The 115,343-nt window shown below is 72.3% G+C and carries 96 protein-coding genes and 4 pseudogenes (2 of these 100 running past the window's edge); 52 read left to right on the forward strand and 48 right to left on the reverse strand.

Translation table 11 applies throughout. The features are described 5' to 3' along the window. The 4 genes in view from ABEB03_RS34095 to ABEB03_RS34110 are tightly spaced (at most 54 nt apart) and all read left to right on the forward strand, a layout consistent with a single transcriptional unit that may run on beyond the window. A protein-coding gene (locus tag ABEB03_RS34095) for a carbohydrate ABC transporter permease (protein ID WP_345656718.1) crosses the window boundary here: on the forward strand, positions 1–425 show its 3' end. The gene continues 481 nt to the left of window position 1, outside the view; 425 of the gene's 906 nt are visible here — the last part of the coding sequence; its start codon lies beyond the left edge, outside the window; its stop codon occupies positions 423–425. A gap of 33 nt (positions 426–458) precedes the next feature. Continuing rightward, entirely contained in the window at positions 459–1,706 is a 1,248-nt protein-coding gene (locus tag ABEB03_RS34100) for a glycoside hydrolase 5 family protein (RefSeq protein ID WP_345656719.1), read from the forward strand. Between the two features lie 54 nt (positions 1,707–1,760). Further along, positions 1,761–3,791: an endo-beta-N-acetylglucosaminidase gene (locus ABEB03_RS34105; RefSeq protein ID WP_345656720.1), complete on the forward strand. Its 2,031-nt coding sequence runs from the start codon at positions 1,761–1,763 to the stop codon at positions 3,789–3,791. 29 nt (positions 3,792–3,820) lie between these two features. Next, positions 3,821–6,838 (forward strand): alpha-mannosidase, encoded by a 3,018-nt coding sequence (locus ABEB03_RS34110; RefSeq protein WP_345656722.1) that lies wholly within the window; start codon positions 3,821–3,823, stop codon positions 6,836–6,838. A 385-nt stretch (positions 6,839–7,223) separates the two neighbouring features. Here the strand turns inward: ABEB03_RS34110 and ABEB03_RS34115 are convergent, their stop codons facing one another. Continuing rightward, positions 7,224–7,955 carry a FadR/GntR family transcriptional regulator gene (locus ABEB03_RS34115; protein ID WP_345656724.1) on the reverse strand — a complete coding sequence of 244 codons (732 nt, stop codon included), beginning with the start codon at positions 7,953–7,955 and terminating at the stop codon, positions 7,224–7,226. Between the two features lie 194 nt (positions 7,956–8,149). Between ABEB03_RS34115 and ABEB03_RS34120 the strand changes: the two genes are divergently transcribed. Genes ABEB03_RS34120 through ABEB03_RS34155 form a run of 8 tightly spaced genes read left to right on the forward strand, consistent with a single transcriptional unit; the run spans position 8,150 to position 16,042 of the window. Continuing rightward, positions 8,150–9,229, forward strand: a complete 1,080-nt coding sequence (locus ABEB03_RS34120; protein ID WP_345656725.1) for a sugar ABC transporter substrate-binding protein — start codon at positions 8,150–8,152, stop codon at positions 9,227–9,229. Beyond that, positions 9,226–10,719: a sugar ABC transporter ATP-binding protein gene (locus ABEB03_RS34125; RefSeq protein WP_345656726.1), complete on the forward strand. Its 1,494-nt coding sequence runs from the start codon at positions 9,226–9,228 to the stop codon at positions 10,717–10,719. The genes ABEB03_RS34120 and ABEB03_RS34125 overlap by 4 nt, the downstream gene beginning before the upstream one ends. Beyond that, on the forward strand, positions 10,712–11,737 hold the full coding sequence (locus ABEB03_RS34130; RefSeq protein WP_345656727.1) for an ABC transporter permease: 1,026 nt from the start codon (positions 10,712–10,714) through the stop codon (positions 11,735–11,737). Before ABEB03_RS34125 ends, ABEB03_RS34130 begins: the two co-directional genes overlap by 8 nt. Positions 11,738–11,795: 58 nt before the next feature. Continuing rightward, the gene (locus tag ABEB03_RS34135) at positions 11,796–13,151 is read left to right on the forward strand and encodes an L-fuconate dehydratase (protein WP_345656728.1); all 1,356 of its coding nucleotides are present in this window, start codon (positions 11,796–11,798) and stop codon (positions 13,149–13,151) included. Continuing rightward, a complete protein-coding gene (locus ABEB03_RS34140) occupies positions 13,148–13,912 on the forward strand; it encodes an SDR family NAD(P)-dependent oxidoreductase (RefSeq protein ID WP_345656729.1) in 765 nt (254 codons plus the stop codon). The genes ABEB03_RS34135 and ABEB03_RS34140 overlap by 4 nt, the downstream gene beginning before the upstream one ends. After that, positions 13,909–14,895, forward strand: a complete 987-nt coding sequence (locus tag ABEB03_RS34145; RefSeq protein WP_345656730.1) for an aldo/keto reductase — start codon at positions 13,909–13,911, stop codon at positions 14,893–14,895. The genes ABEB03_RS34140 and ABEB03_RS34145 overlap by 4 nt, the downstream gene beginning before the upstream one ends. Beyond that, positions 14,892–15,206 carry an L-rhamnose mutarotase gene (locus ABEB03_RS34150; RefSeq protein WP_345656731.1) on the forward strand — a complete coding sequence of 105 codons (315 nt, stop codon included), beginning with the start codon at positions 14,892–14,894 and terminating at the stop codon, positions 15,204–15,206. The genes ABEB03_RS34145 and ABEB03_RS34150 overlap by 4 nt, the downstream gene beginning before the upstream one ends. Further along, the gene (locus tag ABEB03_RS34155; protein WP_345656732.1) at positions 15,203–16,042 is read left to right on the forward strand and encodes an amidohydrolase family protein; all 840 of its coding nucleotides are present in this window, start codon (positions 15,203–15,205) and stop codon (positions 16,040–16,042) included. The genes ABEB03_RS34150 and ABEB03_RS34155 overlap by 4 nt, the downstream gene beginning before the upstream one ends. A 70-nt stretch (positions 16,043–16,112) precedes the next feature. Here ABEB03_RS34155 and ABEB03_RS34160 read toward each other — a convergent pair whose 3' ends face one another. Then, the gene (locus ABEB03_RS34160; protein ID WP_345656733.1) at positions 16,113–17,543 is read right to left on the reverse strand and encodes a lipase maturation factor family protein; all 1,431 of its coding nucleotides are present in this window, start codon (positions 17,541–17,543) and stop codon (positions 16,113–16,115) included. Between the two features lie 116 nt (positions 17,544–17,659). Here ABEB03_RS34160 and ABEB03_RS34165 point away from each other — a divergent pair, with 116 nt between their 5' ends. The 3 genes from ABEB03_RS34165 to ABEB03_RS34175 all read left to right on the forward strand — a co-directional run bounded on the left by ABEB03_RS34165 (position 17,660) and on the right by ABEB03_RS34175 (position 22,146). Continuing rightward, a complete protein-coding gene (locus ABEB03_RS34165) occupies positions 17,660–19,006 on the forward strand; it encodes a DUF6777 domain-containing protein (RefSeq protein ID WP_345656734.1) in 1,347 nt (448 codons plus the stop codon). A gap of 79 nt (positions 19,007–19,085) precedes the next feature. Next, positions 19,086–21,161, forward strand: coding sequence for a SpoIIE family protein phosphatase (locus tag ABEB03_RS34170; protein ID WP_345656735.1), 2,076 nt, complete (start codon positions 19,086–19,088; stop codon positions 21,159–21,161). Between the two features lie 124 nt (positions 21,162–21,285). After that, positions 21,286–22,146 (forward strand): Fpg/Nei family DNA glycosylase, encoded by an 861-nt coding sequence (locus ABEB03_RS34175; RefSeq protein WP_345656736.1) that lies wholly within the window; start codon positions 21,286–21,288, stop codon positions 22,144–22,146. Positions 22,147–22,198: 52 nt separating this feature from the next. Here ABEB03_RS34175 and ABEB03_RS34180 read toward each other — a convergent pair whose 3' ends face one another. The 3 genes from ABEB03_RS34180 to ABEB03_RS34190 all read right to left on the reverse strand — a co-directional run bounded on the left by ABEB03_RS34180 (position 22,199) and on the right by ABEB03_RS34190 (position 24,258). Next, positions 22,199–22,849, reverse strand: a complete 651-nt coding sequence (locus tag ABEB03_RS34180; RefSeq protein WP_345656737.1) for a zf-HC2 domain-containing protein — start codon at positions 22,847–22,849, stop codon at positions 22,199–22,201. A gap of 208 nt (positions 22,850–23,057) precedes the next feature. Then, a complete protein-coding gene (locus ABEB03_RS34185; RefSeq protein ID WP_028798764.1) occupies positions 23,058–23,573 on the reverse strand; it encodes a hypothetical protein in 516 nt (171 codons plus the stop codon). Between the two features lie 136 nt (positions 23,574–23,709). Beyond that, positions 23,710–24,258, reverse strand: coding sequence for a sigma-70 family RNA polymerase sigma factor (locus tag ABEB03_RS34190; RefSeq protein WP_345656738.1), 549 nt, complete (start codon positions 24,256–24,258; stop codon positions 23,710–23,712). Between the two features lie 490 nt (positions 24,259–24,748). On the opposite strand from ABEB03_RS34190, the gene ABEB03_RS34195 reads away from it, so the two are divergent. Next, positions 24,749–25,942, forward strand: coding sequence for a CapA family protein (locus ABEB03_RS34195; RefSeq protein ID WP_345656739.1), 1,194 nt, complete (start codon positions 24,749–24,751; stop codon positions 25,940–25,942). A 37-nt stretch (positions 25,943–25,979) separates the two neighbouring features. On the opposite strand, the gene ABEB03_RS34200 is transcribed toward ABEB03_RS34195, so the two are convergent. Further along, positions 25,980–26,459 carry a universal stress protein gene (locus tag ABEB03_RS34200; protein WP_095938018.1) on the reverse strand — a complete coding sequence of 160 codons (480 nt, stop codon included), beginning with the start codon at positions 26,457–26,459 and terminating at the stop codon, positions 25,980–25,982. Positions 26,460–26,757: 298 nt separating this feature from the next. Here ABEB03_RS34200 and lysX point away from each other — a divergent pair, with 298 nt between their 5' ends. Beyond that, on the forward strand, positions 26,758–30,036 hold the full coding sequence (gene lysX / locus ABEB03_RS34205) for a bifunctional lysylphosphatidylglycerol synthetase/lysine--tRNA ligase LysX (protein WP_345656741.1): 3,279 nt from the start codon (positions 26,758–26,760) through the stop codon (positions 30,034–30,036). An 81-nt stretch (positions 30,037–30,117) separates the two neighbouring features. Continuing rightward, positions 30,118–30,960, forward strand: coding sequence for a polysaccharide deacetylase family protein (locus tag ABEB03_RS34210; RefSeq protein ID WP_345656742.1), 843 nt, complete (start codon positions 30,118–30,120; stop codon positions 30,958–30,960). Between the two features lie 39 nt (positions 30,961–30,999). Here the strand turns inward: ABEB03_RS34210 and ABEB03_RS34215 are convergent, their stop codons facing one another. Beyond that, positions 31,000–31,662 carry a class F sortase gene (locus tag ABEB03_RS34215; RefSeq protein WP_345656848.1) on the reverse strand — a complete coding sequence of 221 codons (663 nt, stop codon included), beginning with the start codon at positions 31,660–31,662 and terminating at the stop codon, positions 31,000–31,002. A gap of 746 nt (positions 31,663–32,408) precedes the next feature. Here ABEB03_RS34215 and ABEB03_RS34220 point away from each other — a divergent pair. Next, positions 32,409–32,801, forward strand: a pseudogene (locus ABEB03_RS34220) (hypothetical protein); the annotation flags it as partial. A 176-nt stretch (positions 32,802–32,977) separates the two neighbouring features. Here the strand turns inward: ABEB03_RS34220 and ABEB03_RS34225 are convergent. The 3 genes from ABEB03_RS34225 to ABEB03_RS34235 form a co-directional block, all read right to left on the reverse strand. Further along, positions 32,978–33,511, reverse strand: coding sequence for a hypothetical protein (locus tag ABEB03_RS34225; protein WP_345656743.1), 534 nt, complete (start codon positions 33,509–33,511; stop codon positions 32,978–32,980). 225 nt (positions 33,512–33,736) lie between these two features. Continuing rightward, positions 33,737–34,498, reverse strand: a complete 762-nt coding sequence (locus tag ABEB03_RS34230) for a bestrophin-like domain (protein WP_345656744.1) — start codon at positions 34,496–34,498, stop codon at positions 33,737–33,739. Positions 34,499–34,515: 17 nt separating this feature from the next. Next, positions 34,516–34,716, reverse strand: coding sequence for a hypothetical protein (locus ABEB03_RS34235; RefSeq protein ID WP_345656745.1), 201 nt, complete (start codon positions 34,714–34,716; stop codon positions 34,516–34,518). 744 nt (positions 34,717–35,460) lie between these two features. On the opposite strand from ABEB03_RS34235, the gene ABEB03_RS34240 reads away from it, so the two are divergent. The 4 genes from ABEB03_RS34240 (at position 35,461) to ABEB03_RS34255 (ending at position 40,840) form a co-directional block, all read left to right on the forward strand. After that, positions 35,461–36,405, forward strand: a complete 945-nt coding sequence (locus ABEB03_RS34240) for an SCO0930 family lipoprotein (RefSeq protein ID WP_095938024.1) — start codon at positions 35,461–35,463, stop codon at positions 36,403–36,405. Positions 36,406–37,023: 618 nt separating this feature from the next. Then, a complete protein-coding gene (locus ABEB03_RS34245) occupies positions 37,024–37,836 on the forward strand; it encodes an SAM-dependent methyltransferase (RefSeq protein WP_345656746.1) in 813 nt (270 codons plus the stop codon). Then, on the forward strand, positions 37,833–39,968 hold the full coding sequence (locus tag ABEB03_RS34250) for a putative bifunctional diguanylate cyclase/phosphodiesterase (RefSeq protein ID WP_345656747.1): 2,136 nt from the start codon (positions 37,833–37,835) through the stop codon (positions 39,966–39,968). The genes ABEB03_RS34245 and ABEB03_RS34250 overlap by 4 nt, the downstream gene beginning before the upstream one ends. A 92-nt stretch (positions 39,969–40,060) precedes the next feature. Next, positions 40,061–40,840 (forward strand): SDR family NAD(P)-dependent oxidoreductase, encoded by a 780-nt coding sequence (locus tag ABEB03_RS34255; protein ID WP_345656749.1) that lies wholly within the window; start codon positions 40,061–40,063, stop codon positions 40,838–40,840. A gap of 55 nt (positions 40,841–40,895) precedes the next feature. Here the strand turns inward: ABEB03_RS34255 and ABEB03_RS34260 are convergent. Beyond that, a pseudogene (locus ABEB03_RS34260) lies at positions 40,896–41,000 on the reverse strand (LysR family transcriptional regulator); the annotation flags it as partial. Between the two features lie 111 nt (positions 41,001–41,111). Next, complete coding sequence (locus ABEB03_RS34265; RefSeq protein ID WP_143658545.1) at positions 41,112–41,993, reverse strand: LysR family transcriptional regulator; 882 nt, start codon at positions 41,991–41,993, stop codon at positions 41,112–41,114. Between the two features lie 119 nt (positions 41,994–42,112). Between ABEB03_RS34265 and ABEB03_RS34270 the strand changes: the two genes are divergently transcribed. The 6 genes from ABEB03_RS34270 to ABEB03_RS34295 all read left to right on the forward strand — a co-directional run bounded on the left by ABEB03_RS34270 (position 42,113) and on the right by ABEB03_RS34295 (position 48,669). Next, the gene (locus tag ABEB03_RS34270; protein ID WP_345656849.1) at positions 42,113–42,784 is read left to right on the forward strand and encodes a succinate dehydrogenase; all 672 of its coding nucleotides are present in this window, start codon (positions 42,113–42,115) and stop codon (positions 42,782–42,784) included. Between the two features lies 1 nt (position 42,785). Continuing rightward, positions 42,786–44,744 carry a fumarate reductase/succinate dehydrogenase flavoprotein subunit gene (locus tag ABEB03_RS34275; RefSeq protein ID WP_345656751.1) on the forward strand — a complete coding sequence of 653 codons (1,959 nt, stop codon included), beginning with the start codon at positions 42,786–42,788 and terminating at the stop codon, positions 44,742–44,744. After that, positions 44,741–45,490, forward strand: coding sequence for a succinate dehydrogenase/fumarate reductase iron-sulfur subunit (locus ABEB03_RS34280; RefSeq protein WP_345656752.1), 750 nt, complete (start codon positions 44,741–44,743; stop codon positions 45,488–45,490). The genes ABEB03_RS34275 and ABEB03_RS34280 overlap by 4 nt, the downstream gene beginning before the upstream one ends. 163 nt (positions 45,491–45,653) lie before the next feature. Further along, positions 45,654–46,679 carry a hypothetical protein gene (locus tag ABEB03_RS34285; RefSeq protein WP_345656753.1) on the forward strand — a complete coding sequence of 342 codons (1,026 nt, stop codon included), beginning with the start codon at positions 45,654–45,656 and terminating at the stop codon, positions 46,677–46,679. Between the two features lie 158 nt (positions 46,680–46,837). Further along, positions 46,838–47,608: a GNAT family N-acetyltransferase gene (locus ABEB03_RS34290; protein ID WP_345656754.1), complete on the forward strand. Its 771-nt coding sequence runs from the start codon at positions 46,838–46,840 to the stop codon at positions 47,606–47,608. Between the two features lie 257 nt (positions 47,609–47,865). Further along, positions 47,866–48,669, forward strand: coding sequence for a lysophospholipid acyltransferase family protein (locus ABEB03_RS34295; RefSeq protein WP_345656851.1), 804 nt, complete (start codon positions 47,866–47,868; stop codon positions 48,667–48,669). 163 nt (positions 48,670–48,832) lie between these two features. Here the strand turns inward: ABEB03_RS34295 and ABEB03_RS34300 are convergent, their stop codons facing one another. Both ABEB03_RS34300 and ABEB03_RS34305 read right to left on the reverse strand, forming a co-directional pair. Further along, a complete protein-coding gene (locus ABEB03_RS34300; RefSeq protein ID WP_345656755.1) occupies positions 48,833–51,181 on the reverse strand; it encodes an excinuclease ABC subunit UvrA in 2,349 nt (782 codons plus the stop codon). Between the two features lie 65 nt (positions 51,182–51,246). Beyond that, entirely contained in the window at positions 51,247–52,260 is a 1,014-nt protein-coding gene (locus tag ABEB03_RS34305) for an LLM class flavin-dependent oxidoreductase (RefSeq protein ID WP_345656757.1), read from the reverse strand. 334 nt (positions 52,261–52,594) lie between these two features. Between ABEB03_RS34305 and ABEB03_RS34310 the strand changes: the two genes are divergently transcribed. The 3 genes from ABEB03_RS34310 to ABEB03_RS34320 all read left to right on the forward strand — a co-directional run bounded on the left by ABEB03_RS34310 (position 52,595) and on the right by ABEB03_RS34320 (position 56,861). Continuing rightward, positions 52,595–53,368, forward strand: a complete 774-nt coding sequence (locus ABEB03_RS34310) for a nuclear transport factor 2 family protein (RefSeq protein ID WP_345656759.1) — start codon at positions 52,595–52,597, stop codon at positions 53,366–53,368. An 81-nt stretch (positions 53,369–53,449) separates the two neighbouring features. After that, positions 53,450–54,418, forward strand: a complete 969-nt coding sequence (locus ABEB03_RS34315; RefSeq protein WP_345656760.1) for an aldo/keto reductase — start codon at positions 53,450–53,452, stop codon at positions 54,416–54,418. A 553-nt stretch (positions 54,419–54,971) separates the two neighbouring features. After that, positions 54,972–56,861, forward strand: coding sequence for a ricin-type beta-trefoil lectin domain protein (locus ABEB03_RS34320; RefSeq protein WP_345656761.1), 1,890 nt, complete (start codon positions 54,972–54,974; stop codon positions 56,859–56,861). Between the two features lie 71 nt (positions 56,862–56,932). Here the strand turns inward: ABEB03_RS34320 and ABEB03_RS34325 are convergent, their stop codons facing one another. The 3 genes from ABEB03_RS34325 to ABEB03_RS34335 all read right to left on the reverse strand — a co-directional run bounded on the left by ABEB03_RS34325 (position 56,933) and on the right by ABEB03_RS34335 (position 60,658). Continuing rightward, complete coding sequence (locus tag ABEB03_RS34325) at positions 56,933–58,174, reverse strand: polysaccharide deacetylase family protein (RefSeq protein ID WP_345656762.1); 1,242 nt, start codon at positions 58,172–58,174, stop codon at positions 56,933–56,935. 208 nt (positions 58,175–58,382) lie between these two features. Then, a complete protein-coding gene (locus ABEB03_RS34330; RefSeq protein WP_345656763.1) occupies positions 58,383–59,129 on the reverse strand; it encodes a DUF4232 domain-containing protein in 747 nt (248 codons plus the stop codon). Between the two features lie 143 nt (positions 59,130–59,272). Then, positions 59,273–60,658, reverse strand: coding sequence for a serine/threonine-protein kinase (locus tag ABEB03_RS34335; protein WP_345656764.1), 1,386 nt, complete (start codon positions 60,656–60,658; stop codon positions 59,273–59,275). Positions 60,659–60,704: 46 nt separating this feature from the next. Here ABEB03_RS34335 and ABEB03_RS34340 point away from each other — a divergent pair, with 46 nt between their 5' ends. Both ABEB03_RS34340 and ABEB03_RS34345 read left to right on the forward strand, forming a co-directional pair. Continuing rightward, complete coding sequence (locus ABEB03_RS34340) at positions 60,705–61,256, forward strand: RNA polymerase sigma factor (RefSeq protein ID WP_345656765.1); 552 nt, start codon at positions 60,705–60,707, stop codon at positions 61,254–61,256. Positions 61,257–61,359: 103 nt separating this feature from the next. Beyond that, a complete protein-coding gene (locus tag ABEB03_RS34345; protein ID WP_095938045.1) occupies positions 61,360–61,851 on the forward strand; it encodes a phosphatase domain-containing protein in 492 nt (163 codons plus the stop codon). A 72-nt stretch (positions 61,852–61,923) separates the two neighbouring features. Here ABEB03_RS34345 and ABEB03_RS34350 read toward each other — a convergent pair whose 3' ends face one another. Continuing rightward, positions 61,924–62,139 (reverse strand): dodecin, encoded by a 216-nt coding sequence (locus ABEB03_RS34350; RefSeq protein ID WP_345656767.1) that lies wholly within the window; start codon positions 62,137–62,139, stop codon positions 61,924–61,926. 288 nt (positions 62,140–62,427) lie between these two features. On the opposite strand from ABEB03_RS34350, the gene ABEB03_RS34355 reads away from it, so the two are divergent. Next, on the forward strand, positions 62,428–63,690 hold the full coding sequence (locus tag ABEB03_RS34355; RefSeq protein WP_345656768.1) for an extracellular solute-binding protein: 1,263 nt from the start codon (positions 62,428–62,430) through the stop codon (positions 63,688–63,690). A gap of 139 nt (positions 63,691–63,829) precedes the next feature. Here the strand turns inward: ABEB03_RS34355 and egtD are convergent, their stop codons facing one another. The 4 genes from egtD to egtA are packed head-to-tail and all read right to left on the reverse strand — an operon-like array spanning position 63,830 to position 68,251. Continuing rightward, complete coding sequence (gene egtD, locus ABEB03_RS34360) at positions 63,830–64,801, reverse strand: L-histidine N(alpha)-methyltransferase (RefSeq protein WP_345656769.1); 972 nt, start codon at positions 64,799–64,801, stop codon at positions 63,830–63,832. Continuing rightward, the gene (gene egtC / locus ABEB03_RS34365) at positions 64,798–65,589 is read right to left on the reverse strand and encodes an ergothioneine biosynthesis protein EgtC (RefSeq protein WP_345656770.1); all 792 of its coding nucleotides are present in this window, start codon (positions 65,587–65,589) and stop codon (positions 64,798–64,800) included. The genes egtD and egtC overlap by 4 nt, the downstream gene beginning before the upstream one ends. After that, a complete protein-coding gene (gene egtB / locus ABEB03_RS34370; RefSeq protein ID WP_345656771.1) occupies positions 65,589–66,920 on the reverse strand; it encodes an ergothioneine biosynthesis protein EgtB in 1,332 nt (443 codons plus the stop codon). Before egtB ends, egtC begins: the two co-directional genes overlap by 1 nt. Continuing rightward, the gene (gene egtA / locus ABEB03_RS34375; protein ID WP_345656772.1) at positions 66,917–68,251 is read right to left on the reverse strand and encodes an ergothioneine biosynthesis glutamate--cysteine ligase EgtA; all 1,335 of its coding nucleotides are present in this window, start codon (positions 68,249–68,251) and stop codon (positions 66,917–66,919) included. The genes egtB and egtA overlap by 4 nt, the downstream gene beginning before the upstream one ends. A 257-nt stretch (positions 68,252–68,508) precedes the next feature. Between egtA and ABEB03_RS34380 the strand changes: the two genes are divergently transcribed. Continuing rightward, positions 68,509–69,339 carry a TIGR02452 family protein gene (locus ABEB03_RS34380; protein WP_345656773.1) on the forward strand — a complete coding sequence of 277 codons (831 nt, stop codon included), beginning with the start codon at positions 68,509–68,511 and terminating at the stop codon, positions 69,337–69,339. A gap of 9 nt (positions 69,340–69,348) precedes the next feature. Here the strand turns inward: ABEB03_RS34380 and ABEB03_RS34385 are convergent, their stop codons facing one another. From ABEB03_RS34385 to ABEB03_RS34400, 4 genes are all read right to left on the reverse strand, one after another. Further along, complete coding sequence (locus ABEB03_RS34385; protein ID WP_095938053.1) at positions 69,349–69,795, reverse strand: type II toxin-antitoxin system PemK/MazF family toxin; 447 nt, start codon at positions 69,793–69,795, stop codon at positions 69,349–69,351. A gap of 155 nt (positions 69,796–69,950) precedes the next feature. After that, positions 69,951–71,441 (reverse strand): SPFH domain-containing protein, encoded by a 1,491-nt coding sequence (locus ABEB03_RS34390; RefSeq protein WP_345656775.1) that lies wholly within the window; start codon positions 71,439–71,441, stop codon positions 69,951–69,953. 378 nt (positions 71,442–71,819) lie between these two features. Next, positions 71,820–72,044, reverse strand: coding sequence for a hypothetical protein (locus tag ABEB03_RS34395; RefSeq protein WP_345656776.1), 225 nt, complete (start codon positions 72,042–72,044; stop codon positions 71,820–71,822). A 20-nt stretch (positions 72,045–72,064) separates the two neighbouring features. After that, positions 72,065–73,312: an RNA-guided endonuclease InsQ/TnpB family protein gene (locus ABEB03_RS34400; RefSeq protein ID WP_345656777.1), complete on the reverse strand. Its 1,248-nt coding sequence runs from the start codon at positions 73,310–73,312 to the stop codon at positions 72,065–72,067. A 27-nt stretch (positions 73,313–73,339) separates the two neighbouring features. On the opposite strand from ABEB03_RS34400, the gene tnpA reads away from it, so the two are divergent. Then, positions 73,340–73,774: an IS200/IS605 family transposase gene (gene tnpA / locus ABEB03_RS34405; protein WP_345656778.1), complete on the forward strand. Its 435-nt coding sequence runs from the start codon at positions 73,340–73,342 to the stop codon at positions 73,772–73,774. Between the two features lie 13 nt (positions 73,775–73,787). On the opposite strand, the gene ABEB03_RS34410 is transcribed toward tnpA, so the two are convergent. Further along, on the reverse strand, positions 73,788–75,221 hold the full coding sequence (locus ABEB03_RS34410) for an amidase (RefSeq protein WP_345656779.1): 1,434 nt from the start codon (positions 75,219–75,221) through the stop codon (positions 73,788–73,790). A 159-nt stretch (positions 75,222–75,380) separates the two neighbouring features. Here ABEB03_RS34410 and ABEB03_RS34415 point away from each other — a divergent pair, with 159 nt between their 5' ends. The 3 genes from ABEB03_RS34415 (at position 75,381) to ABEB03_RS34425 (ending at position 79,155) form a co-directional block, all read left to right on the forward strand. After that, on the forward strand, positions 75,381–76,415 hold the full coding sequence (locus ABEB03_RS34415; RefSeq protein WP_345656780.1) for a LacI family DNA-binding transcriptional regulator: 1,035 nt from the start codon (positions 75,381–75,383) through the stop codon (positions 76,413–76,415). Positions 76,416–76,492: 77 nt separating this feature from the next. Beyond that, positions 76,493–77,671 carry a 4-hydroxybenzoate 3-monooxygenase gene (locus tag ABEB03_RS34420; protein WP_345656781.1) on the forward strand — a complete coding sequence of 393 codons (1,179 nt, stop codon included), beginning with the start codon at positions 76,493–76,495 and terminating at the stop codon, positions 77,669–77,671. 47 nt (positions 77,672–77,718) lie between these two features. After that, entirely contained in the window at positions 77,719–79,155 is a 1,437-nt protein-coding gene (locus ABEB03_RS34425) for an aldehyde dehydrogenase family protein (RefSeq protein WP_345656782.1), read from the forward strand. A gap of 54 nt (positions 79,156–79,209) precedes the next feature. Here ABEB03_RS34425 and trxA read toward each other — a convergent pair whose 3' ends face one another. After that, entirely contained in the window at positions 79,210–79,731 is a 522-nt protein-coding gene (gene trxA, locus ABEB03_RS34430) for a thioredoxin (RefSeq protein WP_345656783.1), read from the reverse strand. Between trxA and ABEB03_RS34435 the strand changes: the two genes are divergently transcribed. Beyond that, positions 79,712–81,139 (forward strand): dihydrolipoyl dehydrogenase family protein, encoded by a 1,428-nt coding sequence (locus ABEB03_RS34435; protein WP_345656784.1) that lies wholly within the window; start codon positions 79,712–79,714, stop codon positions 81,137–81,139. The two genes, trxA and ABEB03_RS34435, sit on opposite strands and share 20 nt — an antisense overlap. Positions 81,140–81,143: 4 nt before the next feature. Here ABEB03_RS34435 and ABEB03_RS34440 read toward each other — a convergent pair whose 3' ends face one another. Beyond that, the gene (locus tag ABEB03_RS34440; RefSeq protein WP_345656785.1) at positions 81,144–82,730 is read right to left on the reverse strand and encodes an ABC-F family ATP-binding cassette domain-containing protein; all 1,587 of its coding nucleotides are present in this window, start codon (positions 82,728–82,730) and stop codon (positions 81,144–81,146) included. A gap of 729 nt (positions 82,731–83,459) precedes the next feature. Continuing rightward, positions 83,460–84,116 (reverse strand): peptide deformylase, encoded by a 657-nt coding sequence (locus tag ABEB03_RS34445; RefSeq protein ID WP_345656786.1) that lies wholly within the window; start codon positions 84,114–84,116, stop codon positions 83,460–83,462. Positions 84,117–84,383: 267 nt separating this feature from the next. On the opposite strand from ABEB03_RS34445, the gene ABEB03_RS34450 reads away from it, so the two are divergent. Then, the gene (locus ABEB03_RS34450) at positions 84,384–85,769 is read left to right on the forward strand and encodes a PepSY-associated TM helix domain-containing protein (protein WP_345656789.1); all 1,386 of its coding nucleotides are present in this window, start codon (positions 84,384–84,386) and stop codon (positions 85,767–85,769) included. Positions 85,770–85,932: 163 nt separating this feature from the next. On the opposite strand, the gene ABEB03_RS34455 is transcribed toward ABEB03_RS34450, so the two are convergent. The 3 genes and pseudogenes from ABEB03_RS34455 to ABEB03_RS34465 all read right to left on the reverse strand — a co-directional run. Continuing rightward, positions 85,933–86,280 carry a tetratricopeptide repeat protein gene (locus ABEB03_RS34455; RefSeq protein WP_345656790.1) on the reverse strand — a complete coding sequence of 116 codons (348 nt, stop codon included), beginning with the start codon at positions 86,278–86,280 and terminating at the stop codon, positions 85,933–85,935. Positions 86,281–86,354: 74 nt separating this feature from the next. Beyond that, entirely contained in the window at positions 86,355–86,825 is a 471-nt protein-coding gene (locus tag ABEB03_RS34460; protein ID WP_345656791.1) for a MarR family winged helix-turn-helix transcriptional regulator, read from the reverse strand. Between the two features lie 188 nt (positions 86,826–87,013). Then, a pseudogene (locus ABEB03_RS34465) lies at positions 87,014–87,475 on the reverse strand (MarR family winged helix-turn-helix transcriptional regulator); the annotation flags it as partial. Positions 87,476–87,651: 176 nt separating this feature from the next. Here ABEB03_RS34465 and ABEB03_RS34470 point away from each other — a divergent pair. Continuing rightward, on the forward strand, positions 87,652–88,617 hold the full coding sequence (locus ABEB03_RS34470; protein ID WP_345656793.1) for a pirin family protein: 966 nt from the start codon (positions 87,652–87,654) through the stop codon (positions 88,615–88,617). A 194-nt stretch (positions 88,618–88,811) separates the two neighbouring features. Here ABEB03_RS34470 and ABEB03_RS34475 read toward each other — a convergent pair whose 3' ends face one another. The 3 genes from ABEB03_RS34475 to ABEB03_RS34485 form a co-directional block, all read right to left on the reverse strand. Further along, a complete protein-coding gene (locus ABEB03_RS34475; RefSeq protein ID WP_345656795.1) occupies positions 88,812–90,182 on the reverse strand; it encodes a VWA domain-containing protein in 1,371 nt (456 codons plus the stop codon). Then, positions 90,179–91,039 (reverse strand): AAA family ATPase, encoded by an 861-nt coding sequence (locus tag ABEB03_RS34480; RefSeq protein ID WP_345656796.1) that lies wholly within the window; start codon positions 91,037–91,039, stop codon positions 90,179–90,181. The genes ABEB03_RS34475 and ABEB03_RS34480 overlap by 4 nt, the downstream gene beginning before the upstream one ends. 225 nt (positions 91,040–91,264) lie before the next feature. Continuing rightward, on the reverse strand, positions 91,265–92,620 hold the full coding sequence (locus ABEB03_RS34485) for a hypothetical protein (protein ID WP_345656797.1): 1,356 nt from the start codon (positions 92,618–92,620) through the stop codon (positions 91,265–91,267). A gap of 113 nt (positions 92,621–92,733) precedes the next feature. On the opposite strand from ABEB03_RS34485, the gene ABEB03_RS34490 reads away from it, so the two are divergent. After that, positions 92,734–93,960, forward strand: coding sequence for a molybdopterin-dependent oxidoreductase (locus ABEB03_RS34490; protein WP_345656798.1), 1,227 nt, complete (start codon positions 92,734–92,736; stop codon positions 93,958–93,960). A 496-nt stretch (positions 93,961–94,456) separates the two neighbouring features. Here ABEB03_RS34490 and ABEB03_RS34495 read toward each other — a convergent pair whose 3' ends face one another. Genes ABEB03_RS34495 through ABEB03_RS34505 form a run of 3 tightly spaced genes read right to left on the reverse strand, consistent with a single transcriptional unit; the run spans position 94,457 to position 96,656 of the window. Continuing rightward, on the reverse strand, positions 94,457–95,308 hold the full coding sequence (locus ABEB03_RS34495; RefSeq protein ID WP_345656799.1) for a class I SAM-dependent methyltransferase: 852 nt from the start codon (positions 95,306–95,308) through the stop codon (positions 94,457–94,459). Beyond that, a complete protein-coding gene (locus ABEB03_RS34500) occupies positions 95,305–95,925 on the reverse strand; it encodes a TIGR04282 family arsenosugar biosynthesis glycosyltransferase (RefSeq protein WP_345656801.1) in 621 nt (206 codons plus the stop codon). The genes ABEB03_RS34495 and ABEB03_RS34500 overlap by 4 nt, the downstream gene beginning before the upstream one ends. After that, positions 95,922–96,656 carry a glycosyltransferase family 2 protein gene (locus tag ABEB03_RS34505; protein WP_345656802.1) on the reverse strand — a complete coding sequence of 245 codons (735 nt, stop codon included), beginning with the start codon at positions 96,654–96,656 and terminating at the stop codon, positions 95,922–95,924. Before ABEB03_RS34505 ends, ABEB03_RS34500 begins: the two co-directional genes overlap by 4 nt. A 481-nt stretch (positions 96,657–97,137) precedes the next feature. On the opposite strand from ABEB03_RS34505, the gene ABEB03_RS34510 reads away from it, so the two are divergent. Together ABEB03_RS34510 and ABEB03_RS34515 are read left to right on the forward strand one after the other, a co-directional pair. Then, positions 97,138–97,872, forward strand: a complete 735-nt coding sequence (locus ABEB03_RS34510; protein WP_345656803.1) for a response regulator transcription factor — start codon at positions 97,138–97,140, stop codon at positions 97,870–97,872. A 34-nt stretch (positions 97,873–97,906) separates the two neighbouring features. Beyond that, a complete protein-coding gene (locus ABEB03_RS34515) occupies positions 97,907–99,019 on the forward strand; it encodes a sensor histidine kinase (protein WP_345656804.1) in 1,113 nt (370 codons plus the stop codon). A gap of 129 nt (positions 99,020–99,148) precedes the next feature. On the opposite strand, the gene ABEB03_RS34520 is transcribed toward ABEB03_RS34515, so the two are convergent. Beyond that, the gene (locus ABEB03_RS34520) at positions 99,149–100,144 is read right to left on the reverse strand and encodes an NAD-dependent epimerase/dehydratase family protein (RefSeq protein ID WP_345656806.1); all 996 of its coding nucleotides are present in this window, start codon (positions 100,142–100,144) and stop codon (positions 99,149–99,151) included. A gap of 58 nt (positions 100,145–100,202) precedes the next feature. Between ABEB03_RS34520 and ABEB03_RS34525 the strand changes: the two are divergent. Then, a pseudogene (locus tag ABEB03_RS34525) lies at positions 100,203–100,325 on the forward strand (flavodoxin family protein); the annotation flags it as partial. Between the two features lie 257 nt (positions 100,326–100,582). Then, positions 100,583–101,377 carry an RNA polymerase sigma factor SigF gene (locus ABEB03_RS34530; RefSeq protein ID WP_345656808.1) on the forward strand — a complete coding sequence of 265 codons (795 nt, stop codon included), beginning with the start codon at positions 100,583–100,585 and terminating at the stop codon, positions 101,375–101,377. A 173-nt stretch (positions 101,378–101,550) separates the two neighbouring features. Here the strand turns inward: ABEB03_RS34530 and ABEB03_RS34535 are convergent, their stop codons facing one another. From ABEB03_RS34535 to ABEB03_RS34545, 3 genes are all read right to left on the reverse strand, one after another. Beyond that, positions 101,551–101,877 (reverse strand): ANTAR domain-containing protein, encoded by a 327-nt coding sequence (locus ABEB03_RS34535; protein WP_345656809.1) that lies wholly within the window; start codon positions 101,875–101,877, stop codon positions 101,551–101,553. A 219-nt stretch (positions 101,878–102,096) separates the two neighbouring features. After that, positions 102,097–103,407 carry an FtsX-like permease family protein gene (locus ABEB03_RS34540; RefSeq protein ID WP_345656810.1) on the reverse strand — a complete coding sequence of 437 codons (1,311 nt, stop codon included), beginning with the start codon at positions 103,405–103,407 and terminating at the stop codon, positions 102,097–102,099. A 3-nt stretch (positions 103,408–103,410) separates the two neighbouring features. Continuing rightward, entirely contained in the window at positions 103,411–104,199 is a 789-nt protein-coding gene (locus ABEB03_RS34545) for an ABC transporter ATP-binding protein (RefSeq protein ID WP_345656811.1), read from the reverse strand. 176 nt (positions 104,200–104,375) lie between these two features. Here ABEB03_RS34545 and ABEB03_RS34550 point away from each other — a divergent pair, with 176 nt between their 5' ends. The 3 genes from ABEB03_RS34550 to ABEB03_RS34560 are packed head-to-tail and all read left to right on the forward strand — an operon-like array spanning position 104,376 to position 106,659. Beyond that, on the forward strand, positions 104,376–105,056 hold the full coding sequence (locus tag ABEB03_RS34550) for an ABC transporter permease (RefSeq protein WP_345656813.1): 681 nt from the start codon (positions 104,376–104,378) through the stop codon (positions 105,054–105,056). Continuing rightward, positions 105,053–105,724 (forward strand): ABC transporter permease, encoded by a 672-nt coding sequence (locus ABEB03_RS34555; protein ID WP_345656814.1) that lies wholly within the window; start codon positions 105,053–105,055, stop codon positions 105,722–105,724. The genes ABEB03_RS34550 and ABEB03_RS34555 overlap by 4 nt, the downstream gene beginning before the upstream one ends. Positions 105,725–105,735: 11 nt before the next feature. Next, a complete protein-coding gene (locus tag ABEB03_RS34560; protein WP_345656815.1) occupies positions 105,736–106,659 on the forward strand; it encodes an ABC transporter substrate-binding protein in 924 nt (307 codons plus the stop codon). Positions 106,660–106,843: 184 nt separating this feature from the next. Here ABEB03_RS34560 and ABEB03_RS34565 read toward each other — a convergent pair whose 3' ends face one another. Continuing rightward, the gene (locus ABEB03_RS34565; protein WP_345656816.1) at positions 106,844–107,998 is read right to left on the reverse strand and encodes a betaine/proline/choline family ABC transporter ATP-binding protein; all 1,155 of its coding nucleotides are present in this window, start codon (positions 107,996–107,998) and stop codon (positions 106,844–106,846) included. Between the two features lie 348 nt (positions 107,999–108,346). On the opposite strand from ABEB03_RS34565, the gene ABEB03_RS34570 reads away from it, so the two are divergent. Then, entirely contained in the window at positions 108,347–111,373 is a 3,027-nt protein-coding gene (locus tag ABEB03_RS34570; protein ID WP_345656852.1) for a family 78 glycoside hydrolase catalytic domain, read from the forward strand. A 62-nt stretch (positions 111,374–111,435) separates the two neighbouring features. On the opposite strand, the gene ABEB03_RS34575 is transcribed toward ABEB03_RS34570, so the two are convergent. The 4 genes from ABEB03_RS34575 to ABEB03_RS34590 form a co-directional block, all read right to left on the reverse strand. Next, complete coding sequence (locus ABEB03_RS34575; RefSeq protein ID WP_345656817.1) at positions 111,436–112,083, reverse strand: LutC/YkgG family protein; 648 nt, start codon at positions 112,081–112,083, stop codon at positions 111,436–111,438. Then, complete coding sequence (locus ABEB03_RS34580; protein WP_345656818.1) at positions 112,080–113,555, reverse strand: LutB/LldF family L-lactate oxidation iron-sulfur protein; 1,476 nt, start codon at positions 113,553–113,555, stop codon at positions 112,080–112,082. Before ABEB03_RS34580 ends, ABEB03_RS34575 begins: the two co-directional genes overlap by 4 nt. Continuing rightward, on the reverse strand, positions 113,552–114,307 hold the full coding sequence (locus ABEB03_RS34585) for a (Fe-S)-binding protein (protein WP_345656819.1): 756 nt from the start codon (positions 114,305–114,307) through the stop codon (positions 113,552–113,554). The genes ABEB03_RS34580 and ABEB03_RS34585 overlap by 4 nt, the downstream gene beginning before the upstream one ends. Positions 114,308–114,405: 98 nt before the next feature. Continuing rightward, positions 114,406–115,343 carry the 3' portion of a rhamnulokinase gene (locus tag ABEB03_RS34590; protein ID WP_345656853.1) on the reverse strand. Its footprint extends 451 nt past the window's final position, so 938 of the gene's 1,389 nt are visible here — the last part of the coding sequence; its start codon lies beyond the right edge, outside the window; it ends in the stop codon at positions 114,406–114,408.

Raw genomic sequence — 115,343 nt, forward strand, 5'->3', positions numbered from 1 at the left:
TGAACAACACGCTGATCGGCGTCGTGCTGCCCGGCTGCATCGGAGCGATGAACGTCCTGCTGATGCGCAACGCCTTCCTCAACCTCCCCTACGAGATCGAGGAGGCCGCCTTCGTCGACGGCGCGAACGCCTGGCAGCGCTTCCTCGGGATCGCGCTCCCGTCGGTGAAGGGCACTCTCGCCGTGGTCGCGATCTTCGCCTTCATGGGTGCCTGGGACGACTTCCTGTGGCCGCTGATCGTGCTCAGCGACCCGTCGAAATTCACCCTGACCATCGGACTCAACTACCTGCACGGCACCTTCGCCAACGACGAACGGCTCGTCGCCGCGGGCACCATCATCGCCGTCGCGCCCCTGATCGCCCTCTTCGCCTGCCTCCAGCGCTACTTCTTCCGCGGTGTGGGCGAGGGCGCCGTCAAGGGCTGACCTCCCGTACCACCGATTCCGCAAGGACCCCGCATGCCCCCTGCCGTGCGCTTCGGCGTCAACTACACCCCCAGCGAGGGGTGGTTCCACCACTGGCTCGACTTCGACCTCGACTCCGTACGCGCCGATCTCGACTCGATCGCCGCGCTCGGTCTCGACCACGTCCGGGTCTTCCCGCTGTGGCCCCTCTTCCAGCCCAACCGGACGCTGATCCGGCCACGCGCCGTCGAACAACTCGTCGCGCTCGCCGACGCGGCGGCCGAGCGTGGACTCGACGTCAACGTGGACGGACTGCAAGGACACCTGTCGAGCTTCGACTTCCTGCCGGCGTGGACGCAGACCTGGCACCGGCGCAACATCTTCACCGACCCGGACGTGGTCGAGGCACAGGCGGAGTACCTGCGCACCCTGGCCGCCGCACTCGCGGACCGGACCAACTTCATCGGGATGACGATCGGCAACGAGGTCAACCAGTTCGCGGCCGGCCCCCACCCCGACCCCGACCGGATCACCTCCGAGCAGGCCGGCCGCTGGCTGGACCGGCTGCTCACCGCCTGCTCCGACGGCGCCCCCGGCAAGCTCCACCTGCACGCCTCGTACGACGCCGCCTGGTACCAGGACGACCAGCCGTTCACTCCCGCGCACTCGGCACGGCTCGGCGCGGTCACCGCCGTGCACTCGTGGGTGTTCAACGGCACGGCACAGCGCCACGGGCGTACCGGTGTCGCCACCGAGCACCACGCCGCCTACCTCATCGAGCTGTCCAAGGCCTGGGCCGACGACCCGCACCGCCCCGTCTGGCTCCAGGAGGTCGGCGCGCCCGCCCCGCTGATCCCCGCCGAGCACGCCGCCGCCTTCACCGAGGCCACCGTCGCGCACGCCCTCGACTGCCCCGGACTGTGGGGTGTCACCTGGTGGTGCTCGCACGACGTCAGCCGCGGCCTCGCCGACTTCCCCGAACTCGAGTACAGCCTCGGTCTGCTGACCAACGACCGGCGTACCAAACCCGCCGGCGAGAGCATCGCCCGGATCGTCAAGGAACAGCGCCCGGAGGCACCCGCACCGCGCACCACCGCCCTGGTCGTCGACACCGCGCCGGGCCGCTCGGTCTGCGCGCCCGGCGGCCCCGTCTTCGAGGCCTTCGCCCGGCTGACCGCCGACGGGGCGAGGCCCACCACCGTGCTCGCGAGCCGCGCCGCCGACGCGGAACACCTCGCGGCGCGGGGCATCACCGAGGTCGTCACCCCGGACCAGGTCGTCCCCGACCAGGTCACCCGGTGACCGTGGCACCACCGCAAGCACCGTAGACCGTCCCCCAACGATACGGAGCACTCAGTGAACCTCAGCAGACGCACCGTCCTGCTCACCGCGGCCGGCGCCGCGACAGGACTCGTGCCTGGCCTGTCCGGCACGGCGACCGCGGCGCCCCGCGGCGCCGCGGCGACGGCCGCGGCCCGGGACCTGCAGCCCTACGCGTCCTACTGGTACCCCGACTCACTGCCGTCGGGCACCCCCGGTACCGGAATCACCTGGCGCAGCCTCAAGGCCTGGCGCGCGGACAGCGACGCCGACCTGGCCTTCAACGCCGCGTCCGTGCCGCTCGCCGCGCGCTTCACCCCGACCCCCGCGAACACCACGGCCCGCTCCGGCCAGGCACGCATCCAGTCCCTGGTCTCCTTCGGGCCCACGTCGGCCAACCCCTCGCAGGGCTCGGCCGACGCCGACTACTACGCCCTCACCCACTGGGCGTACATCGACGAACTCGTCTTCTGGGGCGGCTCCTCGGGCGAGGGCCTGATCCTCGCGCCCAACGCGCCGATCGTGGACGCGGCCCACCGGCACGGGGTCCCCGTCCTCGGCAACGTCTTCCTGCCGCCCGTCGCCTACGGCGGACAACTCCAGTGGACCCGCGACCTGGTGCAGAAGGACGCGAACGGCCACTACCCACTGGCCGCGCAACTGGTCGCCGTCGCCGCGGCGTACGGCTTCGACGGCTGGTTCGTCAACGCCGAGACCGGCGGCGGGAACACGGCGCTGGCCACCGGCATGCTCGGCTTCCTGCGCGAACTGAAGTCCCTCGGAGCCGCCCGGGGACAGCGCGTCACCTGGTACGACGCCATGACCGTGAACGGCTCGGTGAGCTGGCAGGGCGCGCTGAACAACCAGAACAAGACCTTCTTCCAGGCCGCGGACTCGATGTTCGTGGACTTCCGCTGGTCCGCCGGCAGCCTGGCCTCCTCCGGGACGACCGCGCAGCAACTCGGCCGCAGCCGCTACGAACTGTGGGCCGGCGTCGACGTCGAGGCGAGCGGCACCGCCGCGTCCGTGAACTGGGACGCCATCGTGCCGAACGGCAAGGCGCACGTCACCTCCATCGGCTTCTACCGGCCCGAATGGACCCGCAACCACCTCCCCGCGAACCGCACGCCCGGCGACTTCCACGCCGCCGACGACCTGTTCTGGACCGGTGCCTCCCTCGACCCCGCCAGACCGGACACCGACGCCGCCTGGCGCGCCCCGGCGGTCTCCGTCGCCGACCGGTCCACTGTCACCTCCGTCCCCTTCGCCACCTCCTTCAACACCGGCCACGGGCTGAAGTGGTACGAGGACGGAAAAGTCACCTCGGGCTCCGCCTGGAACCATCTGGGCCTCCAGGACAGGCTGCCCTCCCGTCGCTGGGTGGTGCGGACCACCGGCAGCCGCCCCGCCGTCACCTTCGACTTCGCGGACGCCTGGCGCGGCGGCAGCAGCGTCCTGGTCGCCGGCAGCCCGGACGCGCCCACCACGCTGGACCTGTACGCCACGCGGCTGCCGATCGGTCCGGACACGGTGGTCGAGGTGACCCACCGCACGGACGCGGGAAGTCCCGCCCTGGAACTGGCCGTCGCCACCGCCGAACCGGGCACCGCGGGCGGCGCGCCCCCGTACACGTACCTCCCGCTGCCGGTGACCCCCGGCGGCGGCTGGCAGACCTCCACCGTGCGGCTCACCGGTCTGTCGGGCACCGTCCGGGCGCTCGGAGTCCGGATGACCGGCGGCGGAGCGGTCCGCTGGCGCCTCGGCGCCCTCGCCGTCCGGGACGCGCCGGTGACCCCCGCCGCACCGGCCGGCCTGCGCGTCACCGACGCCGACGGAGGCAGCCTGCGTTTCGCCTGGCAGGGCGCCCCCGGACCCGTACGCCACTACGAGCTGTACCGGATCCTCCCCGACGGCACGCGCCGCTTCCTCGGCGGCACCTGTCAGCGCGCGTTCCACGTCGGCGGTCTCGCACCCGAACAGGGCGAGACGGCCGCGCGGTTCGAACTGCGCGCGGTGGGGGAGCTGTTCACCGTTTCCACCGCCACCACGACCACGCACACCTGGTAGCCCGCACCCTCACCCCACGGAGCACTCTCATGCATGACGACCGCACCCTGGTCGAAGCCCGCCTCAAGCGCGTCCTGGACGAGCGCATACGTCCCGCCGTGTACCCCGAGTCCGTACCGCTGGACGTGGCCGTGTGGCACGCGCCCGGAGAGCCGGTGCCGGTCGCCGAGGGAATCGCCGCGAGCGTGCAGCCGATCGAGGCGGGCGCGCGCTGGGGTGCTCCGTGGGGCACCAGCTGGTTCCGCGTCACCGGCACCGTCCCCCCGGCGTGGGCCGGCCGGACCGTCGAGGCGCTGCTGGACCTCGGCTTCGACGAGAACATGCCCGGCTTCCAGTGCGAGGGACTCGTCTACCGCCCCGACGGCACACCCGTGAAGGGCCTGAACCCGCGCAACCAGTGGGTGCGCATCGGCGCGCCCGTCGAGGGCGGCGAGGAGGTGCGGCTGCACATCGAGGCCGCCTCCAACCCGGTCATCCTCGACTACCACCCCTTCCTGCCCACCCAGCTCGGCGACAAGGAGACGGCCGGCAGCGAACCGCAGTACCGGCTGGAGCGCATGGACCTCGCGGTCCTCGACGAGACCGTGTGGCAGCTCGTCGTCGACCTGGAGGTCCTCGGCGAGCTGATGGCCGAACTGCCCCTGGAGTCCGCCCGGCGCTGGGACGTCCTGCGCGCCGTGGAGCGGGCCCTGGACGCGCTCGACCTCCAGGACGTCGGCGGCACGGCGGCCGCCGCACGCGAGCGGCTGACCGACGTGCTGTCCACGCCCGCCTCGCCCTCCGCCCACCGCATCAGCGCCGTCGGTCACGCGCACATCGACTCCGCCTGGCTGTGGCCGCTGCGCGAGACCGTCCGCAAGGTCGCCCGCACGACCTCCAACATGACCGCACTCCTGGAGGACGAGCCGGACTTCGTCTTCGCCATGTCCCAGGCCCAGCAGTGGGCCTGGGTGAAGGAACACCGGCCCGAGGTGTGGGCCCGGGTCAAGAAGGCCGTGGCCGACGGGCGTTTCGTACCCGCCGGCGGCATGTGGGTCGAGTCCGACACGAACATGCCCGGCTCGGAGGCGATGGCCCGTCAGTTCGTGCACGGCAAGCGGTTCTTCCTCGACGAGTTCGGCGTCGAGAACGACGAGGCCTGGCTGCCCGACACCTTCGGCTTCGCCGCCGGTCTCCCGCAGATCATCAAGGCGGCCGGCTCCAAGTGGCTGCTCACACAGAAGATCTCCTGGTCGCAGACCAACAAGTTCCCGCACCACACCTTCCAGTGGGAGGGCATCGACGGCACCCGCATCTTCACGCACTTCCCGCCCGTCGACACCTACAACTGCTCCATGAAGGGCAGCGAGATCGCCCACGCGGCCTCCAACTTCAAGGACAAGGGCGTGGCCCGGCACTCCCTCGCGCCCACCGGCTGGGGCGACGGGGGCGGTGGCACCACGCGCGAGATGGTCGCCAAGGCGGCCCGGCTGCGTGACCTCGAAGGCTCCGCGACCGTGGTGTGGGAGACCCCCGGGGAGTTCTTCACCAAGGCCGCCGCCGAGTACCCCAACGCCCCCGTGTGGGTCGGCGAGTTGTACCTCGAACTGCACCGCGCCACGCTCACCAGTCAGGCCGGCACCAAGCAGGGCAACCGGCGCAGCGAACACCTGCTGCGGGAGGCCGAGCTGTGGGCGGCGACCGCGGCCGTACGGACCGGGCTGCCCTACCCGTACGAGGCGCTGGACCGGATCTGGAAGACGGTGCTCCTCCACCAGTTCCACGACATCCTGCCGGGGTCGTCCATCGCCTGGGTGCACCGGGAGGCGCGCGCCACCTACCGCCGCGTCGCCGAGGAGCTGGACGGCATCATCGACGTGGCCCAGCGCGCCCTCGCCGGTGAGGGCGCGACCGACCTGGTGTTCAACTCCGCGCCGCACGGCCGGGACGGGGTCCCCGCGGGCGGCGCCCGCACGCCGCGGATCGAGGGTGTCGCCGCGCTCGCCCCGCGCGTCCAGGGCGGCTACGTCCTGGACAACGGCCTGCTGCGCGTCGAGATCGACGGCCGCGGACTCGTCGTCTCCGCGTACGACCTCACCGCCGACCGCGAGACGATCGCGCCCGGAACCGCCGCGAACCTGCTCCAGCTGCACCCCGACTTCCCGAACATGTGGGACGCCTGGGACGTCGACGAGTTCTACCGCAACACGGTCACCGACCTGGTCGGCACGGACGAGATCACGCCCGGCGAGGACGGCGTGTCCGTCCGGATCGTACGGTCCTTCGGCGCGTCGCGGGTCACCCAGGTGCTCTCGCTCGCAGCCGGCGAGCCCCGCCTCGGCATCGACACCGAGGTCGACTGGCACGAGAGTGAGAAGTTCCTGAAGCTCGCCTTCCCGCTCGACGTGCACGCCGAACGGTATGCGTCCGAGACCCAGTTCGGGCACTTCCACCGGCCCACGCACACCAACACCTCGTGGGAGGCGGCCAAGTTCGAGGCGTGCAACCACCGGTTCGTGCACATCGAGGAGCCCGGCTGGGGCGTCGCCCTGGTGAACGACTCGACGTACGGCCACGACGTCACCCGGACCGTGCGTGACACCGACGGGGGCACGACCACCACGGTGCGTGTCTCGCTGCTGCGTGCCCCGCGCTTCCCCGACCCCGAGACCGACCAGGGCGTGCACCGCTTCCGGCACGCCCTGGTGCCGGGCGCCGGGATCGGTGACGCGGTGCGCGAGGGCTGGCGGATCAATCTGCCGGAGCGGCGGGTGAGCGGCGCGCACGAGGTCGCGCCGCTGGTGAGCGTCGAGCAGGACGCGGTCGTCGTGACCGCCGTCAAGCTGGCCGACGACGGGACGGGCGACGTCGTCGTCCGCTTCCACGAGTCGCGCGGCGGCCGCACCCGGGCCACGCTCACCCCGGGCTTCGACGTCGCGACCGTCACGGTCACCGACCTCCTGGAGCGGCCGCTGGCCGACGCGACGGCACCGGGCCGCGACGGCGACCGGATCACCGTCCCGCTGCGCCCCTTCGAGCTGGTGACGCTCCGGCTGCGGCGCGCCTGAGCGAGGACGGGGACGCCCTGACGTGACGGGCAGGGCCCGCCGCACCGTGACACGGCCGCGGCGGGCCCTCCCCGTAGGTCCCCGGCCGCATCCGTGGCCGGACCGGGCCCGGTCCGGCCGGGGCGGGCGGGCGCGGGGTTCACGGCGGGAGCCTCGGTCGGGGGCGAGGGATGCGCGAGGGGCCGGGGCGGGCATCCCGGTCCCGAGGGGCGGACGTGCGTGCTCGGAGCGGGAGCCTCCGTCCAGGGCGGGCGACGGTGCGGGGGTCGAGGAGGGCATCCCGGCCCGGATCGGCCGGACGTGCTGGTGGGTGGGCGGGCACCCCGGCCCGGACGCACGGAGGCGCGGGCCGCCGGGAGAGCTCCCGGACCCGTAACAGGGCCCGCTACGCGGAGAGTTGGCTGCGCAGCCACTCCTCGACCTCGCCCACGTGGGCGGCCGCCGCCGCCCGGGCCGCCTCCGGGTCGTGGGCCACCAGGGCGCGGTGGATCGCCGCGTGTTCGCGCCGGGTCCGCTCGAACGCCCCCTCCTCCTGGTAGCCGCGCCAGACGCGGGCCCGGAAGGTGCGGGAGGACAGGCCCTCCAGGATCGCCGCCATCGTCTCGTTGCCCGCGGCCAGCGCGATGGCACGGTGGAACGCGAGGTCGTGGGCGATGATCTCCTCCGGGTCGTCCGTCGCGTTCATCGCCGCCAGGTGCTCCTCCACCTCGGCGAGCTGGTCCGGCGTGATGCGGGCCGCGGCGAGAGCGGTCGCCGTCGACTCCAGGATGCGGCGGACCTCCAGGAGTTCGACCAGCCGCGGCCCCCGGGACAGATCGGCGACCACGCCGAAGGTCTCCAGCAGGTCACCGGCCTCCAACTGCGTGACGTAGATGCCCGAGCCGTGCCGCGCCTCCAGGACGCCGAGGACGGTGAGCGCCCGGATCGCCTCGCGCATGGAGCTGCGCGAGATGCCGAGCTGCGCCGCGAGGTCCCGCTCGGTCGGCAGCCGCTGTCCCGGTTCGAGGCGGCCCTCGCCGATCATCGCCTTGATCCGCTCGATGGCGCGCTGCGTCACGGTGCCCTTCTGCGGGGCCGACTCGGCCGACTCCGTCTCCTTGGCCAGGGTCTCGTCCACGCCACATCCTCCTGTTGCCGGGTGCGCCGCAGTCTAACCAGCCATGTGGTCCGACCACTACGGCCGGAAACCGTGAAAATCTGGCGACGGAGGGTGTTGTGACCCCGAAGTGGTCTGATAAATATTCGTCCCGGCTGGAAGAGGGACCTCCGGCCACGCATCCTGCTCGATCACGCTCGATGAGGAGCCGTCAGATGGCCGGCAGAACTGTGCGGAACAGGCGAACCCCGTCGCGAGCGGCACGTGCGGCCCTCGCGGCAACCTGCGCGACCCTCGTGCTCGCGGCATGCGGCAGCACCAAGGACACCGCCGCCTCGGGCGGCGGCGGAGGAGGCGACGGCACCGGCAAGGTCGGGGTGATCCTGCCCCTGCTGACCTCGCCGTTCTGGCAGTCGTACAACGACTACGTCCCCAAGATGGCGAAGTCCGAGGACGTGGACGCGCTCAAGACCGTCAACTCCAACAGCGACCCCTCGCAGCAGATCACCGACATCAACAACCAGCTGAACCAGGGCGTGAAGGGCCTCGTCGTGGCCCCCCTGGACAGTGCCGCGATCGCCGCCGGACTCGACCAGGCCGAACGCAAGGGCGTCCCGGTGGTCGCCGTGGACGTGGCACCCGACAAGGGCAAGGTCGTCATGGTCGTACGCGCCGACAACGTCGCGTACGGAGAGAAGGCCTGCGAATACCTCGGCAAGCAGGTCGGGTCCGGCAAGGTCGTGCAGATCATGGGCGACCTCGCCTCCGTGAACGGCCGAGACCGCTCCGAGGCGTTCCGCAGCTGCGTCAAGAAGAACTATCCGAAGCTGAAGGTCCTGGAGATCCCCGCCAAGTGGGAGTCGGACACCGCGGCCTCCAAGCTGGACACCCTGCTCAACGCCAACCCCGACATCAAGGGCATCTACATGCAGGCGGGCGGTGTCTACCTCGCGCCGACCCTGCAGACCCTCAAGTCCAAGGGGATGCTGAAGAAGGCGGGCGAGACGGGCCACATCACGATCGTCTCCAACGACGGCATCCCGCAGGAGTTCGACGCCATCCGCAAGGGCCAGATCGACGCCACCGTCTCCCAGCCCGCCGACGCCTACGCGAAGTACGGCATGTACTACATCAAGGCCGCGATGCAGGGGAAGAAGTTCGAGCCGGGCCCGACGGACCACGACTCGGAGATCGTCAAGCTGCCCAGCGGCATCCTGGAGGACCAGCTGCCCGCCCCGCTGGTGACCAAGGACAACGTCGACGACCCCAAGCTGTGGGGCAACACGGTCAAATGAGTACACCACTGGTCGAGGCGCGGGGGATCGTCAAGCGGTACGGACCCACCGTCGCACTCCAAGACGGCCGGCTCACCGTCCTTCCCGGTGAGTCGCACGCCCTCGTCGGCCGCAACGGCGCGGGCAAGTCCACCCTCGTCACCGTGCTCACCGGACTCCAGGCGGCCGACGAGGGCACCGTCCTCTTCGACGGTGAACCCGCACCCGCCCTCGCCGACCGGGACGCCTGGCGTCGCAAGGTGGCGTGCGTCTATCAGCGGCCCACCGTCGTCCCCGAACTGACGGTCGCCGAGAACCTCTTCATCAACCGGCAGCCGACCGGCAGGGGAGGCTTCATCAGCTGGCGCCGGCTGAGGACCGAGGCGTCCCAGGTCCTCGACACCTGGGACGTGCACGTCGACCCGGACGCGCGGACCGCCGACCTCAAGGTCGAGGACCGTCAAATGGTCGAGATCGCCCGTGCGTTGAGCTTCGGCGCCCGGTTCATCGTGCTCGACGAACCGACGGCCCAGCTCGACAACCGGGAGATCGACCGGCTGTTCACCCGGATGCGCGCCCTCCAGGAGTCGGGGGTGACCTTCCTGTTCATCTCGCACCACCTCCAGGAGGTGTACGAGGTGTGCCAGACGGTCACGGTCCTGCGCGACGCCCGCTGGATCACCACCGCGCCGGTCGCCGAACTCCCGCGCCCGGCACTGGTGGAGGCCATGGCGGGCGAATCGATCGCCGAACGCAGGGTCGCGGACCGGACGGTGGCCGCGGACGCGCCGGTGATCCTCGACGTCGAGGGCCTCACCTCGGGCGCCTACGAGGACATCGACCTCACCGTCCGCCGCGGTGAGGTCCTCGGCCTCGCCGGCTCCAGCGGCAGCGGCAAGATCGAACTCGCCGAGTCCCTCGCCGGACTGCACACCCCGACCGGCGGAACCGCGCGGCTGGACGGCGAGCGCCTCCCGTTCGGCGACGTCCAGGCCGCGCTGCGGGCGGGCGTCGGATGCGTCCCGCGCGACCGCCACGACCAGGGGCTCGTCTCCTCGATGAACGTCGGCGACAACACCACCATGACCGTCCTCGGTCGGCTCGGGCGCCACGGATTCATCGGCACCGACCGCAGACGCGCCTTCGCCGCCGACCTCATCGAGCGCCTCGACATCCACACCGAGGGCCCGGAGCAACCCGTCTCCGACCTCTCCGGAGGCAACGCGCAGAAGGTCGTGATGGCCCGCGCCCTCGCCTCGGACCCGCGTCTCCTCGTCCTCATCAACCCCACCGCGGGCGTCGACGTGAAGTCCAAGGAATCCCTGCTGTCACGCATGGACAGCGCCCGGGAGGACGGCACGGCCGTGCTCGTCGTCTCCGACGAACTCGACGACCTGCGCCGCTGCGACCGCGTCCTCGTCCTCTTCCACGGCCGCGTCGTCGCCGAGCACCCCGCCGGCTGGCACGACCACGAGCTCATCGCCTCCATCGAAGGAGTGGACCATGGCTGACACCAAGGCCCCGCCGCTCACCCCCCTCCGGGCCCCGGACCCGCGTGCCGCCAAGACGATGCTGCTCCGCCGCGCCCGCGAACTCGCCCTCGTGCCAGCCCTGTTGCTGCTCATGGTGCTCGGAGCGTTCGTCAACGACTCCTTCCTCACCGAGCGCAACCTCATCTCGATCCTCGGCGCGTCGGCGGCCCTCGCCATGGTCGTGCTCGCCGAGTCCCTCGTGCTCATCACCGGCAAGTTCGACCTGTCGCTGGAGTCCGTCGTCGGCATCGCGCCCGCCGTCGGCGCGCTGCTCGTCCTGCCCGCGGCCCAGTCCGGCTGGGGCACCGAACTCCCCGCGGCGCTGGCCCTTTTCGCGATGCTCCTGGTGGGCGCGGCCATCGGCGCCTTCAACGGCATCCTCGTCGTGAAGTTCAAGCTCAACGCCTTCATCGTGACCCTCGCCATGCTGATCATCCTGCGCGGACTGCTGGTCGGCGCTACCAAGGGCAAGACGCTGTTCGGGATGCCCGACGCCTTCTTCTCGCTGGCCACCACCACCTTCCTGCGCGTCCCGATGTCCGTGTGGCTGGCCGCCGTCGCCTTCGGCGTCGCGGGCCTGGTCCTCAAGTACCACCGCGTCGGCCGCGCCCTGTACGCGATCGGCGGCAACGCGGACGCGGCCCGCGCGGCCGGCATCCGCGTCGAGCGCGTCATGCTCGGCGTGTTCGTCGTCGCGGGCGTCCTCGCCTCGGTCGGCGGGATCATGCAGACCGGCTACGTCGGGGCGATCAGCGCCAACCAGGGCAACAACATGATCTTCACCGTGTTCGCGGCGGCGGTCATCGGCGGCATCAGCCTGGACGGCGGCAAGGGCACCATGTTCGGCGCGCTGACCGGCGTCCTGCTGCTCGGCGTCGTGCAGAACCTGCTCACGCTCGCCCAGGTGCCGTCCTTCTGGATCCAGGCCATCTACGGCGGGATCATCCTGGTCGCCCTCATGATCGCCCGCGTGACGACGGGCCGCGCCCAGGACTGACCCCCTCCGACTCCGTACGGGCCCCCGTACGCCCCCGTCCCGGACCGAAAGGCCTCCCGTGTCACCAACTGCCGCCCGTATCACCGCGGTCGACACCTACGACATCCGTTTCCCCACCTCGCGCGAGCTCGACGGCTCCGACGCGATGAACCCGGACCCCGACTACTCGGCGGCCTACGTCGTCCTGCGCACCGACGACGCCGACCTTCCCGAGGGGCACGGATTCACCTTCACCATCGGGCGGGGCAACGACGTCCAGGTCGCCGCGATCGACGCGCTGCGCGGACATGTGATCGGCCGGTCCGTCGACGAGCTGTGCGCGGACCCGGGATCGCTCGGCCGGGACCTGATCGGCGACAGCCAGCTGCGCTGGCTGGGACCCGAGAAGGGCGTGATGCACATGGCGATCGGCGCCGTCCTCAACGCCGTCTGGGACCTCGCCGCCAAACGCGCCCGCAAGCCCCTGTGGCGGCTGCTCGCCGACGCCGACCCCGAATGGCTGGTCGGCCAGGTGGACTTCCGCTACATCACCGACGCGCTCACCCCGCAGGAGGCACTGGACCTGCTGCGCCGCGGGAAGGAGGGCGCCGAGCAGCGCCGGGCCACCCTCCTGGAGCGCGGCTTCCCCGCGTACACCACCTCGCCCGGCTGGCTCGGCTACGACGACGAGAAGCTCACCCGGCTCGCGGCCGAGGCCGTCACGGCCGGGTTCCGCCAGATCAAGCTCAAGGTCGGCGCGGACCTCGACGACGACCTGCGCCGCTGCCGGGTCGCCCGCTCCGTGGTCGGCCCCGGCATCAGGATCGCCATCGACGCCAATCAGCGGTGGAACGTCGACGAGGCGATCGCCTGGACCAACGCGCTCGGCGAGTTCCAGCCCTACTGGATCGAGGAGCCGACCAGCCCGGACGACGTCCTCGGGCACGCGGCCGTCCGCAAGGCCGTGACCCCCGTGAAGGTCGCCACCGGCGAACACGTCCAGAACCGCATCGTGTTCAAGCAGCTCCTCCAGGCCGGCGCCATCGACGTCCTCCAGATCGACGCGGCCCGCGTCGGCGGGGTGAACGAGAACCTCGCCATCCTGCTGCTCGCCGCCAAGTTCGGGGTGCCGGTGTGCCCGCACGCCGGCGGGGTCGGACTGTGCGAACTGGTCCAGCACCTCTCGATGTTCGACTTCGTCGCACTGTCCGGCACCACCGACGACCGGGTGATCGAGTACGTCGACCACCTCCACGACCACTTCGTCGACCCCGTGGTGATCCGCGACGGGCACTACACGGCACCGTCGTCGCCCGGCTTCTCGGCCACCATGCGGCCCGAGTCCATCGCGGAATTCACCTACCCCGGCGGTACCTTCTGGGCAGCCGACCTCGCACAGCAGTCACGGACCGACCGGAAGGGGGCGGCCGCATGACGGACGCACAGGACTTCGACGGGCTCAAGGCGCTGGTGACCGGCGGTGCGTCCGGTATCGGACGGGCCACCGCGGACCTGCTCGCCGCCCGCGGCGCCCGGGTCGCCGTGCTCGACCTGGACCCGTCGTCGGTCGAGGGGCCGCTGCTCGGCCATCGCGCCGACGTCACCGACGACGCCTCCGTCCGCGCCGCCGTGGCCGCCGCCGCCGAAGCCCTCGGCGGCCTCGACGTCCTCGTCAACAACGCGGGCATCGGCGCCCAGGGCACCGTCGAGGACAACGACGACGCCGAGTGGCACCGCGTCCTCGACGTCAACGTCCTCGGCATCGTGCGCACCACCCGCGCCGCCCTGCCCCTGCTGAGGCGGTCCGCGCACGCGGCCGTCGTGAACACCTGTTCCATCGCCGCCACCGCGGGCCTGCCCCGGCGCGCCCTGTACTCCGCCACGAAGGGCGCCGTCCTCTCCCTCACCCTCGCCATGGCCGCCGACCACGTCCGCGAAGGCATCCGGGTCAACTGCGTGAACCCCGGCACCGTGGACACGCCCTGGGTCGGCCGGCTGCTGGACGCCGCCGCGGACCCGGCCGCCGAACGCGCCGCGCTCGAGGCCCGCCAGCCCACCGGCCGGCTCGTGACGGCCTCCGAAGTCGCCGGTGCCATCGCCTACCTGGCGAGCCCCCTGTCCGGCGCCACCACCGGCACCGCGCTCGCCGTCGACGGCGGCATGCAGGGCCTGCGACTGCGGCCGGTGGGACAGTGAGCACGCTGGGCGGCAGCGGAGTCGAGGTCGGTGCGCTGTCCTTCGGCGGGGCGGCCATCGCCGGCCTCTACACCGAGGTCTCGGAGGAGCAGGCGTACCAGGCCGTCGACGCCGCCTGGGAGTGCGGCATCCGCTCCTTCGACACCGCGCCGCACTACGGCATCGGCCTCTCCGAACGGCGCCTGGGCGCGGCCCTGCGCGACCGGCCGCGCGCCACGTACACCGTGTCCACCAAGGTGGGCCGCCTCCTGGAGCCGACCGACGAGGGCGGCGACGACCTCGCCCACGGCTTCGCCGTCCCCGCCACCCACCGCCGCGTCTGGGACTTCAGCGCCGACGGAGTGCGGCGGAGCCTGGACGACAGTCTGGAACGCCTCGGCCTCGACCGGGTCGACGTCGTCTACCTGCACGACCCCGACGACCACGCCGAGCAGGCCTTCCGCGAGGGCTACCCCGCCCTGGAGGACCTGCGCGCGCAGGGTGTTGTCGGCGCGATCGGCGCGGGCATGAACCAGACCCCGATGCTCACCCGCTTCGTCCGCGACACGGACGTCGACGTGGTGCTGTGCGCGGGCCGCTACACCCTCCTCGAACACGGCGCTCTCGCCGACCTGTTGCCCGCGGCCGAACAGCGCGGCACCTCCGTCGTCGTCGGCGGCGCCTTCAACTCGGGGCTGCTGGCCGACCCACGGCCGGGAGCGACCTACAACTACTCCGCCGCACCCGCGGAGGCCCTGGAGCGCGCCCTGCGGCTCAAGTCCGTCGCCGAACGGCACGGCACCACGCTGCGGGCCGCCGCCCTGACGTTCCCGGCCGCCCATCCGGCGGTCGCCGGCGTCCTGGTCGGTTGCCGCTCCGCGGACGAGGTCCGCGACTGCGTCGCTCAGTTCACCACGAAGGTGCCCACCGGCTTCTGGCAGGAACTGCGCGCGGAAGGCCTGCTGCCCGCAGGCGCCCCCGTACCCGTACCGGAGCCGTCATGAGAGTCGCCCTGCACACGAAGGTCCGCGCCGACCGGGTCGCCGCGTACGAGGCCGCCCACCGTGAGGTCCCCGAGGAACTGACCGCCGCGATCCGCGCCGCCGGTGCCACCTCCTGGACGATCTGGCGCAGCGGCACCGACCTGTTCCACGTCCTGGAGTGCGAGGACTACGGACGCATGCTGGCCGAGCTGGAGAAGCTGCCGGTCAACATCGCCTGGCAGGCCCGCATGGCCGAACTCCTCGACGTCGTCCACGACTACTCCGGCGCGGGCGCCGACGCGGGGCTGCCCGTGGTGTGGGAGCTGCCGTGACCGTCGACGCCCACCACCACGTCTGGGACCTGTCCGTCCGCGACCAGGACTGGATCACCGGGCCCGAACTGCGGCCGCTACGAAGGGACTTCGGGATGTCCGACCTGGCGCCCGAGGCGCGCGCCGCCGGCGTCGACCGGACCGTCCTCGTCCAGACGGTCACCGTGGCCGGGGAGACCCCGGAGTTCCTGGTCCTCGCGCGGGAGAGCGAACTGGTGGCGGGGGTCGTCGGCTGGACCGATCTGACCCGCCCCGACGTCGCCGAAGAGCTGGCCCGCCTGCGCGAGCTGCCGGGCGGCGGGTACCTGAAGGGCATCCGTCACCAGGTCCAGGGCGAGTCCGACCCGCGGTGGCTGCTGCGCCCGGACGTACGCCGAGGACTCGCCGCCGTCGCCGCGGCGGGACTCGTCTACGACCTGGTCGTGCTCCCGCACCAGCTGCCCGCGTGCGCCGCGGCGGCCGCCGACCACCCCGGACTGACCTTCGTGCTCGACCACGCGGGCAAGCCGCCGATCGCCCAGGGAGCCCTGGAGCCCTGGGCCGCCTCCGTCCGCGCGCTGGCCGCCCTGCCCAACACGGTCTGCAAGCTCTCCGGACTGGTCACCGAGGCGGACCCGGCCGACTGGACAGTCGAGGACCTGCGCCCCTACGCGGACACGGTCCTGGACGCCTTCGGCCCCGCCCGCCTGATGTTCGGCTCCGACTGGCCCGTGTGCACCCTGGCCGCGACCTACGGCCAGGTCGTCGACGCCACGCGGGAGCTGCTGTCCGGCCTCGACGGCGAGGAGACCGAGGCCGTCCTCGCCGGCACCGCCACACGCGTCTACGGCGTCTGACGCGCCCGCCGTACACCGGGACCCGGTCCCGCGAGCGAGGGCCGGACCCACCTCCGTGCTCGAAGGGCCGTCAGTAGGGGACGCTGCGCTCGGCGGCCGTCTCCAGACGCGTCGGGGGCAGGAAGTCGCGCACGTACGTGCGGTGCCAGCAGGCGCCGGTCTCCCGCAGTTCGCGCCATGTCGTGTACCGGTAGCGGTAGAGACGGGCGCGGACGTAGCGGGGCGGCGCGTCGGCGGGGAACGGCGAGCGGCGCAGCAGCCGCAGGGTGTCCCGGTCGTTCTCCAGCAGCCGCTCCACCAGACCCGCGAACCAGGCGCCGGCGTACGCGGGCGACAGCGCCGCGAACCACATCAGCCAGTCCAGCCGCAGATGGTACGGCGCGAACTGGCGCGGCCAGTGGCGGGGATCGCCCGGCTTGCCCTTGAACTCGTACTCCTGCCACCGCGAGTGCTCACGCGGCAGATCGTCCGCGGTGCCCTCGACGACCACCTCGTAACGCACCCGGCTGACACTGCCGAACGCCCCGTAGGTGTTGACCAGATGGAGCGGGTCGAAGGAGCGGTTCATGACCTGGCGCCGGGAGAGCAGATTGCGGGCCGGCCGGTAACTGAGCGCGAGCAGACCCGCGGCCACGCCGAGCACGACGACCTCGTACCAGAGCGGAGGCCCGGCGACGCGCGGGGCCGTGCCCGGGAACCGGACCGCCGACAGGGCCACCACGATGGTCGTCCAGTTCAGCCACGCGAAGTTCCCGGACAGCACCAGCCACAGCTGGGTGAGGATCATCAGCGAGGCGGCCGCGGTGGCGATCGGCTGCGGCGTGAAGAGGAGCACCGGCACGACGAGTTGGGTGACGTGGTTGGCGGCCACCTCGATCCGGTGGAACGGCTTGGGGAGATGGTGGAAGAACCAGCTCAGCGGGCCCGGCATCGGCTGCGTCTCGTGGTGGTAGTACAGGCAGGTCAGCTTCCGCCAGCACGCGTCCCCCCGCATTTTGATCATCCCCGCGCCGAACTCCACGCGGAACAGCACCCACCGCAGCAGGAACAGCACGACGATCGGCGGAGCCACCTCGTCGTTGCCGAGGAAGACCGCCAGGAAGCCCACTTCGAGCAGCAGGGACTCCCACCCGAACGAGTACCACGTCTGGCCGACGTTGACGATCGACAGGTACAGCGCCCACGGCACGAGCCACAACAGCATCCCGCCCCACAGCGGCAGCAGCGAGTCGGCCCCCGCGATCAGTGCCACCGACACCGCGCAGCCCGTCCAGGACCAGAGCGCGAAGAAGCGGTCCGAGTAGCGCAGATGGAACACGCTCGGCGCGGCACGGAACGGCACCCGCGCCACGAAGCGCGGGACCGGCAGCATCCCGCGCTCCCCGAGCAGCGCACGGAACTGCAGCGCCGCGCCCAGGAAAGCCATCAGGTACACGACGGCCAGCGCCCGCTGGAAGACCAGCCGGCTCCACCAGTACTCGGGGGCGACGAACCACTCCACGACGGGCGCTCCTCTCCCTTCCATTGTGACGCTGGGTGACCGCTTCGGCTTGCGTGACCCGAGCGGGTGACGCAGACAATGGTGGTCGAATTGCCCGGGATGAACGGGAGAACGTGGTGCACATACCCACCAGGGCCCTCGTCACGGCCTGCACGCTCGCGGCGGCGCTCCTCGTCGCCGGGTGCGGCGGCGACAGCGATCAGGCCAGCGCGTCCGGCGCCTCGTCCGGCGAGGACGTCTACCTCCAGCCCGTCGCGGCCCAGGGGCCCGACCCCTTCACCGACTCCACCGCCACCGGCGGCAGGGCCGAGCCGGGTGTCACCCGAACGCCGCAACCGGCGGCGAGCGACGGCGCCTTCGACCCGCGGAGCACGCTCGTCGTCCCGGGCTCCCTGCCGGGCCTGTACGGCGGCACCCGGAACACCGGGAGCTGCGACGTGGAGCAGGAGATCCGCTTCCTCGCCGCCGACCGGAGCAAGGCAGGCGCCTTCGCCGGGGTCGTGGGCATCTCCCGGTCGTCGATCCCGGGCTTCCTGCGCGGGCTGACCTCGGTCGTGCTGCGCGCCGACACCCGGGTCACCAACCACGGGTTCAGCGACGGACGGGCGACCACGTTCCAGTCCGTTCTCCAGACCGGCACCGCCGTCCTCGTCGACGACCGGGGCGTGCCCCGGGTCCGCTGCGCCTGCGGCAACCCGATCGGCACGCCGGCCGCGCGCGGGAGCGGCTCGGGCACCCGCGGCACGCCCTGGTCGGGATATCGGCAGTCCCAGATCGTCGAGGTCGCCCCGGCGCCCACGGTGATCAGCGACCTCACGATCGTCGACGTCGACGACCACCAGTGGATCGAGCGCCCGACGGGGCACGACGGCCACCGCCACGACCACGTCGTACCGGCGCCGGACGGTTCGGCCGTGACGCAGCGCCCCGACCGCTCGTCACCCGGCCCGCACGACTCGACCCCGGGCGTCGGCCCGGACGGTCGGGGTACCGGTCCGGACTGCGGCACGCCGACCGCAGCCGCCCCCGTGCCGTCGCGGCCGACGGCCACCGTCCCGGGCGAGACCCCGGGGACGGCCACTCCCGGCTCGCGGCCCCCCGGCTCGGACAGCGGTTCCGATCTGGCCGCGGCGGACGCCGCCAGGTCCGGTCCCACGCGGTCGGGCACCCCGACGGGCGCCCCCTCGGCCGGGAACCCGGCGGCGGCATGCCCCACGGCCACGCCGTCGGCGACGGCATCCGGGACCGTGCAGAGCCCGCCGGACAGGAGCGCCGCGCCCGGGCGGTCCGCGCCCGCGGTACCGCCCGCACCGCCGAGCGACCCGGGCACCCCCGACCAGGACATGGGCCCCGACACGGTGCCCGAGGATCCCGACGTCCCCGACGGCGGTGGGCTCGTCCCCGAGGAGTCCGCCGACACGGACACGATCTTCGACGCGGCGACGGACGTGTTCGGCAGCTGACCGTCCGCTCGGCTCGGGGCGCCCGGAAACGGGCTCCCCAGAAGTCGAACAATCGGACAAACCCTGGCAAGGTGGCCCCATGGTTCATCGGGGAGCGAGCGCCCTGTCACTCCCGGACGACTGGCCCGCCCACCCGGATCCGATCCTGGCGCTCAACCGCATGGGCAGCTTCGACTGGGACCTGGACACGGGTCTGATGCACATGGACGCCCAGGCCCACGCGGTCTTCGACATGCGCCCGGGCGAATACGACGGCAACCCCGCCACCCTGTCCGTGCGCGTGCCCGCCACCGAGTCGTACCGCCTCGACACCATGGTGTCCCAGGCTCTCAAGGACGGCAGCGAGAACTACGGCGCCTACTTCCGCATCCGCTGCCGCGACGGCTCCCTGCGCTGGACGCACACCCAGGGCTACATCCGCCGCGACGAGACCGGACGGCCACGCCGGATCATCGGCATCGTGCGCGACGCCACCGAGGAGCTGAGCGAGAGCGCGGCACGCCGTGAGCAGGCCGCCGAGGACGAGGCCCGCCGGCAGCAGACCAACGTCGTGCAGATCACCACCGCCGCGCTCGCCCACGCCCGCACCGTCCAGGACGTCATCGACGTACTGAAGGACTCCCACGGCCTCACCCACCTCGGTGCGACGAGCCTGGTCATGGGGCTGGTGGAGGCGGGCCGCATCCGGCTGGTCGCCGAAGGGCCCGCGGGCAGCTTCGTCCCCGGCACCCTGGTCACCCGCATCGACGAGCAGTACCCGATGAGCGAGGTCGTACGGACCCTCGCCCCGCGTTTCATCGAGTCGCCCGAGGACTTCGCCGAGTCCTACCCGCTGCTGTGGCCGCACATCACCGACCTCAAGATCACGTCGGCCGCGTATCTGCCGCTCATCGCCCAGGCCCGCCCGATCGGGGCGATGGGCCTGCTCTACAACGACCGGCACGGCTTCTCGGCCGAGGACCGCAACGTCCTCGTCGCGCTCGGCAGCAGCATCGCGCAGAGCCTCCAGCGCGCCATGTTCTACGAGCAGGAGAAGGACCTCGCGCAGGGCCTCCAGCAGGCGATGCTGCCGCGCTCCATCCCGAGCGTCCCCGGCGCCGACGTCGCCGTCCGCTACCGCTCCGCCTCCCTCGGACGGGACATCGGAGGCGACTGGTACGACCTGATCCCGCTGCCCGGCGGACGCGTCGGCGCCGTCATCGGCGACGTCCAGGGCCACGACACGCACGCCGCCGCCGTCATGGGCCAGCTGCGCATCGTGCTGCGCGCCTACGCCGCCGAGGGCCACACACCGGCCACCGTGATGGCCCGTGCCTCGGTCTTCCTGCACGAGCTCGACACCGACCGCTTCGCGACCTGCCTGTACGCCGAGGCGGACCTGTCCACGGGGGTCGTCCAGCTGGTCCGGGCCGGCCACATCGACCCGCTGGTCCGGCACACCGACGGCACCTGCCGCAGGGTGAGCGTCGAAGGAGGCCTGCCGCTCGGCCTGTCCGCCGAGTTCGGACGACTGGAGTACCCGGTCACCAGCATCGAGCTCGACCCCGGACACACCCTCCTGCTGTGCACCGACGGCCTCGTCGAGCAGCCCGGCACCGACCTCGACGACGGCATGCACGCCCTGCGCGAGCTCATCTGCTCGGGCCCGGACGACGTCCGCGAGCTCGCCGACCGGCTGATCGACGTGGCGGAGGACCGCGGCGGCGACGACGACGTGGCGCTGCTCCTCCTGCGCCGTCGCGGCCTCACCGACCAGCGGTCGGGCGGACGGCTCCAGCAGCACGTCGCCCCCGGCGACCCCGAGGCCCTCTCCGATGCTCGCCACATGATCCGCGCCGCGGTCCGTGCCTGGGGCGCGGGCGAGCGCGCCGACGAGATCGAGCTGGTCGCCGACGAACTGATCACCAACTCCCTCATGCACACCGAAGGCCCGGCGATCGTCACCCTGCGCGTGCTCACCGGGTCCGACCGCCGGCTGCGCGCCGAGGTGGAGGACGCCTCCAGCGCTCTGCCGCGCCGCCGGGAGGCCGGCGAGTCCGGGGTCTCCGGCCGCGGTCTCCTCCTCGTCGACCGCCTCACCGACGTGTGGGGTGTGGAGGCCCGCGGCGGCGGCAAGTGCGTGTGGTGCGAGTTCGTCGTCCCGGACCGGGACTGACCGGGAGCGTCCCGGACCGGGACGCCCGGACCGGGACGGACCGACCCGGACCTGGATCGAGCCGGACCTGCCGCGCGCGCCCGTGCGCCGTGGGGTTGTCGGTGCCGGATGGCACCCTGGACGTATGCCGGAACTGCCCGAGGTCGAAGCGCTCAAGGACTTCCTGACCGACCATCTCGTCGGCCGCCAGGTGGTGCGGGTGCTGCCCGTCGCCATCAGTGTCCTCAAGACGTACGACCCTCCGGTCACCGCCTTCGAGGGACGCGAGGTCACGGCCGTGCACCGGTACGGCAAGTTCCTCGACATCGAGGCGGACGGCCTGCACTTCGTGACGCACCTGGCCCGAGCGGGCTGGCTGCGCTGGCAGGACACCCTGCCCGACGGGCCGCCCCGCCCCGGCAAGGGCCCGCTGGCGCTGCGGGTGGCGCTGGAGACCGGCGAAGGCTTCGACCTCACCGAGGCGGGCACCCAGAAGCGCCTCGCGGTGTACGTCGTGGACGACCCGGCCGGGATCCCCGGCGTGGCCCGACTCGGTCCCGACCCGCTCGCCGACGACTTCGACGCGGCCCGCCTCGCGGCACTGCTGTCGGGGGAGCGGCGCCGGCTCAAGGGGGCGCTGCGCGACCAGAGCGTGATCGCGGGCGTGGGGAACGCGTACAGCGACGAGATCCTGCACGCCGCGAAGATGTCGCCCTTCAAGCTCGCCTCCTCGCTGACACCCGAGGAGACGGGACGGCTGTACGAGGCGCTGCGCTCCACCCTCACCGAGGCCGTCGAGCGGTCCCACGGGCTGGCCGCCGGGCGCCTCAAGGCGGAGAAGAAGAGCGGGCTGCGGGTGCACGGCAGAACGGGCGAGGCCTGCCCGGTGTGCGGGGACACCATCCGCGAGGTGTCCTTCAGCGACTCCTCGCTCCAGTACTGCCCGACCTGCCAGACCGGCGGCAAGCCGCTGGCGGACCGCAGGATGTCGCGGCTGCTCAAGTGACGACGTCCACCGGGGGCTCCCGCCCGGGGCTCCCGGCGAGCGCACGGCGTGGTCAGCGGGGCTTGAGGGTCACCAGGTGTTTGCCGTCGGTCGTGCGCACCTCGAACTGGCGGATGTCCTCGGGCCGCATCGCCGCGCCGCCCTGCATGCTGGTGGTCCTGCCGTCGTTCGGCGGCTCCATCCAACTGGTCACGGTCTGCTCGGAGCCGTCCATGCCGACGACGACCAGCTGACAGGCGCGCGGCCCGCCGCTGTCCTTGACCTGGACGTCGACCTCGCTGCCCCACACCCGGTCCTGGGTCGTGACCTGGGCCCACACCCCGGTCCGCGTGTCCGTCGCGGAGATCTGGTCCGAACGCGGCTCGTGCGAGCTGACGATCGCGATCGCGGGACCGCCCACCGCGAGCACCACGGAGGCCGCCACGGCGTACAGCCAGCGCCTGCGCCCGGTGCGGTTGCGGGCGGCCACCTCGCCGAGCAGCCGGTCGAGCAGCCGGGGCCCGGGTGCGGCGAAGGGATGCACGGAGCGCGGGGTGGCTCGTCGGTACAGCATCAACTGCCGTGTGGCGGGGCGGAACTCACTCACCTGCGCCGAGCACTGGGGGCACTCCATGAGGTGATCCTCGAAACGGAAAGCCTCCGCCTCGTCCAGCACGCCGAGCGCGTAGGCGCCGACGTCGCGATGCCGTTCCAGGGACCTCATACCGAATACCGAATCCTCGTGGCCATGGTGCGGGGTGGGGGTGGTGTTGCTGTTGCCCACCGATACGCACCGGACCGGCGAATCATTCAAGACTCGTCCGGAATCGCGGACAAGACCTTCGGAGCGGGAGGCCCCGCGGATTGGTGCGAGCCGAAAAAACTTGCCCGCGGGTGTGGCACCGCCGTCTCGGCGGTGTCCCGGCGCCGTCTCAGAAGAGGTGGATCGCCAGATGCCCGAGCGGCAGCCCCAGCCGCCAGGCCGGCGTCCACACCTTCGGGCCGTCGTCCTCGCCGGGTACGGAACCGCCCCCTGGCACCGCGTCCAGGTCGGGCGCGAGCAGTTCGGTCTCCTCCAGCCAGCGCCAGGCCGCGGCCGCCAGCTCCAGGTCCGGGGCGGGAGCGCCGGACGCGGTCGCCTCGGCGGTCCGCCGCGCCATGTGCTCACGCACCCAGTCCTGCCACGGCTGGTCGTACGCCGTCAGCGAGAGCCAGGTGTCGAGCTGGGTGACGACCCGGATGCCGGAGAGTTCGTCCCCGCTGTCGGCGAGGTAGATGGTCAGCGCCAGGGCGTCGCGCCCGGCACGGAACTCGAAGGACGTGGGCGGCATCAGGTCGCCGGTCCGCAGCAGCTCGTCGGCGATGTACTCGGCGTACAACCAGGCCATAGGGACGGTGAGTTCGCCACCGCCGGTGCCGTCCGTGCTCTCTTGACCTCTGTGCAGCATCCCTTCCTGCCTTCCTCCGGTACGTGCGCGTCGCCCGAACCCGGGCCCCCAGTCCGGAACACGGATGAGGCAAGCTGATTGCTCAACCATGGTCCTCAGCAAGGCGCTTTACGGAGGTTTGACTCAGCCCACGGTTTCACCGCAGGTCGGCCGCGTATCCCGGAAGGACTCGGCGCAGGGCGCGCAGCGCGTAGTACGCGCGGGACTTCACGGTACCGGGCGGAATCCCCAGCGTTGCGGCGGCCTCCGCCACACTCGCCCCCTGGAAGTACACCAGCACCAGGACTTCACGGTGCTCCGGAGTGAGTGTCTTCACAGCCTCCCGTACGTCGAGCGTCGCCGCGGACCGTTCGGCGTGATCGGCGCAGACGCGCGCGCTCTCCAGCACCGCGTCGCCGACCTCGGCCGGGCGCGCCTGACGGGCCCGCCGGGCGTCTATCGCGAGCCGCCGTCCGACGGTGAGCAGCCAGGGGCGTACGGAGTCGAAGTCGTCGGCGCGCAATGCCTCGGGATGCTGCCAGGCGCGCACGAGCGTCTCCTGCAGCAGATCCTCGGCGCGCTGCCGGTCGCCGTCGGAGAGGCGGAGCAGCAGGGCGAAGAGGGGCCGGCCGTGCTCGCGCTGAAGCGCGGCCAGCTCGTGCTCGGCGGTCGTCCCGTGCGTGATGGTGGTGGTTCCGGCCGTCATGGCCCGTATGCCAGCGCGATGCGCGCCGCTCGGACAGGCCGGGCACATGGTTGTGCGGTGGGCGGTCGAAGCCGTCGGTGAACGGTGCGCCGAACGGTCAACCGGGTCCGGAGCGGCGCTCGCCGAACGGTCGCGCGAGCCCGGGGCCGGGGCCGCGTCCGCCGGACTGTGGCCCGCAGTCGCGGCCGGGGTCGAAGCCGGAGCCTCGGCCCGATCCGGAGCCAGAGGCAAAACCAGAGCCAGAGCCAGAGGCAAAACCAGAGCCAGAGCCAGGGGCAGGGGCAGGGGCAGAGTCGGAGTCGGAGTCGGAGTCCGGGCCGGGTGTGACGGGTGCCCGTCCCCGGCGCTCCTTCGCCCTGACGGGCCCGTCCCGGAGCGCCGGACGGGCTACCGGCGTGCGTTGCTCCTTGACTCCCGACGTCCCCCATATGTGGATTCTTCTCAATTCATATCTGTTCATAAGGAAATCCGACTGCATCGGGGCGATTCGATGAACGCACGCACACGACGGACCACCCTGGCCCTCGCGGCCGTGGTCGTCACGGCTCTCGCGGGCTGCCAGGCCCGGCACCAGGCCCCCGGGGCCTCACCGTCCGGGCAGTCGTCGGGACAGCCGGCCGCGCCGTCGTCCGGGCATCCGGCGGCGCCCGCGCCCCGGACAGGGTTCACCCTCGTCGCCTCCGGCGACATGCTGCCCGACACCTCGATCATCGAGCGCGCGCAGTTCGACGCGGGGGGCCTGGGATACGACTTCCGGCCCATGCTCGCGGGGGCCGGACCCGCGGTGTCCGGCGCCGACCTGGCGATCTGCCACTTGAACGCGGTCTACGGCGAGGGCGGCGACGCGTCCGGCTCCCCGGCCCTCAAGGCGCCCCCGCAGATGGCCGACGCGCTGGCCGCGACCGGCTACGACGGCTGCTCCACCGCCTCGGACCACAGCCTGGACGACGGCGCCGACGGCATCCGGCGGACCCTGGACGCGTTCGACCGCGCCGGCCTGCGGCACGCGGGGTCGGCACGCACGCAGGAGGAGGCGAAGAGCGTGACCATGATGCGCGCCGGCGACGCCCAGGTCGCGCACCTCGCCTACACCGCCGGCCCGAAGGGCCGGTCGCTGCCCGAGGGGCAGCCCTGGGCGGTCGACCTCCTCGACCGCGACAAGATCGTCGAGGACGCCCGGGTGGCCCGCAGGGCGGGCGCCGACGTGGTCGTGGTGTCCCTGCACTGGGGCACCGAGTGGCAGGACGCGCCGGACGCGCAGCAACTGAAGCTGGCCAAGCAGCTCACGGCGTCCCGTACCGACGGGCGGGCGGACATCGACCTGATCCTCGGCACCCACGCGCACGTCCCGCAGGCGTACGAGAAGGTCGACGGCACCTGGGTCGTCTACGGCCTGGGCGACCAGATCGCCGGCGAGACGGACAACCGCGGGGTCCGGGACCCGCGGGGCAACGAGAGCACGATCGCGCGGTTCACGTTCGCGCCGCCGGCGCACGAGGGCGAACGCTGGCCGGTGGCCAGGGCCGAGTTCGTCCCGCAGGCGTTCGACGTGGACGCCGGCCGCGTCGTCGACCTCAACGCCGCCCTGCGGCAGGGCGCCGACGTCGGCGACATGCGCGACCGGATCCGGGACGTCGTCCTGAGCCGGGGTGCGGCCCAGGCCGGGCTGGTCATGGCGCAGTGATCCCGCGCGGCCGGGGCGCCGAACGCCGGCGGCCGGTCTACGGGACGACCGTGACCGGCCAGCGGCCCGCCTTCACCAGCCGGATCGCCACCGAACCGATGATCCGGTGTCCCGCCTGCTCGGACGCCCCGACCACCACGGCGTCCGCCTTCAGTTCGTCCGCTGCCTTCACCAGGCCGTTGTAGGGATCACCGCGGAAGGTGTGGAACTCCCAGCGCACCTCGAATATCCCCTTGACCCGCTCGGTCGCGTCACGGATGTACTTGACGAGGTCCTCGGCGATCTCGTCGGTCGTCTCCGCGACCGGCACGCCGAGCGCCGCACCCGCCGCCATCACCGGCTGGACGTAGACGACCGCGAGGAGCGCACGCTGCCGTCTGGCCAGGCCTCCGGCATATGCCGCCGCGCGGAGCGACGAGTCGGAGCCGTCCACACCGACCAGGATGACCTTCGGCCCGTCCGTGCCCCGCTCGAACTGATGCGGCTCGGACTGAGGTGAGTGCTGCTGTTCCGTCACGGCCTTGAGGTTATCGGAATCTGCAGGTCCGAAGGCCGTACGAGACCGAGGGATCTTGCCCGGCCGGCGCAGCGGACCGAGCCCGCCGGACGAGGCGGACCGGCACGCCGGGGCCCGGCAGCCGCGCCACGGTCAGGAGCCGCAGCTTCCCAGGCGGTCCCGAGCCGCTCGGTCGAGGACGGGACCCGAGGCGCGCGGTGCACGGAAGGCAGGGCGTCCGGCGACTGGAGGACGTCCGCCGGGCGGCCCGACGGGGCTCGACGGGCGGGGGTGCGTCGGCCTTCCTACAGTCGGAACCATGAGTGCCACCGTGGAGGCCCGCCCGCCGAAGGACTCGGCGGGCGCGGCGAGGCGGCCCGGGGGAGGCTTCCTCGACAGGGTGCCGGAGGGCTTCGCCACCTTCTTCGGAGCCCTGGGACTGCTCTGCGTCCTGCTCGCCTTCTTCGCGCCGCTGCGCAGGCTGCTGCGGCCGGTGGTGCGCTTCCTGGACCTGCTGATCGTGCCCGTCAGCGCCAACCTCGCGTACGCCGTGTTCCTCTTCCTGCTGGCCGCGGCGATCGCCGCCCGCAAGAAGATCGCCTGGTGGCTGGTCGTGGTCTACTTGGGCCTGCTCGTCCTGGTCGACATCCTGGGCGTCGCGGCGGGTCTGTTCGCCCAGTCGATCCCCTCCCTCGTCGTCTGCGCACTGCTGCTGGCGCTCCTGATCGTGGCCCGCGGCGCGTTCTACGCCGACTCCCGGCACGGCGCCGTCCGGCGGGCCCTCGTCGTCCTGCTGGCCGGGCTGGCCGTGGCGATCCTGGTGGGCTGGGGCCTGGTGGAGCTCTTCCCCGGCACTCTGCCGCGCGGGCAGCGACTGCTCTGGGCGGCCAACCGGGTCTGCGGCGGCCTCGTCTCCGGGCAGTCGTTCGACGGACGTCCGCCCCGCTGGCTGTTCTTCCTCCTCGGGCTGTTCGGCGCCCTCGCCCTCCTCAACGCCGCCGCCACCCTCTTCCGCTCCCAGCGCCTGGAAGCGGCACTGCGCGGCGACGAGGAGTCCCGCATCCGGGCACTGCTGCGCACCTATGGAGCGGACGACTCCCTCGGCTACTTCGCCACCCGTCGCGACAAGGCGGTCGTCTTCTCCCCGAGCGGCAAGGCCGCCGTCACCTATCGCGTCGAGGCCGGCGTCTGTCTCGCCAGCGGCGACCCCGTCGGCGACCGTGAGGCGTGGCCGCACGCCATCGGTTCCTGGCTCGACATGGCCCGCCGCTACGCCTGGGCGCCCGCGGCCATGGGCGCGTCCGAGGAGGGCGCCAAGGCGTACGCCCGTTGCGGCCTCGGCGCCCTGCAACTCGGCGACGAGGCGATCCTGCACGTCGCCGACTTCGACCTCGGCGGCCGGGAGATGCGGGTCACGCGCCAGGCGGTCAACAGGGTCCGGCGCGCCGGCGCCACCTGCCGCGTACGCCGTCACTCCACCCTCACCGACCAAGAGATGAGACAGGTCGTCGACAAGGCGGACGCCTGGCGCGACACGGAGACCGAACGCGGCTTCTCGATGGCCCTGGACCGGCTCGGCGACCCCGCCGACGGCGACTGCCTGCTCGTCGAGGCGCTGGGCGCCGACGGCCGGCTCCTCGCGCTGCTCTCCTTCGTGCCCTGGGGACCGGACGGCATCTCCCTCGACCTGATGCGCCGCGACCGCAGCGCACCCAACGGCGTCATGGAGTTCATGGTCGCCGAACTGTGCGCGGTGGCCGGAAAGTTCGGCGTACGACGGATCTCGCTCAACTTCGCCGTGTTCCGCTCGGTCTTCGAGGAGGGCGCCCGCATCGGTGCCGGCCCGGTGCTCAGGCTCTGGCGCCGGCTGCTGCTGTTCTTCTCCCGGTGGTGGCAACTGGAGGCCCTGTACCGCTCCAACGCCAAGTACCACCCGCAGTGGTACCCCCGCTTCATCTGTTACGGCGAGACCGGCGCCCTCGCGCGGATCGGCCTCGCCTCCGGCATCGCCGAGGGCTTCGTCTCCGTGCCGTCGCTGCGCAAGCTCTGGGGCAACGGACACCCCCGCGGCGCACCGGTGCCCGCCACCGCCGAGGGCCTGCCCGCGCCGTCGGCCCCCGGGGCGGGCGGTACGGAGGAAGCCGGGGCGGAGGAGCCGTACCAGGGCCTGCCCGAGCAGGTCCGGATCCGCCACCGGACCCTCGACCGGCTCCGCGCCGAGGGCACGGACCCCTACCCGGTGGGGGTCCCGTCCCGCACGCACACCCTCGCCGACGTCCCGCAGGGCACCGACGTCACCGTCGCCGGCCGTGTGATCCTCGTACGCGACTTCGGCGGCGTCCTGTTCGCGGTGCTGCGCGACTGGTCCGGAGACCTTCAGATCGCCCTCACCCGGGCGGAGTCGGGCGCCGCGCTCGACCGGTTCCGCAAGGACGTCGACATCGGCGACCACATCACCGCGAGCGGTCTCGCAGGCGCCAGCGACCACGGCGAGCGAACCGTCTTCGCCACCTCCTGGCAGCTCACCGGCAAGTGCCTGCGCCCACTGCCGGACAAGCGCCGGGGACTCGCCGACCCCGAGGCGAAGGTCCGCCGCCGCTACCTCGACCTGGTGTCCAGCCCGGACGCCCGCTCCGTCGTGCGGGCCCGCTCCACGGCCGTACAGGCTCTGCGCCAGGGCCTGCTCGACCGCGGCTATCTGGAGGTCGAGACGCCGATGCTCCAGCAGATCCACGGCGGCGCCAACGCCCGGCCCTTCACCACCCACATCAACGCCTACGACCTCGACCTGTATCTGCGCATCGCGCCCGAGCTGTACCTGAAGCGGCTGTGCGTCGGCGGCCTGGAGAAGGTCTTCGAGATGGGCCGCACCTTCCGCAACGAGGGCGTCTCCTACAAGCACAACCCCGAGTTCACGATGCTGGAGGCCTACCAGGCGTTCGCCGACTACGACGTGATGCTCGACCTCGCCCGCGAGCTGATCCAGGACGCGGCCACCGCCGCCTTCGGCACGCCCGTGGCACGCAAGGACGGCACCGAGTACGACATCTCCGGGCCCTGGCCCGTCAAGACGGTGTACGGCGCCCTCTCGGAGGCCCTGGGGGAGCAGGTCGATGCCGGCACGCCCCTGGCGACGCTGCTGCGGCTGTGCGACCGTGCCGATGTGCCGTACGGACCGAAGGACTCGCGCGGCGACGTCGTGCTGGAGATGTACGAACGGCTGGTCGAGGAGCGGACCGGGCTGCCCACCTTCTACAAGGACTTCCCGACCGAGGTCTCCCCGCTGACCCGGCAGCACCGCGTCGACCCGCGTCTCGCCGAACGCTGGGACCTCGTCGCCTTCGGCACCGAACTGGGCACCGCCTATTCCGAGTTGACCGACCCCGTGGAGCAGCGCCGGAGGCTGACCGAGCAGTCCCTGCTGGCCGCCGGGGGAGACCCGGAGGCCATGGAGCTGGACGAGGACTTCCTGGACGCCCTGGAGTACGCGATGCCGCCCACCGGGGGTCTCGGCATCGGAGTCGACCGGCTCGTGATGTTCCTGACCGGTCTGACGATCCGCGAGACGCTGCCGTTCCCGCTGGTGCGCCGCCGCTGAAATGGTCCCATCGGGTGTTTTCGTGGGTCCGCACCGGTGTTGCTCAGCCGCGCCGCCCCTCCACGGGGTGACTCATGAGTCATGAAAAAGGATCAGCTGTTCACCCGGCGCCGTATGTTGATCGCCGGTGCTGCCGTCCTGGGTGCGGCGGGGGCGGCGGGCACGGCCCGAGTCCTGACGGCCGAGCCGGCCGCGCGACCGGCGAGTGTCCCGCTCGGCCAGGGCCCGCAGTTGCGCACGGCGCTCAAGCCCTCCGCCTTCCGCCTCCAGCCGATGGCGGGATACGGGCCGCCTCGGCACCGGCCGGTGAAGACCGCCGTCCGCCGCGAGCCGATCCTGCAGATGTCCGGAAGCGGCCGCCGCATGGTGCTGACCTTCGACGACGGTCCGGACCCGCGGTACACCCCGCACATCCTGAGCACCCTGCGCGAGTACGACGTGCGGGCCATGTTCTTCGTGTGCGGGGAGATGGCCGTCGACAACAAGGACCTGCTGCGCGAGATGGCCGACGACGGCCACATCGTCGGCAACCACACCTGGACCCACCCGCAGCTGACCGAGCTCTCGCGTTCCGCGATCCGCCGCGAGATCGAGCGCACCTGCGAGGTCATCGACGACGCCTACGGCGAGCCGCCCGCCTGGTTCCGCGCACCGTACGGCGCATGGAACCGGAACACCTTCAAGATCGGTGCCGAACTCGGCATGGAGCCGCTGGCCTGGACGGTCGACTCGCTGGACTGGACGACCCCGGGCACCCGCACCATCGTCGACCGGGTCGAGGAGGGCGCCGCCCCGGGCGTCGTGATCCTCTCGCACGACGCGGGCGGTGACCGTTCGCAGAGCGTGCGGGCGCTGCGCGAATACCTTCCGCATTTGCTGGACTCCGGCTACCACATCACCGTGCCGCACCGGAAATTCGTGTAGAGACGGCATGCGGGCATTCGCCCGCCCGGCCGGGAACGCTCAGCGAACCTCGACCAGGCGGGCGAACACCACGACATTCCCGTCGTAACCGTGCTGCTTGGAGAAACCGCCGCCGCAGGTGATGACCCGCAATTCCGGGGTGCCCTTGCTGCCGTACACACGGTCGCCGGGGAAATTGCTCTTCTCGAACACGTCGACGCCGTACACCTCGAACACGGCCGTCTTCCGGTCCTCGCGCAGGACCTCGACCTTGTTGCCCTTCTTGAGCGCCCCCAGTCCGTAGAAGACCGCGGGGCCCTGCATGTTGTCCACGTGGCCGACGATGACCGAGGTGCCCTTCTCACCGGGCGAGACCGCGCCGGTGAACCAGCCGGCCAGGTTCGGGTCGTCCGGGGGCGGCGCGTCGACCCAGCCGCCGATGTCCAGGCCCACCGGCACGGTCGGGGCGTCGACCTGGATCGCCGGGATCTTCACCCGCTGCACCGAGGAGAACGGCAGGCCGGACGGCCCGTTCGAGAAGGTGCCGGCCGACGTGCGGCTGTCCGCCGCGGCCGCCGAGGCGGGTTGCGGGGGACCCACGTCGAACTCACCGGAGCCGTTTCGAATGAGTGCGAGGCCGGTCAGCAGAACAAGCGCTATAACGCCCCAAGGGGCGCGCTTCCTCCGCCTCTCCTCCTCTTCGGCCAGTTCGGACGCAAGCATTCGCCATCCCCTCTCGACGTGGCCGTCGCCACGTCCGTCGAGCATATGAGAACGCTAATTCCAGCACGGCCGTCCGGCGACGGGACGCGAGCGAACGGGTGGCGGAGTACATCGGTCGTGAGCCATCCGAGTCCCCGGGACCAGGAATTTTCTGACGGTCCGTGACCTGCGGCAATATCCGATTGTGTGGAATTCCTTCGGCGTGTCCTCTCACCAGGACGGACCATTCTCGAAATGCGGGCCCGTGCCCCGCATCTGAAGGTCGGTCTGGGAGGCGCTGTCTCGCCGATCCACCGGGGACGGTTCCCGGGGCGTCTTCCGCGGAGGATCACATGCGCAACGCACGCGCCCTGGCGGCCTCGGCCGCCGCGGCCGCACTCCTCGGGACAGTCGCCCCGGCGGCTCTCGCCGACGGTATGGGCGGCGGCACGGGCACCCAGAACGGCACCATCGTGGGCGGCGGCACGGGCAACCAGAACGGCACCATCGTGGGCGTCGTGCCCGGCACCGGCGTCGTGCCGGGCAACGGCTTCGTGCCGGGGTTCAACTACGGATTCGGCAACAACAACGGGTTCAACAACAACTACGGCTTCAACAACGGCTTCAACAACAACTACGGCTTCAACAACAACCACGGGAACAACAACGGCTTCAACAACAACAACGGGTTCGACAACAACCACGGGGGCAACAACGGCTTCGGCAACAACAACGGGTTCGGCAACAACCACGGGGGCGGCTCGCGGAACATCGTCGCCCAGCCCAACGTCATCGCAGCCGGGGGCCGGCTGACGGTGACGGTCGACGGATGCCGCAACGGCGGCACCATGACCTCGCCCGGATTCGGGCGCGCCACCCTCGCCCGGGTCCCCGGCAACAACGACACGGCGAGCGGAACGGCGACCGTGAACCGTGACGCGCGCCCCGGCCCGTACGACATCACCGTCAACTGCGTCGGTGTGGGCGCGCTGACCCGCCCGAACGCCTACACCGTCATCGGCGGTGTGCGCGGTGGCCTCGGTGGCAGCACCACCGGTGCGGCGCCCGCCGACATGGCGATCGGCGGCGGTCTGGTGGCCTCGGCGGTGATCGGCGGCGGCGTCTTCTGGCTGCGCCGCAGGTCCGAGAAGAAGATCTGACCGGCGTCCCCCGGAAGAGAACCGGTCCCGTCCCCCTTCGGAGACCGTCCGTCCTCCTCCGGGACCCGTCGGCCCGCGCGGAGACCGCATGTGACAGCCCTCCGCCCCGGATGCCCCCGACAGGGCGGCCGGGGCGGAGGGTCCTGCCGCTCCGGCCGTGGGGCCCTCGGAGCCCGTCATGAGTTGTCGGGCGTGGCGCGGCGGCGCGCCACGTACCACGCGGCGCCGATGGAACCGGTGACGAGAGCCGCTCCCAGGCCGATCTCCCGGAGGTCGAAGCCGTCGCTGCTGCCGCCGACACCGGCGTCGACGCCCTGCTGCGCGGGGACGGTCGTCACGTCGGCCGAACCGCCGCCCGCGATGGCGAGGTCCGTGTGACCGGTCGTGCCGCCGCAGGAGAACGTCACCTCGTACACGGCACCCGGCTTGGCGTTCCGGTCGACCACGACGGTGGCGGACGACTGCGCCGCGGGGATGCTGACGGTGTCGAAGACGCCCGAGGAGACCGTGGCCGCGCCGCTGCAGCCGCCGCTGTCCCGCTTCAGCTGGAGCGAGACCTGGCCGCCCGCGACGACCGTCGAGGGCTGGACGGCGAAACCGAACGGCGTGATGTTCGAGTCGCTGCCGTCGTCGGCGAGCGCGGCGGGTGCCGTGCAGGCCAGGAAGGTCACGCCGAGCAGTGCGGCCGACGCGACGCGTATCGCGTGCATGGTGAAGCCTCCGGGTCCCGAGGAGCCTCGCTGCGGACCGTTCCGCTCGCGTCGGAAATGCGCCTCGACGGGACGAAACGCTAGGAAAGGGTGCGCACGGGCGCGATCGCAGTCGCGCGAACGGGTCAGTCGTGTGGGCCGAACGGGGGATGACGTACGTACGGCCGGGGGACGGGAGCGGCGTGGCTCCCGGCCTCCGGCCGCGTGGTGGTCGTCGGGGTTCCGTCACCCGGTCAGGTGCGGGAACAGTGCGGTGAACGGCTCCGCCGAGGCGGCGATCCCTCTGCTGTAGGGCGCGTCGAAGTCCCAGATCAGGAAGAGCAGGAAGGCGATCAGCGCGGAGAACAGCCCGGCGAGGATCAGTTCCCGGGCGGTGCGCCGGATCTGCAGCGCGAACACCATCCCGACGGTCACCAGGGCGCCGGTGATCAGCCCGAACCACACCACGCCCGGCATGGTCGCCCCGGTCGCGTCGGCGCGGGCGTTGCGCGCGGCGTCCGCCGCCGTGACCTGGTCGACGAGCGGCTGGTAGGCCTGGGCCTCGAAGTCCGACTTCGGCTCGTAGTCGGTGACGTCCTGGCGGATGCGGTCGAGGAGCCGGCCGCCCTCGGCGGTCATCCGGCCCTTTTCCATCGCCTTCCACTCGGTCGTGACGACGTGGCCGGCATAGGCGTTGACGTCGTCACGGACGCGGTCGCGCACCTCGGGCGGATAGACGCGGACCCGTTCCGAGATCTCGTGCAGGGCCTGGGCCTCCGCCTGCACATGGTCCTGCGCGGCGCCCCGGGCCTCCCAGACACCCGCGATGGCCAGCCCGAGGACGATGGCGTACACCACGCCGATCATCATCGTCATGTACTCGATGACGTCCGGTGTCTCGGACGGATCCTCGTCCTCGCGGGCCCTTCGATGGCGCACGAGGACCACGATGAGTACGACGACGCACGCGGCCGCCATCGCGAGGGCGAGAACAAGCCAATCCGACAAGGTTGCCTCCTGGGGGGTCAGCGCGGGCGCAGCGCCGCGACGGCGAGCACCGCGGGCGCGGTGATGAGCAGGGTGAGCGAGACGAGCGACGGCCCACTGCGCGGTGGGTGCTTGTGCGGCGCGGCGTGGTACGCCGGATAACTCACCGGCGTCGGCGACGGCTCGGGGCGCTCGGGCGGCGGCTTCGGCGCCGGCGGGGGAGCGGGCCGTCGCACCACGGGCCGTGGCTCCGGCGCGGGAGGAGGCGGGGGCGGCGGAGGCGGTGGGTCCGGCTTCGGGGGACGCGGGGGTGCCGGCTTCGGCGGAGGCGTCGGTTTCGGGGGCGGGGTGGGCTTCGGCGTGGGTGTCGGAGTCGGCGTGGGTGTGGGCGGGCAGGGCGGCGTCGGCGTGGGGGTCGGGCACCAGGCGGTGTCCCCGGCCACGGCGACCGCGCCGCTTCCCGCGGCGGCCACCGCCGTGGTTCCGTCCGGGCCGGTCGAGGCGTACGCACAGGCATCGGCCGAGGCCGTGCCGCTCGGCGCCCCGGCGAGGATCCAGGTGAGCGTCAGCAGCGTCAGCACCCGTATGACGAGGGCGGATCGGGTCCGCGGAGGTCCATGCACGACCGAGATCATGGAGCGATCGCGGCCCGGCCACGCCGGAGTGCCGGGGGAATGCCCCGAAGGGGGGACGCCTGCCCTGTCGCGGTTTGACGGCGGGGAGGGGCGGCCCGGACGGGTCCGTACAGGTGCGCCAGGGCGGCGCGGGCGGGGCGGGCGCACCGGGTCCGCACGCCCGCGCCCGAACACGGGCGGAGCGCGCCGGTGACATGCGCGCTCGCGCGCCGGAGCGCACACCGCGTCACAGGTTCCGGAAAGAATTTTGTGAGCCGGTTGAACACTCCCGCCACCCCCGCCCGTACCTAGGGCCATGCGCGGCGCAGCAGGGCGCTGCAACACTTATGCGAACAGCGGGAGTTACCAATGAAGACCTCCTGGCGGAGCGCCTCGCTCGTAGCGACAGCTGCGGCCGTGCTGGCGCTCACGACGGCGTGCGGTCAGGATCAGGGCGCCCAGTCGACGGGCAGCCAGAACGTGGGTGCGACCGCCGCCGCGGGTGATTACGGGACCGGCACCACTGTCGGCAACGGCTACGGCGCCGATTCCAAGGACCAGCAGAGCGCCGCGGCCCAGGCGGAATCCGCAGGTCAGCTCGATGTCACCGAAAGCACGAAGCTCGGCAAGGTGCTCACCGACAGCGCCGGCTTCACCCTGTACCGCTTCGACAAGGACACGGCCGAGCCGCCCAAGTCGAGCTGTGACGGCGACTGCGCGAAGGCCTGGCCGCCCGTGCCCGCCGAGGGCGCCGAGGCGGCGACCGGTGTGGACAAGGCCCTGCTCGGCGAGGTGACCCGCTCGGACGGCACGAAGCAGCTGACCATCGGCGGCTGGCCGATGTACCGCTATGCAAAGGACACCAAGGCCGGGGACACCAACGGCCAGGCCGTCGGCGGGACTTGGTACGCCTCCGCCCCCGACGGCAAGAAGGCGACGCTGGCCGACCTGCCCGGCCTCTCCGTCCACAAGGATCCGAAGCTCGGCGACATCATCGTCGACAAGAACGGCATGACCGTCTACCGATTCATGAAGGACCAGGCCTGGCCCGTCTCCAAGTCGGCCTGCACCGGTGCCTGCCTGGAGAAGTGGCCGGCCGTCGCGCCGGTCGCCGAGAACGACACCAAGGGCGTCAAGAAGAAGGGCCTCATGCCCTTCACCCGCCCGGACGGCATCAAGCAGATGACCGTCAACTGCTGGCCCATCTACACCTTCTCCGGGGACAAGGCTCCCGGTGACACCAACGGTCAGGGCGTGGGCGGCACTTGGTACGCCGTCGCCCCCGACGGAAAGCCGGTCGGCGCGCAGAAGTAGTTGATCACCTCCCCAGGGTCGATCGTCTCGCCCAGAGAACAACGGAACGCGGAAGGGAGTGGACGCAGACAGGCAAGTGTGCCGGACCAACGGAACAGCGCGCGCGACCTCGGTCCGCCCCCTCCGCACCGCAACGGAGGGGGCGGACCGTTCGGCGTGCCCGTGCCCGTGCCCGTGTCCGTGCCCGTGGCGGTGCCGGTGCGGCCGGTCGGGCGTGCTCGGGCAGCACACGGAGGCGGCCGATCGGCACCGGGTGTCGGCGGAGTCCGTGCGCCGAAGGAAGTTGACGGAGTCCGTCCGGATTTCAAAGATTTCCGTGATCTCCGGCCGACGGTGAATGGCCGTCGGTGCAGCGGCCGATCACCGCGACTCTTCGGACGGCGCGACCACGCTTCGTCACTCCTCCGAGCTTTTTGGAATGCTTCGGAGCGATTTCGCAGGGGCGGCGCACCGCTTGTTCGTGAGCGGTTCGCGGGACGTCAATTCGGCACTTGCCGGAGGCAGTGACCGGGAACGGATGGTCAATTTCCGTTTTGGCTCGCCCGTTTGGCGGGCGATCAGTAGCCTCAGCTCGAACACCGGATCGCCTACGCCGTCGCCTACGCCTTGGAGAGATAGATGGAGCGTCCCGCCTGGGCCCCCCGCAGCATTGACATCTCGATGCCGAGCGTGTCCCGTATGTATGACTACTACCTGGGCGGTTCGCACAACTTCGAGGTCGACCGGGAAGCGGCACGCAAGGCGATGGAGTTCATGCCGGGACTTCCCAAGATCATGCAGGCGAACCGCGCGTTCATGCGCCGTGCCGTGCGCTTCGCCGCGGACGAGGGCATCGACCAGTTCCTGGACATCGGTTCGGGCATTCCCACCTTCGGAAACGTCCACGAGGTCGCCCAGTCGGCGAGGCCCGGCGCACACGTCCTCTACGTCGACCACGACCCGGTGGCCGTCGCGCACAGCGAGGCCGTACTGCGGGACAACGACGACGCGGACGTCCTCGCCGCCGATCTGCTCAAGCCCCACGAGATCCTGGCGAGCCCTCAGCTCCAGCGGCTGATCGACCTGAACCGGCCGGTCGCCCTGCTTCTCGTTGCCATACTTCACTTCGTGGAAGACGCGGACGACCCGTACGGAGCGGTGGCGGAGCTGCGCGACGCGCTCGCGCCGGGCAGCCTGCTCATCGTCACGCACGCCTCGTACGAGGGGATTCCGCTCCCGCCGGAGCGGGCCGAAGGCGCGGTCGACGTCTACAAGAACATCCGCAATCCGCTGATCATGCGCTCGCGCGAACAGATCGCGCGGTTCTTCGAGGGGTACGACATGGTGGAACCCGGACTGGTGCCGATGCCGGACTGGAGGCCCGACACGGCACCGGAGGACGAGGATCCCTATTCCTTCTCCGGGTTCGGCGGCGTGGGGCGCACCGCGTGACCGCCGAGCCGGACGGGCCGGAAGACAGACTGCGCCGGTTCGCGACGATCTGGAGCCGGGCGGTGTTCCCGGTGACCTCGACATCGCTGACCCGGCCCGAGTTCGAACAACTGCTGGTCCCGCTGGCCCGGCGGCTGAGCGACGCGCTGCGGGCCCGGACCTTCGAGGCGGCCGAGGGCCATGCGGTCGGCGCCGCGCTCGTGGCCGCACACTGCACGGACCCTGAGGCGCTCAGCCGCGCGCTCGACTGCGTCGACGCCTATCTGGTGCTGTACTGCGGAGAGGACGGGCCGCAGGAGGCGCTGCGGACCCGGTCCGCGCGGCTCCAGCACGCCATGGCCGCCGGTTTCGCGCAGGCCCTGCGGGAGCGGACCCTCGCCGAACAGGAAGCCATCTCCCGGGCGGCGCTGAGCGCGAGGAGCGCGGTGGCCGAGGCGCTGCACGCCAGCGAGGCCCGCTTCCGCGCGGTCTTCGAAGGCGCGGCCATAGGAATCGGCATCGCCGACCTGGAGGGCAACGTCCTCCAGGTCAACGGGGCGCTGCTGCGCATGTTCGGCGGCTCCGAGCAGCTGATGCTCGGCCGCAAGGTCCCCGAGTGGACCCACCCCGAGGACGCTCCCCAGGTCTGGCGGCTGTACGAGGAACTGGTCCGCGGCGAGCGCGAGCACTACCACGTCGAAAAGGCCTTCTACCGGCCCGACGGCACGGCCCTGTGGACCAATCTGACGGTCTCCCTGCTGCGCGACGCGGACGGCGAACCCCAGTACCAGCTGGCGCTGATGGAGGACACCACCGAGCGGCGGCTGCTCAATCTGCGGCTGCGCTACGAGGCCACGCACGACGCGCTCACCGGACTGCCCAACCGCACCCTCTTCTTCGAGCGCCTGGAGAAGGCGTTGTCCGCGGGCGACGGCCAGCGCTTCGGCCTGTGCTACCTCGACCTCGACGGCTTCAAGACCATCAACGACAGCCTCGGGCACGCGGCCGGGGACCGGCTGCTCGTCGAGGTCGCCGACCGGCTGCAGTCCTGCGCGACCGCCCCCGGCGAGATGGTCGCCCGGCTCGGCGGCGACGAGTTCGTCGCGCTCACCACCGGCCCCGGTACCGAGCACGAGGTCGACGAACTCGCCGGGCGGATCATGAACGCCCTCGTCACGCCGATCAGCATCGACGGCCGCGAGCTGACCGTGCGCGGCAGCATCGGCATCGTCGAGGGACCGGCCGGGGAACGCGGTCCCGCCGAGGTGCTGCGCAGCGCCGACATCACGATGTACCGGGCCAAGTCCGCGGGCGGCAACCGCTTCGAGCTGGCCGACCCCGAGGCCGACGCCCGCGCCATCACCCGGCACGGACTGACCACCGCGCTGCCCGCGGCCCTGGACCGGGGCGAGTTCTTCATCGAGTACCAGCCGCTCGTGCACCTCGGCGACGGCAGTGTCCGCGGCGCCGAGGCGCTGGTGCGCTGGCTGCACCCGCAGCACGGCGTCCTCGGCCCCGACCGGTTCATCCCGCTCGCCGAGCACACCGGCCTGATCGTGCCGCTGGGCCGCTGGGTCCTGGAGCAGTCCGTGCGCCAGGCCCGCGCGTGGCAGGAACGCCATGGCGGCGCCGGCCCGCTGCGGATCAACGTCAATCTGTCGCCGTGCCAGCTGACCCACCCCGGCCTGGTGCAGGACACGGTCGACATCCTGGAGCGCGAGGGACTCGACGCCGACGCGCTGTGCCTGGAGGTCACCGAGTCCGCGCTGATCGGCGCCGACGACGACCTGTTGAAGCCGCTGCGCCGGCTCGCCGAGATGGGCGTCGACATCGCCCTGGACGACTTCGGCACGGGCTACTCGAACCTCGCCAACCTGCGCCGGCTGCCCGTGAGCATCCTCAAGCTGGACCGATCCTTCACCCAGGGCATGCAGCAGTTCCCCGCGGACCCCGTCGACCTGAAGATCGTCGAGGGCATCGTGTCCCTCGCCCACTCCCTCGACCTCGCGGTCACGGTCGAGGGCGTGGAGACGGGCGCGCAGGCCGAACAGCTTCGGATACTGGGCTGCGACACCGCCCAGGGCTGGTACTACGCCCGCCCGGGACCGCCGGAGCGGCTGCACGAGCTGGCGCTGGTGGACGCCACGGGCTGAGACCGCGCGCGTGCCGTGGTCTTCTGGAACGGGGCGGCCAGGTGCGGGCGCCCCGACTCCCGGCACACCCCCACGGGCAGGAGCTGAGCGGCATGGGCAAGGAACTCGAGGGCCGGACCGCCGTGGTGACCGGTGCCAGCAAGGGCATCGGGCTGGCGATCGTCGAGGCGCTCGCCGGCGCGGGAGCGAGGGTCGTCGCCGGATCCCGGACCACGACGAAGGAACTGGACGCGCTGGTCGAGCAGGGCTCGGTCGTCTGGGTCCCGGCCGACCTGGCCGAACCGGACGCCGCCGAGCGCCTGGTCGCCGCCGCGGACGGGCGGATCCACGTCCTGGTGAACAACGTCGGCGCCGCCCCGGCCCGTACCGGCGGCTTCCTGTCGGTGACCGACGAGGACTGGCAGCGCGTCGTCGACCTCAATCTGCTGACGGCCGTACGGGTCACCCGGGCCGCCCTGCCGGTGATGCTGGACGCGGGCGAGGGTTCCGTGGTGACGGTCGCCTCGGTCAACGCCACCCTGCCCGACCCCCTGGTGATCGACTACAGCGCGAGCAAGGCCGCCCTCGTCGCCTTCTCCAAAGCGCTGTCGAAGGAGGTCGGGCCGCGGGGCATCCGGGTCAACACGGTCAGTCCGGGGCCGGTGGAGACCGAGCTGTGGCTCGGTGGCGACGGAGTGGCCGCGACCGTCTCCTCGGCCGCCGGGATCACGCCGGACGACGTCGTCGCACAGGCCTCCGCCGCCACGGTCACCGGCCGCTTCTCGCTGCCCTCGGAGGTCGCGGAGACCGTGCTCTTCCTGGCGGGCGACCGCGCACGCAACATCACCGGAAGCGACCTGGTCATCGACGGAGGGTTCATTCCCACCCGGTGACCGCTCGGTGGGCGTGCCCCGCCCGCCGGCCCCGCGGGCCCGTCCTCGGCCGGTGACGGACCCGGCCGCTGCGCAGCTGGGCCAGTTCCTGCACCTCGTGCCGGGCCGTGTCCGCGTCGGCGGGGATGCGCCGGGTCGGCGGCAGCGCCGCCCCGGCCGCCGACCTCGCCCGCCTGACTTCGGCCGGTGACCGCCCCGCAGGACCGCCCCGCCCGCCGACCCCCGCGGTCCTGCCGCGGCCGGGCCCGCCTCCGGGCGGCAGGTCCGCCCGTCAGCGCTCCAGCAGCATCCGCTGGAGCTCCCGCGCCGCCCGGGGCGGAGCCACGTCGCTGCGGTGGGCGAGCGCGATCGTCCGGTGCAGTCCGGGCCGGGCCAGCGGGGTCACCCGCAGCCCCCGCCCGGACCGCGTGGCGACCATGCGCGGGACGACGGCCACGCCGAGTCCCGCACGGACGAAGCCGAGCACGGCGTCCATCTCGCCGCCCTCGACGGCGAAGTCGGGCTCGAAGCCCTCGGCACGACAGGCGGCCACGGTCAGTTCCCGCAGGTCGTAGCCGTGCCGGAACATGACGAGGCGCTCGCCCTCGAGGTCGGCGATGCGCACCGTACGGCCGGTGCCCGGCGCGGGTGCGTCCGGCGACGACACCACCACCAGGTCCTCGCGCAGCAGCTCCAGGGTGGTCAGCGCGGGAGACGGCGTCGGGAGGGGAAGGACGACCAGGGCGAGGTCCAGGGCGCCGCGCGCGAGTTCCCGTACGAGATCGTGCGAGCCGCCCTCCTCGATGAGCAGCCGGATGCCCGGATACCGGTCGTGGAAGGCGCGCAGCACATCGGGGAGCAGGCCGGTGCACACGCTGGGGGTGGCACCGAGGCGGACCCGGCCGCTGCGCAGCTGGGCCAGTTCCTGCACCTCGTGCCGGGCCGTGTCCGCGTCGGCGAGGATGCGCCGGGCCAGCGGCAGCAGCGCCTCGCCCGCGTCCGTCAGCGTGATGTTCCCGCGCGCCCGCTGGAACAGGTCCGCCCCGAGCTCCCGCTCCAGCGCCTTGATCTGTTGGGACAGGGACGGCTGCGCCACATGGACGAGATCGGCGGCGCGGGTGAAGTGCCGGGTCTCGGCGACCGCCACGAAGTACTGGAGCTGCTGGAACTGCATACCTCGACGATAGTCCATGCCTATGGAAACAAGCTGGACCATGTCTTGGACCGATCGGCCCTGTGGGCCCTAGCTTCGACGGCATGGCTCTGGCAACGCGGACGGACCGACGGCCGTCCTTGGCGCGTACCGTGTGGGACAGCTCCGTCGGCAAGAAGACCGTGATGGCGGTCAGCGGCCTGATCATGCTGCTCTACCTGGTGGCCCACATGATCGGGAACCTGAAGATCTTCTTCGGGGCCGGCGAGTTCAATCACTACGCCCACTGGCTGCGCACCCTCGGCGAACCCGTCATGCACTACGAGTGGACCCTCTGGGTCCTTCGCGTGGCGCTGGTCGTCGCGGTCGTCGCGCACGCCGTCTCCGCGTACCAGCTCAGCCGCCGCGACATCAAGGCGCGCCCCAGCAAGTACGTGCACAAGAAGGCCCGGACGAGCTACGCCACGCGCACCATGCGCTGGGGCGGGATCATCCTCGGCCTGTTCATCGTCTGGCACCTCATGGACCTGACGACCGGCACGGTGCACTCCGGCGGCTTCCAGGAGGGCCACCCGTACCAGAACGTCGTGGACACCTTCTCCACCTGGTACGGCAACGTCGTCTACATCGTCGCGATGCTAGCGCTCGGCCTGCACATCAGGCACGGCTTCTGGAGCGCGGCACAGACCCTCGGCGCCGGCCGCCGCAGCCGCGACCGCGCCCTCAAGGCCGGCGCGAACGTCCTCGCGCTGGTGCTGACGGCGGGCTTCATCGCCGTACCCGTCGGAGTCATGACCGGAGTGGTGAGCTGACATGACCGTATCGTCCGAATACTCCGCGTACCGCACCGGTGAACCGGTCGCCGACGCCAAGGCTCCGCAGGGCCCGGTCGACGAACGCTGGGACACCCGCCGCTTCGAGGCCAAGCTCGTGAACCCGGCCAACCGCCGCAAGCACACCGTGATCGTCGTGGGCACCGGTCTCGCGGGCGGATCCGCGGGCGCGACGCTGGCCGAACAGGGCTACCACGTCGTCCAGTTCTGCTACCAGGACTCGCCGCGCCGGGCCCACTCGATCGCCGCGCAGGGCGGTATCAACGCGGCGAAGAACTACCGCAACGACGGCGACTCCGTCCACCGCCTCTTCTACGACACCGTCAAGGGCGGCGACTTCCGGGCGCGGGAGTCCAACGTGCACCGGCTGGCGCAGATCTCCGTGGAGATCATCGACCAGTGCGTGGCGCAGGGCGTGCCCTTCGCCCGCGAGTACGGCGGCCTCCTCGACACCCGGTCCTTCGGCGGCGTCCAGGTCTCCCGCACCTTCTACGCCCGCGGCCAGACGGGCCAGCAACTACTGCTCGGCGCCTACCAGGCACTGTCCCGGCAGATCGCCGCGGGCAACGTGGAGATGCACCCGCGGACCGAGATGCTCGACCTGATCGTGATCGACGGACGGGCGCGCGGCATCGTGGCCCGCGACCTGATCACCGGCCGCATCGACACGTACTTCGCGGACGCCGTGGTCCTCGCCTCCGGCGGCTACGGCAATGTGTTCTACCTGTCGACGAACGCGATGAACTCGAACGCGACCGCGATCTGGCGGGCGCACCGGCGCGGCGCGTACTTCGCCAACCCGTGCTTCACCCAGATCCATCCGACCTGCATCCCGCGCACCGGCGACCACCAGTCCAAGCTGACGCTGATGAGCGAGTCGCTGCGCAACGACGGGCGCATCTGGGTGCCGAAGGCGAAGGGCGACACCCGCCCGGCGGGCGAGATCCCGGAGGAGGAGCGCGACTACTACCTGGAGCGCATCTACCCGTCCTTCGGCAACCTCGTGCCCCGGGACATCGCCTCCCGTGCCGCGAAGAACGTCTGCGACGAGGGTCGTGGTGTCGGCCCCGGCGGCCAGGGCGTGTACCTCGACTTCGCGGACGCCATCCGGCGGATGGGCCGCAAGGCGGTCGAGGAGAAGTACGGCAACCTCTTCGACATGTACGCCCGGATCACCGCCGAGGACCCGTACACGGTGCCGATGCGGATCTACCCCGCCGTGCACTACACGATGGGCGGGCTGTGGGTCGACTACGACCTCCAGACCACCGTCCCGGGCCTGTTCGCGATCGGCGAGGCCAACTTCTCCGACCACGGCGCGAACCGCCTCGGCGCCTCCGCTCTGATGCAGGGCCTCGCCGACGGCTACTTCGTCCTGCCCTCGACGATCAACGACTACCTCGCCCGCAACCCCCACCACGACGAGGTGACCGACGAACACCCGGCCGTCCAGGAGGTGCTGGCCGAGACCGAGGACCGGCTGCGGCTGCTCCTCGCCGTCGACGGCGACCGCACCCCGGACTCCTTCCACCGCGAAGTCGGCGAACTGATGTGGGAGTTCTGCGGCATGGCCCGCACCGAGACCGGACTGCGCAAGGCGCTGGAGCGGATCCCGCAGATCCGCGAGGAGTTCTGGCGGCGCATCAAGGTCCCCGGCACCGGCGAGGAGTTCAACCAGTCGCTGGAGAAGGCCAACCGCGTCGTCGATTACCTCGAACTCGCCGAGCTGATGTGCCTCGACGCGCTGCACCGCTCCGAGTCGTGCGGCGGGCACTTCCGTGAGGAGTCCCAGACCCCGGACGGCGAGGCCGCCCGCAAGGACGAGGAGTTCTCCTACGCGGCGGCCTGGGAGTTCACCGAGACGGGCCAGTCACCCGTCCTGCACAAGGAAGACCTCGTCTTCGAGTACGTCCACCCCACCCAGCGGAGCTACGCATGAAGCTCACCCTGCGCGTCTGGCGGCAGAAGAACGCCGACGCCGAAGGCGCCATGTCCACGTACCAGGTGGACGACATCTCGGCCGACATGTCCTTCCTGGAGATGCTCGACACCCTCAACGAGGAACTCATCCTCAAGGGCGAGGACCCGGTCGCCTTCGACCACGACTGCCGCGAAGGCATCTGCGGCGCCTGCTCGCTCGTCATCAACGGCGACGCGCACGGCCCCGAACGCACCACCACCTGCCAGCTGCACATGCGGTCCTTCCAGGACGGCGACACCATCGACATCGAACCCTGGCGGGCCTCGGCCTTCCCGGTCGTCAAGGACCTCGTCGTCGACCGCTCCGCCTTCGACCGCATCATCCAGGCCGGCGGCTACATCACCGCCCCCACCGGCGCCGCGCCGGAGGCCCACGCCACGCCTGTGCCCAAGCCGGACGCGGACTTCGCCTTCGAGCACGCCGAGTGCATCGGCTGCGGTGCCTGCGTCGCCGCCTGCCCCAACGGCGCGGCCATGCTCTTCACCTCCGCCAAGATCAACCACCTCAACGTGCTCCCGCAGGGCGCGCCCGAACGCGAGTCGCGGGTGCTCGACATGGTGGCCCAGATGGACGAGGAGGGCTTCGGCGGCTGCACGCTCGCCGGGGAGTGTGCGACGGCGTGCCCCAAGGGCATCCCGCTGTTCTCCATCACCAGCATGAACAAGGAGTGGCTGCGCGCGACCCGCTCGTCGGGCAAGCGCTAGCCGTACGCCGTTCGCCGTAAGGGTGCGGACGGGCGGGACCGGGAGTGGTGCTCATCCCCGGTCCCGCCAGGCACCCCCTGCCGTCGCTAGCCGGTCCCGCCAGGCACCCCCTGCCCTCGGTAGCCGGTCCCGCCAGGCCCCCTGCCGTCGGTAGGCTGCCGGCATGATCTTCGACAACAACGGGAGGGAGCGGTTCCTCGAAGCCGTCACGGACTTCGAGGCCGCTGTGCGCGAACGGGACGTCGACCGTTCGGAACGCGCGTTCGGAGAGTTGTACCGGCAGTTCGGGGACGCGGGGGAGCGGGAAGTAGGCCGGGCGGCACCGCTGTTGGCCGCGCTGCTGCCCGAAGTGCCCCCGGGGCCGCGCGGCACCGTGGCCGTGCTCGTCGGGGCCTGCGTGGAGCGCGGTGCCGACGCCGGGCCCTGCGCGCCGCACGTCTTCGCGGAACTCGCCGAGACGCTCGCCGCCGCCGGTGAATTCTGCGAACGCTGGGAGGAGACCGGCGGAGGGGACTTCCCCGACCCGGAGGGCGGTGCGCCGGACCCGGCGCTCTTCGACCGCGTCGGAGCGGAACCGGCCCTGGCCTGGATGACGTTGCCCCAGTTCGAGATGGCGTCCGTCGCCATGCTGAACCACGCCGGGGTGCGCGGCGCCCTCGACAGCGCCCTGCGCAACCGGCTGCTGCGGGCCACGCGGACCGTCGAGGAGGCGTCCGGACACCACTTCAAGTGCCTGACGTACGCCCTGCTGGTCCTCGACGAGCCGCTGATCGTGCTGCACCGTCCGACCGGAACCGGTTACGCGATGCGCATGCGGGGCATCGGCGACAACTTCCAGCTGCACACGCTGGTCGCCGACGTCCTCGTCGTCGGCGGCCACATACCCGGCCGGGCCCCGTCCCCGCAGGAGGCCGCGGTCTGCCGCGACCAGCCCGGACAGGTGCACACCACCGGCTCCTTCAACCTCGTCGCCCCCACCGGGGAGTGGGTGTGGAACGAGGGCACGCCCAGCGACATCCCCGTCGTCGACGGAGTCCGCCTGCTCGTCCTCGACCCGCCGGCCTACGAGCGGAGCTGGCCCTCGGGCCGGTTCTTCCCGAACATGACGGGCGACCTCGTCCTGGAGCGGGTGCTCGCCCCCGAGGAGGCCGGGCGCCTGCTCGCCGGGTGCGTGACGAAGGACGGCTGACCGGGCCGGGGACCCGGCGTTCAACAACCCCACATCCACTCTCCTGGCACAGGTCACGCGCACGCCAACCGGCATCGGAAGAACAGGAGCGCACGGACCGAACACCGCTGGTCCGCGCCCGCCGCGCCGCCGAACCGGCCCGTGACCAGGAGAGTGCCATGACCGGCGTTTCCACCCTCGACACCCCGCCCCAGTCCGTCGCCCCCACCCGCTACACCGTCACCCTGGCCCGCGACGAGGCCGACGTGCGAGCCGCGCAGCGGCTGCGCCACGACGTGTTCGCCGACGAGATGGGCGCCCTCCTGTCCACCCCGGAACCGGGCCTCGACGTCGACGCCTTCGACGCGTACTGCGACCACCTGCTGGTCCGGGACACGGTGACCGGCCAGGTCGTCGGCACCTACCGGCTGCTGCCGCCCGAGCGGGCCGCGATCGCCGGACGGCTGTACTCGGAGAGCGAGTTCGACCTCGATCCGCTCGCCCCGATCCGCTCCGGGCTCGTCGAGGTGGGCCGCTCCTGCGTGCACCCCGACCACCGCGACGGCACCGTCATCGGACTCATCTGGGCGGGGATAGCCCGCTACATGGTCGAGGGCGGCCACGAGTGGCTCGCCGGCTGCTGCTCCATCCCGCTCGCCGACGGCGGCACCCTCGCCGCGGGCACCTGGGACCGAGTCCGCACCCGGCACCTGGCACCCGAGGAGCACCGGGTACGTCCCCTGCTGCCGTGGAGCGCCGAGGGCGTCACCCGGCCCGCCCGCACCGAGCTTCCCCCGCTGCTGCGCGGCTATCTGCGACTCGGCGCCTGGGTCTGCGGAGAGCCCGCCCACGACCCGGACTTCGGGGTCGCCGACCTGTACGTGCTGCTCCCGATGAGCCGGGTCGACCCGCGCTATCTGCGGCACTTCCTCTCCCTCGTCCCGGCGTGATGAGCACCCACGACGTGGGAGCGCCGGGACCGGGGACACTCGGCGCGGGCCCGGCCCGGCCGGGTGCCGGGAGCCCGGACCGGCCGCGCGCCGACGCACCCGGGCCCCGGTCCCGGCCGGACGCCCCGCCGCCGGGTGCCCTGGAGCGGGGCGGTGCCGGAGCCTCCGCCCTGGAGCGAGGCGGTGCTGAAGCCGCCGCCCCGGAGCGAGGCGGTGCCCGAGGCGCCGCACCACCCTCCGGCGCCGGCAGCGCCTGGCTGCCCACCGCTCCCTGCTCTCCCGGGGCCTGTGTGCAGTCGACGGCGTCCTGGACCGCGGTGCCCCGCGCCGTGCTGCGGCTCGCCGCGGTCCTGGCCGTCGTCCTCACCGGGGTCCTGCTCGCCCCGGGCATCGCCCGGATGCGGGCGGCGCCACGGGACCGGATGATCCGCCGCTGGTGCCGGGCCGTCGTCCGGGCCGGCGGCGTACGGACCAGGATCACCGGGACCGCCGTGCCCACCGGTGGCCTGCTGCTCGTGGCCAACCACATCTCCTGGCTCGACATCCCGCTGCTCGCCGCGGTCCGCCCGGCGCGGATGCTCGCCAAGACCGAGGTCCGGGCCTGGCCCGTGGCGGGAGCCCTCGCCGCACGCGGCGGCACCCTCTTCATCGAACGGGACCGGCTCCGCGCGCTGCCCGGCACGGTGACCCGCATCGCCGAGGCCCTGCACGCCGGTGCGGCCGTCGTCGCCTTCCCCGAGGGCAGCACCTGGTGCGGCCGCGCCCAGGGCCGCTTCCGGCGCGCCGTCTTCCAGGCCGCGCTGGACTCGGGAGCTCCCGTGCAGCCGGTGCGCGTCCACTACCGGTCGAGCGGGGGAGAGGAGAGCACCGCGGCCGCGTTCGTCGGCGACGACTCGCTCCTCGCGTCACTGTGGCGGGTCGCCACCACACGCGGCCTGGTGGCCGAGGTCGAGGTACGGCCACCGATCGCGTCCCGCAACCACCCGGACCGCCGGGGCCTGGCCGCGGCGGCGCAAGGAGCGCCGGACTGGGTGCGGGCGCAGACGGAGGTCCACCCCTGATTCCTCAACTCCCGCTTGATGCACGTGATTTGGAGTCGACGGCTTCAGTGTCGATTCGCTCGAAGCGGGTGCGGGGGACCTTGGGGCACCTACACCGAGATGATCAGCCGCTTCACCGAACCGGTGTTCCTGGGGCTCGCCGTGCTCGCCGTCCGTGGTCGGATCAAGCGGGGCTGACCAACTGCCGTGCCAGATAGGGGGCGGTGCGGCTGGCGGCGGAACGTGCCACCTCCGCCGGCGGTCCCGCCGCGACGATGTGGCCGCCCGCGTCGCCACCGCCGGGACCGAGGTCGATCACCCAGTCGGCGCCCGCGACGACCGACATGTCGTGCTCGACGACCACGACAGTGTGGCCCGCGTCGACCAGACCGTGCAGCTGGCGCATCAGAACCTCGACGTCGGCCGGGTGGAGACCGGTGGTCGGCTCGTCGAGCAGGTAGAAGGTGTGTCCGCGGCGCACCCGTTGGAGTTCGCCGGCCAGCTTGATGCGCTGGGCCTCGCCGCCGGACAGCTCGGTCGCGGGCTGGCCGAGGCGGAGATAGCCGAGGCCCACGTCGAGCAGCGTGGCCAGACTGCGGGCGACGGCGGGGGTGTCCGCGAAGAAGCCGGCCGCCGCCTCCACCGTCAGGTCGAGAATCTGGGCGATGTTCCTTTCCCGGTATGTCACTTCGAGGGTCTCGGGGTTGTATCGCGCCCCGCCGCAGTCCGGGCACGGCGCGTAGGTGCTGGGCAGGAACAGCAGCTCGACGCTGACGAAGCCCTCGCCCTGGCAGGTCTCGCAGCGGCCCCCGGCGACGTTGAAGGAGAACCTGCCGACGCCGTAGCCGCGACGGCGGGCCCCGTCCGTCCCGGCGAAGACCTTGCGCACGACGTCGAACAACCCCGTGTACGTCGCGAGGTTCGAGCGCGGAGTGCGGCCGATGGGCTTCTGGTCGACCCTGACCAGACGCCCGACCCCGTCGAGTTCCTCCGTCACTTCCCCGATCAGCGTGGACTTGCCGGATCCGGACACCCCGGTCACCGCGGTGAACACACCGAGAGGGAACTCCGCGGTGACCCCGCTCAGGTTGTGCCGGGTGACCGGCCCCACCTTCAACTGGCCTCGGGCCGGGCGGATTTCGCGTACCGGCGCGGGGGACCGGTCGAAGAGGAAGCGGGCGGTCGCCGAATCCGGCACGCCCTCCAGGTCCGCGACCGGGCCGCTGTGCAGCACTTGCCCGCCGTGTTCACCGGCACGCGGACCGACGTCCACGAGCCAGTCCGCGCCGCGGACGACGTCGAGGTGGTGCTCCACCACGAACACCGAGTTGCCCGCGCCCTTCAGCCGGTCCAGGACCGTGAGCAGCGCCTCCGTGTCCGCGGGGTGCAGCCCGGCGGACGGCTCGTCGAGGACGTAGACGACTCCGAACAGGCCGGAGCGCAACTGCGTGGCCAGACGCAGCCGTTGGAGTTCGCCCGCCGACAGCGTGGGGGCCGGCCGGTCCAGGCTGAGATAGCCGAGGCCGAGCTCCACGACCGGCGCGACACGCGACCTGAGGTCGTCGGTGAGGACCCGCGCCGCCTCTCCGTCGCCGTGCAGCGCGCGCCCCAGCTCGGTCAGCGGCAGCGCGGCCAGCTCGGCGATGGTGTGCCCCGCGAACGTCACCGCCAGCGCCTCGGCCCGCAGCCGGCTGCCGCCGCACACCGGACACGGAGCACTGGTCAGGAACCGCTCCGCCTTCGCCCTGAGCGTCGGGCTCTTGGTGTCGGAGAAGGTCTTCATGACATAGCGCCGGGCACTCATGTACGTGCCCTGATAGGGGCGTTGGATCCGCTCAGCGTCCCGCACCGGGTGCACGGTGACGACCGGCTGCTCGTCGGTGAACAGGATCCACTCCCGCTCCCGGGCGGGCAGTTCCCGCCAGGGCCGGTCCACGTCGTGGCCGAGCGTGTCGAGGATGTCCCGCAGGTTCTTGCCCTGCCAGGCGCCCGGCCACGCGGCGATCGCGCCCTCGCGGATCGACAGCGACGGATCGGGGACCAGCAACTCCTCGGTCGTACGGTGCACTCGTCCGAGCCCGTGGCACTCCGGGCAGGCCCCGGCCGCCGTGTTCGGCGAGAAGGCGTCCGAGTCGAGCCGCTCCGCGCCCGGCGGATAGTCGCCGGCGCGGGAGAACAGCATGCGCAGCGAGTTGGAGAGGTTGGTGACCGTGCCGACGGACGAGCGCGACGTGGGTGTCGACCGGCGCTGCTGGAGGGACACCGCGGGCGGCAGACCCGTGATCTCCCCGACCTTCGGCGCGCCGACCTGGTGGATCAGCCGCCGCGCGTACGGCGCGACCGACTCGAAGTAGCGGCGCTGCGCCTCCGCGTAGATGGTCCCGAAGGCCAACGACGACTTCCCGGAACCGGACACGCCCGTGAAGACGGCGAGCACGTCCCTCGGCACGTCGACGTCCACGCCCCGCAGATTGTGCTCGCTGGCGCCCCGGACGCGGACGTACGGGTCGTGGGAACCGTGGGGGATGGGCATCGGGGAAACTCCTGTGGGGCCTTGGGGCCGGGACGGCGGCGCGGCTCGGGGCAAACCCCACGATTCTAGGCCGGGGTCAGTCCCGCGACCCGGGCCAGCCCGCGATAGGAGTCGAGCAGGGCGTCCCGGTCGTACGTGCTCGTCGTGACCAGTACCTCCTGGGCGCCGGTGTCCTTGATCAGCGTCGCCAGTTCGTCGGCGACCTGCTCCTCGGTACCGGCGATGTGGCCGGTGAGTCCGGACTCGTAGAACGCGCGCTCCCTGCCGTTCATCGTGAGGGTCTCCACACGCTCGGCGGGAGGCAGCGGCGGGAAGGTGCCGTGCGTGCGGGAGTACGCCATCGACCAGGCCTCGGGGAGCAGCAGGCGGTGTGCCCGCTCGGGGGTCGCGGCGACCGCCACCGTGCCGGAGACGACGACGTACGGCTCCGGTGCCCAGACGGACGGCCGGAACGCCGCGCGGTAGTGGTCGACGCCGCGCAGCATCCTGTCCCGGTTCCTGAGGTCCCCGATCACCATGGGCAGGCCCGCCCGTGCCGCGATGCCGGCGCCCTCACCCATGGCGAGCACGAAGGGCGGCACGGTCAGCCCCTCGGGCGGGCGGGCGTGCACGCCGGTCGGGGAGGTGCCGCGGAACCAGCCGAGGAGTTCGTCGAGCTGCGCCGCGAAGTCGTCGCTCGCGGCCGCGTCCTTGTCCCGTCCGAGCGCCTTGCGCACACCGTCCGTGAAGCCGACGGAGCGGCCGAGACCCATGTCGATCCGCCCGGGGAACAGGGACGCGAGCACGCCGAACTGCTCGGCCACGACGAGCGGCCGGTGGTTCGGCAGCATCACTCCGCCGGTGCCCACCCGTATCGTGCGCGTGGCCGCGGCGACGGCGGCGGCCAGGACGGTGGGCGCGGATCCGGCGACTCCCGGCACCCCGTGGTGCTCCGAGACCCAGATCCGGTGGTAGCCGAGGGCTTCCAGGTCCTGTGCCAGGCGCACGGTGTCACGCAGTGCCTCGGCCGGCTCGTGCCCCTCCCGGGTGCGCGAGCGGTCGAGTACGGAGAAACGGGTTTCCGCGATCACAGAGCTCACAGGGGGTTCAACGCATGCGGGCCCTCAGGATTCCCGGTGCCGGCACCGGTGCTGGTGCCCCTGTCTGCGCCGGTCGTCCGTGCCGCTACCGGCGCCCATGCTCGCGACTGCGACTCGGACAGCGACCGCGCACGTCCCCCGGTGCCCGGGGGAGCCGGGCTTGGATCGAACGTGCATGCGAATGCGGCGGTCAGGGCTCCTTCGCCGTCCCCGCACCGCGGACGCCCAACGGCGTCACCCGCACGCGCCCGGAGCCGGGCCGCTGCGGTCGCGCCCGGCCGCGTACAGGCACACGATGCGAAGACGAACGTCTCGCATTCCCACTGGAGTACTCATGGTCTGGATTCCTCAGATCACGGATCTCGTCGAGCGGCTCGGAGCGGCCGACCTCGCCGGTGCCCTGCGCGACCCGGACACGGCCACCGTGCCGGTGGCGCTCGACGATCCCGGTGCCGGGCGCATCTGCGGCGTGGGTGTCCTGGCCGCCTGGCTGGCCGAACAGGAGGAGTGGCGGACGGAGCACGCCGCCGTCGTGGAGCCGGCCGCCGTCACGGTCACCGCACGGCGCGCCGTCGGCGAATGGGTCGTGCGCCTCGACGGACCGGACGGCGGACGCATCGGGCTCCCCGTCGCCGTCGCGGTGGAGCCCGCCTCCAATATGCCGGTGCGGATCTACCACTCCCGGTGGCCGCTGCTCGGCCGTCACGTCGTCCGGCCCCCGCTGGTGCGGCACGCCCCGGACGCGCACGCCTCCGACGTCGTGGACGTCTACCGGGCGGCCCTCGCGGAGGGGGACGTCGCCGCCGTGGTGGCGGCCTTCGCGGCCGACGGCTACTTCCGCGAACCGTCCGGCGACACCCACCGGTACGTCGGCACCGCCGCGCTCAACGACCTGTTCAAGGGCTTCTTCGCCGCGGGCGGGGGCATCCCGCTGAAGCTGTGCACCGTCACGGACGACGGCACCCGCAGCGCCGTCGAGTACGTCTGCGACCGCTGGGGCGACGCCGACCTTCCGCCGCAGGCGGGCCTGGTCGTCTGCACGCGCGGCGAGGGTGGCCTGATCTCGGCCGTGCATGTGTACGACGACGTGGAGGCGCCCGTCGAGTAGGGCTTCACCGGGCCTGTGGCGGGCAGGGAAACGGGTGGCCGCAGTGCCGCCATCCCACGGTGCGCGAGAGCAGGAGTGAGCATGCAGTACGTGAAGCTCGGTTCGACGGGCCTGGACGTGTCCCGGATCTGCCTGGGCTGCATGAGTTTCGGTCTTCCCGACCGCGGCGTCCACGAGTGGACCCTGGACGAGGAGGCCTCCCGCCCGCTGATCCGCCAGGCGCTGGAGGCCGGGATCAACTTCTTCGACACGGCGAACGTGTACTCGGACGGCACCAGCGAGGAGATCGTCGGCCGGGTGCTGGGCGACCTCGCGCGCCGCGACGAGATCGTCATCGCCACCAAGGTGAACGGCGGGATGCACGACGGGCCCAACGCCCGCGGTCTGTCCCGCAAGGCGGTCATGACGGAGATCGACAACAGTCTGCGCCGCCTCGGCACCGAGTACGTGGACCTCTACCAGATCCACCGCTTCGACCCGGCGACCCCCGTCGAGGAGACGATGGAGGCGCTGCACGACGTGGTCAAGGCGGGCAAGGCCCGCTACATCGGGGCGAGTTCGATGTACGCCTGGCAGTTCTCCAAGGCGCAGTACACGGCGCGGCTGAACGGATGGACGCGGTTCGTCTCCATGCAGAACCACTACAACCTCCTGTACCGCGAGGAAGAGCGCGAGATGCTGCCGCTGTGCGAGGACCAGGGCGTCGGCGTACTGCCCTGGAGCCCGTTGGCCCGTGGACGGCTCACCCGGGACTGGGACACCGCCACGGCGCGCAGCCGGACGGACGAGTTCGGCCGGAACCTCTACCTGGACGGCGACCGCGAGATCGTCGACGCCGTCGCCCGGATCGCCGCCGGACGGGAGACCTCGCGTGCGCGGATCGCCCTCGCCTGGCTGCTGCACCGCGGCGTCGTGACCGCGCCCGTCGTCGGTGCCACCGAGCCGCTGCACATCGAGGACGCGGTCGCCGCCGTCGAGGTGGAGCTCACCGACAAGGAGATCGAGGAGCTGGAGCGGGCCTACACGCCCAGGGCGATCAGCGGCCACTGAGCGGCGGAATTCCCGGTTCCCGGAATTGAGTGGACTCTGCATCCCATTGGGAGCGCTCCCAATGGGATGCCCCAATGAGTCGGGCTCGCGTGCGGCTCGGTGGCGGCGGGGTTTCCGAATTCCGTTTTCCCGGGACCCGCTGACATTCTGTCAATATCTCGGACTGCCAGGGGAAAAGGAAATCGCCGGACGGCTTGTTCCGTCTCGGGGGCCTGTGCAAAGGTGTGCGTTGTCGGCGTGCAGACAATATTGTGCTGCCTTCTGTGCCCGTACGGTCCGGCCGTTCGTCCCCTTGCTTCACGAGTGCGGCTGGATTGCTTCACGGGTGCGGTCCGGGGTGGTCGTGCGCGGCGCAGCCCCCCATGGGTAGGCCGGTCGCCTCGTCGGGCGGTCTACATACCCATTGGTATGGACTAATTTCCGTGTTGCCTTTGGGAGGAAAGCGGACGTGAATGATGCCAGGCTGCCTCATTCCCCGGCTCCGGCGCGGTTGTTCGAGGTATCGGATGAACGGCTCGCGGCCGAGATGAAGAAGAGCCAAGGGAACGCACCCGTGCACTATCCCGTCGGCGAACTGCTGGACCGCCACTGGGAAGCGGTGTACTCCTACGCGCGCCTGTGCGCTCACGGCGTACGGCCCGCCGGAATGCTCACCACGGCCGCATTCACCCGCCTGTTCGGCGAATCCCTGGACCAGTCGGGACCCGGCGCCGCATGGCGGCCCCAACTCCTCGTCACCGTCCGGCGCATGGCCGCCGAGTGGCTCACCGACCCGCGGCGCGACATGCTCCACCCGAACCTGCTCACCGGCTCGGACCGCGAGGACCGGGCCGCGGCACGGCTCCTCCCGCCCGAGGGCAGACGCCTGCTGTCCCGGGCGTTCCAGCGGCTGCCCGAGCCCGCCCGCTGTCTGCTGTGGCACATCGAGGTCGAGGCCGAGCGACCTGAGGTACCCGCGGCCCTGCTGGGATACGAAGTCGAGGACGTCCCGCCGGAGCTGGAGCGGGCCCGGGAACGGCTGCGCGCCGGCTGTCTGGAGATCCACCGCGAGCTGGCCCCCGAGCAGGAGTGCCGACGCTACAACCGGATGCTCGACGTCTCCCTGCGCCGCCGCGAGGCCGGACTCGACCCCGATCTGCGCGATCACATGGCCCGGTGCGGTCACTGCCGCCACACCGCCGACCAGTTGGACCAGTTCAACCGCCCGCTGGGACTCCCGCTCGCCGAGGCCGTGCTCGGCTGGGCCGCGCGCGACTACGTCGCCTCCCGTCCCGGACGCGCCTCCGCGATCCCCGCGGCCGACGGGGTCCATACCGCCGACGAGGCCGCCGCCACGGCATCCGACCTCACCGGAACTCCCGCCGACACGGGGGTGCTTGCCTGGACCGGGACGCCCGCGGACGCGCCCGCCGTTCGCGAGGTCCCGCTCCCGCCGGGACTCCGCCCGCGCACCGCCGCGCGCGGCCGCGGGGCCGGCGACCCGCGTACGCCCACGCACCGGGCCCCCCGGGGACAGGGGGCCGGCACGCACAAGGCCCCCCGCCGGGCACCGCGCCGCCGCGACGTGGCCCTCGCCGTCCTCACCGTGAGCACCCTGATCCTGGTCCCGCTGGTCGTCTGGGCGGCCGGCACGAGCTCCGGCGGCGAGAACGGCACGGCCGACGGCACCGGCCGCTCGGACGCGCCCGGTCCGAGCCGGTCGCCCGGTGCGAACCCCTCGTGGATCGGGACCGGGGCCCGGCCCGGCGAGACCGCGCGGGGACTGCTGCGCAACGCCGCGACCGGACTGTGCGTCGGCATCGTGGGCGACAAGCCCGCCAAGGGGGTGGAGGCCCGGCTCACCTCGTGCACCTCGAAGTCCGCCCGCCGGTGGACGTACGAAGCCGACGGCCTGCTGAGCGACGCGGCCGACCCCGGCCTGTGCCTCGACTCCCACCTCGGCTACTCGGTCCGGCTGACCGCCTGCCCGGGCGTGTCGGGCCCCGGCGCGAAGGACCGGCGTTACGACTTCACCCTCCAGGGCGCGCTGGTGCCGCGCTGGAACCAGGACCTGGCCCTCGCGCCCGCCTCAGCCGACGACGGCGCGGCCCTGCTCCTCAAAGTCCGCGACGACGGAGCCGTCCAGCGCTGGGAGCTCGACAGCTCCTCGCCCACGCTCCAGATGGAGGTGGTCAACTGGGGCTCCGCCGACGGCGGACCGGACACCACCCCCGCACCGCTCACGGAGTCGACGGAACCCGCACCGCCCGCCGCCCACGGGTCGTCCACCACCCCGTCGACCGCCCAGCCGGCTCCGACGACCTCCGCCCCGCCGTACGAGTACTGCACCTCGCCGTACGCCTACTGCCTCGGGGACGGGCAGTACGGCTCCGGCCGCGACCCCGGATACGGCTACGGGGACTACGGTTCCGCACGCGAGGGAGGGCGGGGAGGCCGCCGGTGACTCCGGCACACCCCGCCCCGCCGCCGTACCGGAAACCACCGAGCCGTCGTCATGACGGCGGAGCCGCCCGGTCAGGACGACGGCGTGCCCGAACGGGACGCCGTGCCCAGGAACTCCGCCCAGCCGCCGAGCGGGGACTGCCCGGGACTGAGGGTGCGCAACTTCCGCAGGACCGCCGGGTCCTGCACCTCCAGCCACTCCACGAGCTGGCGGAAGGACACCATCCTGACCTCGTCGTGTTCGGCGATCCGGGCGATGGCCTGCTCGACGGCGTCCATGTAGATGCCGCCGTTCCAGCGTTCGAAGTGGTTGCCGATGAAGAGGGGCGCCCGGTTGCCCTCGTAGGCGCGGCGGAAGCCGGCGAGATAGCTGTCACGGGCCTGCGCCCGCCACGCGTCGAACCGGGAACGGTCGCCGAGCGGGTTCGCGTTCGACTGGTTGGCCATCAGGTTGTAGTCCATGGACAGGACCTGGAAGGAGTGACCGGGGAACGGGATGGACTGGAGCGGGAGGTCCCAGACCCGGCCGCCCTGCACCTTCCCGGGCCAGATCTGCAGCCCGCCCGGTGAGCTGGCGTCGTACTTCCAGCCCAGGTCGGCGACGGTCGGCAGCAGGTTGGCCTGCCCCTCCAGGCACGGGGCCCGCCCGCCGATCAGTTCCTTGCGGTAGTCGAAGGGCAGCGGTTCGAGATCGGTGAAGCCGGTGTTCGTCCTCCAGCGCGTGACGAACCCGATCGCCTGCTCGATCTCGCTGCGCCACTCGGCGGGCGACCACAGGCGCACCCCGTCCGTACCGCAGAAGTGCCCGTTGAAGTGGGTGCCGATCTCGTGCCCCTCCAGCCAGGCGGCCCGTATCTGCTGGAGCGTGGCGTGGATGTGCCGGTCGGAGAGGTAACCGATCGCGGAGGCACCGACCGGGTGCTGCGGCGGGCGGTACAGGTCCTTCTTCGACTCGGGCAGCGTGTAGATGCCGCTGAGGAAGAACGTCATGGACGCCCCGTGGTCGGCGGCGACCTTGCGGAACCGGGAGAACAGCTTGTTGCTGAGCTCGCCCGCGCCGTCCCAGGAGAAGACGACGAACTGCGGTGGGCGCTCACCCGGCTTCAGCCGCTGCGCCTTCGGCTGCTTGGGCTGGGCCCCCGTGTCGGCCGTCGAACCGTCACCGATCGGCTTGGGCGGCTTGCTCCGCGACCCGCCGTCGCCGTCGCCGGTACTGCCCACCGACCAGTCGTTCGCCGAGCAGGCGGAGAGCGCGCCCAGGGCGCCCGCCGATGCCGCCGCGGTCAGCAGCCGCCTGCGTGAGATACCGCTCATGATCGTCCCCCGGGTTTCTCGCCACGGCTCCCGCTCTGCGGCCGGAGCCCCCGTACCTGTGACGCCCCGCTCCGTGCGGTGCGTCAATCGGTGGGATGCGCGGGCATCCGGAAAGGGTCGCGTGATCCAGGACACGTAGCCGTTCCGTGACAAACCCCGCCGACCTGCGGGGCAGGTGGCGGGGCAGGGGGAATTGGGGCCGCTGGGTTCAGGTGCCGGTGCCCGCCCGGACGACCGTCAGGGACACCGTCGAGGCGTTGCCGGAGATGGGTACCTCGCCCCGCGTCCACGTCACCTTGAGCGGGTCCCTCTCGTCGGGGGGAGTGACGAGGAGCGCGGCCGGCGTCGCCGTCCTGGCCCCGCTGATCTCGGGATTGGAGAAGGTCAGACCTGCCCAGGCGCTCTGCCCCGGCTTCAGCGTGAGTGTCCTCGGCGATTCCGAGGAGCGCTTGGGGTCCGGGCCGAGCTGCTTGCCCGACGCGTCGACGAACGCGGCCCCGGGGAAGCCGCGCACGGTGCAGGTCCGCCCGGACTTGTTGGTCAGGACGACGGGGAAGTTCTCCTGCCCCGCGCCCGGATCGTTGTTCCCCACGGACGCGCGCAGTTCGGAGGTGTGGCAGCGGCCGCCGCCCGAGGAGTTGCCCGAGGACGTGGGGGCCGCCCCCGACGTCGTACCGGACGCGGTGGCGGACCCGGCCGAGGTGTCGTCCCCGCCCGGGGTGGCCGTGCCGCTCGAACCGCTGTCCGCGGTCCTGTCGCCCGAGGCGGGCTCGGCGGTGCCGGAGAGCGTCTGCGGCGCGCTCTTCGGTGAGTCGTCCGTGCCGCAGCCCGTGAGCAGGCCGAGCACCGCGATGCCCGCGAGCACCGCCGCCCGCCGGGCGTGGGCCGAAGTGCGGTGCGCGGGAACCGCGTAGACCGGGTCCGTGTCCGCCGCTGCGCGCCGGAAGGTCGCCATGTCACCACTCCTTGGGAATCACCGCACGCGTTCCTCACGCGTACGCACGGCGCGTTGTGCCCCGTCACCCCTGTCCGATGCACCGGCGCACGGAAAAGTTCGCGGGATCGGCCGGGAAAATGCGCCGGTCCGGGCGCGACCGTTCAGGTGCCGACCCGTACGGACCCGATGACCCGGTCGGCCGTGTCCTTGGCCGCGTGCTTCTGACGGATCTGCACGTAGACCTGCGGCTGCGCGGCACCGCCCGCCGGGCTCAGCCCCGCCTCGACGACGGAGCCGCCGCTGCCAGGGCAGTCGTCCCAGGTCCGGATGAGACCGTGCCAGCGGGCGCCGCTGTAGGCGCGGCTGCCCTCGTAGTGGCATCCGGTGTGCGCCAGTGCCCGCACCTCGGCGGCGACGTCGCCCCGCTCGCTGAGCCCGATGAAGGCGCCGTTGACGTCCGACCGCAGGTCCTGCCACCGGGCGAGGTCGTCCGCGACGGCGAGTCCGGGCTCCCGCCCGTCCCCGAGCCCCAGGGCGCGCGGATTCCAGCCGGAGTCCCGTATCTGACGGCCCCAGGCGTCCGGAACCCGCGCGGTGACCCGTCCCGTGCCGTCCTCGACCCGGAGGGTCCCCGCCGAGGGTTCCCGCGTCGCGAGCGTGGCGGCGACGGTGACGGCGCCCGCGAGGACGGCGACGCCCAGCGCGGCGACCAGGCCGCGCCTGCCGCGCCGTGGTGCGGCCGGGGTCCCGCCCGGACCGTCCGCGGCCAGCCGTTCGAGCTCCGCCGCGAACGCGGCGGCGGTCGGCCAGCGCCGCTCACGGTCGGGTTCCATGGCCCGGGTCAGCGCCCGCCCCACGTCCGCGGGGAGATCCGCGCGCAGTCGGTCGGGCCGTACGACCTTGCCGGGCGGGCCCGGCACCGAGCCGGTGACGAGGTGGTGGCCGAGGGCGCCCAGGCTGTACACATCGGCGCGCGCGTCGATCCCGGAACCGGGCTCGGCCTGCTCGGGAGGCGTGTATCCCGCGGAGCCCGCCGCCATGGTGAGGCCGGAGGCCTGGGCCAGGCTCTTGGCCAGGCCGAGGTCGGCGAGCAGGACACGGTCGCCCCCGCCGGCCGTGCTGCGCAGCAGCACGTTGGACGGCTTGATGTCACGGTGGACGATCCCGGCCTCGTGCAGCGCGGCGGCTCCCCGGGCGGCCAGCGCGGTCAGCCGCAGCGCTTCGGCGACCGGCAGCGGACCGGTCCCGACGCGGTCGGCGAGGGTGCCGCCGTCGGCGTACTCCATGACGAAGTACGGCCTGCCGTCCGGGAGTTCACCGATGTCATAGACCTGCACGACCCGGCTGGAATCCGCCCGGCGCAGCAGCCGTGCCTCGGAGAGGAAGCGCTCCCGGATGTCCAGGTGGTCGATCCAGTTCTCGGAGAGCACCTTCACCGCGACGGGCGCCTCCAGCACGTCGTCATGGGCGAGCCAGACGACGCCGAAGCCGCCGGCACCCAGACGCCGGTCCAGACGGTAACGGCCGATCCGCTCCAGGGAGTGCATGCGACTATCATGCCTGGCCTCTGATCGACAGCGAGGGGAGCACCCGGTGCGGGACGCGGCGCAGACCGAGGAGCTGGCCCTGCGGGCGGCGGCCGGCGACGAGGCGGCGCTGGACGGACTGCTCCAGCGGATCCGCCCCGAGGTGGTACGGCGCTGCGGACGCTTCCTGCCCTGCCGGGAGGACGCCGAGGAGGCCGCCCAGGACGTCCTGCTCCAAGTGGCGCGGAAGATCACCACCTTCGAGGGCCGCAGCCGCTTCGGCACCTGGCTCTACACCGTGGTCGCGAACTGTTCCCGGCAGAAGTACCGGGAACTGAAGCGGCGGGCCGCCGAGCAGCCGGTCGCGATCGACGCCTCCCAGCAGGTCGATCCGCGCACCACGAGTGTCATCGCCGGTTCCCGTGTCGACCTGCTGGAGGCGCTGGAGCGTCTGGAGCGCGAACACCCCCACCTCGTGGCGCCGTTGGTCTACCGTGACATCTGCCAGCTGGAGTACGCCGAGGTCGCCGAGCGCGTCGGGATTCCTCTCGGCACGCTCAAGTCCCGGCTGCACGAGGCGCGCAAGCAGGTCAGGCCCTGGCTGGCGGAAGCTTCCTGACGCAGCCTCAATCCGCATGCCGGGCACGGGTGTCGAACGCGTCGGTGAGGGAGGGGGCGCGGTCGGGCGCGGCGCGGCAGGCGGACCTGCATAGGGTGGGCCCGTGAAGGAGACGAACAGCAGACCACTCGCCGTGTTCGACCTGGACGGCACGCTCGCGGACAGCGCGCACCGGCAGCGGTTCCTGGAGCGCACGCCCCGCGACTGGGACGCGTTCTTCGCGGCGGCGCCGCAGGACCCGCCGCTGCCCGAAGGGATCGCGCTGGCGCTGGAGAGTGCACGCGAGTGCGAGGTGGTCTACCTCACCGGCCGCCCTGAGCGGTGCCGCCGCGACACCGTCGACTGGCTCGCCGCGCAGGGCCTGCCCGCCGGGCGCATCTGGATGCGGCGCAACGACGACCGCAGGCCCGCCCGCCGCACCAAGCTGGAAATCCTGCGCCGACTGGCGCGCGACCGCGAGGTCCGCGTCCTCGTCGACGACGACGAACTCGTCTGCACGGACGCCGAACGGGCGGGCTTCAGGGTCGTACGGGCGCGCTGGGCGGCCACGTCGGCGGCGCTGAAGGACGCGCAGGAGCGGGAAGGGCGGACCTGACCGAGCCGTCGGGGGCCCGGCCGAAGGGGGCAGGGCGGGGCGGCCCGAAGGGACCGGGTCGGATGAGGGCGCTCAGTCGCTCTCGTCCAGGCGGAAGCCGACCTTCAGGCCGACCTGGTAGTGCTCGATCCGCCCGTTCTCGATCTGCCCCCTGACCTGGGTGACCTCGAACCAGTCGAGGTTGTGCAGGGTCTGCGAGGCACGGGTGATCCCGTTGCGGATGGCCTGGTCGACCCCCTCGTGGGAGGTGCCGACGATCTCGGTGACCCGGTACGTGTGTTCGGACATGCGGGTGCTCCTCTCCGTGGCGGGTGTGCCCCGCGTCATTCCACGGTGCCCCACGGTGCGACGGTCCGCGAGATGTCGGGAGCGTGTCGCGGAGAAAGCCGCTCCCCGTTCGCGTCCGGAGGCCCGGTGCGGACCACCCGCGCCCGGCTCCCGAGGCAGCCTTCCGTAGTCGACCCTTGACGGAATGATTGGTCCATACCAAAATCCAGAACACCCGTGCGAGCGCCATGCTCGTCCCCCACGTCGGGCCTCCCTTCCCCTGTCCGCAAGGCAGAACAGGACCCCCTCGTGAGACTCCGCCTCCTCGCCGTCGTATCCGTCACCGCGTTCCTGGCCACCGCCTGCGGAGCCCTGCCCGACAGCGGATCGGGGCAGCGGACGGTCACGGTGTGGCTGATGAAGGACAGCGCCTCCAAGGACTTCCTGAAGAGGTTCACCGAGGACTTCGAGCGCACCCACGGCGCCCTGCGCCTCGACATCCGCATCCAGGAGTGGACCGGCATCGGCGAGAAGGTGCAGGCGGCACTCAAGGAGCGGGACACGTCCGCGCCCGATGTGATCGAGGTCGGCAACACCCAGGTGGCGCAGTACGTCGACGGCGGCGGACTGAGCGACCTGACCCTCGAATCCATGCGGGACTGGGGCATGAACGCCTGGCTGCCCGGCCTCGCCGAGCCCGGCCGCTTCGGTACCCGCCAGTTCGGCGTCCCCTGGTACGCGGCCAACCGCGTCGTCGTCTACCGCAAGGACCTGTTCGAACGGGCCGGGATCAAGCAGCCGCCGAAGAGCCGCGAACAGTGGCTCGCCGACACCGAACGGCTCAACTCCGGCGGAAACCAGGGGATATACCTGGCAGGACAGGACTGGTACACCCTGTCGGGGTTCATCTGGGACGAGGGCGGTGACCTCGCCAAGGAGACCACCAGCGGCAATTGGGAGGGCACACTCCAGACGCCGGCCGCCGTACGGGGCATGGACTTCTACCGGCGGCTCCAGGCGCTCGGCGACGGGCCCGTGGACGCCGACGAGGAACACCCGCCGCAGTCGGGGGTGTTCGCCAAGGGCCGGGTCGCGCAGATCGTCGCCGTCCCCGGACTCGTCCAGGCGATCGAGCGCACCAATCCCGCGCTCAAGGGCAAACTGGGCTTCTTCCCCGTGCCCGGCAAGACCGCCGCCGCTCCCGGCGCGGTCTTCACCGGCGGCTCCGACCTCGTGGTGCCCAAGAACACGGACGACCGGGAGGGCGCGACGGCCGTCGTCGCCGCGCTCGCGGGCGCCAAGTGGCAGACCGAGCTGGCCCGCACGATGAACTACGTGCCCAACAAGACGACCCTCGCCGACGCCGTCGCGGGCGAGGAAGGGGCCGCGGCGATGGCGGCCGGCGCCGCCCACGGCCGCGCCACCCCCTCCTCGCCCCGGTGGGCCGCGGTCGAGGCCGACAACCCGATCAAGGTCTACATGTCGAAGGTACTGAGCGGCGCCGACCCGGCGACGGAGGCGCGGCGCGCCTCGGCTCGCATCACCAAGACCCTGGCGGACGAAGGCGAGTGACGCGGGGCGGCGGGTGCCGTGGGACCGCGAGGGCCGTGGAGCCGGAGCATGCCGGCGCCGGACCACGTCGGCGCCGGACCCCCGCAGGGGCCGGGGCGGGCCCCTTTCGGCGCCCGCCCCGGCCCTGTCGGCGATCCTGTCAGCGGTCCTGGCCCGCGACGCTCAGCGACAGCGCGAAGCGGCCCTCCGCGTCCGTCCACCAATGGGTCAACGCGAAGCCCGCCGAGGCCAGTTCGGCCCGCACACCGTCCTCGCGGAACTTCGCCGAGACCTCGGTGCGCAACTCCTCGCCCCGCGCGAAGTGCACGGCGAGGTCGAGAGCGGGGATCTTCACCGTCTGAGCGGCCCGCGAGCGCAACCGCATCTCGATCCACTCCTGTTCGGTGTCCCACAGCGCGACATGGTCGAACGCGTCGGGGTCGAAGTCCGCCTCCAGCTCACGGTTGACGACGTTCAGCACGTTCTTGTTGAACGCGGCCGTCACCCCGGCCGCGTCGTCGTACGCGGCGACCAGGACCGACTCGTCCTTGACCAGGTCGGTACCGAGCAGCAGCGCGTCGCCGGGCGACAGCAGCGCCCGTACGGACGCCAGGAACGCGGCGCGTTCGGCGGGCAGCAGATTGCCGATCGTGCCGCCGAGGAACGCGACGAGCCGCGGCCCGGGGGTGTCGGGCAGCGTGAGGGAACCGGTGAAGTCGGCGATCAGCGCGTGCACGCCGAGGCCGGGACGCTCGGCGGCCAGCGCCTGACCGGCCTGGGTGAGCGCGCTCTCGCTGACGTCGACGGGGACGTAGGTGTGCAGGCCGGGCAGCGCGTCGAGGAGATGGCGCGTCTTCTCGGACGAGCCGGAACCCAGCTCGACGAGGGTGCGCGCGCCGCTCGCCCGGGCGATCTCCCCCGCCCGGGCGAGCAGGATCTCCCGCTCGGCGCGCGTGGGGTAGTACTCCGGGAGCTCGGTGATCTTCTCGAAGAGTTCGCTGCCGTGGGCGTCGTAGAACCACTTGGGCGGCAGCGTCTTGGGCGTACCGGTGAGGCCGTGCAGGACGTCCGCGCGCAGCGCGGCGTCCGTGGCGTCCTCGGGGAGGGTGCGGGTCAGAAGGAACGGACTCACGTACGGGGCTCCTTCGGCTGTGCGGGTGCCATGTCGTCGTTCATGTCCTTGAGAGGGGTGAGCAGCACCTCGGTGCGGCTCGCCGTGAGCAGGGTGCGGTCGGGGACCTCCCGCCAGTGCGGGTCGTCGTCGTACGGCTCGGAGGCCACGACGGTGCGCGGGCCGGGCCCGGAGAGGTACCAGAGGGTGTCGCCCCAGGCGGTCGCCACGATCGTCTCGCCGTTGGTGAGCAGCAGGTTGAGGCGGGAGCCGGGGGCCGCCTCGGCGACCTCCACGACCGTGTCCGCCAGCGCCTGGCCCTCGTCGTCGCCGCCGCGCAGCCGGTGCAGGACCAGCGCCCAGACGAGCGCGGAGTCGCAACGGGCCTCCAGCGACAGCACTTCCTGCGCGGGCAGGGTCGTGGCGAGCGGCGCGAGCGAGCCGGGCCACCCGGCGACCGCGCCGTTGTGACTGAACAGCCAGGGACCCGCGGCGAACGGCGCCGCCGCGGCCTCCCCGTCGGCACCCGCCACGGTCGCGTCCCGCACCGCGGCGAGCAGCGCGGAGGTGCGGACGACACGGGCCAGGTCGGCGAACGACTGGTCGCCCCAGAGGGGCACGGCGCGCCGGTAGCGGGCGGGCACCGGGTCCCCGGTGGCGTACCAGCCCACGCCGAAGCCGTCGGCGTTGACCGTCCCGTGCCGCTGCCGCCGGGGCGCCCACGCCTGCCGGAACAGGCTGTGCTCCGGTGCCACGAGGAGTGCGCCGAGGGTCTCCTCGGGCCCCAGGAACGCCAGATGACGGCACATCAGGCACTCCCGGGTCCGGCGTCGCGCGCGGTGCGGAACCCGCTGAAGATCTGCCGCCGGATCGGGTAGTCCCAGTTGCGGAACGTGCCCCGGCAGGCCACCGGGTCCACGGCGAACGAGCCGCCGCGCAGCACCTTGTACTCCGGCCCGAAGAAGACCTCCGAGTACTCCGGGTACGGGAAGGCCGCGAAGCCGGGGTAGGGCGCCAGGTCGCTCGACGTCCACTCCCACACGTCGCCGATCAACTGCCGGACACCCAGCGGGGATTCGCCCGCCGGATAGCTGCCGGCCGGCGCCGGGCGCAGATGCCGCTGACCGAGGTTGGCGTGCTCGGGCGTCGGGTCGGCGTCGCCCCACGGGTAGCGCCGGGAGCGGTCGGCCGCCGGGTCGTGCCGGGCCGCCTTCTCCCACTCCTCCTCGGTGGGCAGCCGCCGCCCCGCCCAGCGGGCGTACGCGTCGGCCTCGTACCAGGAGACGTGCAGCACCGGCTCGTCGGGCGGCACGACCTCGGTGACGCCGAACCGGCGCCGCAGCCACTGTCCGCCCTCGCGGCGCCAGAACAGCGGCGCCTCGATGCCGTGACCCCGGACGTGGTCCCACCCTTCGGGAGTCCACCAGCGCTCGTCGCCGTACCCGCCGTCCTCGATGAAGGCCAGGTAGGCGGCGTTGGTGACGGGCGTGGTGTCGATGAAGAAGGACGGCACCGTACGCCGGTGCGCGGGCCGTTCGTTGTCCAGCGCCCACGGCTCGGTGGACGTGCCCATCGTGAACGGGCCACCGGGGACGAGGACTTCACGGGGCCCGGTGAACCGAGGCACCGGAGCGGGGTCCGGCGCCGTCAGCGCGGCCGGCCCGCGGCGCAGCTGATGGGTGATCAGCATGGTCTCGTCGTGCTGCTGTTCGTGCTGCGCGATCATCCCGAAGGCGAACCCCGCCTCGGTCAGCCGCGTGCCGTGGAACGCGGTGCCCTCCAGGACGTCCAGGGCCCGGCCGCGCACCTCGGCCGCGTACTTCCGGGCCTCCGCGGGCGGCAGCAGCGGCAGCGACGGGCGCTCGGCGCGCGGGTGCTCGAACGCGTCGTACAGCCCGTCGATCTCGGGGCGCATCGCGTCGCGCCCCGCGACCGCGCGCAGCAGCCACAGCTCCTCCTGGTTGCCGATGTGCGCGAGGTCCCACACCAGGGGCGACATCAACGGCGAGTGCTGTGCGGTCAGCTCGGGGTCCTCCACGCAGGACGTGAGGAGCGCGGTGCGGTCGCGGGCCGTGGTGAGCGCGTCCAGCGCACGCTCCCTGAGCGACTCCGGGTCCGTGAGCGATTCGGGGGCGGTCATGTGCGGATGTCCTTCCCGTGGAACTGACCGTTCGAACGACTGTGTGAAGGATCGAGGGTGCGGGCCGGGGAGTGCCCCTGGAGGCTGCTGAGCAGATCGTCGGCGGGGCAGCGACCGCGGGCCACATAGCGCTCGATGAACTCCGCCACGGCGTCCAGGACGTCCGTCGTGGCACCGAGCCGGGGCAGCGCCTCGGCCGCCGCCGCGAAACAGACGGTCGCGGCCTCCCGCAGCTCCGGATCGGCCAGACCGAACCGCGCGGCGTCACGCCACAGCGGATTGCGCGGGGCGGCCAGGGGGCCGGCCCGCTCCGCGAGCGGCTTCACCGTCCGGTAGGCGGTCTCGGCAGCGTCCGGATCGTCGAAGAGCGCCGCCGTCACGGCGAGCGGCACGATCCAGCCGTCGTCGCCCGGCTGCGCGTCGATCATGCGCAGCTCCAGATGCCCGCGCGGCCGGACCGGCGGGAACAGGGTCGTCAGGTGATAGTCCAGATCCTCCTTGCACGGCGGGCTGCCCGACCGCGTCCAGTCACGGAACGTCATGTTCTCGGGCACGTCCCAGGGGCCGCTGGACGCCCGTACGCACATCACCGGGGAGTCCAGGACGTGCCGGGCCCAGGCGGCGCGCGGCTCGACGCCCGGCGTCGGCGCGTCGGTGCGCCCCGGGTCCATGGCGGTCCACAGCGACTGCCGGGTGGAGAGCCAGCCGGTGCGCCGCCCCCGGGCCATCGGGGAGTGGGCGAACGCGGCCACCAGGACCGCGCCCAGCTGGTGGGCCAGCCACCAGCGGCGCCCGTGGCCGAGCGGGCCCGGCTCCTCGTACCCGGCGTCCAGGCACACCTGGACGGACGCGGAGGTGCACATCATGGCCCGGCCCTCGGGCCCCGCGCGGTCGAGACAGTGCTCCATGGCGTCGTACCTGGGCTCATGGAGGAAGCGGCGCGGCGGGTTCCACGGGTCCTGGCCGTAGCCGATCAGGCCGAGACCCGCCGCGCGCAGCGTCGCGCGGACGGCGTCGAGGTCGGCCGAGACGGACCCGATGCACTCCATCAGGGAGGCGGCGGGAGCGGAACTGAGCTCCAGCTGGCCGCCGGGTTCGACGGTGAGCGCCGAACGCAGGGGCAGGGTCCGCAGTGCGGCGTAGGCCGCTTCGAGTCGTGCGGAGGGGACGGGGAGCCGCGGCTGCCGCAGCTCGTGGACGAGCCATTCCACTTCGACACCGAGGTACCGGGGCGGCCCGGTCTTGAAGCAGATGCCTCGGACCAGAGCGTCGACCTCGGCCTCGGTGACGACGGAATGGGACTCCGTACAGTCACTCACCGAATCGGACATGTAGGGATCCTCCTGAGATTCCAGCATGCCGCCGGCCCGGGATCTTGTGGGCCGGACCGGCAATCACCCGTCCCACCCAAGACCCTCGCGGCGGTTCGCACAAGGGTGCAGATCGCCGCTTTCGGGACCGCCAAACACTGTTTGCGGGGCCGCGAAACTCTGTTGCGCCGCATGACCAGCATCGCTCACGATGCGTTCATGGGCACGACGGGGGAGATCACGCAGGGGGCGCTCGCGGCACGTACGGGGGTCGCGCCATGAGCGCTCGCCTGCGTGCGACGGCACTGCGGACGGAGGAAATCGTCGCGGCGGGGGCCTATCGCGCGTCCGACGGACGTGAGGTCCCGATCGGCGCGGCCGTGGCCGCCGCCCGTGCCGGCACGAGGATGCACGGTCCGGAGCCGGTGGAGGTCCCTGCGTTCGCTCCGCGGGAGACGGTCGTCGAGGTCACCGCCGAGAGCAGCCTCCAGGTCGCCCGCAGGCTGACCGGGGACGACCCCGTCGCCATACTGAACTTCGCCTCGGCGCGCAACCCGGGCGGCGGCTATCTGAACGGCGCGCAGGCCCAGGAAGAGGCCCTGTGCCGGGCCTCGGCGCTGTACACGTGCCTGGCCGGGGTCCGCGAGTTCTACGACCACCACCGCGCCCACCGCGATCCGTTCTACACGGACCGGGTGATCCACTCGCCCGCCGTGCCCGTCTTCCGCGACGACCGCGGCGCCCTCCTCGACGCGCCGTACCACGCCGGATTCCTGACCGCCGCGGCGCCCAACGCGGGCGTCGTCCTGCGCAGGACACCCGAGCGCGCGGCCGAGCTGCCGGGCGCCCTCGCGGTGCGCGCAGAGCGGGTCCTGGAGACGGCCGTGGCCCACGGCTACCGGCGACTGGTGCTCGGAGCGTGGGGCTGCGGCGTCTTCCGCAACGACCCCGCACAGGTGGCGGACGCCTTCCACACGCTGCTGGGCGCCGACGGCCGGTTCGCCGGCGCCTTCACCCACGTCGTGTTCGGAGTGCTCGACCGCACCCGCGGGTCGGTCACCCTGGGTGCTTTCGAACGGGCATTCGCAGAGCTGGCCGTGCGTCGGTAGCCGATCCGCTCACCGCCAGCCGTAGCGCTCCCGCAGCCGGTGCACCACCAGGTTGAAGCGCATCCGGTCCAGGGCGCACGCCTCGCGCCGCATGCCGGCCTCGTGCAGCCGCAGCACCCGGTCCACGTCCACCCACGAGTCGCGCCCCGACCGGTCCCACGGACCGCTGCCGATCGGCACCCATTCACGGTCGCCGTCGTGCCGCTTGCTGGAGAGCTGCACGGCGAGGAACGTGCCGGCGGCCTCGCGGGCGACGACGAGCACCGGACGGTCCTTGCCCCGTCCGTCGTTCTCCTCGAAGGGCACCCACGTCCAGACGATCTCACCGGGATCGGGGTCCCCGTCGTGCGCGGGGGAGTACTCGGTCCGCACCCGCCCCACCTCGCGGGGCTCGGCCTCGGTCGTCGCGGAGGGGCCGTGGCGGCCGGGCACGTCTTCGTCGGTAAAGGCAGTCACGCGGGCCACGTTAGAGCCTGCCGGGCGCGCACCGACGGGCAGGGCCGACCTCCGCTGACGGGACGCCGGCCCGCGGGCCCCTGTTACGAGACCCCGTGGACACGCGACTTCGGGCGTACGGGAGCCAACTCCCGTACGCCCGAAGCCTCAGCGCCTCATCCCTCGTCGTTCTCCACGGCCACCTTCTCCGTGCGCGGGCCCGTGAAGCCGTTGAGCCCGGCGGCCGTGCCGTTCGGCGCGGTGCCGTTCTGGTTCATCGACGCGAGCAGCTGCCGGGCCAGACCCAGGCCGGTGCCGCCCATGGTGAGCGCCTTGGCGAACATGTCCGACATGCCGTCGGCCCCGTTGAGCAGGACCATGTGGTCGACGTTGCCGAACGCGCTCGCGCCCGCCTGGACGATCTCCGGCCAGTTCTCGGCGAGTTGCTGGGCGACCACCGCCTCCTGGTTCTCGGCCAGGGCGGCGGCCCGCGCCTTGATCGCCTCGGCCTCCGCGAGACCCCGCGCGCGCGTCGCCTCGGCCTCCGCCAGACCCTTGGCCTGAGCGGCGGCCGCCTCCGCCTCGCCGGTGGCGCGGGTCGCCGTCGCGGTGGCCGCACCCCGGGCCTTCGTCGCCTCGGCCTCGGCGTTGGCGGCCGTCTTGACCCGGTTCGCCTCGGCCGCGGCCGCCAGTTCGGTCTCCTTGGCCTTGGCCTGGGCCGACGAGATGCGTGCGTCGCGGTCGGCCTCGGCGCGGGCACGGATCTCGTACGCCTTCGCGTCCGCCGGCTTGCGCACGTCCGCCTGGAGCTGCTGCTCGCGGCGGTGCGCCTCGAGTTCGGCGACCCGGGTCTCCTGGACGACGACGTCCTGCTGGGCGGCCGCGAAGGCGAGCGGGCCGGCCTGCTGGGCCTTGGCGGCGGCCTTGTCCCGCTCGGCCTGGTAGCCGGCCTGGAGGATCTCGCTGTCCCGGGTCGCCTCCGACATCCGTGCCGCTGCCTGCTGTTCGGCCTCGGTGGCCAGACGATTCGCCTCGGCCTGCGCGATACGCGCGTCGCGCTGGACGGCGGCGGCGTGCGGCATGGCGAGGTTCTTGATGTACCCGGTCGGGTCCTCGATCTCGTGGATCTGCAGCGAGTCGACGATCAGGCCGAGCTTCTCCATCTCCGTACCGCACGCGGCACGGGTCTGACCGGTCAGCTTCTCCCGGTCGCGGATCATGTCCTCGACGGTCAACCCGCCGACGATGGACCGCAGATGACCGGCGAACACGTTGTGCACCCGCTCCGACATCAGCTTCTGCTGGTCGAGGAAGCGGCGGCCCGCGTTGGCGATCGACACGAAGTCGTCGCCCACCTTGAAGATGACCACGCCACGCACCTTGAGCGGAATGCCCTGGTGCGTCACGCAGTCCACGGACAGCTGGGTCTCGTTGAGGTCGAGCGACAGCTTGCGCACCGCCTGCACGCCCGGCAGCACCAGCGTGCCGCGGCCCGTCACGATGCGGAATCCCATGCCTTCTTCAAGGCCCTCGGTCCGATGCTTCGAACCGGAGATGATCAGTGCTTCGTTGGGCTCCGCGACGCGCCACATGAGCTTGAAGACCACAACGACGAAGATCAGCGCGAGGACGGCTGCCCCCGCGACGACGCCGACAACCATCGGCATACGCCCCCTTTGCATGGTGCCCTTTCGGCACCGAACGAACGGGAGTGTGCTCCTGCGCAAGGCCGGGGTACAGACGCTGACAGATCCTTGTCGCAATCTTGACGCATACGGCTCTCACCTGGGACGAAGGCCTCACATACGAGCTGTTGACGACGGTGCGCGGGGCACACGCCGACGGCCGCGTCGTCACGGCGCGGCGATCGGTTCACGTAGGCGGAGGGCGCGGTCAGCGGTTCACACGTACGGCGGAGGGCGCGGTCACCGGCTCAAGCCCTGCGGTGCGCGGTGCCGAGTGATGCCGTGCAGCGGAGGGCGCCGCACGCCGAACTCCCCTGCGGCGCACTCCAGTCGGCGTCGGCGTAGGCGCGCGCGCCGGCGTCAGTCGTCGTACGCGGCCGACACGTACACCGTGCGCGGCGGCAGGTACTCCACCACCATCACGACCGTGCCGCGCTCGATGCGGTCCTTCGACGTGGCGGGGTACGCGAGGAAGTGCTCGGCGCCGCCACGCACCCGGACGATCACCTCGCCGACGAGCCCGGGCCCGACCGTGCCGGTCACCCGCCCCATCAAACCGACCATCGACGCGTCGTCCATGGTCACAGGTTGACGTGCTCCCTGGCCTAAAGTCCAGGGATTCCGGCCTGGGTCGTCTGACCCTTCCAGGGGCTTCCTGCTTCACCGCGCTGTGCCGGGACTTTCGTCCCGGTCTTACCAGCGCTCCACGAGGCGTTTAGCGTCTCCGCCCGTCCGGCGGCGACGATTCGGCGTCCTTTGAAGAGGACGTTACGTGCTGCGTTGTGGTCGCGGTCGTGCACGGCGTGGCATTCGCCGCACGTCCACTCGCGGACGTGCAGGGGCTTGGGGCCGTCCCGGAATCCGCAGGCCGAGCAGACCTGGGAAGACGGGAAGGCCCGGTCCACCTTGGCGAAGGTGCGGCCGTGCTTGGTCGCCTTGTACTGGAGCATGCCGACGAACGTGGACCATCCCGCGTCGTGCACGGACTTGGCCAGCCGGGTGCGTCCGAGACCGGACACCGCGAGGTCTTCCACGTACACCGCTTGGTTGTCGCGGATGATCTGTGTGGAAGCCTTGTGGTGGAAGTCCCGGCGCCGGTCGGCCACCTTGGCGTGCTGGCGTGCGACCTTCATGCGGGCCTTGGCCCGGTTCTTCGATCCCTTGATCTTGCGGGACAGTTCCCGCTGAAAGCGCTTGAGCTTCTTCTCGGCCCGGCGCAGAAAACGCGGGCTGTCGATCTTGCGGCCGTCGGACAGGACAGCGAAGGCAGACAGGCCGAGGTCGATGCCGCACTCCGTCTCGACTTCCGGGAGGATGTCCGGCTCGGTGTCGACGACGAAGCTGAGGAAATACCGGCCGCAACTGTCCTTGGTGACGGTCAGGGACGTGGGCGCGGCCGGCAGTGGACGGGACCACTTGACCTGGAGGTTGCCGACCTTGGCCACATACACCGTGCCGTCGTCCTGAAGAGAGAAGGCGTTGATGTTGAGACGGATCGATTGCCGGCTGTCCTTCTTCGACTTGTAGCGGGGCGGTCCGACCTTGCGGCCCTGCCGCTTGCCCTTGACCGAGTCGAAGAAGTTCTTGTAGGCGGTGTCCAGGTCCCGCAGGGACTGTTGCAGGACGACCGCCGACACGTCGGCGAGCCAGGCGCGTTCCTCGGTGCGCTTGGCCTGGGTGATGCGCAGCCGGGACAGCTCCGCCGACTTCACATACGGCAGCCCGGCCGCGTGCGCTTCCTTCCGGTCACGCAGGCAGTCGTTCCACACCACGCGGGCGCATCCGAACGCACTGGCCAGCGCACGGCGCTGGGAGGCGTCCGGGTAGGCCCGGTAGTTGTAGCGGAGCTGCACACCCAAGATCCTACTGCGATTGGTCTCATGGATGGACAGAACGATTATGGGCGTGGCAGACACGTTGTTTCGGCGATGCATGTTCACTTGGTCTTTGTGACGAAGTATCGGCGCGGGGTGTTCAACGACGAGATGCTGACACGCTGTGAAGAGATCATGAGCAAGGTCTGCGAGGACTTCGAAGCAGAGCTCACGGAATTCAACGGCGAACGCGATCACGTCCACCTCCTGGTGCACTACCCGCCCAAGGTCGCCGTCTCGAAGCTGGTCAACAGCCTCAAAGGTGTATCCGCCCGCCGGATACGGCAGGAGTTCACCGGTCAGATCAACCGCGCCATCATGCACGGACACCTGTGGTCGCCCTCGTATTTCNGCGCCCGCTCTAAAGTGCACGTCAGAGCTGCCTTGAGATGCATTCATCCCCGGCGTGAACGCCGGGGCTTTCTGCAAGAGTCCCGGTAAGGCCGGAACTCCCTCACGCCACCGGTGAGTCCGCGGGAGTCCGGTGTGGCGGCCACCGCTCGTGCCAGCGCCCGTCCGCCTCCAGCTGCGCGGCCAGCGACACCAGCAGGAGTTCGCTGTTCGCGGGGCCGAGCAACTGCGCGCCCACGGGCAGTCCGTCACCGACGAAGCCGGCGGGCACGTTGACCCCGGGCCAGCCGAGGATGTTCCACGGCCACGCGTAGGGGCAGGCCGCGATCATGGCCCGGTCGGTGCCCAGGCCGTTGAGGTTCACCATCGAACCGATCCGCGGCGGGGGAGCGGCGGTCGTCGGCGCGAGCAGCACGTCGTACGTCTCGAAGAGCGCGCCGACCCGCCGGTGCAGCGCGGCCTCCGCCTTCCGGGCGGCCCGCAGGGGCGCGCCGCCGAGCAGCCTGCCCAGCCGGGCGGCGTCGAGAGTGCGCCGGTCGAGCAGGTCCTGCCGCGGCACCTCGCGCACGTGTTCGGCGAGCCCCGCCGTGGCACGCGGGATGAAGGTGAGGCCGATGCGCCCGTAGCGCGGCTCGGCCTCCTCCACCACGTGCCCGAGCTCCGCCAGCCGTTCCGCCAGCGCGACGACACGCGCGCGTACGGCGGGATCGAGACGGGCGGGCAGCGCCGTGAACGGCGGCTTCAGCGACAGCGCGATGCGCAGCCTTCCGGGGTCGCGCCCCACCGCGTCCTGGACCCGCAGCGCGGGCGGGCGGTGCAGATCGCCGTCGTGGTTGCCGCTCGCCGCGTCCAGGAGGAGAGCCGCGTCGGCGACCGTGCGGGCCAGCGTGCCGTTGACCGTGATGCCCTGGAACGACTCCGGGCGCGGCCAGGTGGAGATCCGGCCGCGCTGCGGCTTGATGCCGACCAGATGCGTCCAGGAGGCAGGGATGCGCACCGAGCCCGCACCGTCCGAGCCCAGCGCGGCGGGAACCAGCCCCGCCGCCACGGCGGCCGCCGAACCCCCGGACGAGCCGCCCGGGGTGTGGTCGTGGTGCCATGGATTGCGGGTGGCACCGAAGGCGGGCCCTTCGGTGAAGGGCCACTGACCGAGCTCGCACGTGTTGGTCTTGCCCACGACGACGGCTCCGGCCGCCCGCAGCCGGCGGACCGCCTCGCCGTCCCGGTCCTTCGGCGGGAAGTCGCCCGGACAGCCGAACGCGGTCGGCTCACCCGCCACGTCCATGTCGTCCTTGACCGCCACCGGCACCCCGAGCAGGGGCCGCCGCACCCCTGCCGCCAACTCCGCGTCCGCGGCGTCCGCCTCGGCGAGAGCGGCCTCGGCGCGCACCACACGGAACGCGTTCAGGGTCGGCTGCGTCGCGTCGATCCGTGCCAGCGCACGTTCGGTCAACTCCCGCGCGCTCACCTCGCCGTCGGCGAGGGCGCGGGCACATTCGGCCAGACCTGCGGCACGGTCGGGAACCATTCGGGACACCTCCGAAGCACTCTGTCTACCGAACGGTAACCTCTGGACGCTCCGACCGGTACGGGAAGGGCAACTTCCATTGAGCCAAATGGAGTTCTGCACGTCGCGGGGCCCTTGGACCCCCGGCACGGAGCGGCTCGCCGGGGTTCTGCAAGGATGCCGTACGTCATGGTGCAGATACCGAAGCAGTCCGCCCCGTCGTCCCCCGCCCAGCGCCCCGTGCCGACGAGCGCCGATGTGGCCCGTCTGGCGGGAGTGTCCCGCGCGACCGTCTCGTACGTCCTGAACAACACCAGCGCCGTCCGGATCAGCGAACCCACCCGCCGCCGCGTCCACGAGGCCGCCAAGGAACTCGGCTACGTCCCGCACGCAGCCGCCCGCAGTCTGCGCGCCGGACACAGCCGCATGGTCCTCATGCCCGCCCCGACCGTCCCGGTGGGCCCCCTCTACAGCCAGTTCTTCAACGAACTCCAATGGGCGCTGAGCCGCCTCGACTACACCGTCGTGCAGTACGGCGGTGTCGGCCTGCACGGCGACGAGGCGGCCCGCGCCTGGGCGGAGCTCCGCCCGGTCGCCGTCCTGGTGCCCGGCAGCGGCCTCGGCCCCGAGGGCCTCGCCGTCCTCAAACGGGCCGGCGCCCGCGCCGTGGTCACCCTGGGGCCCGAACGCGTCGAGGGCGCCCACGCACTGCTCATGGACCACGACCGCGTCGGCCACAGCGCGGGCGCCCACCTGCTGGCCCGCGGCCGTCGCCGGATCGGCGTAGTCATGCCCGGCGAATCCGGACTGGAGATCTTCTCCCGGCCGCGCCTCGACGGAGTCCGCCGCGCCCTGCGCGGCAGCGAGGCGTCCGTCACCGAACTGCCGCTCGCGTACGCGGAGGAGGACGCGGCCCGGCTCGCGGCGCGCTGGCGCACCCTGGGCCTCGACGGTGTGTTCGCCTACAACGACGAGTACGCCATGCTGCTGATGCGCGCCCTGCAGGACGAGGGCGTCGGCATCCCGGACGAGACGGCCGTCATCGGCGCCGACGACCTGATGCTCGGCCGGCTCCTGCGGCCGCGCCTGAGCACCGTCCACATCGAGTTGCCGTCCGGCCGCGACCTCGCCGAACTGGTCGACCGCGCCGTCCGCCGGCCGGGTGCGGCGCCCGAGACGCACGAGGTCCTCGGCGCACGGGTCGTGCACCGCGATTCGAGCTGAGAGAGGCTGGGCCCGCACCCGGGTCTGTGTGAGGCTGGGGGCTGTTCCCCGCGGACACCGGACACCGGAGGCGCGACATGCGGACCACGGTCGGCATCATCGGCGGCGGGCCGGCAGGCCTGCTGCTGGCCCGGCTGCTGCACCGGACGGGGATCGACTGCGTCGTCCTGGAGAGCAGGACACGGTCCTACGTCGAACGGCGTCAGCGCGCCGGGATGCTGGAGCAGGGCACGGTCGACGCGCTGCGCGAGAGCGGAGCCGGTGCGCGCCTCGGCGCCGAGGGCCTGGTCCATCACGGGATCGAGCTGCGCTTCGAGCGCGAGCGCCACCGCGTCGACTTCCCCTCGCTCACGGGCGGCCGTAAGGTCACGATCTACGCCCAGACGGAGATCGTGAAGGACCTCGTCGCCCTCCAACTCGCCGACGGGCCACCGCTGCTGTTCGGGGCGCGGGCGCTGGCCGTCGAGAAGGCGGAGAGCGAGGCGCCCGTCGTACGGTTCGTGCACGAGGGCCGCGAGCTCACCCTGACCTGCGACTACGTGGTGGGCTGCGACGGCTCCCACGGCATCGCCCGAGACGCCTTCCCCGCGGACGTGAGCCGCACGTACGCCCACGACTACCCCTACTCCTGGCTCGGCGTCCTGGCCGAGGTGCCGCCCTCCTGCGAGGAACTCGTCTACGCGCGCGGCCCGGGCGGTTTCGCGCTGCACAGCATGCGCTCGCCGTCGGTGTCACGGCTGTACCTCCAGGTCCCGAACGGCACCGTCGGCGACGACTGGCCCGACGACCGCATCTGGGACGAACTCGCCGCACGCTTCGCCATCGACTCCGACTGGCGGCTGGAACGCGGCCCGATCACCGCCAAAGGGGTCACCCCGATGCGCAGCCTCGTCCACGAACCGATGCGCTACGGACGGCTGTTCCTGGCCGGCGACGCCGCCCACATCGTGCCCCCGACCGGCGCCAAGGGACTCAACCTCGCGGTGTCCGACGTACGGGTCCTGGCCCGCGGCCTCGCCGAGCTCTACCGCACCGGGTCACCCGAACTCCTCGACGCCTACTCGGACCTGTGTCTCGACCGGGTGTGGCAGGCCACCCGCTTCTCGTACGACATGACCACGATGCTGCACGCGCAACCGGACGGGGACGCCTTCGACCACCAGGTGCAGCTGGCACGGCTGCGCCGGATCACGGCATCCCGCTCCGCGGCGGCCGAACTGGCCGCCAACTACACGGGACTTCCGCTCACCGTGTGAGCCCGCCGGACCCACTGGTGACCAGAGAACGATCGGAGAGAGCCGTCATGCCGTTGCTCGACCCCACGAACTGGCAGCCCCGTCCCCTCTCGGGCGGCGGGCACACCGTCACCGAACCCGCCACCGGCGACTCCCTCGGCGCCGTCACCCTCGCCACCGCCGAGGACGTCGCCACGGCGGCCCGCGCGGCGAGCGCCGCCCAGCCGGAATGGGCCGGACTCCCGCATTTCGCGCGCGCCGCCGTACTGCGCAGGGCGGGCGACCTCTTCGCCGCGCACGCCGACGAACTGCGCGACTGGATCGTCCGCGAGTCCGGCTCCATCCCCGGCAAGGCCGACTTCGAACTGCACGTCGCCGCCCAGGAGTGCTACGAGGCCGCCGCGCTCGCCTCGCGTCCGGTCGGCCAGATCCTGCCGTCGGAAGCGCCCCGCCTGTCGTACACGCGGCGTGTGCCCGTCGGCGTCGTCGGCGTCATCGCCCCCTTCAACGCCCCGCTCATCCTGTCGATCCGCTCGGTGGCCCCCGCGCTCGCCCTCGGCAACGGCGTCGTGCTCAAACCCGACCCGCGCACCGCGGTCTGCGGCGGCCTGGCACTCGCCGCCGTCCTCGCCGAGGCGGGCCTGCCCGACGGGTTGCTGCAGGTCCTGCCCGGCGGCCCCGAGGCCGGACAGGCCCTCGTCGCCGACCCGCACGTACCGGTGATCTCCTTCACCGGATCGACCGCGGCCGGACGCGCGGTCGGTGAGGCCGCGGGCCGTCATCTCAAGCGGGCGCACCTCGAACTGGGCGGCAACTCGGCCCTGATCGTGCTGGAGGACGCCGACATCGACGCGGTCGTCTCCACGGCCGCCTGGGGCTCGTTCTTCCACCAGGGGCAGATCTGCATGACGACGGGCCGCCATCTCGTGCACGCCTCGCTCTACGAGGAGTACGTCGAGCGGCTCGCCGCCAAGGCCGACTCCCTCGCCGTCGGCGACCCCTACCGCGAACAGGTGCACCTGGGACCGATCATCGACCGCGCCCAACTCGACAAGATCCAGCGGCTGGTGGAGTCGAGCACGGCCCACGGGGCGAAGCTCGCGGCGGGCGGCTCGCACGAGCGGCTCTTCTACCGGCCGACGGTGATCGCCGGGGTCGACGACACGACTCCCGCGTACACGGAAGAGGTCTTCGGCCCGGTCGCCCCCGTACGCCCCTTCAGCACGCCCGAAGAGGCCGCGGCCCTCGCCTCCGCGGGACCCTACGGCCTCTCACTGGGCATCGTCACCCGGGACACCGCGCGCGGCCTCGACCTCGCCGAGCGCATCCCGACCGGCATCGCCCACATCAACGACCAGACCGTCAACGACGAGGCCGTGGCACCCTTCGGCGGCATCGCCGCCTCCGGAACCGGAGCCCGCTTCGGCGGCGAGGCCAACCTGGACGCCTTCACCGACGTGCGCTGGACGACGGTCCGCGGCGACGTCGCCACGTATCCGTTCTGAGGACGCGCGCACGACGGGCCGGCGGTCCCGGGGGACCGCCGGCCCGTCGTCGGCTCACTGACCGCTCTGCTGGGCCTGCTGCTCCGCGATGGACTTGCGGACCTCGTCCATGTCCAGCTTCCTGGCCTGCCCGATGACGTCGTCCAGGGCGGCCTCGGGCAGCGCCCCGGGCTGGGCGAAGATCGCCACCTGGTCCCGCACGATCATCAGCGTCGGGATCGACTGGATGTCGAAGGCGGCGGCCAGCTCCGGCTGCGCCTCGGTGTCCACCTTGGCGAACACCAGGTCCGGGTTGGCCTGGGCGGCCTTCTCGTAGACGGGGGCGAACTGACGGCACGGCCCGCACCAGGACGCCCAGAAGTCGATCAGGACGAACTCGTTGTCCGCGACCGTCTGGTCGAAGTTCTCCTTGGTGAGCTCCACGGTGCTGCTCATGCGCGTTTCCTTCTTCCTCGCGTCCGGGTCATACCGGTTTGCACAACGCCGCCTTCCAGGGACGTATTCCGCGCACGTACCCATGTGGAAACGGCGCACACCACCGACCAGACTGGCCCCCATGACGGAAACGGAATCCATCCCCTATGACGTAGTGGTGCTCGGTGCCGGACCCGTGGGGGAGAACGTCGCCGACCGTACCCGCGCGGCCGGTCTGTCCACCGCGGTCGTGGAGAGCGAACTCGTCGGCGGCGAATGCTCGTACTGGGCGTGCATGCCCAGCAAGGCCCTGCTGCGCCCGGTGATCGCCCGCGCCGACGCCCGCCGCGTGCCCGGCCTGCGCCAGGCCGTGCAGGGCCCTCTCGACGCCCCCGCGGTACTCGCGCACCGCGACTACTACACGTCCCACTGGAAGGACGACGGCCAGGTCGCCTGGCTGGACGGCATCGGCGCTGACCTGTACCGCGGCCACGGCCGGCTCGCCGGACCGCGCACGGTGACGGTGGAGGGGGCGGACGGGACCCAGGTGCTCACCGCCCGGCACGCCGTCGCCGTCTGCACCGGAAGCCGCGCCCTCCTGCCCGACCTGCCGGGACTCGACCAGGTCAAGCCGTGGACCAGCCGCGAGGCCACCAGCGCACACGCGGTGCCCGGGCGGCTCGTCGTGGTGGGCGGCGGCGTGGTCGCCACCGAGATGGCCACGGCCTGGCAGGCCCTCGGCTCGCAGGTCACCCTCCTGGTGCGCGGCAAGGGCCTGCTGCCACGCATGGAGAGCTTCGCCGGCGAAATGGTCGCCGAGGCGCTCACCGAGGCGGGCGTCGACGTGCGCACCGGCACCTCGGTGGCATCGGTGACGCGCGAGGGCTCCACCGTGGTCGTCGTGACCGGCGCCGGCGACCGCATCGAGGCCGACGAGATCCTCTTCGCCACGGGCCGCGCGCCCCGCACCGACGACATGGGCCTCGACACGATCGGCCTGGAACCCGGCTCATGGCTGGAGGTCGACGACAGCCTGCGAGTCACCGGCAGCGACTGGCTGTACGCGGTCGGCGACGCCAACCACCGCGCACTCCTGACCCACCAGGGCAAGTACCAGGCCCGGATCGCGGGCGCCGCCATCGCCGCCCGCGCCGCCGGGATGCCCCTGCTGGAGTCCGACCCCTGGGGCGCGCACGCCGCGACCGCGGACCACTCGGCCGTGCCGCAGGTCGTCTTCACCGACCCGGAGGCCGCGGCCGTCGGCCTCTCCCTGGCAGAGGCGGAGCAGGCCGGCCACCGCGTGCGCGCCGTGGACGTCGACATGGCGTCCGTCGCGGGCGCGGGCCTGTACGCGGACGGCTACCGCGGCAAGGCCCGCATGGTCGTCGACATCGACCGCGAGATCCTCCTCGGCGTCACCTTCGTCGGCCCCGGAGTCGGCGAACTGATCCACTCGGCGACCATCGCCGTCGCCGGGCAGGTACCGATCAGCCGCCTCTGGCACGCGGTCCCGTCCTACCCGACGGTCAGCGAGGTGTGGCTGCGCCTCCTGGAGGCGTACCGGGACTGAGGGGTCAGGCCAGGGACACCAGCTCCAGGTACTCGTCGCTCCACAGGTCCTCGTCCGCGTCCGGGAGCAGCAGCACCCGGTCGGGACGCAGGGCCTCGATGGCGCCCTCGTCGTGGGTGACCATGACGATCGCGCCGGGGTAGGTGCCCACCGCGCCCAGCACCTCGGCACGGGAAGCCGGGTCGAGGTTGTTGGTGGGCTCGTCCAGGAGCAGCACATTGGCGCCGGAGTGCACGAGACCCGCCAGGGCGAGGCGGGTCTTCTCGCCCCCGGACAGGACGCCGACGCGCTTGTCGGCGTCGTCGCCCGTGAACAGGAACGAGCCGAGCACCCGCCGCACCTCGCCGTCGGTGAGGTGCGGCGCCGCCGCGGCCAGATGGCCCCGGACGGTGTCGGCGGGGTCCAGCGTGTCGTGCTCCTGGGCGAAGTAGCCCAGGCGCAGCCCGTGACCGGGCACCACGCGTCCGCCGTCGGGGCTGTCCTGCCCGGCGAGGAGCCGCAGCAGCGTCGTCTTGCCCGAGCCGTTGAGGCCGAGGACCACCAGTCGGCTGCCCCGGTCCACGGCCAGGTCCACCCCGCTCAGGACGCGGTGCTCGCCGTACGACTTGGACAGCGCGACCGCACCGAGCGGCATCCGCCCGCAGGGGGCGGGCTCGGGCAGCCGGATCCTGGCCACCTTCTCCGGCCTGGTCACCGGTTCCAGGCCGGCGAGCATCCGGTCGGCGCGGCGGGCCATGTTCTTCGCGGCGACCGCCGTCGACACATAGGCGCGCATCCTGTCGGCCTGCGCGTGCAGCGCCGCCGCCTTCCGTTCGGCGTTCGCCCGCTCCCGGGCGCGGCGGCGCTCGTCCGCCTCGCGCTGCGCCAGGTAGGCGTGCCAGCCCGTGTTGTGGACGTGGAGCGTGGCGTGGTGGGGGTCCAGGTGGAAGACGCGGTTGACCACGTCGGCCAGCAGCGAGGTGTCGTGGCTGATGAGCACCAGTCCGGCCCGATGGTTCGTCAGGAAGCCGCGCAGCCAGCCGATCGAGTCGGCGTCCAGGTGGTTCGTCGGCTCGTCCAGCAGCAGTGTGCCGTGGTCCGCGAACAGGATGCGGGCGAGCTCGACGCGGCGTCGCTGTCCGCCGGACAGGGCGCCGACCGGCTGGTCCAAGACCCGGTCGGGGAGGCCGAGGCCCGCGGCCACCCGCGCCGCCTCGGCCTCCGCCGCGTAGCCTCCGCGTGCCTGGAACTCGGCCTCGGCGCGCGCGTACGCGTGCATCGCGCGCTCCGATCCGTCGGCCATCGCGGCCTCGGCCGCACGCAGCGTGCGTACGGCCTCGTCCAGACCCCGCGCCGACAGGATGCGGTCGGTGACGGTGACCGAGGGGTCGGCGGCGCGCGGGTCCTGGGGCAGGTACCCGAGCGCCCCCGTCCGGGAGACGGACCCGGCGGCGGGCCGCGCCTGCCCCGCGAGGGTGTTCAGAAGGGTGGTCTTGCCCGCGCCGTTACGGCCGACCAGGCCGACGCGGTCGCCGGGGGAGACGTGGAAGGAGATGTCGGACAGCAGCAGACGGGCGCCTGCGCGCACGTCGACACCGCGAACGGTGATCATGGGAATTCGCTCCGGGAATCAATCGGCAGAAGGACACACGTGTGGCGTGGAAGCGGGTCCTTGAGCTAAGAGATTCGGGGCGTAGACATGGGCCCAGGCTAACGAGCGCGGGTTGCGGACCGCCACCGGTTTTCGCTCCGCGAGCGGTTGCCGTGTCGGTCGGCGGGAGTACCGGATCTCGGAGGTCACCCGGTACCGGTGGGATCGGCCTGAACGGCCTCGTCCTCCGGACGGGCTGGGCGGTGACGCCGGCTTCATGGGGCTGCGGGCGTCTCGGGGTGTCCGTGTTGGCTCTCGTAGGTCACCCGGTATTGGTTGCTGATCGGCCTGAACGGCCTCGTCCTCAAGCGCCGGACGGGCTGAGGGGTTGCTCTCTGCCCTCAAGGCGGGACGGGGACTGCCGTCGGACCGGACGGGGACTGCCGTCGGACCGGACGGGAGGTGCCGTCGGACCGGACGGGAGGTGCCGTCGGGCGGGTCACCGCTGGACCTCAGCCCGGTCGCACCCGCAGTCGCTATGTCACCGAAGGGGCCGTGCCGGTGAATCAAATGCCCGTTGCGGACAGCGCCACGCACCCACCGAGGTCCTACCAGCCCCGCCCCGCACAAGGGCTGCAACGGGCGGATCACCGGCACGGACCCGACCCACCCACCGGACAGACGGCGAATCGGCCGCAACCACATCCGCACCCGCACCCGCCAACACGCCCACCGAGCACCACGGCTCCCTCACCCGGGCAGCGAAAAACCCAGGACCGCCGCAGCCCGTTCGGGCGTCGGCTGGCTCCAGAGTTCCGCCATCGCCTGGTTCGACGCCAGGGACCGCAACTCGGCGCGGTCCAGGTACAGCGTCCCGTCGAGGTGATCCGTCTCGTGCTGGACGATCCGCGCGGGCCAGCCGCTGAACACCTCGTCGACCTCACGGCCCCGCTCGTCCAGCGCCCGCAGCCGCACCTGAGCGTGCCGCTCCACGACTGCCTGCCAGCCCGGCACACTCAGGCAGCCCTCGAAGAACGCGGGCCGCCCCGAGCCGACCCCCTCGTACGACGGGTTCACGAGCACCCGGAACGGCTGCGGCACCCGCCCCCGCGCGAGCCGCACCTCCTCGGACACGGGAGCCGGGTCCTCGATCACCGCGAGCCGCAGCGGCACGCCGACCTGCGGCGCCGCGAGCCCCACGCCGGGCGCCGCATGCATCGTCGCGCGCAGCGCGGCGACGAAACGGGCCAGCAGCCCGGCGTCCAGCTGCCCGTCGAAGGGCTCGGCCGGCTGCCGCAGCACCGGGTCGCCGGCCGCGACGATCGGCAACGGCCCTTCGTGGTCGAGGAGTTCCTCGACCAGGTCGCTCAGAGGGCGGGACAGGCTGGAGTCACGTTCGGATGCCATCGCGCCAGGATGCCAAGCCGGCCCGCGCCGAGCGAGGCGGCGCCGGGCGAGTCCCGGACCTTTCTCCCGCACCCACGCCTCTCTCCCGCACCCACCCCTCCCGCTCCTGTGACCCCCACCCCTCCCGCTCCCGTGACCCACACCACACACGACCCCGGGAACTCGATGCGACCGCCCCCCGACTACTGGACCGCCACCCCGAAGGGGATCCCGACTCCCCGTCCGGTGGACCCTTTCCGTCCCCTGCCCGACCGGAGACCCCCGCCCATGTCCACCGCTCCCTCGACCACGACGGACGACCCCACGCCCGTCCCACCGACCCCGTCACGAAGAATCCGGGCCACGCTGCGCCCCCTGGTTCTGCGCCTGCACTTCTACGCAGGCGTACTGGTCGCCCCGTTCCTGCTGGTGGCCGCCGTGACCGGATTCCTCTACGCCGCCTCGTTCCAGGCCGAGAAGATCGTGTACGCGCACGAACTGACCGTGCCGGCCGGCGACCGCAAACTGCCGTTGTCCGAGCAGGTGACCGCGGCCCGCAAGGCTCACCCCGAGGGCACGGTCTCGGCCGTGCGGCCCTCCCCGGAGGCGGACGCGACGACCCGGGTGCTGCTCTCCGGCGTCACCGGCGTCGACGCCGACCACACCCTCGCCGTGTTCGTCGACCCGTACACGGGGAAGGTGCGAGGAGCCCTGGAGCAGTACGGCTCGACGGGCGCGCTCCCGCTGCGCACCTGGATCGACGGGCTTCACCGGGACCTGCACCTCGGCGAGAACGGCCGCCTCTACAGCGAACTCGCCGCGAGCTGGCTGTGGGTGATCGCGGGCGGCGGCCTGGTGCTGTGGTTCGGCCGCCGAAGGGAGCGGCGCAAGGTGCGCGGCACCACCGGACGGCGCCGCACCCTCGGACTGCACGGCACGCTCGGCGTCTGGGCGGCCACCGGCTTCGTCTTCCTCTCCGCGACGGGGCTGACATGGTCGGCGTACGCCGGGGCGAACATCGACGAGCTGCGGACCGCGCTCGGCCAGGCCACGCCCTCCGTCTCGGCCACGACCGGTGGCGACCATGCGGCGCACAGTGCTGCGAAGTCCGGCGAGGCGACCGCGCGAGACCTGGACGCGGTCCTCGCGGTGGCACGGGCCGAGGGGCTCGGCGACCCCGTCGAGATCGTCGCGTCCGCCGACGCCTCCTCGGCGTACGTCGTGAAGCAGATCCAGCGCGGCTGGCCCGAGAAGCAGGACTCGGTGGCCGTGGACCCGGCGACCGGCGAGGTCATCGACGCACTCCGGTTCGCCGACTACCCGCTGCTGGCCAAGCTGACCCGCTGGGGCATCGACGCGCACACCGGCACGCTGTTCGGCCTCGTCAACCAGATCGCGCTGATGGCCCTCGCGCTCTCGCTGGTGCTCCTCATCGTGTGGGGCTACCGCATGTGGTGGCTGCGCGGCCGGGCGTCGGCGTTCGGGCGGCCCATTCCGCGTGGCGCGTGGCAGCAGGTCCCGCCGCAGATTCTGGTCCCTGCTCTGGCGGCGGTCACCGTCCTCGGCTACTTCGTGCCGCTGCTCGGCATCCCGCTCGCGGCGTTCGTCGCCGTGGACGTCCTCCTCGGCGAGATCGCCCACCGCAGGGAGAGGCGAACCCCCGCCTCCGGATGACGGGATCAGCCGAGCGGCGAGCGGCGAGCGGCGAGCGATGAGCGCCGACCGGCAAGCGGCAAGCGGCGAGCCGCGACCGGCGACACACGAGGGGCCGGCCACCCGAAGTGGCCGGCCCCTGCGTCTGCGACGGACCCTTCGAGCGGCCCCGCCGGACAAGCGGTCACACCTGCTCGAAGTCCCCCGCGAGCGCGGAGGCGATCCGCATGTGCGACTCCGCCTCGTCGTGCCGCCCCTGGCGCTGAAGCGTGCGCCCCAGCATCAGCCGGGCGTAGTGCTCGACCGGGTCGAGCTCCACGAGCGTGCGCAGCTCCGTCTCCGCGCGGCGCAGCTGGGCCGAGTGGTAGTAGGAGCGCGCCAGCAGCAGCCGGGGTCCGACCTGCTCCGGCACCTCCTCGACCAGCCCACCCAGAATCCGCGCCGCGGCGGCGTAGTCCCTGGCCTCGAAGAACATCCGCGCCCGCTCCCAGCGCTCCGCGGCCGTTCCGTGGTCGTAGTACGTCGTGTCCACTGCTGACCTCCTTCGACGGGCCACAACCGAGGCGGTTGGTTGAATATTCCACAACCCTGCCGAGGGTGCCGCCCCTACGCCCCGACCGCCTCGGTGTCGGCCGACTCGCCTTCGGCCAGCTCGGCATCGGCCCGCTCCGTGATCAGCGCCAGCACGCGACCGGCCGTCGCGAGGTCCTCGGCCGGAATGCCGGCGTAGAGCCGGGCCGCGATGGCGTTGCCCCCGGCGCGGACCGCCTCGAACAGCTGCCTGCCGCTGTCCGTGAGCGACACCTGGTCCGCCGCCGGCTCGTCCAGCAGCTTCCGTGCCGTCAGTTCCTCGACGGTCTCGCGGGCCAGCGACTCGTCTATCTTCAGGGCTCCGGTCAGGCGGCCCAAGAGCCGTTCGCGTGCGACGGTCCCGCCGTTGTCGGAGACCGCGCGGAGGGCGACGGACTGGTTGAAGGTGGTGCCGGTGCGGGCCAGTACCTTCTCCAGGGCGGCGCGGCTCGCGTAGTGGGCGAGGCCGATGACCTGGCCGTTGACCGGGGGAGTGGTGGTGGTCATGACGACTCCTTCTCGGAATGCGGATCGGATGGATCGGACGCGGCGGGCTCTTCCCGCGCGCTGGACTCCCCGCGCGCGCCCCGTTCTGCCGGTGTGCCGGACTCCCTGCCGGCGCCGGGCGCTCCCGGCGTGCCGGGCTTCCCGTCCGCGCCGGACGCTCCCGGCGCGGGCGACTCTCGCGCGGCGGGCTCCGCGTGCGGATCGAGAGGCACGTCGAGCAGGGTGGCCAGCTCGGCGCCGAACGCCCGGGTGCGTTCCCCGTCGAGCCCGCCGAGGGGTTCGAGGAGCTGGTCCAGGAGGCTCTGGACCACCCTGATGGCGCGACGGGCGACGGCGCGCCCGTCCTCGGTCAGGGACAGCTGGACCGCCCGCGGGTCCGCAGGGTCCCGTACGCGGTCGACGAATCCGGCCGCCTCCAGCGCGCGGGCCAGTTTCGAGACGTAGAGCGGTTCGAGCCCGGTGTGATCGGCGAGCCGGCGCTGACTGGGGCGCAGCCCGTCCCGTTGCATGCCGTACAGCGACGCCACCAGCGAGTACTGCGCGTGGGTCAGGCCGAGCGGAGCGACCGCACGGTCGACCGCCACACGCCATTTCATCGACAGACGCCAGACGAGGAAGCCGGGCGTCGCCCTGCCGGGTACCGAACTCATGGCAATTACCGTACATGGCTACTATATACATGGCTACTATTTCCCCGAGGGTCCGCCCGATGGCGTACGCACCTGCGACCGAGGACCTAGGACCCCTGCCGTTTCTCGGCCAAGACCCCCCGTACGGCGGTCCGATGGCCTGACGCAAGGTCCTCGACAGGGCTAGGTTGTGCCCCATGAGCAATCTTGATCGCGAGGCGGTTCCCGCCCTCTGCGGTGGCCGCGGGTTCGTGGTGGCCGAGCCGGTGCGCGAACTCCTCAGCCCCCGCCGGGTCAAGCTCGGCGAGTCGACCGAAGTCCGCCGTCTGCTCCCCAACCTGGGCCGTCGCATGGTCGGCGCGTGGTGCTTCGTCGATCACTACGGGCCCGACGACATCGCGGACGAGGCCGGCATGCAGGTCCCGCCGCACCCGCACATGGGCCTGCAGACCGTCAGCTGGCTGCACGAGGGCGAGGTGCTGCACCGTGACTCCACGGGCAGCCTGCAGACCATCCGTCCGCGCGAACTCGGGCTGATGACCTCGGGACGGGCCATCAGCCACTCCGAGGAGAGCCCGAGGTCGCACGCCCGCTTCCTGCACGGCGCGCAGCTCTGGGTCGCCCTCCCCGACAGCCACCGCCACACCGACCCGCGGTTCGAGCACCACGCCGAACTGCCGGTCGTCACGGCACCCGGCCTCGACGCCACGATCGTCCTGGGCTCGGTCGACGGCGCGACCTCGCCCGGCACGACGTACACGCCGATCGTCGGTGCCGACCTGGCCCTCGCGCAGGGCGCCGACGTACGGCTGCCCCTGGAGCCCGACTTCGAGTACGCCGTGCTCTCCATGTCCGGCGAGGCGCACGTCGACGGCGTGCCGGTGCTGCCCGGCTCGATGCTCTACCTCGGCTGCGGCCGCACCGAACTCCCCCTGCGGGCCGAGTCTGACGCGGCCCTCATGCTCCTGGGCGGCGAGCCCTTCGAAGAGGAGCTGATCATGTGGTGGAACTTCATCGGACGGACCAACGAGGACATCGAGCAGGCCCGGCAGGACTGGATGGGTGGCTCACGCTTCGGCGAGGTCAAGGGCTACGACGGCGACCCGCTGTCCGCCCCCGACCTGCCCCCGGTGCCGCTGAAGCCGCGCGGACGGGTGCGTTGACCTGCGGGGACGCCCTCGATTCCAAGGCGTGGCCGGTGATGTCGGCCCTGGCCGGACGAACACCGACCCGATGCCGGCCTCATTGACCATCCGTCGGGGCAGGCCGACGCGACGGCGAGTTCACCGATCCTTCTGCCGATCCGCGGCATGAACGAGGGGTGGATCGTCGTGGGCGACATCGCTCGCGTGCGCTCTCAGACCGGCAGCAGCCGGGCGATCAGCGCGCTGAGCTGCCGCGCGTTGCGGCACTCGTGCATCTCGACGAGTCCGGCGTAGGCGGGGGCGGCGGAGTCCCCGGTGCCCCACTGGGAACGCGGTTCGGGGTTCAGCCAGTAGGTGCGGCGGGACCGCTCGGAGATGTCCCGCACGGCCGGCAGGTTCGGGTCGCTCATGTTCGTACGGGCGTCACCGAGGACGAACACGGTCGTGCGGGGGCCCACGGCGTCGGCGTACCGCTCGGTGAACTCCCCGAACGCGACACCGTAGTCACTGCTGCCGTGCCACCCCGTCAGCGTCGCCTCGTCGCGGATGCGGGCGCTCAGTCCGTCGGAGTCGGCCGCGCCGCGCTCCAGCAGGCCGGTCACCTCGTCGATCCGGTTGACGAAGGCGAACACCCGCACCTTGCTGAACTGGTCGTGCAGTGCCTGCACCAGCAGCATCGTGAAGTCGGAGAACCCCGACACGGAACCCGAGACGTCGCACACCAGCACCAGTTCCGGCCGGACGGGGCGACGCCTGCGCAGCACGGGCCGCATCGGCACCCCGCCCGTCGACAGCGAGCCGCGCAGCGTCCTGCGCAGGTCGATGGTGCCGCGGGAGGCCCGGCGGCGGCGTGCGGCGAGCCGGGTGGCCAGCTTGCGGGCCAGCGGCTGCACCACCTTGCGCAGTTCGGCGAGCCGGTCCCGCCCCGCGAAGAGGAAGTCGACCCGGTCGGCGGTCGGCGCCACCGCCCGCCGCGCGATCTCGTCCCGGCCGCGCCGCTCGGCCACCCGGCGCCGCGCCTCCGTGGCGACCTGCCGCCGGAACTCCTCGATCCGCCGCCGGATCTCGTCCTCCAGCAGCCGGTCGGTGAAACCGGCGGCGTCACCGCGGGCACGGACGGTGTCACGCACCCGGGCCATCAGCGTCTGCGGACGCAGCCGGTCCAGCGCCTGGTACGACGACCAGCCGTCACCGCCCGGCGTGGCGCCGTAGCCGCCGAAGCCGGCCACCGCCTCCTGCGCCAGCCGGGCCAGCATCGCCCGGTCGTCGGCGGCGAGCGCCTCGGCCAGCCGGTCGCGCAGGTCCTCCCGGTCCACCGTCGTGTCGGCGTCCAGGGCGCCGACACGACGCGGGAAGTACACGTCGAAGACCGGGTCGAACACCCGCCGCTGCCCCGGGTTGTGCAGCAGCGTGGCGGCCAGCCCCTCGCGCAGCCGTTCGCGGTCGGCGAGGCCGAGCGCCTCCAGTGCCTGCGCGGCGTCCACGCTCTCCCCGGTGCCGATGCGCACACCGTGCGAGCGCAGCGCGCCGACCAGGCCGGTCAGCCGTTCCGCGAGGTCCGCGGCGGGCGCCGCAGACGTCACAGGGAGTCCAGGTCGAGCTTGGCCGCCGCCTTGAGGACGTCGTCCTGGTGCTTGAGGATGACGCCCAGACTGTCGCGTACGACGCTCTCGTCCAGGGTGTCCGCGCCGAGCGCGAGGAGCGTGCGGGCCCAGTCGATGGTCTCCGCCACCGAAGGCACCTTCCGCAGGTCCATCTCGCGCAGCGCGCCGACCACCCGCACCACGGACTCCGTCAGCGCCGCGTCGAGGTCCGGCACCTTCAGCCGTACGATCCGGCGCTCCAACTCCTCGTCGGGGAAGCCGATGTGGAGGAAGAGACAGCGGCGGCGCAGCGCTTCGGACAGCTCGCGGCTCGCGTTCGAGGTGAGCACCACGAACGGGCGGCGGGTCGCGGTGACGGTGCCGAGCTCGGGGACGGTCACCTGGAAGTCGCTGAGCACTTCGAGCAGCAGGCCCTCCACCTCGACGTCGGCCTTGTCGGTCTCGTCGATGAGCAGCACCTTGGCCTCGTCCCCGCGGATCGCCGTGAGCAGCGGCCGGGGCAGCAGGAACTCCTCGCTGAAGATGTCCGTGCGCGTCTCGTCCCACGTCTCGTCCCGCCCGGCGCTGATGCGCAGCAGCTGCTTGGCGTGGTTCCACTCGTACAGCGCCCGGGACTCGTCGACCCCTTCATAGCACTGCAGGCGGATCAGCCGGGCCCCGCCGACCTGGGCGACGGCCTTGGCGAGTTCGGTCTTGCCGACCCCTGCCGGGCCCTCCACCAGAAGCGGCTTGCCGAGCCGGTCGGCCAGGAACACCGTGGTGGCGACGGCGGGCGACGCGAGATAGCCGGTCTCGGCGAGGCGCGCGGTGACATCGTCGACGGACGTGAAAAGCAACGGGGCCTCCAGCTCGGCACGGGCCAGGTCGGGCCCCACTATCTAAGCGCTTGTTCACAGCTTCTGTCACCTGTGACGGCGCCCACGCCGGAGGCTCGCACGGGGCAACCGCCGGAGGCCCGCCCAGAGCACCCGGCGGACGCCCGCGCGGGGCTTCCGCCGGAGGAGCACGCCGGGCATCCGCCGGACGCCCTGTCGGGTCGGCGACACCGGGACGCTCCGGTGTCACCAGCCGGTCAGCAGCAGGTGGTTGAGGAGCAGCGCGAGCACGGCCTGCGCGGCGAGCCAGCCGCGGGGCCGGGGCAGCAGCGCACCCGCCGCGAGCAGCCACATCGCGAAGGGCAGCCAGATCCGCTCCGTCTCCGCCTTGCTCATCCCGGAGAGATCGGCGACGAGAAGGGCGAGCAGGGCGGCGAGCACGAGCAGCGCGAGACGGGCTTCCGGCACGCTGCCGGGCATCCGGGGTCCCTTGCGCAGAACGGCCCGTAGCTCACCGAGGACGGGCGTCGCGCAGGCGCGTCGCAGCCCCGCCACCGTCGCCGGGCCCACGACCAGCACCGTGCACGCGAGGTTCGCCCACACCCAGTAGCCGTACGGCCGGATGCCGCCCGCGCCCTCGTAGTAGCGGGTGACCAGCAGTCGGTACGCCTCCCACCAGTCGAAGCCGAGCAGGGTGAACACCAGCGGAACGACCGCGGCCCCGGCGACGACGTAGGGCAGCGGCCGCAGCCGACGGGAGCCGAGCAGCAGCGCGGCGGCGGCGATCGGCGCGAACAGCGTCAGCCCGTAGGAGAGATAGCAGGTGAGGCCGAACAGGAGGCCCGAGGCGAGACCGCAGGACCGGGGGCGGTGCCCGGTGACGGCGAGGGCGAGGAACGCGACGGCCCACGCGGCGACGGCCGCGAAGTAGCCGTCCGCGGAGGTGCCCATCCACACGGCCGCGGGGGCGAGCACGAGGAACGGCGCGGCGCGGCGGGCGAGCGCCTCCCCGCAGAGCACCCGCACGGCCACGAGGACCGCGGCCGGTGCGGCGGCCCCGACGACGATGCACCAGACCCCGGCCCACGCGCCGCCGCCCAGCCCGATCCGGTCCAGCAGGACGAACGTGACGGTGGCGGCCGGGGGATGCCCGGCCACATGCGCCGGCCAGTGGTCCGGCGAGTGGATCAGGATGTGGTGGGTGAAGTCCCGCAGCGTGCCCGGGATGTCGTGGAAACGGTCGATGACCTGGAGGTACTCGTACTCGGTGGTGAGGCGCCGGGCGATGCCGCGCTGCCAGCCGTCGATCAGCGCCAGGGAGAACGTCCACGCCATGGCCGTGCCCCAGGCGGCCCACAGCAGGGCGCGCCAGGGCAGCCGGGCGGCGAGGCGCGGACCGTACGCGACGACGGCGACCGCCACGACGAGCGCGGCGGCGGTGCCGGGTCCCGCGTGCGGTTCCCAGTGGGCGTACAGCGGTGGCCAGGACACGTGCAGGGTGCCGTCGCGGTGTTCGATCCGGTGGCCGATGAGGACGGCGGCCGCGACGAGCAGGGCGGCGGCCAGCACGGCGTACAGGTCACGGAGAAGATCGCGGTTCACACCGGCACGCTAGGCCGCGGCACCCCCTCGACCGGCGCCGCTCGTGCGGACGTCAGAGTTTCGTCATGGTTCGCGACCCCTTTCGGGTGGTGTCGCGGGCCTACGGTCGGGCCATGCCTCGGTCTCCCTCCTCGCCCGCGTTCTGGCGCAGCCCCTTGCGCGGCCCCTGGTTCACCGCCGTGCTCGGCGTCGTCCTGCTCGGCGGGATCACCGTGCTGTTCGTCACCGGACTCGTGTCGTACGCCGCCTACAACCCGGACCTGTCGCCGGTCAACGACAAGACCCCGGACAAGGGGCTGCTCGGCTTCTACCTGTTCTCCTGGCCGACCGGCCCGGTCTGGCTCTACCGCCTCACCCAGGGCGTGCACGTGACGCTGGGCATCGTGCTCGTCCCCGTCCTGCTCGCGAAGCTGTGGTCGGTCGTGCCGAAGCTGTTCGCGCTGCCGCCCGCACGGTCGCTCGCCCACGCGCTGGAGCGGATCTCGCTGCTCCTGCTGGTCGGTGGCGCGCTGTTCGAGTTCACCACGGGGATCCTGAACATCCAGCTCGACTACGTCTTCCCCGGCTCGTTCTACCCGCTGCACTTCTACGGAGCCTGGGTGTTCTTCGCCGCGTTCGTGGCACACGCCGTGCTCAAGATGCCGACGGCGCTCCGCGCGCTGCGCCACCCGCACGACGAACAGGGCGACCTGGTCGCGCCGGACCCCGCCGAGCCCACCGTGTCGCGGCGCGGTGCCCTCGGCGTCGTGGGCGGCGGCTCGCTGCTGCTGTTCGTCACGACGGCCGGCCGCAGCTTCGACGGGCCGCTGCGCCGAACCGCCGTGCTCACGCCGCACGGCGGACCCGAACCGGGCGGCGGACCCGCCGGGTTCCAGATCAACAAGACGGCCGCGTCACGGGGAATCAGCGCGAGCGAGACGACCGAGGAGGCGTGGCGGCTGGTCGTGCGGGGACGTGGCCGCACGGTGCGGCTGAGCAGGTCCGATCTGCTCGGACTCCCGCAGCACAGTGCCGCCCTGCCCATCGCGTGCGTGGAGGGCTGGTCCACCTCCGACCAGTGGTGGCGGGGGGTGCGGCTGCGCGACCTCGCGGCGCTCGTCGGGTACGAGCCCCAGGAGGCGCCCGACGTCCTGGTGGAATCCCTGCAGCGGCACGGCGCCTTCCGCAGCGCGGCCTTGCGCGACAACCAGGTGCGCGACCCGCGTTCCCTGCTCGCGCTCCACGTCAACGGCGCGCCGTTGACGCCCGATCACGGTCACCCGGCGCGCGTCATCGTCCCCGCGGCGCCCGGTGTGCTCAACACCAAATGGGTGGCCCGGATGACGTTCGGAGACCTGTGATGAGGCGGCCCGTGGTGAGACGACCCGCGCTGCGATGGCCCGCGATGAAGCGGCCCGTGCTGCGATGGCCCGCGATGAAGCTGCCCGTGCTGCGATGGCCCGCGATGAAGCGGCCCGTGCTGCGATGGCCCGCGATGAAGCGGCCCGGCCTCGCGCGGTTCGGTACGCGGCCGGCCGCGCGGCGCCCGCTCCGCTCGTACATCGGGAGCCCGCTGCAACTCCTGCTGCTCGCCTGCTCGTTCGCCCTCGCCGGGTACGCGGGCGTGCGGCTCCTCGCGGACGACTGGTTCGCCGTCGCGCTCTGGTTCGTGGGCGCCGCCGTGCTGCACGACCTGGTGCTGGTGCCCCTGTACGCGGGAGCCGACCGGGCGCTGACCGGCGCCCTGGACAGGGTGGGCCGCCGGGAGTGGACGCTCCACGTCCGTGTCCCGGCGGCGCTGTCCGCGCTCCTCCTGCTCGTGTGGTTCCCGCTCGTCACCGGACAGGTCGCGGACCACTACCGGTCCGCGACCGGCCTGCCCGGCGACGGCTTCCTCGCCCGCTGGCTGCTGATCACGGCGGTGCTGTTCGGCGGTTCGGCGGCGCTGCTCGTCCTGCGGACGTGGCGCGCCGCGCGGTCGGACCGGTTGCGCAGGGCGGCGAAGGAGCGCCCGCCGGCCGCCCACTGACCCTCCGGGCGCCAGCCCGCGCGCACCCCGTGCCGCAACAGGGCCGGGGTGCCGACGCGGGCCCAGGGGAACGCCGGCCCGCCGGCCCCGCCCTCGGCGTCGAGGGCCCGTACGACATGGACGCTGACCCGTTCGTCGACGTCCATGTCCGGGAGCGTCTCAGCGAGCAGCAGGCCGCCGGGCGCCACCAGCCGGGACAGCCGGCGCAGCAGGGCGGCAGGGTCGCCGCCGATGCCGATGTTGCCGTCGACGAGCAGCGCGGTGTCCCAGCGCCCCTCACCGGGGAGCGGTTCGAACACGGACCGGCGCAGCGCCTGTCCGCCGAGCCGCAGGGTCCGGGCCACCGCGGTCTCGCTCACATCGATGCCCAGCACGCGGTGGCCCCGGGCCGCGAGCTCGGCGACCAGCCGCCCCGGGCCGCAGCCGACGTCCAGCACGGCGCCCTCGCAGCGCCCCAGGACCTGGAGGTCCACCGCGTCGGCCCGCGCGCACCAGCGTTCCACCTCCAGGGGCAGCAGCCAGCCGTCGGTCCGGCGCAGGAAGAGCGGGCCCCGGCCGCGCGCCAGGGCGTCCGAGTACGGGTCGGCGCCCCAGGGGCCCGGTACGTCCGTTGTCGGGGCGGCCGCCGACCGGTCCGGACCGGCGACCTCGGCCGTGGTGGTCTCGCGGGCGCCGTTCATCGGTCACCGGCCGCCGGCCCGAGGCGGCTCAGCTCGGCCGCGAAACGGCCACCGGGTGCCGAGGCGGCGACCGCCTCCGCGTCCGCGGCCGTGTCGACGTCCCGCAGCCGGGGCAGATCGCGCACCCGCAGTCCCGCGGCCGTGAGGCGGTTCCGCTGCACGGCGCCGGTGGTGGGCGTCGACATCGGAACGCCCCGCAGGAGCGCGGGATCGGGTGCGGCGAGCCCCAGGGCCCAGAAGCCGCCGTCCTCGGCCGGCCCGAACCAGGCGTCGCAGTCGCAGAAGTCCACGGTGAGCAGCGCGGGCGTCACCTGAGGCGTGTCCATGCCGATGAGCAGCGCGGGTCCGGTGCATCCGGCGAAGGCCGCGGCCAGTCGCGCGTCGAGCCCGCCCGCGCACTGCGGTACGACGTCGAAGCCGGGCGGCAGCCAGGCGCCCGGCGCTCCGTCGAGCACCAGGACACGCCGCGCCGCGGGCGTCGCGGCCACCGCGCGCAGGGTGTCCACGAGCGAGGCTTCCGCGAGCGTCGCCGCCTCCCGTGGAGTGAACGGAGGCGTCAGGCGGGTCTTGACCCGTCCGGGCCGCGGTTCCTTGGCGATGACGAGGAGCGTGGTCACTGGGTGGATCCTCCGGGGCTCGGGGTGGCTGCGGGGGCGGCGCCGGGCGGCTCAGCCAGTACACGGCGCATGTCCCGCACCGCATGCCAGGTGCCGCGCCAGGTGCCCGTCACCTTGGACGCACCGGTGCGCGGCAGATAGGGCACGTCGTGCTCGGTGACGCGCCAGCCGGCGTCGGCGGCGCGGACGACCATCTGGAGCGGGTAGCCGCTGCGGCGGTCGGTGAGGCCGAGGGCGAGCAGGGGCTCGCGGCGCGCCGCGCGGAGCGGCCCGAGGTCGCGCAGGCGCAGCCCCGTGCGGCGGCGCACCATCCGGGCGAGCGCGGCGTTGCCCGCGCGGGCGTGCGCGGGCCACGCGCCGCGTGCGAACGGCCGGCGCCGTCCGAGCACCAGGTCCGCCCCGCCGTCCCGTACCTCGCGCACGAACGGCACGAGCAGCGACGGGTCGAGCGAGGCGTCGCAGTCGCAGAAGCACACGATGTCCGCGGTGGCGGCGGTGAGGCCCGCGTGGCAGGCGGCGCCGAAGCCGCGGCGCTCCTCGCGCACGACGGTCGCGCCGAGGGCGCGGGCCAGCTCCGCCGAGCCGTCGGTGGAACCGTTGTCCACGACGAGGGCGCGCCAGCCGGGCGGGATGCGGGCGAGTACCCAGGGGAGGGCCTCGGCTTCGTCCAGGCAGGGCAGGACCACGTCGACTTCAGGGTCCGGGGAGGGAGAGGTCGTCACGGCGTTCACCCTACGAACGCGAAGGGGAGATATCGGACTTCGGATCCTTACGAAACACGGACGTCGGACCGGGCCGGCGGCATCGGCGACGGGCAGGTGGGAGGCTGGACGCATGCAGCAGCCGTACGAATCCGCAGGCACGCGGCGCCGGGACGCTCCGGCTCCTGACGGTCGAGCCCCTGACGGTCGAGGCCCCGACGGCCGCGACCCCGCACCGCCCGGCTCCGCCGGGCCCGCGGGACCGGGACCGAAGGCTCCGCCGGAGGGCGCTCCTCGCGATCCCGTGACGGCCGGACCGCACCGTGCGTCCGGCGCCGGACCGCACGCAGGCCCCGGATCTCGTACGCAAGAGGGCTCCGGACACGGCGCGCACGAAGGGTCCGGGCACGGCGGACACGAGGGCTCAGAACTCGGTGGCCCCGACGGTTCCGGGCACGGTGGACACGGCGCGAAGCATGGTGCGCACGGCGGCTCCGGGCCCCGTGAAGCCGTGACCGCCGCGCGCGTTCCCGGCGGGTACGGGGAGGCCGCCCGTGTCCTGGTCGTGGACGACGATCCGACCGTCGCCGAGGTCGTCTCCGGCTACCTCGACCGCGCGGGATACCTGGTGGACCGCGCCGCGGACGGGCCTTCCGCGCTCGCCCGCGCCGCCGCCCACCGGCCCGACCTGGTGGTGCTGGACCTCATGCTGCCGGGCATGGACGGGCTGGAGGTGTGCCGCCGCATGCGCGGCCACGGCCCCGTGCCGGTCATCATGCTCACCGCGCGCGGTGACGAGGACGACCGGATCCTCGGTCTGGAGGTCGGCGCCGACGACTACGTCACCAAGCCCTTCAGCCCCCGCGAACTGGTGCTGCGCGTGGAGTCGGTGCTGCGCCGCAGCAGGCCCGCCCCCACGGCCCGGCCTCTCGCCACGGCCGGACTGGCCATCGACCCCGCGGCCCGCCGTGCCACCAAGCTCGGCGAGGAACTCGCCCTCACCGTCCGCGAGTTCGACCTCCTCGCCTTCTTCCTGCGCCATCCGGGCCGGGCCTACAGCCGCGAGGACCTGATGCGCGAGGTGTGGGGCTGGGACTTCGGTGACCTGTCGACCGTCACGGTCCATGTGCGCCGACTGCGGGGCAAGGTCGAGGACGACCCGGCGAGCCCCCGGCTGATCCAGACGGTGTGGGGCGTCGGCTACCGCTTCGACGCCACGCCCCGTGAGGAGGCGGTCCGTCCATGACCACCGCCCTGCCGCGCGAGGAGGCGGCCTGACCATGCACGACATACTGCTCATGGCGCTGTACGCCTTCCTGGGAGCCGCGGCCGCCGGGCTGCTCGGCGCGGCTGCCCTGTGGCTGCTGCGGCGACGCTCGCTCACCGCGTCGCTCGGCGTCGTCGCCGCGGTCGCCGTGACCGCCATGCTCGCGGGGACGCTCGCCGTGGCCTGGGCGATGTTCCTGTCCTCCCACGACCTGACCGTGGTGACCACGGTCGTCGCCATGGCGGCCGTGGTGTCGCTGGCCACCGCCCTGCTGCTGGGCCGCTGGGTCGTGGCGCGCAGCCGGGCGCTCACCCTCGCCGCCCGTTCCTTCGGCGACGGCGGCGACTTCGCCGCGCCCGACGGCCCGGCGACCGCCGAACTGGAGGCGCTGGGCCGGGAACTGGCGGCCACCAGCGCGAAGCTGGCGCGGTCCCGTGAGCGTGAGCGCGCCCTGGAGACCTCGCGCCGCGAACTGGTCGCGTGGATCTCGCACGACCTGCGTACCCCGCTGGCCGGACTGCGCGCGATGTCCGAGGCGCTGGAGGACGGGGTGGCGGCCGACCCCGAGCGCTATCTGCGCCAGATGCGCACCGAGGTCGAACGGCTCAACGGCATGGTGGGCGACCTGTTCGAGCTGTCCCGCATCCATGCGGGCGCACTCGCGCTCTCCCCGTCGCGCGTCTGTGTGTACGACCTCGTCGGCGACGCCCTCGCGGGCGCGGACCCACTGGCCCGCGAGCACGGGGTCCGGCTGGTCGGCGACCGTGTCGAGCCGGTCCCGGTCGAGGTGGACGGCAAGGAGATGAGCCGGGTCCTGGGCAATCTGCTGGTGAACGCGATCCGCCGGACGCCGGCCGACGGTACGGTCGCGGTCGCCGCCGAACGGTCGGACGAGGGGGTCGTGCTGTCCGTGACCGACGGCTGCGGCGGCATCCCCGAGGAGGACCTGCCGCGCGTCTTCGACACGGGCTGGCGCGGCACGAGCGCCCGTACCCCTCCCGCCGGAGCCGGCCTGGGCCTTGCCATCGTCCGGGGCATCGTGGAGGCCCACCAGGGCCGGGCGGCCGTGCGCAACGTCCCCGGGGGCTGCCGCTTCGAGGTCAGACTGCCGACGGCCGAGGTGTGACCGGCGCACGCGGTCGCGGGCGGGCGCGCGAGACTCTCGCGACGGTCTTACGAAGCCGCTCCTCACGCACTCGCGCGGTCGCGGACTCCGGTGCCGTTGCTCGCCGCGCGGTCGCGGACTCCCGCGCCGCTACTCCCCACGCAGCCGTGCGGTCGCGAACTCCCGCATCCCTTCGATGAATCCGACCTCGGCCTTCCAGCCCAGTTCGGCCCGCAGCCGCGTCGAGTCGGCGGTGATGTGCCGCACGTCCCCGAGCCGGTACTCCCCGGTCACCACGGGCTCGGGGCCCCGGGACGCGGTGGCGAGGGCCTCGGCCATCTCGCCGACCGTGTGCGGTTCGCCGCTGCCGGTGTTGTAGGCCGTGAGCGCGCCCGCGCGTGAACCCGCCTCCAGAGCGGCCACGTTGGCCGCCGCCACGTCCCGTACGTGTACGAAGTCCCGCCGCTGGCCGCCGTCCTCGAAGACGCGGGGCGCCTCGCCCCGGGCGAGAGCCGAACGGAAGAAGGAGGCGACCCCGGCGTACGGGGTGTCGCGGGGCATCCCGGGGCCGTACACGTTGTGGTACCGCAGCGACACCGCGCTGCCACCGGTGGACCGGGCCCACGCGGCCGCCAGATGTTCCTGGGCCAGTTTCGTGGTGGCGTAGACGTTCCGCGGATCGGTGGGGGCGTCCTCGCCCACCAGTCCCGGGGCCAACTCCGCACCGCAGCGCGGACACCGGGGCTCGAACCGCCCCGCGTCCAGGTCCGTCACGGCCCGGGGCCCCGGTCGTACCGCCCCGTGCCGTCCGCATGCGTAGGCGCCCTCGCCGTACACGACCATCGAGCCGGCGAGCACGAGTCGCCGTACCCCCGCGTCGGCCATCGCGGACAGCAGTACCGCCGTGCCGAGGGCGTTGCGCGACACGTACTCCGCCGCGTCGCCGAAACCCGTGCCCAGCCCGACCATCGCCGCCTGGTGGCACACGGCGTCCACCGTCGGGAGGGCGGTGGCGACCGCGTCCGCGTTCCGCACGTCGAGGCCGTCGCGCAGGTCGAACGCGAGCGGCTCGTGCCCCCGCGCCCGCAGCGCCTGTACGACATGGGACCCGATGAACCCGGCGTCGCCGGTGACCAGTACTCGCATGCGGCTCACGCTAGGGCGGCGGCCCCGCTCCACAGCAGCAGCGCGCCCGTCACGTCACGGCTCCGTAAGACCCGGCCCGTCGTACCTCGACGCCGGCTCGGGCGTCCCGGCCCACGGCAACCAGCGTGCCCAATGGGACGCGGGCTGCCGCCCGGACGCACCCAACCCCGACTACCGCTGAAACCGCGGCCCCCGGCGTCCGGTACACCGGGGGCCGAACCCGGTCACGCTCCAGCGTCGGGCGATCGCCGGGCGTCATAGGATTCACGAATTTGTTTGCGTGTGTCGAGAGAGGGAAACTGGGAGAAGAGTGCTTCGGACAGGAGGCACGTCCGTGGGAGCCGGTGTGCCGGACCGCGGGTGTCTCCTCTCGGCCCGTGTGCGTGCCCTCCCATGGTGACTGTTCAGTCAGCACCTCCTGAGGGAGTTGTGAGCACCATGTCCGTCACCGCGAGAACGACGCATCACCCCCACGACGACGCCCCCGACACCGCCGAAGCCTTCGAACGTCTGTCCACTCTCCCCGACGGTCCGCAGCGGCAGGCGTTGCGCGACGAGCTCGTCAGGACCTGGCTCCCCATGGCCGAGCGCATCGCCGGACGGTTCCGCGGCCGGGGAGAGTCCGTCGAGGACCTCGTCCAGGTCGCCGCACTGGGTCTCGTCAAGGCCGTCGACCGCTACGACCCCGCCCTGGGGCACGCCTTCGAGAGCTACGCCATCCCGACCATCACCGGCGAGATCAAGCGCCACTTCCGGGACCACATGTGGATCCTGCACGTGCCACGCCGGGTCCAGGACCTGCGCAACCGCGTGCGTGCCGCGCTCAAGGAACTGTCGCAGACGATCCCGGGCCGGCGGCCCACCGTCACCGAGATCGCCGAGTGCGCCCACCTGTGCGAGGACGACGTACGGACCGCCCTGGAGGCGCTGGACAGCTTCACCGCTCTGTCGCTGGACGCCGATCTGCCGGGCAGCGACGACGGGTACGCGCTGTCCGACGCCCTCGGCGAGCCCGACACGGGCTACGACCTGGTCGTCGACCGGGAGGCCGTGAAGCCCCTGCTGTGCGAGTTGCCCGAGCGGGAGCGGACCATCCTCTACCTGCGCTTCTTCCGCGGCATGACGCAGAGCGGGATCGCTCGGCAGCTCGGCATCTCGCAGATGCACGTGTCCCGGCTGATCAGCAATTCGTGCAGCACGGTGCGGGAACAGGCGCTCGCCGATGTGGCGTAGGCACCCCGGTGCCCGGCACGCTCAACCGGCCGCCCTGCCGAGTCGACCCGGCAGGGCGGCCGGTGGCGAGCTCACTGCCGAACCCTCCCGGGAGCGGTTGGCCAATGCCTCGCTCCTTCCGGACTACCGGGGAGGGAGCGATCGAAACACCCGCGCGCCTCGGGCGTCCGGGCTCACTGAGGTGGTGGCGCACCCGGGATCTCCGTGGGCCCGTACTTGTCGAGCGTCTCCTCCAGCACCGCGCGCACGTCCGCGGGCAACTCTCCCTGCTGCCCCCAGACGATGATCATCTCCGCGACGGCGCGCAGCTTGATGTTCGTGTGCTGGGACACCTCCCGCAGGACGTCCCAGCCCTGCTCGGGTGTCACCCGTCCGAGCGCCACCATCATGCCGATGGCCTGGTCCACGACGGCGTGTGAGGTGACCGCTGCCTTCAACTGGTCGATCTCTTCCCGCAGTCTGCGCGGATCGTCGTCATCCGGACGGGCGTCTGGACTCATCGTCCCCTCCGGGCGGGGTGTGTCGTCGGTCAGGGCTCCTGGATCCATCGTCGCCACTGCACCGGGCGTGTGCCAACGCTGCGGAGTACATCGACTCGTCCCCGTACCGAGCCCGCGTCCTGCCCGGTCCGTCGCCGTACCGTGCCTCCGTCCCGCCCCCGGCACGACCGGGGGCAGCCGCTCGTCGAGCGGCTGCCCCCTGCCCCTACCGGTACGCGATCACGCGGCCAGGGTCACGGCCTCCACCGCGGGTGCGCGCACGGCGTGCCGGGCCGTGAGCAGGCTCGTGCCCACCGTCACCAGCGCCGCGACCGCGACGACGCCGAGCCAGATTCCCGGCCCCCGGCCGGGCAGCAGTGTGTCCGACCTGACCAGCGTGAAGGGGAGGATCCCGGCGAGCCCGGCCAGCGTGCCGAAGAAGACCCCGGTCACCGTCAGGACCACGCCCTCCACGCCGACCGTCGCGAGGACCTGCCCCGGTGTCGCGCCGGCCAGTCGCTGCCGCCCGAACTCCCCGGACCGGTAAGTGGTCGCCGCGTACAGGGAGTTGACCAGCATCACGCAGGCGAAGACCACGATGATCCCGACGACCACCAGGTTCAGGGTCTCCAGGTTCTTGGCGTCGACGGACTTCGGCAGGCCGGAGGCGTCGATCGCGTCGTTCTCGACGGCCTGCATGTACAGGGTCGCCGTCGCCACGCAGGTGAAAAGGATCAACGGCATCAGGACCGCGGACAGTTCTCCGGCGCGGCGCCGCAGGTTCCGCACGGCGAACCAGCCGCTCGCTCCCGGCAGGGGCAACCGGTCCAGCACGGCCGTCAGCAGCTTCGGGGACAGCAGCGCGCACCCCACGGACAGCAGGATCGAGCCATAGGCGGGCGGCGCCATCAGGGCGGCGTCCCGCGCGGAGAAGGCGAAGGTCGAGCAGACTGCCACGGCGCCGAGGGCCAGCGCCCCGTACGCGAGGAACCTTCGCGTCCCGCGCCGGGGCACGCTCCGCCGGGTGGCCCGGCGCACCGCGAGGAACGCCGCGCCCGCCGCCGCGAGCACCGTGATGTCGATGCCGGACATCAGCGCGACGGGACCGAAGGAGTAGTCCACCGACCGCGCCACCTGTCCGCTGTCCTGGAAGACGCCCAGCAAAGCCCGCCCGCCGAGCATCGCTGGACCGATCGCCAGAATCGCACCCAGCAGCGCGATCACGACGGCCTCCCCGACGACCGTCCGCCCGATCTGCGCCGGCGTCGCTCCGGAGCAGCGCAACAGCTCCATCTCGGAGCGGCGTTGGCGGACGTTGACCGTCAGCGTCGACGCCACCGCGAAGAACACCAGCAAGGTGCCGTACCCGCCGACGACGCTCGCCGCGGTGGTCAGCGACTCCGCGCTCACCGGGTCCACGCCGACCCGGCCGGCCGTGTCGTGCATCGAATTGAACGTCATGATGATCGCCGCGCCCAGGAACGCGGACAGCAGGGTCGCCGTGCAGCGCGCGGGGCGCTTGCGCAGGGAACGCAGGGCCAGAGCGAACATCCCTCACACCTCCAGCAGGACGTCGTCGCCGAGATGGGCCAGCCGCTCGGCCACCGCGTCGACCGTCGGCGCGTGCAGTTCGCCCGCGAGGCGCCCGTCCGCGAGGAACACGACGGAGTCGGCGTACGAGGCGGCCACCGGGTCGTGCGTCACCATGACCACGGTCCTGCCGTGCACCCGCACGGCCTCCCGCAGCAGGACCAGTACGTCCCGCGCGCTGCGCGTGTCCAGGGCCCCCGTCGGCTCGTCCGCGAAGATCACCCGGGGTTCGGTCACCAGTGCCCGGGCGATCGCCACGCGCTGCCGCTGTCCTCCGGAGAGCTGGTCGGGCAGATGACCCAGCCGGTCGCCGAGCCCGACGGCCGTCAGTACCTCCCGCACCCGCGCCCGGTCGACGCGCCGGCCGGCGAGCTTGAGCGGCAGGATCGTGTTCTGGGCGACGGTCAGTGTCGGCAGGAGGTTGTACTGCTGGAAGACGAAGCCGATCCGACTGCGCCGGAACCGTGTCAGCTCCGCCTCGCCGCCGCCGGTCATCTCCGCCCCGTCCACCCTCACGATGCCGGTGTCGGGCCGTTCGAGCCCCGCCGCGCACTGCAGCAGCGTGGACTTCCCGGACCCCGAGGGCCCCATGACCGCGGTGAACGTGCCGCGTGCCAGACCGAGCGTCACCCCGTCCAGAGCGGTCACGGCACCGGCCCCGGTCCCGTAGGACTTGCCGACCTTGACCAGCCGCAGCGCCTCGGCGGCGGGTCCCGGGTCGTTCGTGCGTCGCGCTCGGTGAAACATCGTCATCACCCTCCGTCGGCACGCCCTGTGCCTCGTCCACGACGCTACGGACAGCCGGGTCCGCCCACACTGGTCGCAGGACCCCTGTTGCGGGGTGTACTCAGCGACACCTTCGGACGCGGGCCACCCCGTACGGGTCACCAGAACGCGCCGGGCGCCGCCCGCGCCGATGGAATGGAGGGGTGACCGCGCCCCCCGACGACTGCCTGGCGCGCAACGAGTGGATCTGCGGCGAGTATCTGAGCACCCGTCGGCACATCCTCCTCGACGCGGTCGCCCAGCACCTCCAGCTCACCGCGATCTCCGTCCTCATCGCACTGGCCGTCGCGGTGCCGCTCGCCGTGCTCGCCCGTCGCTGGGGCCTGGCCGCGGGCCCGGTCCTCGCGGCGACCACGGTCCTCTACACCATCCCGTCGCTCGCGATGTTCTCGCTCCTCCTGCCCGTCTACGGACTGTCCGCCGCGCTGGTCGTCGCGGGCCTCGTCCTGTACTCGCTGACGCTCCTCGTGCGGAACATCCTGGCGGGCCTGCGAGCCGTCCCCGAGGAGACCCGGCAGGCCGCGCGGGGCATGGGGTACGGGCCCGTCCGGCTGCTGCTCACCGTGGAGCTGCCGCTCGCACTGCCGGCGGGCATGGCCGGGCTGCGGATCGCCACCGTGTCGGCGGTGTCGCTGGTCACCGTCGGCGCCATCGTCGGCTTCGGCGGGCTCGGCAATCTCATCTACTCGGGCATGAACACCTACTTCAAGGCGCAGGTCCTCACCGCGTCGGTGCTGTGCGTCGTCATCGCCGTCGCCGCGGACCTCCTGATCCTCGCGGTGCAGCGGCTCATGACCCCCTGGAACCGGGCGAGCCGCGGATGAACACCCTGACCGAGGCCTGGGGATGGCTCACCGACCCGGCGCACTGGTCGGGCGACGACGGCGTCCGGCACCGTCTCGCCCAGCACCTGGCCCTGACGGTCGTCTGCCTGGTCGTCAGCTGTCTGATCGCGCTGCCCGTCGCCCTCGTCCTCGGACACCTCGGCAAGGGCGGCGCGCTCGCCGTGAACCTCTCCAACGTCGGCCGGGCCGTGCCCACCTTCGCCGTGCTGGTGCTCCTGCTGCTCACCCCGATCGGGAGGTGGGGCGAGGGGCCGACGGTCGTCGCGCTCGTCCTCTTCGCCGTTCCGCCCCTGCTCACCAACGCGTACGTCGGGATGCGCGAGGTCGACCGCGACGTGGTGCGGGCGGCCCGCGGAATGGGCATGACCGGCCGGCAGAGCCTGTTCCAGGTCGAACTGCCCCTCGCACTTCCCATGGTGCTGACCGGGGTGCGGATCGCCGCCGTCCAGCTCGTCGCGACCGCCACCATCGCGGCGCTCGCCGGCGGCGGGGGGCTCGGCCGGATCATCACCGCGGGATTCAACCTGGCCAGCACGCCCCAGGTCGTCGCCGGTGCCGTGCTGGTCGCGGTCTTCGCCCTGATCGTCGAGGGCGTCTTCGAGGTCGTCGAGCGGGTGGCACCGCACCGGGCGAGGGGCTCGCGGTGAGGAGGCACGCCGTGCTGACCGGGGCCTTGTTCCTGCTCGCCGGCTGCGCCACCGGACCGTCGCTGGAGAACCGGGGCTCGGTCACCGCCCCGCCCGGCGACAGCAGGCACCTGGTCATCGGCTCGGCCGGATTCACCGAGAGCGACCTGCTGGCGCAGATGTACGCGCTGCTGCTGAAGCAGGCCGGCTACAAGACGTCGATGATCACCGTCGCCAACCGGGAGCTGTACGAACCGGCCCTGGAATCGGGCCAGATCGACGTCGTGCCCGAGTACGCGGCGACCTTCGCGGACTGGCTGAACGCCAAGACCCACGGTGCCGACGCGCGCCCCGTCGGCTCGCCCGACCTCGGCACCACCATGACCGCCCTGCGCGACCTGGCGACGCCACGTGGGCTCACCGTGCTCGAACCCGGCAAGGCCGTCGACCAGAACGCCTTCGCGGTGTCCGCCGCGTACGCCCGGGAGCACCACCTGGGGACGCTCGGCGACCTCGGGCGGTCCGGTCTGAAGGTGCGGCTCGCGGCGGGCGACGAGTGCGTGCAACGGCCGTACTGCGAGCCGGGGCTGAAGAAGACGTACGGCATCGACGTCGTCGCCGTCGACCCGAAGGGTGTCGGCACCACCCAGGCGAAGCAGGCCGTGCAGAGCGGCCGGGACCAGATGGTGCTGACGACCACGACGGACGCCACGCTCGACGAGTTCGGGCTCGTCCTGCTGGAGGACGACAAGCACCTGCAGAACGCCGACTACATCGTGCCCGTCGTCAATCGTTCGCGAGCGGGCGGCGAGGGCGTCACCAAGGTGCTCGGCAAGCTCAACGACGTCCTCACCACTGCGGACCTGGCGTCCCTGAACCGGCAGGTGGACAGCTGGCGACGGCTGCCCGAGGACGTGGCGCGCACCTATCTGCGGGACAAGGGCCTGCTGGCCTGACCCCACGGGGCCTCGCCCGGACCGGGCAGGTGCCGGGCGCGCGACCTCTGCGCGCGGGTTGACCGGATCGGTCCGGCCCGGCGGGTCCGGGGCCCGCGAGCGCCCCGACCGTCCGCACGGCGGCCGGAGTCTGCCGTGTGCTTCGAGCCCCCAACGCGGGCCGAGCGCCCGCACGCTCCGCGGCTCAGGCGTCCGCCACCGAGTCGAAGTCCACCTGACCGCGCGACACGCCCCGCGCGTCCGCGTCCACCGACCTGCGCAGCGCCTCGTGCAGCTTGGCCGGGGTCAGGACGCCGAGGAAGCGCGCCCCGTCCAGTACGGCGACCCAGCCCGCGTCGTGCTGGAGCATGACCCCGAACGCCTGCTTCAGGGGAGCGCCCACGGGCACCCAGGAGTTCATCCGGTGCGCCAGGTCCCGGACCCGGCCGCCCGCGCCGAGTTCGTGCCGGCCGACCCATCCGTGCAGATCGCCGTCGGCGTCGAGCACCACGGCCCAGCGGGCGCCTTCGGCCCGCAACCGTTCCGCGGCCCGCCAGGCGCTCTCGTCCAGCCGCGCGATCGGCGGCTGCTCCAGGTCGTCGGCCTCGATCGTGGTCACCGACAGGCGCTTCAGGCCGCGGTCCGCGCCCACGAAGTCGGCGACGTACGGCGTGGCGGGCGTACCGAGAACGGCGCCGGGCGTGTCGAACTGCTCGATGCGGCCCTGGCCGTACACCGCGATGCGGTCGCCGAGCCGCACCGCCTCCTCGATGTCGTGCGTGACCAGCAGCACCGTCTTGCGTACGGCTTCCTGCATGCGCAGGAACTCGTCCTGCAACTGCTCCCGCACCACCGGGTCGACGGCCCCGAAGGGCTCGTCCATCAGCAGCACGGGCGGATCGGCGGCCAGTGCCCGCGCCACGCCGACCCGCTGGCGCTGACCGCCCGACAACTGGTCCGGATAGCGCGGTCCGTACGTCGCCGGGTCCAGGCCCACCAGATCGAGCAGTTCGGCGGCGCGGGCCCGTGCCTTCGCCTTCTTCCAGCCGACGAGAGTGAGCACGGTCGCCGTGTTGTCGAGGATCGTCCGGTGCGGGAACAGGCCGACCTGCTGGATGACGTACCCGATGCGCCGCCGCAGCCGTACCGGGTCGACCGCGGCGATGTCCTCGTCGTTCACGAAGATCCGTCCGGACGTCGGCTCGATCAGCCGGTTCACCATCATCATGGTCGTCGTCTTGCCGCAGCCCGACGGGCCGACGAGGGTGACGAGTTCGCCCTCGGCCACCTCGAAGGAGAGGCCGTCCACGGCGGTCGTGCCGTCCGGATAGCGCTTGGTGACCTGCTCGAACCGGATCATTCCCTCACGCTAACCGCGTGCCGCGATCACCGCCCACCAGCGGCGTCCCCGCGAGTCGAATTGTGTATTCCGTTTTTGAAAAGTTTCAATCAGAGTGTCCGGATCCCCTGTTGTCACCCCTCCCGAAAGCGCGTTCTGTCGCGCGCTTCTGTTGAATTCTTTCTGATAGTTGCATTGTTGAGATGGTGGACAGCCGTCGAGGGCGCCGCTAAGTTCGCCGCCAGCCGGAGTGAAACGTTACAACCAGCGCGCTCCGAGAGCCGAAGGGATGACGGCGTGAACGAAGGAACGGGCAATGTGCGACGCAGAACGGTGCTCACCACGGCCGCGAGTGCCGGAGCCCTGGCGATGGCCGGAGGGATCGGCGCGTCGGGCACGGCACGGGCGGCCGCACCGGCCTCGGACGGGGCCTTCGTCACAGGACTGACGGTGGAGCACCGGACCGACCCGCTGGGCGTGGACGCCGACAGACCGCGCTTCGGCTGGCGCATGGCGTCCTCGGCCCGCGGCCGGCGCCAGAGCGCGTACCGGATCCTGGTGGCCACCTCGCCCGAACGGCTGACCCGCACCCGCGCCGACGTCTGGAACAGCGGACGCGTCACGTCGGCCGACTCCGTGGCGGTGCCCTACGCGGGAGCCGCACTGCGCCCCTCCACCCGCTACTTCTGGTCGGTGGGCCTCTGGGACGAGGGCGGCCGCGCCCTCCCCGACGCCCCGGCCGCCTTCTTCGAGACGGGCCTGCGCAGCACCGACGGCACGACGGGCTGGGACGGCGCCCGCTGGATCGGCATGGCGGGCAAGGAGCCGAACAGCCCGGGGGCGCCGCTGCTGCGCCGTCAGGTCCGGCTCCAGGGACGGAAAGTGCGCGCGGCCAGGCTGTACGTGTCCGCCCTCGGCGTGTACGACGCCTACCTCAACGGGCGGCGGGTCACGGTGCCGCAGGGCGAGGGCACGACGCACGAACTGCTCACGCCGGGCTGGACGAACTACGACCGCACGATCAGCTATCTGAGCTACGACGTCACCGGCCTGGTCGCGGGGGAGCGGGCCGTCACCCTGGCCGCGGTGCTCGGCAACGGCTGGTACAACGCCCGGATATCCGACGGCAGCACCTACTACTCCAAGGACGGCAACCGCCTGGCGCTGAAGGCCAAGCTGCTGATCCGCTACACCGACGGTTCGACGCAGACCGTGGTGACCACGCCAGGCGACGACTGGCGGGCCACGGACACGGGCGCGTACCGCGGCGACGACATCTACGACGGACAGACCTACGACGCGCGCAAGGAGATGCCGGGCTGGACGGCGAACGGCTTCGACGACTCCGCCTGGCCGGGGACCGAGGAGGTCGACTTCGCCACCCGGTACCCCGACGCGAAACTGGTCGCCTACCCCGGCGAGAGCGCACGGCTGATGCCCGAGTGGGACCGCGGGCCGCGGTCCGTCACCGTGTACACCGGGGTGACCGGCGAGTCGGGCAGCGCCAACGGACGTGGTCGCATCGTCGTCGACGCCTCCCGGTCGGTGACCGACCCCGCCGCGGCGGCCCGGGCGGCGGTCACGGTCGGCGACGGCGACACCGCGGTCTTCGACCTCGGGCAGAACATGGTCGGGGTGCCGCGCTACACCGTGCGCGGTCCCGCGGGCGCCGAGGTCACCTTCCGGTTCGCCGAGATGCTCAACGACGACAGCGCGGGCGCCGACGGCCCCGAGGGCTCCGTCTACCGGGCCAACCTGCGCTCCGCCAAGGCGACCAGCACCTACACGCTCCGGGGCGACACGCACGGTGAGACCCACCAGGACTCGCTCGCCTTCTACGGATTCCGCTACGTCTCCGTCACGGCCGCCGGCGCCCCCGTCACGATCACGGGCCTGACGGGCAGGGTCGCCACCTCCGCGATCCGCGAGACCGGCAGCGTCACCACGAACGACAGCTCGGTCAACCAGCTGATCAGCAACGTGCGCTGGGGTCAGCGCGGCAACTACCTCTGGGTGCCCACGGACTGCCCGCAGCGCGACGAGCGCCTCGGCTGGACCGGCGACACCCAGCTGTTCTCCAACACGGGTCTCTACAACGCCGACGCGGTCAACTTCCTCAGCCACTTCGAGGACAACCTGATCGACTCGCAGCAGATCTACGGTCTCGACGGCGCCCAGTTCACCGCCGTCTCGCCCGGCAACCGGTACAACGCGGCGGCTCCCGTGAGCGGTTGGGCCGACTGCGGTGTGGTGGTGCCCTGGACCGTCTGGCAGATGAGCGGCGACCGCACCGTCGTCGACCGCAGCTGGGCGGCCATGACCCGCTACCTGGACTGGATCCAGCGCAGGACAGGGGACAGTTACGCCGGTCAGGGCGCCCTGTTCGCCGACTGGCTCGCCCCGCAGAGCACCGGCACCCAGCTCATGAGCGACGTCTACTACGGCCACAGCACCCGGCTGATGGCACAGATGGCCCGCGCGACCGGCCGGGAGTCCGAGGCCGACCGGTACGACCAGCTCTTCTCCCGCATCAAGCGGGCGTTCATCGCCAAGTACCTGAGCACCGAGGACGGGAAGCTCACGGTGCGCTCCAGCCTGGGCGGCAAGCCGATCATCGGCACGGACCCCGAGGACAACAGCCAGACCGCGCTGCTGTGGGTCCTCAAACTCGGTCTGTACGACACCGACGCCCAGCGCCGGCTGCTCGTCGACCTGCTCGCGCAGAACATCGGCAACGACGCGGCCTACAAGGCGGCCCACCCCGGCAGCACTCGCGTGCAGTACGCGGAGAACACCCTGTCCGTGGGCTTCCTCGGCGTGAACGTGCTCGCCCCCGTCCTCACCGACCAGGGCCGCGCCGACCTCGCGTACGAGCTGCTGCACCAGGACGCGATGCCCTCCTGGCTGTACTCGGTGAAGAACGGGGCCACCACGGTCTGGGAGCGCTGGAACTCCTACTCCGAGGACGACGGCTTCGGCCCCGTCGAGATGAACTCCTTCAACCACTACTCCTACGGCGCGATCATGGAGTGGATGTACGAGAGCATGGCCGGTATCGCCAAGGATCCCGACCACCCGGGGTTCCGGCACTTCTTCCTGCGGCCCCACATCGACCCCACGGGCCGTATCACCGAGGTGACGGGCTCGCACGTCTCGCCGTACGGCGAGATCGTCAGCGAGTGGACGGTGCAGGGCCGGACGCTCTCCTACCGGGCCGTGGTCCCGGCCAACAGCACCGCCACCCTGCTTGTCCCGGCCGCGGACGCCGCCACGGTGCGCGCGGGGCGGACCCCGCTGGCGCGGGTGCCGGGCGTGGAGTTCCTCGGATTCGAGGACGGCACCGCCTCCTACCGCCTGCCGTCGGGCGGTTACGAGGTCACGGCCGCCCTGGACTGAGCGGGCACACGGACGGGGGCGGGCCCGCACGGTTCAACCGCGCGGACCCGCCCCCGGTCGGCTCAGACCGCGCCCACCAGGATCACCTCCAGGGTGCGCGGACCGTGCACCCCCTCGACCCGGTCGAGTTCGATGTCGCTGGTCGCCGAGGGGCCGGAGATCCAGGTCAGAGGGCGCTCCGGAGCGAGCCGCGCGAGCCCCTGCGGCACCGAGGAGACCACCTGGTCCGGGACGCGCACGACGCAGATGTGGTGGTCCGGTACCAGCGTGATCCGGCGACGGCCCTGATCGGGGCCGCCGTCGAGCACGAGGGTGCCGGTCTCGGCGATCGCCACCGCGCACGCGGTGACCACGCTGTCCACCCGGTCGAGCTCGTGCGGGGTGGTCTCGGCACGGTCCGCCACGCGCGTGACGTCCGTGTCCGCCAGCCACGCCTCGTCCAGTCCCGGCGGGACCACCACGGAGGCCGAGCCGTGCTCCGCGAGCAGCCCGGCGATCACACCGGGCAGTCCGTCCGCGTCGCAACGGTGCACCAGCGCCCGGTAGTCGGCCAGGTTCTCGGCGAGCAGCTCGACCGTCTCCGCGACACTCCGCTCCCCGTGCTCGCGCAGATAACTCCGCTCCACGGCCTGGTCGTACGGCGTGTCGTCGTGGCCCGTGTCCGCGAGCGCGCGCCGTACCCGGCCGAGAATCACATCCCTGCTGTTCACTTCGCGTCCTTTCCGCCCCGGGTGCGCTGCCACCAGTCGCGAAACGGCTCCGCGGGCACCGGCGGCAGATCGCGGCTCGCGCTCCACGCCCTGCCGGGTCCCGGCAGCGTCCGCGGATGGAAGCGGCGCGTCCGCCCGGCGAGCCGCTGGCCGGTGCGCAGCGCGCCGGGGTGGCTGAACGCCCAGCGCGCCGCCCGCATCGCCGCCCGCTCGGCGGCGTGCCCCTTGGCCGGCTTGAGGACGACCTTGTTGCCCTCACGGGTCGCCGGGCCGCCCTGGGCGACCCGCTCCCGCAGATGCACGAGCACCTCCGGAATGTCGATGGCGACCGGACAGACCTCGTAGCAGGCGCCGCACAGCGAGGAGGCGTACGGCAGGGACGCGTCGATCTCCGAGGCGGTGCCACGCAGTTGCGGGCTGAGGATCGCGCCGATCGGGCCCGGATAGACGGAACCGTAGGCGTGGCCGCCGGCCCGCTCGTACACCGGGCAGACGTTCAGGCACGCCGAGCAGCGGATGCAGCGCAGCGCCTGACGGCCGACCTCGTCGGCCAGCGTGTCGCTGCGGCCGTTGTCGAGGAGCACCAGGTGGAAGGCCCGGGGCCCGTCCTCGTCGGTGGTGCCCGTCCAGGTCGAGGTGTACGGGTTCATGCGCTCGGCCGTGGAGGAGCGGGGCAGCGTCTGGAGGAACACCTCCAGGTCCTGCCAGGTCGGCACGATCTTCTCGATGCCGACGACCGAGATCAGGGTCTCCGGCAGGGTCAGGCACATCCGGCCGTTGCCCTCGGACTCGACGACGACGAGGGTGCCGGTCTCGGCCACCATGAAGTTGGCACCGGAGACGCCGACCTTGGCCCGCAGGAACTTCTCGCGCAGATGCAGCCGCGCCGCCTCGGCGAGCTCGGCGGGCGTGTCGGTCAGGCCTTCGGGAGCGGGGCGGCCCCACTCGCTCATCTCGCGGGCGAAGATGTCGCGGATCTCGCCGCGGTTGCGGTGGATCGCCGGGACCAGGATGTGCGAGGGCCGGTCCTTGCCCAGTTGCACGATGAGCTCGGCGAGGTCGGTCTCGTAGGCGCGGACGCCCTCCGCCTCCAGGGCTTCGTTGAGGCCGATCTCCTGCGTGGCCATCGACTTGACCTTCACGACCTCCGACTCGCCGGTCGCCCGGACCAGGCCGGCCACGATGCGGTTGGCCTCGTCGGCGTCGGCGGCCCAGTGCACGGTGCCGCCGGCCGCCGTGACCGACTCCTCCAACTGCACCAGGTAGCGGTCGAGATGACGGAGCGTGTGGTCCTTGATCCGCTTGCCCGCCTCGCGCAGCGCCGACCAGTCGGACACCTCCGCGACCGCCTTGGCACGCTTGGAACGGATGGTGTGCGTGGCGTGCCGCAGGTTGCCGCGCAGCGTGGCGTCGTGCACGGCCTCGTGCGCGGCCTTCGGAAACGCCGGCATGCCGACGAACGTCCCGCTCATGCCCAGGGCTCCTCTTCCGTGCTCGCCAGGATCTCCGCGATGTGCACCGGACGCATGCCCGTGTCGAGGCGGGTCATCGTGCCGCCGATGTGCATCAGGCAGGAGTTGTCGGCCGCGCACAGCATCTCGGCACCCGTCGACGCGGCGTTGCGCACCTTGTCGGCGCCCATCGCGGCCGAGACGTCGGAGTTCTTGACGGCGAACGTGCCGCCGAAGCCGCAGCACTCGTCGGCGCCGGGCAGCTCGCGCAACTCCAGTCCCCTGACGGCCTGCAGGAGGCGGCGCGGCCGGTCGCCCAGACCCAGGCTCCGCAGCCCGTGGCAGGTCGGATGGTAGGTCACCGAGTGCGGGTAGTAGGCGCCGACGTCGGTCACGCCGAGCACGTCGACCAGGAACTCCGTCAGTTCGTACGTCTTCGGCACGACGGGCGCCAGCGTGGTCGCGAGGGTGTCGCCGCGGCCTTCGGCGCGCGCCCGCTCACCCATCCGCGGATACAGCTCCCGCACCATCGCCCCGCAGGAGCCGGACGGGGTCACGATCGCCTCGTACTCCCCGAATACATCGGAGAAATGCCGGGCGAGCGGTTCTGCCTCATGGCGATATCCGGTGTTGTAGTGCGCCTGTCCGCAACACGTCTGCTCCATCGGGAAGTCGACGTCGACACCCAGTCTGGTCAGCAGTTTCACCACGGCGCGGCCTGTGTCCGGATACAGCGTGTCGTTGACACAGGTCAGGAACAGAGCGACACGCATCGCAGCTCCTTGTTGTCGATCATCGGATGAGTGCAGCCTACGCGGCGGGTGTGCGGAGCGGGAGACGCCGCGCACCCGCCGTGTGCGGGCGGCAAGGGTCAGCGTGTGGCGAGCCGTTCCTCGGCGGCACGCCATGCCGCGGTGTCGCCGCGTGGTTCGTACCGCCGCAAGGGCTGGGTCCGGGCGAGCAGCCGGCGCATCTGCGCGCGGTCGCCCACCTGGCCGTGCGCCCGCGCCTGGACCAGGACGTTGCCGAGTGCCGCCGCTTCCGCGGGGCCCGCGACGACGGGCAGCCCGCAGGCGTCGGCGGTCAGCCGGCACAGCAGATCGTTGCGGGCGCCGCCGCCCACGATGTGCACGACGTCGACCGGATGGTCGGCGAGGGCCTGCGCCTCGGCGACCGCGCGGCGATGGGCGAGCGCGAGGGAGTCGAGGATGCAGCGCGTGATCTCCGCGGGGGACGCGGGCACCGGCTGGCCCGACTCCCGGCAGGCGTCGGCGATCCGCTGCGGCATCCGGCCCGGCGCGAGGAACGCCGCGTCGCCCGCGTCCACGACCGACCGCAGGGGTGTGACCTCGGCGGCGGCCGAGAGGAGACCGTCCAGGGCGGGGTCGCCCCACTCGCGCAGGCACTCCTGGAGCAGCCACAGCCCCATGATGTTCCGCAGATAGCGGACCGTGCCGTCCAGTCCCAGCTCGTTCGTGAAGTTGGCCGCGCGGCTCGCCTCGGTGAGGACGGGCCCGTCCAGCTCCAGGCCCGCCAGGGACCAGGTGCCGGTGCAGATGTAGGCGAAGCGCTCACCGGCCGCGGGGACCGCGGCCACCGCCGAGGCGGTGTCGTGCGAGGCGACGGTGGTCACCGGGACCGGGCCGGTCAGCCCGGTCTCCTCCAGCACCCGCGGCAGCAGCAGGCCCGCCGGGTCGCCGGGGCGGCGCAGCGGCGCGAACAGCCCGAGGTCGATGCCGAGCCGTTCGGCCGGCCCGTACGCCCAGTCGCGGGTCCTCGGGTCGATGAGCTGGGTGGTCGACGCGTTGG

The sequence above is a fragment of the Streptomyces siamensis genome (genome assembly GCF_039543605.1).
GTDB classification, from domain to species: Bacteria; Actinomycetota; Actinomycetes; order Streptomycetales; family Streptomycetaceae; genus Streptomyces; species Streptomyces siamensis.

Bases quoted from the DNA above. Each gene is read 5' to 3' on its own strand.
- ABEB03_RS34100 (WP_345656719.1), top strand. From the start codon at position 459: ATGCCCCCTGCCGTGCGCTTCGGCGTCAACTACACCCCCAGCGAGGGG.
- ABEB03_RS34110 (WP_345656722.1), top strand. From the start codon at position 3,821: ATGCATGACGACCGCACCCTGGTCGAAGCCCGCCTCAAGCGCGTCCTG.
- ABEB03_RS34120 (WP_345656725.1), top strand. From the start codon at position 8,150: ATGGCCGGCAGAACTGTGCGGAACAGGCGAACCCCGTCGCGAGCGGCA.
- ABEB03_RS34125 (WP_345656726.1), top strand. From the start codon at position 9,226: ATGAGTACACCACTGGTCGAGGCGCGGGGGATCGTCAAGCGGTACGGA.
- ABEB03_RS34130 (WP_345656727.1), top strand. From the start codon at position 10,712: ATGGCTGACACCAAGGCCCCGCCGCTCACCCCCCTCCGGGCCCCGGAC.
- ABEB03_RS34140 (WP_345656729.1), top strand. From the start codon at position 13,148: ATGACGGACGCACAGGACTTCGACGGGCTCAAGGCGCTGGTGACCGGC.
- ABEB03_RS34150 (WP_345656731.1), top strand. From the start codon at position 14,892: ATGAGAGTCGCCCTGCACACGAAGGTCCGCGCCGACCGGGTCGCCGCG.
- ABEB03_RS34170 (WP_345656735.1), top strand. From the start codon at position 19,086: ATGGTTCATCGGGGAGCGAGCGCCCTGTCACTCCCGGACGACTGGCCC.
- ABEB03_RS34175 (WP_345656736.1), top strand. From the start codon at position 21,286: ATGCCGGAACTGCCCGAGGTCGAAGCGCTCAAGGACTTCCTGACCGAC.
- ABEB03_RS34180 (WP_345656737.1), bottom strand. From the start codon at position 22,849: ATGAGGTCCCTGGAACGGCATCGCGACGTCGGCGCCTACGCGCTCGGC.
- ABEB03_RS34185 (WP_028798764.1), bottom strand. From the start codon at position 23,573: ATGCTGCACAGAGGTCAAGAGAGCACGGACGGCACCGGCGGTGGCGAA.
- ABEB03_RS34190 (WP_345656738.1), bottom strand. From the start codon at position 24,258: ATGACGGCCGGAACCACCACCATCACGCACGGGACGACCGCCGAGCAC.
- ABEB03_RS34195 (WP_345656739.1), top strand. From the start codon at position 24,749: ATGAACGCACGCACACGACGGACCACCCTGGCCCTCGCGGCCGTGGTC.
- lysX (WP_345656741.1), top strand. From the start codon at position 26,758: ATGAGTGCCACCGTGGAGGCCCGCCCGCCGAAGGACTCGGCGGGCGCG.
- ABEB03_RS34210 (WP_345656742.1), top strand. From the start codon at position 30,118: ATGAAAAAGGATCAGCTGTTCACCCGGCGCCGTATGTTGATCGCCGGT.
- ABEB03_RS34215 (WP_345656848.1), bottom strand. From the start codon at position 31,662: ATGCTTGCGTCCGAACTGGCCGAAGAGGAGGAGAGGCGGAGGAAGCGC.
- ABEB03_RS34225 (WP_345656743.1), bottom strand. From the start codon at position 33,511: ATGCACGCGATACGCGTCGCGTCGGCCGCACTGCTCGGCGTGACCTTC.
- ABEB03_RS34240 (WP_095938024.1), top strand. From the start codon at position 35,461: ATGAAGACCTCCTGGCGGAGCGCCTCGCTCGTAGCGACAGCTGCGGCC.
- ABEB03_RS34245 (WP_345656746.1), top strand. From the start codon at position 37,024: ATGGAGCGTCCCGCCTGGGCCCCCCGCAGCATTGACATCTCGATGCCG.
- ABEB03_RS34255 (WP_345656749.1), top strand. From the start codon at position 40,061: ATGGGCAAGGAACTCGAGGGCCGGACCGCCGTGGTGACCGGTGCCAGC.
- ABEB03_RS34265 (WP_143658545.1), bottom strand. From the start codon at position 41,993: ATGCAGTTCCAGCAGCTCCAGTACTTCGTGGCGGTCGCCGAGACCCGG.
- ABEB03_RS34275 (WP_345656751.1), top strand. From the start codon at position 42,786: ATGACCGTATCGTCCGAATACTCCGCGTACCGCACCGGTGAACCGGTC.
- ABEB03_RS34280 (WP_345656752.1), top strand. From the start codon at position 44,741: ATGAAGCTCACCCTGCGCGTCTGGCGGCAGAAGAACGCCGACGCCGAA.
- ABEB03_RS34285 (WP_345656753.1), top strand. From the start codon at position 45,654: ATGATCTTCGACAACAACGGGAGGGAGCGGTTCCTCGAAGCCGTCACG.
- ABEB03_RS34290 (WP_345656754.1), top strand. From the start codon at position 46,838: ATGACCGGCGTTTCCACCCTCGACACCCCGCCCCAGTCCGTCGCCCCC.
- ABEB03_RS34300 (WP_345656755.1), bottom strand. From the start codon at position 51,181: ATGCCCATCCCCCACGGTTCCCACGACCCGTACGTCCGCGTCCGGGGC.
- ABEB03_RS34310 (WP_345656759.1), top strand. From the start codon at position 52,595: ATGGTCTGGATTCCTCAGATCACGGATCTCGTCGAGCGGCTCGGAGCG.
- ABEB03_RS34315 (WP_345656760.1), top strand. From the start codon at position 53,450: ATGCAGTACGTGAAGCTCGGTTCGACGGGCCTGGACGTGTCCCGGATC.
- ABEB03_RS34325 (WP_345656762.1), bottom strand. From the start codon at position 58,174: ATGAGCGGTATCTCACGCAGGCGGCTGCTGACCGCGGCGGCATCGGCG.
- ABEB03_RS34330 (WP_345656763.1), bottom strand. From the start codon at position 59,129: ATGGCGACCTTCCGGCGCGCAGCGGCGGACACGGACCCGGTCTACGCG.
- ABEB03_RS34335 (WP_345656764.1), bottom strand. From the start codon at position 60,658: ATGCACTCCCTGGAGCGGATCGGCCGTTACCGTCTGGACCGGCGTCTG.
- ABEB03_RS34350 (WP_345656767.1), bottom strand. From the start codon at position 62,139: ATGTCCGAACACACGTACCGGGTCACCGAGATCGTCGGCACCTCCCAC.
- egtC (WP_345656770.1), bottom strand. From the start codon at position 65,589: ATGTGCCGTCATCTGGCGTTCCTGGGGCCCGAGGAGACCCTCGGCGCA.
- egtB (WP_345656771.1), bottom strand. From the start codon at position 66,920: ATGACCGCCCCCGAATCGCTCACGGACCCGGAGTCGCTCAGGGAGCGT.
- egtA (WP_345656772.1), bottom strand. From the start codon at position 68,251: ATGTCCGATTCGGTGAGTGACTGTACGGAGTCCCATTCCGTCGTCACC.
- ABEB03_RS34380 (WP_345656773.1), top strand. From the start codon at position 68,509: ATGAGCGCTCGCCTGCGTGCGACGGCACTGCGGACGGAGGAAATCGTC.
- ABEB03_RS34390 (WP_345656775.1), bottom strand. From the start codon at position 71,441: ATGCCGATGGTTGTCGGCGTCGTCGCGGGGGCAGCCGTCCTCGCGCTG.
- ABEB03_RS34415 (WP_345656780.1), top strand. From the start codon at position 75,381: ATGGTGCAGATACCGAAGCAGTCCGCCCCGTCGTCCCCCGCCCAGCGC.
- ABEB03_RS34420 (WP_345656781.1), top strand. From the start codon at position 76,493: ATGCGGACCACGGTCGGCATCATCGGCGGCGGGCCGGCAGGCCTGCTG.
- ABEB03_RS34425 (WP_345656782.1), top strand. From the start codon at position 77,719: ATGCCGTTGCTCGACCCCACGAACTGGCAGCCCCGTCCCCTCTCGGGC.
- ABEB03_RS34435 (WP_345656784.1), top strand. From the start codon at position 79,712: ATGACGGAAACGGAATCCATCCCCTATGACGTAGTGGTGCTCGGTGCC.
- trxA (WP_345656783.1), bottom strand. From the start codon at position 79,731: ATGGATTCCGTTTCCGTCATGGGGGCCAGTCTGGTCGGTGGTGTGCGC.
- ABEB03_RS34440 (WP_345656785.1), bottom strand. From the start codon at position 82,730: ATGATCACCGTTCGCGGTGTCGACGTGCGCGCAGGCGCCCGTCTGCTG.
- ABEB03_RS34445 (WP_345656786.1), bottom strand. From the start codon at position 84,116: ATGGCATCCGAACGTGACTCCAGCCTGTCCCGCCCTCTGAGCGACCTG.
- ABEB03_RS34450 (WP_345656789.1), top strand. From the start codon at position 84,384: ATGTCCACCGCTCCCTCGACCACGACGGACGACCCCACGCCCGTCCCA.
- ABEB03_RS34460 (WP_345656791.1), bottom strand. From the start codon at position 86,825: ATGACCACCACCACTCCCCCGGTCAACGGCCAGGTCATCGGCCTCGCC.
- ABEB03_RS34470 (WP_345656793.1), top strand. From the start codon at position 87,652: ATGAGCAATCTTGATCGCGAGGCGGTTCCCGCCCTCTGCGGTGGCCGC.
- ABEB03_RS34490 (WP_345656798.1), top strand. From the start codon at position 92,734: ATGCCTCGGTCTCCCTCCTCGCCCGCGTTCTGGCGCAGCCCCTTGCGC.
- ABEB03_RS34495 (WP_345656799.1), bottom strand. From the start codon at position 95,308: ATGAACGGCGCCCGCGAGACCACCACGGCCGAGGTCGCCGGTCCGGAC.
- ABEB03_RS34515 (WP_345656804.1), top strand. From the start codon at position 97,907: ATGCACGACATACTGCTCATGGCGCTGTACGCCTTCCTGGGAGCCGCG.
- ABEB03_RS34520 (WP_345656806.1), bottom strand. From the start codon at position 100,144: ATGCGAGTACTGGTCACCGGCGACGCCGGGTTCATCGGGTCCCATGTC.
- ABEB03_RS34530 (WP_345656808.1), top strand. From the start codon at position 100,583: ATGTCCGTCACCGCGAGAACGACGCATCACCCCCACGACGACGCCCCC.
- ABEB03_RS34535 (WP_345656809.1), bottom strand. From the start codon at position 101,877: ATGAGTCCAGACGCCCGTCCGGATGACGACGATCCGCGCAGACTGCGG.
- ABEB03_RS34540 (WP_345656810.1), bottom strand. From the start codon at position 103,407: ATGTTCGCTCTGGCCCTGCGTTCCCTGCGCAAGCGCCCCGCGCGCTGC.
- ABEB03_RS34545 (WP_345656811.1), bottom strand. From the start codon at position 104,199: ATGACGATGTTTCACCGAGCGCGACGCACGAACGACCCGGGACCCGCC.
- ABEB03_RS34555 (WP_345656814.1), top strand. From the start codon at position 105,053: ATGAACACCCTGACCGAGGCCTGGGGATGGCTCACCGACCCGGCGCAC.
- ABEB03_RS34565 (WP_345656816.1), bottom strand. From the start codon at position 107,998: ATGATCCGGTTCGAGCAGGTCACCAAGCGCTATCCGGACGGCACGACC.
- ABEB03_RS34570 (WP_345656852.1), top strand. From the start codon at position 108,347: ATGGCCGGAGGGATCGGCGCGTCGGGCACGGCACGGGCGGCCGCACCG.
- ABEB03_RS34580 (WP_345656818.1), bottom strand. From the start codon at position 113,555: ATGAGCGGGACGTTCGTCGGCATGCCGGCGTTTCCGAAGGCCGCGCAC.
- ABEB03_RS34585 (WP_345656819.1), bottom strand. From the start codon at position 114,307: ATGCGTGTCGCTCTGTTCCTGACCTGTGTCAACGACACGCTGTATCCG.